The following is a 113773-nucleotide window of genomic DNA, read 5'->3' as shown; positions in this document are numbered from 1 at the left end:
CGGTTCGCCAACCGGATCGCCGCGCGGGTTGTGCGCCGCCGCGCCCGGCAACCGTTCGTCAGCACCGGCGAGCTGGTCGAGGTGCTCTACGAGGCCATCCCGGCGGCCACCCGGCGCACCGGCGGGCACCCGGCCAAGCGGACCTTCCAGGCGTTGCGCATTGCGGTCAACGGTGAGCTCGATTCGCTGCGCGAGGCCCTGCCCGCGGCGCTGGCGGCGCTGTCGGGCGGGGGCCGGATCGTGGTGATGGCCTATCAGTCCCTGGAGGACAAGATCGTCAAGAGCCTGTTCGCCGCGGCGACCGCATCGCGCACCCCGCCCGGGCTGCCGATGGAGCTGCCCGGTTACGAGGCCGAATTCGTATCACTGACCCGAGGCGCCGAACAGGCCGACGCCGACGAGATCGAGCTCAATCCGCGGAGTGCTCCGGTACGGCTGCGGGCACTGGAAAAGGTTGCCGGAAAGGATGACTCATGAAGGGAAAGCGATCCGCACCGGGGCGCAGCACCGACGAGCGTCGACGCGGCAGCACCCCGGAGGCCAGAGCCGTCCAGCGGCGCCAACCCGAGGCGCCGGCACGTAAACGCCGCGGCGCGCCGGAGCAGCGGCCGCAGCGGTCCGGTCCCAAGACCACCCCGGTGCGGCGCCCGGTCGACGGACCGGCCCGGCCGAAGAATGCCAGCCAGGCCAAGGCGCGGGCCAAGGCGCGTAAGGCCAAGGCCCCCAAGGTCGTCCGCCCGCCGCTGCGGGAACGGCTGATCGCCCGGCTGGCCACCATCGAGCTGAACCCGCGGACGCTGGCCGCCCGGGTGCCGTTCGTCGTGCTGGTCATCGCCGCACTCGGTATCGGCCTCGGCGTCACGCTGTGGTTGTCCACCGACGCCGCCAGCCGTTCCTATGAGCTCGGGCATGCCCGCGATCTGAATCAGGCCCTGCTGCAGCAGAAGGAGGCGCTCGAGCGTGATGTGCTGGAGGCCCAGGCGCCGCCGGCGCTGGCCGAGGCCGCCCGCGGGCTGGGCATGATCCCGTCCCGCGACACCGCGCATCTGGTGCAGGACCCCACGGGTGCCTGGATGGTGGTCGGTACCCCGAAGCCGGCCGAGGGGGCGCCGCCGCCACCGCTGAACACCCCGCTGCCCGAGGAACGCCCGGCCGCGCCGGCGGCCCCGGCCCGGCCCGCGGGGGGGCCGCCGGCACCGCGGGTGGTGGACCCGCGTGAGGTGGTGGTCCGGGTGCCACCGCGCACCGCGCCGCAGAATGCGCCCGCGGCGGCACCGTTGAATTCCCCGGCGCCCGCACCCGAGGTCGCTGCGATTCCCGCTGCGCCACCGGCTGATCCGGCCCAGCTACCGCCCGCCGCCCCGCTGACGGCCGGTGAACCGTTGGTCGTGCCGATGCCCGGGATGCCCGCGCCGGTTCCCGTCGAGGGGCTGCCGGGGTTGCCGCATCTGGCGACTCCGCAGCTGCCCGCGCAGCCCGGACCGGTCGGCGGTCTGGAGCACCTGCCGCAGGCGCCGGCCGCGGTGGCGCCCGCTCCCGAGGCGCCCGTCGAGGTCCCGGTCGAGGTTCCCGTCCCTGGTGCCCCGGCATGACGCGCGACCGCAACCAGGAACACTCCGCCACCGATCGGCGCATCCGCCGCCCGCAGCAGCAGGCGCAGAGTGGTTTGCGCAGTTCGTCTTTCGTGTTCCGGCACCGGGCCGGCAATGTGGTGATCTTCCTGGTGCTGGTGGTCGCGGCCGCGCAGCTGTTCAACCTGCAGATCTCCAATGCGGCCGGCCTGCGCGCCGAGGCCGCCGGTCAGCTCAAGGTCACCGACGTCCAGCAGGCCGTCCGCGGCAGCATCGTCGACCGCAACAACGACAAGCTGGCCTTCACCATCGAGGCCCGGGCGCTGACCTTCCAGCCGGTGCGTATCCGTAAGCAGCTGGAAGAGGAGCAGGCCAAGAACCCCGAGGACGCCCCGGATCCCGACGCTCGGCTGCGTGAGATCGCCGCCGATATCGCGACCCGGCTGAACAACCGGCCCGATGCCAAGACACTGCTGGCCAAGCTCACCAGCAAGGACACCTTCGCCTACCTGGCGCGTGCCGTCGACCCGGCCATCGCCGATGCCATCACCACCAAGTTCCCCGAGGTCGGCTCCGAGCGGCAGGACATCCGGCAGTACCCGGGTGGCTCGCTGGCGGCCAATATCGTCGGCGGTATCGACTGGGATGGGCACGGCCTGCTCGGCCTGGAGGACTCGCTGGACGCCAAGCTGGCGGGCACCGACGGGTCGGTCACCTACGACCGCGGCTCCGACGGTGTGATGATCCCGGGCAGCATGCGCAACCGGCACGAGGCCGTCGACGGCGCGACAATACAACTGACCCTCGACGACGACATCCAGTTCTACGTCCAGCAGCAGGTGCAGCAGGCCAAGGACCTGTCCGGGGCGGGCAACGTGTCGGCCGTCGTCCTGGACGCCAAAACCGGTGAGGTGCTGGCGATGTCGAACGACAACACGTTCGACCCCTCGCAGGACGTCGGCCGCCAGGGCAACCGGCAGATGGGCAACCCGGCGGTGTCCTCGCCGTTCGAACCGGGCTCGGTGAACAAGATCGTCACCGCGGCGACGGCCATCGAGATGGGCCTGACCAATCCCGACGAGGTGCTGTCGGTACCGGGTTCGATCGACATGGGCGGTGTCACCGTGAAGGACGCCTGGAACCATGGCGTCGACCAGTACACCACCACCGGCGTGTTCGGTAAGTCCTCCAACGTCGGCACCCTGATGCTGGCGCAGCGGTTCGGCCCGGAGAAGTTCGCCGAGATGCTGGAGAAGTTCGGCCTCGGCGCGCGCACCGGTATCGAACTTCCCGGCGAGAGTGCGGGACTGGTCCCACCGATGGATCAGTGGTCGGGCAGCTCGTTCGCGAACCTTCCCATCGGGCAGGGCCTTTCGATGACACTGCTGCAGATGACCGGGATGTTCCAGGCCATCGCCAACGACGGGGTGCGGATGCCGCCGCGGATCATCAAGTCCACCATCGCCGCCGACGGCACCGAGACCGCCGAGGAGGCCCCCGAGGGTATCCGGGTGGTATCGGCCGACACCGCGGCCAAGGTGCGTAACCTGTTGCGCGCCACCGTGCAGCGCGACCCGCGGGGAGTGCAGCAGGGCACCGGTTGGCAGGCCGCGGTCGACGGCTACCAGATCGCCGGCAAGACCGGGACAGCGCAGCAGATCAACCCGAACTGCGGTTGCTACTACGACGATCACTATTGGATCACCTTCGCCGGGATGGCTCCGTCGGACAACCCGCGTTATGTCATCGGCATCATGGCCGACAACCCGGCGCGCACCGCAGACGGGCTGCCGGGCACCAGCATGGCCCCGCTGTTCCACCACATCGCGTCCTGGCTGCTGCAGCGGGAGAATGTGCCGCTGTCCGCCGACCCGGGTCCGCCGTTGACACTGCAGGCGGAGTGAGCCGGAATCCGTCCCAGATGGCCCCCGGTACTGTGGCAAGGCCATGAAACTGCGTCCCTCGAATCCCGCCGGTGCATTGCTGGGGCCATTGGCCGACGGCATCGGCGCCGCGGGGGCGCCCGGCCCGGGTATCCGGGTCACCGGCGTGACACTGCGCAGCCAGGATGTCCGGCCCGGTGACCTGTTCGCCGCGCTGCCCGGCGGGCGCGCCCACGGTGCCGCCTACGCATCCGACGCGATCGCCGCCGGTGCCGTCGCCGTGCTGACCGATCCGGCCGGGGCCGAACTGCTCTCCGAGGTGTCCGTACCGGTGCTGGTGCACCCGCAACCGCGCGCCGTGCTCGGTGGAGTGGCCGCCGATGTATACGGAAACCCGTCGCAGGCCCTGCGGGTCATCGGGGTCACCGGCACCTCCGGCAAAACCACCACCACCTATCTCGTCGAGGCCGGGTTGCGCGCCGCCGGCCGGACGGCGGGCCTGATAGGCACCGTCGGCATCCGCATCGACGGACGTGACGAGCCCAGCGCGTTGACCACACCGGAGGCGCCGGATCTGCAGGCACTGCTCGCGGTGATGGTCGAACGCGGCGTCGACACCGTCGTCATGGAGGTCTCCAGCCACGCCCTGACCCTGGGTCGCGTGGACGGCACCGCGTTCGAGGCGGGCGGTTTCACCAATCTGTCGCGTGATCATCTGGATTTCCACCCGACCATGGCCGACTATCTGGACGCCAAGGCGCGACTGTTCGAGCCGGACTCGCCCAACCACGCGGCGCGCGCGGTGGTGTGCGTCGACGACGAGGCAGGCCGCGAGATCGCCGCCAGGGCCGACCGTCCGGTGCGGGTGGCCACCACCGGGGCCGACGCCGACTGGCGCATCGAATCAGCGCACGCGATCGAGCAGGGCGTCCAGGAGTTCGTGGCCGTCGACCCGGCCGGGGTGCACCACACGCTGCGGATTGCGCTGCCCGGTCGCTACAACATCGCCAATGCGCTGCTGGCGATCGCGCTGCTCGACGCGGTCGGGGTATCCCCGGAGCAGAGCGGGCCGGGGCTGCGCGCGGCCGCGGTACCGGGCCGGCTGGAGGCGATCGATTGCGGGCAGCCGTTCCTGGCGCTCGTCGACTACGCGCACAAACCCGGTGCGCTGGCCGCGGTGCTGCAGACCCTGCGCGACCAGGCCCGGGGCCGGCTGGCCGTGGTGTTCGGCGCGGGCGGCAACCGTGATGCCGGCAAGCGCGAGCCGATGGGCCGGATCGCGGCCGAGATCGCCGATCTGGTGGTGATCACCGACGACAATCCGCGCGATGAGGATCCCGCGTCGATCCGGTCGGCGATCCGCGCCGGTGTGACCGGGTCGCGCGCCGAGGTCATCGAGATCGGGGACCGGCGTACCGCCATCGATCACGCCGTGGCCTGGGCGCAGGCCGACGATGTTGTGCTGATCGCCGGCAAGGGCCACGAATCCGGGCAGACCGCGGCGGGTGTCACCCGGCCGTTCGACGACCGCATCGAGTTGGCCGCCGCGCTGACCGCGCTCAAGGACCGCCGATGATCGAGATGACCCTGGCCCGGGTCGCCGAGATCGTGGGCGGCGAACTGGCCGATATCGATGCCGCCGCGGCGGCCGAGACCGTGGTGACCGGGACCGTCGAATTCGACTCGCGGGCCGTCACCGCGGGCGGACTGTTCCTGGCACTCCCGGGCGCCCGCAGCGACGGACATGATTTCGCCGCCACGGCGATCGCGGCCGGTGCGGTCGCGGTGCTGGCCGCGCGGCCGGTCGGGGTGCCCGCGATCGTCGTCACGCCTGCCGGTGCCACCGATACCGGCTCCGGTGCCCTCGAACATGACGATGCCGCGGGCTCGGGTGCCGCGGTGCTCGCGGCGCTGGCCCGGCTGGCCGCCGCGGTCGCCGCCGAGCTGACGGCGGCCGGGCTGCGGATCATCGGCGTGACCGGGTCGTCGGGCAAGACGTCGACCAAGGATCTGCTGGCTGCGGTGCTCGCCCCACTGGGTGAGGTGGTGGCCCCGCCCGGGTCGTTCAACAACGAGCTCGGCCATCCGTGGACGGTGCTGCGCGCCACCCCGGCGACCGACTTCCTGATCCTGGAGATGTCGGCACGGCATCCCGGCAATATCGCCGCGCTGGCCGCCATCGCGACCCCGTCGATCGGGGTGGTGCTCAACGTCGGGACCGCCCACCTGGGTGAGTTCGGCTCCCGTGAGATCATCGCCGCCACCAAATCCGAACTCGCGCAATCAGTTCCATCGACAGGTGTGGTGATCCTGAATGTCGATGACACCGCGGTGGCGGCCATGGCACAGGTGACCGCGGCGCGGGTGGTGCGGGTCTCGCGTGGGCCCGGTGCTGACATCTGGTCTTCCGGCGAGACGCTGGACGAACTGGCCCGTCCCGGGTTCACGCTGCACGCCGGTGATCAGCAGATCGCGGTGGCACTGGCCGTGCACGGCGAGCATCAGGTGTCCAACGCGCTGTCCGCGGTGGCGGTCGCCCTGGAGTGTGGCGCGAGCCTGCCGCAGGTGGCCGACGCACTGGCGGGTGCCGGCCCGGTCTCGGCGCGGCGGATGCAGGTGCACACCCGGGCCGACGGCGTCACCGTCATCAACGATGCGTACAACGCCAATCCCGACTCGATGACGGCAGGATTGAAGGCGCTGGCGTGGATGGCGCGCTCCGGAGCCCAGGGCAGGCGCCGCAGTTGGGCGGTTCTGGGCGAGATGGCCGAGCTCGGCGATGACGCGATATCCGAGCACGATCGCATCGGCCGGTTCGCCGTGCGCTTAGATGTGTCTCGATTGATAGTCGTGGGAACCGGGAGATCGATGAGCGCCATGCATCAGGGGGCGGTGATGGAAGGGTCGTGGGGCAGTGAGTCCGTACTCGTGCCCGATGCCGACGCCGCACTGGCGCTGTTGCAGGACGAACTTTCTCCTGGCGACGTGGTGCTGGTGAAGGCGTCCAATGCGGCCGGGCTCGGTGCGCTGGCCGATCGCCTCGCCGAGCAGGGGGACGGGCACCGATGAAGCAGATCCTGGTGGCGGTCGCCATCGCGCTGGCGGTGTCGATCGTGCTGACACCCGTGCTGATCCGGCTGTTCACCAAGCAGGGGTTCGGGCAGGAGATCCGGGAGGACGGCCCGGCCAGCCATCAGAAGAAGCGTGGCACCCCATCGATGGGTGGCGTCGCCATCATGGCCGGCATCTGGGCCGGTTACCTGGGCACCCATCTGTTCGGGTTGCCGTTCGGCGGCGAGGGGCCGTCGGCCTCGGGCCTGCTGGTGCTCGGGCTGGCCACTGCACTGGCCATCGTCGGCTTCATCGACGACCTGATCAAGATCCGTCGCTCCCGCAACCTGGGCCTGAACAAACGCGCCAAGACCATCGGCCAGCTGACCGCGGCCGTGTTGTTCGGCGTCCTCGTGCTGCAGTTCAGCAATGCCGAGGGGCTGACCCCGGGTAGCGCGCAGCTGTCCTATGTCCGCGAGATCGCCACCGTGACGCTGGCGCCGACGGTTTTTGTGCTGTTCGTGGTGATCCTGGTCAGCGCCTGGTCCAACGCGGTCAACCTGACCGACGGGCTGGACGGCCTGGCCGCCGGCGCGATGGCGATGGTCAGCGCCGCCTACGTGCTGATCACCTTCTGGCAGTACCGCAACGACTGCGCCACCGGCCCCAGCCTGGGCTGCTACAACGTGCGGGACCCGCTCGACCTGGCCTTGGTGGCCGCCGCGACGGCGGGTGCCTGTATCGGGTTCCTCTGGTGGAACGCCGCACCGGCCAAGATCTTCATGGGCGACACCGGTTCGCTGGCACTAGGTGGCATCATCGCCGGGCTGTCGGTGACCAGCCGCACCGAGATCCTGGCCGTCGTGCTGGGCGCGCTGTTCGTCGCCGAGGTGACCTCGGTGGTGGTGCAGATCCTGGCCTTCCGTACGACGGGCCGCCGGGTGTTCCGGATGGCGCCCTTCCATCACCACTTCGAACTGGTCGGCTGGGCCGAGACGACGGTGATCATCCGGTTCTGGCTGCTGACCGCGATCGCCTGTGGGCTGGGTGTCGCGTTGTTCTACGGCGAATGGCTGAGTGTCGTCGGCGCGTAGGCGCCGCGAGACAGAGGTCGTCGGCGCGTAGGCCGAACACATTCGCCGAGACACGCGCTTCTGGGGTATTTCGGGGCTCTGTCACCCCAGGTGCGCGGGTTTCGGCATTAGCTGGCGGGCCCGCGCCTGCGACACGCGCACCTGATATCCGCCACCGCGCGCCTGTGACGGGGGAGGATTCTGGGGTGCAAGAGACTAGTGGGGCGGGCGTTAAGCCTGTGACTCTTGCGAGTGGCCGGTGAGGAATCCGCTCGCGGGGGTGCGGGCAAAGCTGCGGCGGTCGGACAAAACCGACACCGGTACCGCGGACGACGGCACCCCGAAATCCTCGGTGGTCGCCGCGCCGCGCACCCGGTTCGGCCAGTGGCTGAGCCGGCCGATGACATCGTTCCACCTGATCATCGCGGTCTCGTCGATCCTGGTGACACTCGGCCTCATCATGGTGCTCTCGGCATCCGGCGTGTACTCGTACGACTCGGGTGGTTCACCGTGGACCGTCTTCGCCAAGCAGGCGTTGTGGACCGGCGTCGGCCTGATCGCCTTCTATCTGGCGCTGCGGATGCCGGTATCGCTGATGCGACGGCTGGCCCTGCCCGGTTTCTGCATCACCATCGTCCTGCTGATCCTGGTGCTGATCCCCGGTATCGGAAAGATCGCCAACGGGTCCCGCGGCTGGTTCGTCTTCGGTGGCTTCTCCATGCAGCCCTCGGAGTTGGCCAAGATCGCGTTCGCCATCTGGGGCGCCCACCTGCTGGCCACCCGCCGCCTGGAACAGGCCTCGCTACGCGAGATGCTGGTGCCGCTGGTCCCGGCCGCCGGGCTGGCGCTGACGCTGATCGTGCTGCAGCCCGACCTCGGGCAGACGGTGACCATGAGCATCATCCTGTTGGGCCTGCTCTGGTACGCAGGTCTGCCGTTGCGGGTGTTCATCAGCTCGCTGTCGGCCATGGCGATCGCAGCCGGTGTGCTCGCGGTCTCGGCCGGTTACCGCTCCAACCGGGTGCAGTCCTGGCTCAATCCGGGTGCCGATCCGGGTGGTGCCGGTTATCAGGCGCGCCAGGCCCGGTACGCGCTGGCCAACGGCGGCCTGTTCGGCAACGGCCTGGGCCAGGGCACCGCCAAGTACAACTATCTGCCGAACGCCCACAACGACTTCATCTTCGCGATCATCGGCGAGGAGCTCGGTTATGTCGGCGCCGCCGGCCTGCTCTGCCTGTTCGGTCTGTTCGCCTACACCGGCATGCGCATCGCCCGCCGCTCGGCCGATCCGTTCCTGCGGCTGCTGACGGCGACGGTGACGCTGTGGGTGATCGGCCAGGCGTTCATCAACGTCGGTTACGTCGTCGGCCTGCTGCCCGTCACCGGCCTGCAGCTGCCGCTGATCTCGGCGGGCGGCACCTCGACGGCCACCACCATGCTGATCCTGGGCGTCATCACCAACGCCGCGCGGCACGAACCCGAGGCGGTCGCCGCGCTGCGCGCCGGCCGCGACGACCGGGTCAACCGGTTGCTGCGGCTGCCGCTGCCCGAGCCCTATGTACCCAGCCGACTCGACGTGGCGCGCGACCGGTTGCGCACCAAGGACGGTAAGCCCGGCAAGGCCGTGGCGAAGAAGCCCGCACCCAAGAAGACCAGGAGTCAGCCTCCCGCCAAGAAGCCCCGCAAGGCTCCGGCGGTCGACGCTCGCCGTACCGCGCACCGGGATGGCCAACCGGGCGACCGGGCGGCGCGGGCAACAGGGCATCATGGTGACCGTCGACGCGCGAGTCAGCGAGGTCGGGTGGAGGAGGGCCGGCGGCCCCGGTCATTGGAAGGTCAGCGTTACGGGTGAGCACGATATCGGTCGTCCTGGCCGGCGGCGGAACGGCAGGTCATGTGGAACCTGCGATGGCCGTGGCCGATGCGCTGACCGAGCTGGATCCACGGGTACGGATCACCGCACTGGGCACCCAGCGCGGTCTGGAGACCCGACTCGTCCCTGAACGCGGCTACGACCTGGAGCTCATCACCCCGGTTCCGCTGCCGCGCAAACCGTCGGCGGATCTGGCCCGGTTGCCGTTTCGGGTGCGCACCGCGATCCGGCAGACCCGGTCGGTGTTCGACGCCGTCGACGTCGACGTGGTGATCGGCTTCGGTGGGTACGTGTCGGTCCCGGCCTACCTGGCGGCCCGGCGCGGTGTGCGCAGGCCGGCGGTGCCGGTGGTGATCCATGAGGCCAACGCCAGTGCGGGCTGGGCCAACAAGCTCGGCGCCCGCTCGGCGCGGCGGGTGCTCGCCGCGGTGCCCGATCCGGGGCTCGGTGCCGTCGAGGTGGTCGGAGTGCCGGTGCGGGCCAGCATCACCGCACTGGATCGCGCCGCGTTGCGGGCGCAGGCCCGGGCGGCCTTCGGCTTCGCCGACGATGCGCTGGTGCTGCTGGTGTTCGGCGGTTCCCAGGGCGCGCAGTCCATCAACCGCGCCGTCGCCGGTGCCGCCGGTGACCTTGCCGCCAAGGGTATTTCGGTGCTGCACGCGCACGGCCCGAAGAACACCCTGGAACTGCCTGCGCCATCCGGGCCGCCGTACGTGGCCGTGCCGTACCTGGACCGGATGGATCTGGCCTATGCCGCAGCAGATCTGGCGATCTGCCGGTCCGGGGCGATGACGGTCGCCGAGGTCAGCGCCGTCGGACTGCCCGCGGTCTACGTCCCGCTGCCCATCGGCAACGGCGAACAGCGCCTCAACGCGCTGCCGGTGGTGCAGGCCGGTGGCGGTCTGCTCGTCGAGGACGCCGACCTGTCCCCGGCGCTGGTCGCCGAGACCGTGGTGGGCGTGCTCGCCGATCGCACCCGCCTGCGGCAGATGACCGAGGCGGCCGCGCTGGCCGGGCACCGTGACGCCGCCCGCCGGGTGGCCGAGGTCGCACTCGAGGTGGCCCGGACGAACCGGAAGTCGTCGCGGTGAAGGGGCTGCCGCCGGAACTGGCGCGGGTGCACATGGTCGGCATCGGTGGTGCCGGGATGTCCGGGATCGCGCGCATCCTGCTCGACCGTGGGGGACAGGTCTCCGGCTCGGACGCCAAGGAATCCCGCGGGATCGCCGCGCTGCGCGCCCGCGGTGCACAGATCCGGATCGGTCACGACGCTTCGGCACTGGACATGCTCGAGGGCGGCCCGACTGCGGTGGTCACCACCCATGCGGCCATCCCCAAGACCAATCCCGAACTCGTGGCGGCGCGGCAGCGGGGCGTCCCTGTGATCCTGCGGCCGGTGGTGCTGGCCAAACTGATGGCCGGTGACACCACGCTGATGGTCACCGGCACCGCAGGCAAGACCACCACCACCTCGATGCTCATCGTGGCGCTGCAGCACAGCGGATTCGACCCGTCCTTCGCCGTCGGCGGTGACCTGGGCGCGGCCGGCACCAACGCCCATCACGGCAGCGGTGCGTACTTTGTCGCCGAGGCCGACGAGAGCGACGGTTCGCTGGTGCAATACCGGCCGAACATCGCGGTGGTGACCAATATCGAGGCCGACCACCTGGACCACTTCGGTACCGAGCAGGCCTATGTCGACGTGTTCGATGCCTTCATGGAGCATCTGCAACCGGGTGGGGCGGTCGTGGTGTGCGTCGATGACCCCGGTGCCGCCGCGTTCGCCGAACGCACGGCCGCCCTGGGAATCCGGGTGCTGCGCTACGGGTCTTCGGGGCCGGATCTGGCCGGTGCGCTGTTGGACTGGCAGCAGCGGGGCACCACCGCGGTGGCGACCGTGCAACTGGCGGGGGAGAGCAATCCGCGCACCATGCGGCTGTCGGTGCCCGGCCGGCACATGGCACTCAATGCACTCGCCGCGCTGCTGGCCGCTGTCGAGGCCGGGGCGACACCCGAGGCTGTGCTCGACGCGCTGGCCGAATTCGAGGGGGTGCGCCGCCGGTTCGAGTTGGTCGGAATAGCGGCGGGTATCAAGGTTTTCGATGACTACGCCCATCACCCGACCAAGGTGGCCGCCGCGCTGACCGCGGTGCACACCCTGTCCCGGGAGTCCGAAGGTCGGGCGATCGTCGTCTTCCAACCTCATCTGTATTCGCGCACACAGGCTTTCGCCAAGGAGTTCGGAGCCGCACTGAGCGCCGCCGACGAGGTCTTCGTGCTCGACGTCTACGCGGCACGTGAGCAGCCGATCGCCGGGGTGAGCGGGCGCAGCATCGCCGAGCACATCACGGTGCCGGTGCACTATGTCCCGGACTTCTCCGCGGTCGCCGACCGTGTCGCGGCAGTGGCCGCACCGGGGGACGTGGTGGTGACGATGGGCGCCGGCGATGTGACCCTGCTGGGCCGCGAGATCCTCGACGCGGTGGGCAGGCGCGCCGACCGGACGGCAAGGTGATGACCCAACCGCCGGAATCCTCCGATCAGTCCGAAACGGCCGAGCCACCGGAGTCGGTGGATCCGGAGCGCATCGACGAGCCGACCGACGAGCCGGCCGCCGAAGCCGAAGCTGCCGGGGATGTCGAGGGCCCGCGCCGGCGGGCCCGCCGGGAACGCGAGGAACGCCGTGCCGCCCAGGCCCGCGCCACCGCGATCGAGGAGGCACGCCGGGAGGCCAAGCGCCGGGCCTTCGGCCGCGCCGAGGAGAAGCCACAGGCCGCACCGCGCGGCGTGATCCGTGGTCTGAAGGTGCTGATGTGGTCGGCGGTGCTCGCGGTGCTCGCCGTCGGCGTCGGGTTGCTGCTGTACTTCACCCCGATCATGTCGGCGCGCGCCACCGTCATCACGGGTCTGACGGCGCTCACCGAGGACGAGGTGCGCCAGGTCGCCGCCGTCGCGCCGGGAACCCCGCTGCTGCAGATCAACACCGACGCGGTGGCCGAACGGGTCGCGTCGATCCGTCGGGTGGCCAGCGCCCGGGTACAGCGTGAATACCCGTCGACCCTGCGGATCACCGTCGAGGAACGAGTGCCGTTGGTGGTCAAGGACTATCCCGACGGTCCGCACCTGTTCGACCGCGACGGCGTGGATTTCGTGACCGGGCCCCCGCCGCCGGGTCTGCCCTATATCGACACAGCGTCGCCGGGACCCCGCGACCCGGCGACGCTTGCCGGCCTCGAAGTGCTCACCTCCCTCCCCCTGGAGGTCTCCGGACAGGTGAGCAGAGTCGAGGCGCCCTCGGTCGCGGCCATCACCCTGATCCTGTTCGACGGTCGAAAGGTGGTGTGGGGCACCACCGACCGCACCCAGGAGAAGGCGCTCAAACTGGCTGCGCTGTTGACCCAACCTGGACAGACCTACGATGTGTCCAGTCCGGATCTGCCGACGGTCAAGTAGAACCGGTGCTCGGCACCGGTGGTGTGCAGTCCTTCCACCGACCGTCCTCGTAGGCCGCCGGGGCGCGCGCGATGAAGGCATCGGCCAGGTCCAACAGCGATCGGCGGGTCGCGCCGACGTACTCGGCGCCCAGTTCCTGGCGTTCCAACCGGGCGAGCGCGTCGACCGGCATCACCTCCATCGGCGGTACCGGTACCTCGTTGATGCCCTCGGCGGGGATGTCCGCGATCGCGATATCGCGGTACTTGGTGCAAGTGAAGGCCGCGACCCGGTCGACGTCGAACGTCAGGTAACCCTCGACGACCTGTTCGAGCGCATAGCGGATCTGTTCGGCCACCGGCGCCGCCGGCGTTCCCGCGGAGACGGTGGTGGCGCAACCTGATATCGGCGCAACGGTGAGCGAGCAGGCGGTGATCGCTGTGACCAGTCGATAGCAGTGGTTCATGGTGCCCCTCCCTTCCATATCGCCGAGAGTGGCACTGTGTGCTGTCCCACACCAGATTTGGGCGGTGCGGCGCGGGTTTTTCTGGCGTGATCCTCAGATTCTCCGGATCCGGGGCGCGACAAGAAGAAATTGTCGGCGCGTTTCGGCGCGCCTGCGGTGATCCGCCCCCGTGCCGCCCTACCGTTCTGGTTGCACGGAACTACTTGACATAACTATAAACCTATGGTTGAGGTTTAGGGTTTCGGGCGCAGCGGCAACACAAGGAACACCACTTACTCCAATGGGCAGGAAAGGCGACCGATGACCCCCCCGCATAACTACCTCGCCGTTATCAAGGTGGTCGGCATCGGCGGCGGCGGCGTCAACGCCGTCAACCGGATGATCGAGCACGGACTCAAGGGCGTTGAGTTCATCGCCATCAACACCGACGCGCAGGCGCTGTTGATGAGCGACGCCGACGTCAAACTCGATGTTGGTCGCGACTCCACCCGTGGACTCGGTGCCGGCGCCGACCCCGAGGTCGGTCGCAAGGCCGCCGAGGACGCCAAGGACGATATCGAGGAACTGCTGCGCGGCGCCGACATGGTCTTCGTGACCGCGGGCGAGGGCGGCGGTACCGGTACCGGTGGCGCGCCCGTCGTGGCGACCATCGCCCGCAAGCTCGGTGCGCTGACCGTCGGTGTGGTCACCCGGCCGTTCTCCTTCGAGGGCAAGCGCCGCTCGAATCAGGCCGAGAACGGCATCACCTCGCTGCGCGAGAGTTGCGACACCCTGATCGTCATCCCCAACGACCGGCTGCTGCAGATGGGTGATGCCGCCGTCTCCCTGATGGACGCCTTCCGCAGTGCCGACGAGGTGCTGCTCAACGGTGTGCAGGGCATCACCGACCTGATCACCACCCCGGGCCTGATCAACGTCGACTTCGCCGACGTCAAGGGCGTCATGAGTGGGGCCGGTACCGCCCTGATGGGCATCGGCTCGGCACGCGGTGACGGCCGGGCGCTCAAGGCCGCTGAGATCGCCATCAACTCCCCGCTGCTGGAGGCCTCCATGGAGGGCGCCCAGGGTGTGCTGCTGTCGGTCGCCGGCGGCAGCGATCTGGGTCTGTTCGAGATCAACGAGGCCGCCTCGCTGGTGCAGGAGGCCGCGCACGCCGAGGCCAACATCATCTTCGGCACCGTCATCGACGACTCGCTGGGTGACGAGGTGCGGGTGACCGTCATCGCCGCGGGCTTCGACAGCACCGGACCGAGCCGCAAACCCGTCGTGGGCGAGGGTGCCCCCACGGTCGCCTCCGGGTCGGCGGGCAAGGTCCGGTCCAGTGTGTTCGAGCCGGCCGACGCGATGTCGGTCCCGGCGCACACCAACGGCGCGACGGTGAAGATCGGCGGCCCGGACGACGGGGGCATCTCCGATGACGACGTCGACGTGCCGCCGTTCATGCGCCACTAGTCGCGAGCGTGGCCGTCCGGGTTCGGCGCGTCACGACCACCCGTGCGGGTGGCGTCTCGGTGCCGCCGTTCGACACCTTCAACCTCGGCGACCACGTCGGTGACGATCCGGCTGCGGTGGCGGCCAACCGCAAGCGGTTGGCCGCCGCGCTCGGACTCCGACCCGACGCCGTGGTCTGGATGAACCAGGTGCATTCCGACCGCGTCGCCGTGGTCGACGGTCCGCAGCCGACCGTGGACGACACCGACGCCCTGGTCACCAGCACACGCGGGTTGGCGTTGGCCGTCATCAGCGCCGACTGCGTTCCGGTGCTGTTGGCCGACGCCCGCGCCGGGGTCGTCGGCGCCGCGCATGCCGGCCGGGTCGGCGCCCAGATCGGCGTGGTGGCACGCACTCTGGAGGCGATGGTACGGCTGGGGGCGAATGTCGCCGACGTGTCGGCACTGCTGGGGCCCGCGGTGAGTGGCCGGCACTACGAGGTGCCCGAGGAGATGGCCGCCGATGTCGAGAAGTCCCTGCCGGGCAGCCGCTGCCGCACCGAGCGGGGCACCGTCGGCCTGGACATCCGGGCCGGTCTGGTCGGGCAGCTGAAGTCGCTCGGCGTGACCGCGATCGACGTCGACCCGCGCTGCACGGTCTCCGACGCCGCACTGTTCAGCCACCGCCGGGACGCTCCGACCGGCCGACTGGCCTCGCTGATCTGGATGGAATGAGGACGGATACATGAGCACGGCCACGCCCCGCGATGCCGAGCTGGCCGGCTCGTTGGCCGCCGTGCGGTCCCGGCTGGCGCGTGCGGCCGAGGCGGCGGGCCGCTCGGTCCGCGATATCGAGCTGCTGCCGATCACCAAATTCTTCCCGGCCTCGGACGTGGTGACCCTGCACCGGTTGGGCTGCACCGAATTCGGTGAGTCCCGGGAGCAGGAGGCGGCGCGCAAGGTGGCCGACGTCGGCGCCGAGTTCCCCGGCGACGACATCCGGTGGCACATGGTCGGCCACATCCAGCGCAACAAGGCGCGCGCCATCGCCCGGTGGGCGCACACCGCGCATTCGGTGGACAGCGCCCGGCTGATCGCGGCGCTGGGCGGGGGAGCCGAGCAGGCGCTGGCCGCCGGCGAGCGGACGGCCGCGTTGCGGGTCTATCTGCAGATCAGCCTGGACGGCGACCCGGACCGCGGCGGGGTGGACGTGTCCGACCCTGATCTGGTCGACGAGCTGTGCGCGGCCGCCCATACCATCGATTCGTTGGAATTTGCTGGGCTGATGGGGATTCCGCCGTTGGACTGGGATGCCGAGGAGGCGTTCGCGCGGCTGGCCGCCGAGCGTGACCGCGTGCAGCAGTCCTACCGACACACGCTGGGGCTTTCGGCCGGGATGTCCGGCGATATGGAGATCGCGGTGCGACACGGATCGACCTGTGTGCGTGTCGGAACCGCGTTGATGGGGCAACGTCCTCTAACGTCACCCTGAGTAGTCACTCCAGTCACATCTTCATCACAGACAACACAGACAGAAGCTTCTTGAAGGGGCAGGCGATGAGCACTCTGCACAAGGTCAAGGCCTACTTCGGTATGGCGCCGATGGACGATTACGACGACGAGTACTACGACGACGAACGCCCCGCCCGGGGCGGCTACCCGCGCCGCGGCGCCGAGGAGCGTTTCGAGGAAGACGGCTACGGTCGTCTGGAAGGCCGCGAGCCCCGCGGGTTCGACGACCGGATGCCCGCCCGCGAGTACGAGGACATCCCCGGCGCCTACCGCGGCGGTTACGCAGACGCCCCCCGGTTCGAGGGCCGACTGCGCGCCCCACGCGAATTCGACCGCCCGGCACCGCGGTTCGCCGCGCCGACCCGTGGCGCCAGTGCACTGGCCATGGAGCCGCGCCGGATGGCCGCACTTTTCGAGGAGGGCAGCCCGCTGGCCAAGATCACCACGCTGCGTCCCAAGGACTACAGCGAAGCCCGCACCATCGGTGAGCGGTTCCGTGACGGCACGCCGGTGATCATGGACCTGGTGTCGATGGACAACGCCGACGCCAAGCGCCTCGTCGACTTCGCCGCCGGTCTGGCGTTCGCACTGCGCGGCTCGTTCGACAAGGTCGCCACCAAGGTCTTCCTGCTGTCGCCGGCCGATATCGACGTCAGCGCCGAGGAGCGCCGCCGGATCGCCGAGGCCGGGTTCTACGCGTACCAGTAACGCCTGGCCCGATCGGTAGAAGCCGGCCGGCGGACCCCTTCCGGCACGACAGGTAGGCTGACGCCACAGGGACTCACGTTCGTCCCGGCTGCTCAAATGACCTGTCCATCCGCCCCTGCCCGTCTGCCGTAGTGAGGTTCGGCCCCCTTGTCGATGGTCTTTCAAATCCTGGGTTTTGCGCTGTTCGTGTTCTGGCTGCTGCTGATCGCCCGGGTCGTTGTCGAATTCATCCGATCCTTCAGCAGGGACTGGCAACCCCGGGGCGCCACGGTGGTGGTCCTGGAACTCATCCTGACGGTGACCGATCCGCCGGTGAAATTGCTGCGCAAGATCATCCCGCAACTGACGATCGGCGCAGTGCGATTCGATCTGTCGATCATGGTGTTGCTGCTGGTCGCGTTCATCGGCATGCAGCTGGCATTCGGTGCCGCGGCCGGCGCCGCCTGACCGGATCGGACCGTCGCCGGCGCGGCGCGGGAGATTGAAATTCGCTCTTAATTATGAGGCTCCTGTGCAACCGCCGGGTCAGCTGTGACAGGATGGACGCCAGTTACTTCTACCGACGCTTTACACTTTGAAACCAGTTGACGGTCCAGACTTCAAGGGGGCAGACAATGCCGCTCACTCCAGCCGACGTTCACAACGTCGCGTTCAGTAAGCCGCCGATTGGCAAGCGCGGCTACAACGAGGACGAGGTTGATGCCTTCCTCGACCTGGTCGAGAACGAGCTGACCAGGCTCATCGAGGAGAATGCCGACCTGCGTCAGCGGGTGTCCGAGCTCGACTCGGAGCTGGCCGGAGCGCGCTCCGGAAGCGGTATCGGAGCGACCCAGACCATCCCGCCGTACCAGCCGCCGCAGCCGGAACCCGAGCCCGAGCCGGTGCAGCCGGTCTACGAGGCCCCCGCGCCGCAGCCTGTCGTACAGCAGCCCGCGGCCCCGGTCTCCGAGGACCACCACGTCCGGGCGGCCAAGGTGCTCAGCCTGGCCCAGGACACCGCCGACCGGCTCACCGGTACCGCAAAGGCGGAGTCCGACAAGCTGCTCGCCGATGCGCGCGCCCAGGCCGATGCCTTGGTCAGCGAGGCCCGGCAGACCGCCGAGACCACCGTCGCCGACGCCCGCGCCAAGGCCGACGCCCTGCTGTCGGACGCGCAGAACCGCTCCGAGACGCAGCTGCGTCAAGCCCAGGAGAAGGCCGACGCACTGCAGGCCGACGCCGAGCGCAAGCACTCCGAGATCATGGGCACCATCAACCAGCAGCGGACCGTGCTGGAAGGTCGCCTCGAGCAGCTGCGCACCTTCGAACGCGAATACCGCACCCGCCTCAAGACCTACCTGGAATCGCAGCTGGAGGAGCTGGGCCAGCGCGGCTCGGCCGCACCGGTGGATTCCGCGGCCGGCAGCGAGAGCGGTGGTTTCAACCAGTTCAACCGGGGCGCCAACTGATCTAGGCTCGCCCGATGCTGATCATTGCGCTCGTCCTTGCCCTCGTCGGCTTGGCCGCCCTGGTGGCCGCCGTCGTCACGAGCAATGAGCTGATTGCCTGGGTGTGCATCGGTGCCAGTGTCATCGGTGTGCTGCTGCTCATCGGGGACGCGCTGCGGTCCCGTCGCAGCGGTGACGACAGCGCTGACGACACAGCTGACGTCGCCGCCGAGGACTATCCCGAAGAGGAGGCGGTGGTGACCGAATCCGAGCAGCCAGCCGAGCCGTCCGACGGTGAGGACGCCGAGGCCGACACCGAGATCGCCGGTGTCACCGAGGCGGACACCGAGAGCGAGGCCGGTGGCGCGGTGGAGATCTCACCGGACCCCGAAGGGCCGGCCAAGAACTAGGACCGTGTGGGTGTCGCCAGCAGTGTGCACACCTCGTCGTCGGTGGTCTGGGTGAAATCGTCGTAGACCTGGCCGACGGCCCGGAAGTCCGACGGCATGCTCGCGCAGATCACCTCGTCGGCCTCGGTGTCGATATGGTGCAGCCCGGCCGGGCCGACCGGCACCGCGACGATCACCCGCTGCGCGCCGGCCGATCGCACGGCACGCATGGCCACCAGCATGCTCGCCCCCGTGGCGATACCGTCATCGACCAGGATCACCGACCGGCCTTCGGGGTCGACGGGCGGTCGGCCGCCGCGATAGGCGTTCTCCCGCCGCGCCAGCTCCGCACGCTCCCGGTCGATCGTGGCCAGCAGGTCGGCATCGCTGACCTGCTGGCCAGTGATCACCTGGTCGTTGAGGACGACCCGGCCACCGGAGGCCAACGCCCCCATCGCCAACTCGGGCCAGTGCGGCACACCCAGCTTGCGCACCAGGAACACGTCGAAAGCGACACCGAGGGCGGTCGCGACCTCCCAGCCGACCGGGACACCGCCACGGGCCAGTCCGAGTACCAGCACCTCACCGTCGGGCCGCGCGACGTCCGCGGCCAGCACCCGTCCGGCGTCACGCCGGTCGGCGAACAGCGGGTCGCTGCGCAAACGGCTCATCGCAGATCTTCGGTCGCAGGGGCGGTTTCCACGGTACGACGCAGGGGTACCCCTGCGCGCGTGAATCCACGCCATGATGAGCAGTCGGCATGAGCATCCGGTACGACAGCGTTGTCGACCATCCGTTGGAGCAGGTCTTCGCCTGGCACAGCAGGCCGGGGGCGATGCGCCGACTGGTGCCACCGTGGCAGCCGATGACGGTAGTCGCCGAGACCGCATCGCTGGCCGACGGGCAGGCCGTGCTGGGACTGCCCGGTGGGCTGCGCTGGGTGGCGCGCCATCAGGCGGCCGACTATGACCCGCCGCACCGGTTCGTCGACGAGCTCGACAGCGACGGTCTGCTGACCTGGCCGGTGCGCGTCGTCGGAACCTGGAGGCACACACACGATTTCACCGCCGAGGGTGCGGCAACCCGGGTGATCGACCAGGTCGACACCGTCGTGCCCGCCGCGGCGCTGCGGCCGATGTTCGTCTACCGGCACACCCAGCTCGCCGAGGACCTCGCCGCGCACCGGGCCGCCGAGATGTCCCCGCAGGTGATCGCCATCAGCGGCGCTTCCGGGCTGGTCGGGGATGCACTGAGCGCGTTCCTGAGCAGCGGCGGTCACCGGGTGACCCGGCTGGTGCGCGGTGCGGCCACCAAACCCGATGAGCGGCAATGGGATCCGGATCGTCCGGCACCCGACCTCCTGGTCGGTGTCGACGCGGTCGTCCATCTGGCGGGGGCTTCGATCGCCGGCCGGTTCACCGATGCGCACCGCACCGCGATCCGGGACAGCCGCATCGGCCCGACCCGCGCCCTGGCCGAACTGGCGGCGACCACCGTCGACGGACCCCGCACCTTCGTCAGCGCGTCGGCCGTCGGTTACTACGGATACGAACGTGGCGACTCGCTGCTCACCGAGGACGCCACCCGAGGTGACGGATTCCTGGCCGATGTGGTGGCCGACTGGGAGGCCGCGACCGCCCCCGCCGCCGATGCCGGCCTGCGGGTGGTCAACGTCCGCACCGGGGTGGTGCAGTCCGCCCGCGGCGGCACCCTGCGGCTGATGCGTCCGCTGTTCGCCGCCGGCCTGGGCGGTCGGCTCGGCAGCGGTGAGCAGTGGTTGGCCTGGATCGGTCTGGACGATCTGCTCGACGTGTATCACCGTGCGCTCTACGACACCCGGTTGTCCGGCCCGGTGAACGCTGTGTCCCCTGAGCCGGTGCGCAACAGCGAGTACACCGCCGCGCTCGGATCAGTGCTGCACCGGCCGACCTTGTTGCCTGTCCCGTCCTTCGGGCCGAAACTCCTGCTGGGTGCGCAGGGGTCACGCGAGCTCGCCGAAGCCGATCAACGGGTCGTGCCCACCAAGCTGGAGGCACTGGGCCACCGGTTCCGGCGGCCCACGGTGCAGGCGGAGCTATCTCACGAACTCGGGCACGGCTGACGCTCGGTATAGGCCAGGAATCCGTCGACAAGTCCCCGGATGCGCCGGGCGGCGTCATCGTGCAACTGCGCGGTGCGGGCGCGCAACTCGTCGTGGGTGATGCCGACCAACCCGGCCTCGCCGGCCTCGCGGTCGTCGGCGAGCCAGAGCTCCAGCAGCGCCGGGTCCAGCTCGGGATGGAACTGCAAGCCCACCGCACGGCCCAGCGCGAATGCCTGCGATGTGGTTGCCGTGCGGGCGATCTCGATCGCGCTCGGCGGCAACGTGAAGCGGTCGAAATGCCATTCGAACCAAGGGCCCGCGGGGATCAGCTCGGGCTGATCGGAATCGATGTCATACCAGCCGATCTCGGGGGTGTCCGACCGGGTCACCGTGCCGCCGAAGGCCTGCGCCAGCAGCTGACCGCCGAAGCAGACACCCAGGGTCGGCACGCCGGCCGCCGCCGCGTCGAGCACCAGCCGGGTCTGTGCCCCGACCCAGGTCGACTTCAGCGCCTCGTCGTAGACCGGCCACCGCGCACCCAGTGGGACGATGACGTCGTAGCGGGTCGGGTCCGGGAATTCGACTCGCACGGCGGGTTCGCCGGTCCGGTCGGCCGGCACCACCTCGAAGGTGGCCACGTCGAAACCGGCGTCGACAAAGGCATTGCCGAGCATCGCCTCGGTCGCGATGGGGTCGTTGTAGAGGAAAAGAACGGTCGGTGCCACGCGATGAATCTACCCGTCATTGTGTGCTGCGGTAGCGCCGCTCCGGTCGCCCGGACCCGTACTGCAGCCGCAGCTCGAGCACACCGGTGCCCAGATAGTGCTCCAGGTAACGGCGCGCGCTGACCCGGGAGATGCCGACCATGTCGGCGCATTCGGCGGCGGACACCTCGCCGGCACTGCGGACGGCGTCGAGCACCAGGCGGCCGGTCTCGGCGCCCAGCCCCTTGGGCAGCACGTCCGGGGTTTCGGCGGTGCCGGCGCCGCCGAACAGCGCATCGACCATCGTCTGGTCGACACCGCCGTCGGCGGCCAGCGCATCGGCGCGGGTACCGAAGGCGGTCAGTTTGGCTTGCAGCTGGGCGAATTCGAACGGTTTGATCAGATAGTCGGCGGCCCCGCCGTCCAATGCGCCGCGGACGGTGTCGAGCTCCCGGGCGGCGGTGATCATGATCACCCCGACGTGGTCGCCGCCGGCGCGCAGTCGGTGCAGCACGTCCAAGCCGGTCATATCCGGCAGGTAGACGTCCAGCAGGATCAGATCGGGATGCAGTTCGGCCGCCGCGGTCAGGGCCTCGGCCCCGGTGCGGGCGACACCGACCGCCCGGAAGCCGTCCAACCGTTCCACGAAGCGGCGGTGGATCTCGGCCACCATGAAATCGTCGTCGACGATCAGGACGTCACGCATGGGGCATCTCGGTATTCGATGCCAACACACTCGAGGGCAGCCGCACCTCGAACGACGCGCCGCCGCCCGCGGCATCGGTGATCTCGGCGTGGCCGCCGTGCTGGGCGGTGACCAGACGCACCAGGGCCAGCCCGATCCCGCGTTGCTCGGCGGGCCCGCCCGAGGACTTCGAGGTCACCCCGCGGGCGAAGATCTCCTCCCGGCGGGCCTGTGGCACACCGGGTCCCGTATCAGTGACCGCGATCAGCAACCCGTCGCCGTCGTCGACGCGCACCGTCACCTGCGGGTCCGCGGAACCGACCGAGGCGTCCACCGCATTGTCGATCAGATTGCCCAGCACGGTGATCACATCGGTGGCCAGCGCGGGGGACAGGGCGCGCAGATGACTCGCGGGGTCCAGGACCAGGCGTACGCCGCTCTCGGCGGCCAGTGAGGTCTTCGCGATCAGCAACGCGGCGACGGCCGGATCGGAAACACGTTGGGTGACAGCGTCATTGATCTCAGCGCGGCGCCGGGTCAGCGTGCCGACCAGATCCTGCACCGCATCGAACTCGCCGAGTTGGACCAGTCCGGAGATGGTGTGCAGCTGGTTGGCGAACTCGTGGGTCTGGGCCCGCAGAGTGTCGGTGACGCTGCGATGTGAGGACAGCTGTGCCTGCAGGGCCGCGAGTTCGGTGCTGTCGCGCATCGTGGTGACGGTACCGAAGCGTCGGCCGTGGCTGCGGGCGGTGCTGCGATTGAGTGCCAGGACGTGGGTGCGGGTCGCGATCACCACATCGTGTTCGCCCTCGGTCGAGAGCAGGAAGCCGACCACCGCCGGTTCCAGCCCGACCTCGTCGACGCGCCGGCCCACCGCGTCGGCGCCGATGCCCAGCAGTCGTTGTGCGCTGTCGTTGACCACCGTGATGATGCCGTCGGTGTTCACCGCGACGACCCCCTCGCGGATGCTGTGCAGCAGGGCTTCCCGATGGTCGGCCAGCCCGGCGATCTCGGCGACCTCCAGCCCGCGGGTGTGCCGTTTGATGCGTCTAGACAGCAGCCAGGACGCGGCCAGGCCCAGTGCGGCGCCCAGGCCCAGGTAGATCAGCAGCCGCTCGCCGGCACCGCCGAGCAGCTCCCACGCCGACGGGTACCCCTCGCTTACCGAGGCGACCGCGAGCACCTCGCCGTCGCTGGACAGGATCGGCACCTGGCCGATCAGGCTGTGTGATCCGTCGACGTCGGCGTCGCCGAACCAGGCGCGGCCCTCGTCGGCGCGGCTGGGCCCGAGATCGGTCTGCGCGCCGATGCGGGACGGATCCGATGACGCCCGCACGGTGCCGTCCGGGCCGAGGATCTCGGCAAGGTCCGCGCCGGACAGCGATACCGCGCGGTCGACCTCCGGGGCCAGTGTCTTGGCGGCGAACGGGTCGGCGTAGCGCTCACGGACGATCGGTGTCGAGGCCATGTTCTCGGCCACCGCGATCATCCGCTGTCCGCGGACCTCGCGGAACTCGCTGGTCGACTGCGCCACCGACACCGCTGCCACCGCCACCAGTACGACGGCGACAACCAACAGCTGAAAGACCAGGAACTGGCCGGCCAGGCTGCGTCCCGACAGGCTCTCGCGCCACTTACCGCGTCCGTTACTCAATGAACAAAACTTCCTTTACGTCCGAAAGAGTGACCTGGGTCACTACGGGGAACAGTATTGCTGAGCATCACTGACGGTGAAGGGGATGAGGGTGCCTGGACTGAGACGAACTGTCGCGGCGCTGCTGGCTGCGCTGCTGGCGGTCACGCTGGTGGGCTGTGGGGTGACCCGCGGTGACGACCCGGCGGGCATGCACCGCCTGCGCATGATGGTGCCGAACAGCCCCGGCGGCGGGTACGACCTCACGGCACGCACCGCGGTCAAGATCATGGAGGACGACGATCTCACGGGTCGCGTCGAGGTGTTCAACGTCATCGGTGCCGGCGGCACCGTCGCGATGGCCCGGCTGATGAACGAGCGCGGCAACGGCGATCTCATGATGATGATGGGCCTCGGTGTGGTGGGCGCGGTCTACACCAACGAATCCACCGCCCGGGTGTCGGAGGCCACCCCGTTGGCCCGGGTCGTCGAGGAGCAGGAAGGCGTCCTGGTTCCCGCGGACTCGCCGTTCCGCACCATGGCCGATCTGGTGACCGCGTGGAAGGCCGACCCGGCCAAGATCACCGTCGGCGGCGGATCCTCACCGGGCGGCCCCGATCACCTGTTCCCGATGGAGACGGCGCGGGCGGCCGGTATCGACCCCCGCACGGTCAACTACATCACCTACGACGGCGGCGGTGACCTGTTGACGGCGCTGCTCGGCGGCAAGATCGCCGTCGGCACGTCCGGGCTCGGCGAGTATGTCGACCAGATCGAATCCGGTCAGGTGCGGGTGCTGGCGGTTTCCGGTGACGAGCGGGTCGCCGGCGTCGATGCGCCGACGCTGCGCGAGGCCGGGATCGACCTGACGTTCACGAACTGGCGCGGCGTGCTTGCGCCACCGGGAATTTCGGAGGAGGACCGGTCGCGGCTGGTCACCCTGCTCGAGGAGTTGCATGCCACAGACGCCTGGAAGGAGGCATTGGTGAAGAACGGCTGGACTGGCGCGTTCGCCACCGGTCCGGAGTTCGAGCAGTTCCTGCGCGACCAGGACAACCGGGTGTCGACGACACTGACCGAGCTGGGGCTGCTGTGAGCGCGCCCGAAGGTGATTCGCGGAGACCGGATTACGCGCAGTATCTGGTGGTTGCGGTGTTGGCGGTGGTCGGTGGTTTCCTGATCTACACCTCGCGGACGCTGCCGCAGAACTTCGCCAAGGTCGACCCTGTCGGGCCCGGGCTGTTCCCGCTGATCATCGGTGTCGCAGCGGTGGTGCTGGCGGTGATCCTGGCGATCGCGATTCCGCGTGGTTCCAGGGGCGAGGCCGATGCCGGTGAGGATATCGACCCGGATATGCCGAGTGACTGGCGCACGGTCGGTCTGCTGGTCGCGCTGTTCGTCGGGATGATCCTGCTGGTCAACCCGCTGGGCTGGGTGATCACCAGCGCGTTGTTCTTCGCCGGTGCGGCAACGGTTCTCGGTAGTTCGCACTACGTGCGCAATCTGGTGATCGGTGTGGTGTTGGCGCTGGCGAGCTTTTACGCCTTCTACTCCGGGCTCGGAATTCCGCTGCCCGCAGGCATTTTGGACGGGATCCTGTAGATGAACAACTTCGACTGGTTGCTCCAGGGGTTCGCCGAGGCGGCCACCCCGATGAACCTGCTGTACGCCTGCATCGGTGTGCTGCTGGGTACCGCCGTGGGTGTGCTGCCCGGTATCGGGCCCGCCATGACGGTGGCGCTGCTGTTGCCGATCACCTACAACGTCAGTCCCAGTGCGGCGTTCATCATGTTCGCCGGCATCTTCTACGGCGGCATGTACGGCGGGTCGACGACGTCGATCCTGTTGAACACGCCAGGGGAGTCCTCGTCGGTGATCACCGCGATCGAGGGCAACCGGATGGCCAAGGCCGGCCGGGCCGCGCAGGCGTTGGCCACCGCGGCCATCGGGTCGTTCGTGGCGGGCAGTATCGGGACCGCGCTGTTGGCGTCTTTCGCGCCGGTGATATCCCGCTTCGCGGTGACCCTCGGTGCGCCGTCGTATCTGGCGATCATGTTGTTCGCGTTGGTGGCGGTGACGGCGGTTCTCGGATCCTCCAAGCTGCGCGGGGCGATCTCGTTGGTGCTCGGTCTGGCGATCGGCATCGTGGGTATCGACTTCATGACCGGCCAGACCCGGGCGACGTTCGGGATCCCGCTGCTGAGCGACGGTATCGACATCGTGGTGATCGCGGTCGCGATCTTCGCCCTCGGTGAGGCGCTCTGGGTTGCCGCGCATCTGCGTCGCCGGCCCGCCGACGTGATCCCGGTGGGTCGTCCCTGGATGGGGCGCAACGACTGGAAGCGGTCCTGGAAGCCGTGGCTGCGCGGCACCGCGTACGGCTTCCCGTTCGGTGCGCTGCCCGCCGGCGGCGCCGAGCTGCCGACGTTCCTGAGCTACATCACCGAGAAGAAGCTGTCCAAGCATCCCGAGGAGTTCGGCAAGGGCGCCATCGAGGGTGTGGCGGGGCCGGAGGCGGCCAACAATGCCTCGGCGGCAGGCACATTGGTGCCGATGCTGTCGCTGGGTCTGCCGACCAATGCCACCGCCGCGGTGATGCTGACCGCGTTCGTGTCCTACGGAATCCAGCCGGGTCCGACGCTGTTCGAGAAGGAACCGCTGCTGATCTGGACGCTGATCGCGAGCCTGTTCATCGGCAACTTCCTGCTGCTCGCGCTCAACCTGCCGCTGGCCCCGCTGTGGGCAAAGCTGCTGCGCACCCCGCGGCCGTATCTGTATGCGGGCATCCTGTTCTTCGCGACGCTCGGTGCGTTCGCGGTGAACATCCAGCCGCTGGATCTGGCGCTGCTGCTGATCTTCGGTCTGCTCGGTCTGATGATGCGCCGGTTCGGACTTCCGGTGTTGCCCTTGATCATCGGCGTCATCCTCGGCCCGCGCATCGAGCGTCAGCTGCGGCAGAGCCTGCAGTTGGGCGGCGGTGACTGGAGCAGCCTGTTCACCGAACCGGTGGCGATCGTGACGTATGTCCTGATGGCTTTGCTGCTACTTGCGCCGCTGGTGCTCCGGTTGTTCCACCGCAGTGAGGAGAGTCTGTTGATCGTCGAGGACGACAAGGATCAGAAGACGAAGGCGGGTCAGCTGTGATCGTCATCGGGTACACCGCCGATCAATTCGGTAACGCGGCACTGGAACAGGGGATCAGCGAGGCCAAGCTGCGTGGGACGGGCCTGTTGGTCATCAACTCGACATCGGGGGAGTCCTACGTCGATTCGCGGTTCGCGGGCGGTGCGCAGGCCCGCGATGTCCGCGCGCGGCTCGAGGAGTGCGGAGTCGAGTTCGAGCTGCGGCAGCCGGTCGGGGTCGACGCCGCCGACGAGCTGCTGACCGCGATGGACCGACCCGATGCCGAACTGTTGGTCGTCGGCATCCGGCACCGCAGCCCGGTCGGCAAGCTGCTGTTGGGCAGCGTTGCGCAGAAGCTGATCCTGGAATGCCCGAAGCCGGTGCTGGCGGTCAAGCCCACCGAGTAAGGGCGCGGGTTCGAGTTCGGCTTTGATGTAGTGGCTTTGTTTCAGGAGTGCGGTTTCGTCGATGTGGTCGTCGTCGGGGTAGGGGTCGTCGAGATTGACCTCGTCGGGGTAGCTCTCGTCGAATCCGTTGTCCCGGGGTGTGTTCTCGGGCGGTTGCAGTAGTTGGTCGAGTTGTCCGATTCTCTGGGCCCATTCCGATCCGTCGTCTGGTGGGTTGCGTAGCAGTTCGGGGCGGTGGTGGTAGTTGGTGCGGGCTTGGCCGTGGTCCAGTGCTGCCGGTGGGTGCCATTGGCATTCGTTGCGGTTGTTGAATGTGGTGGTGTAGCCGGTGCCCTCACCAGCGTCGTCGACCATCCGGTTGTCACACCCGCAGGCCAGGGTGAGTTCGTCGACGTTGGTGTTGCCTCCGCGGGAGAACGCTCTCTCACCGTGGTGGACCTGGCAGTGGTAGGGGCCGTGGGTGCAGCAGGGCTTGGTGCAGCCCCCGTCGCGGGCGATGAGCATGATGCGTTGTGCCGGACTCGCGGTGCGTCGGCTGCGGAAGTAGTTCAGGGCCGCGCCGGTCGCGTCGTCGAAGACCGCCAAATGATGCGAGGCGTGGCCGGCCATCCGGATGACGTCGCGGATCGGGATCTTGGTGCCGCCGCCGGAGACACCGATCCCGGCCAGTGCATGCAGTTCGCCGACGGTGGTGCGGATGATGAGGGTGACCGGGAGGCCGTTGAGTTGACCCGGGTTGGACATCAAGGCGATGCGTCCGGTGACGATCATGGCGTCGTGTTGGCGCTGGGCCAGGGTGCGGTGGTCATTGTCGATCTGGGCTTGGGTGGGGGTGCCGAGGGTGCAGGGGTTTTCGTCGGCGGGGTTGCACATGCCGGGGGCGGCGAATTTCGCGAACAGGGGTTCCCACACGGCGGTGGCTTCGGGGTCCAGGGTGGCGTTCATCGCGGTGGTGGCGTCGCGGCGTTGGGTGCCGATGGTCACCGAACGTGTGCGTATCCGTTCGTTGTCGTCGGGGGCGGGTCCGTCCTGGTCGAACAGGAAGAGGCGGTCGGCGATGGTTTTGGCGAGGTCGGCGGGTCCGACGCCGAGGGCGTCGTGCACGATGTCGAGTTCGAACTTCTCCCGGTCGGCGGTGGACAGGTGCCCGGGCAGGTCCCGCATGGCCTCGCGGATCACGGTGAGGTGGTCGGCGGTGATCAGTCCGGCGGCTTGGGCCACGGCCACCACCGGCAGCAGCGGCGGTAACGGTTCCCCGGTCAACGACCGTCACGTAACCGGCGGCCGGCTTCGGCTTTGGAGAGCCGCCACCGGATGCGCAGCACCTCATTCCAGGATTTGGCGCCCATCTCCCGGGCGGTGGCCTCGGCTTGCAGCCCGGCCAACAGGCGGTGCCAGCCGGTGGGGAGTTGGCAGGTCAGGGTTTCGTAGTCGTCCATGACGGCGACCAGTTCGTCGCGGGTCAACGACTCCAGATCGGTGGCGGCGAACGCGTCGAAGGCGGCCCGTAAGGCCGTCATCGCGTCCGTCGCTGTGGCCATGAGTCGAACATACGTGCGACCACCGACAAAAACCTTGGCACGATCACTGGAGTGACAAACGAGACCAAAGAAAATTCTGTGGCTCGCCTACATCAGCGAGCGGAGACTCGACAGGCGTCTAGTGTTCGATTCGGAATCCAACTTCTAGGAGCTGCCTGCACATGAGCGATACCGATCTGACCGAAGCCACCGCCGCCGCAGGCGCAGCCATCGAGCAGGCCGTCGCGGTGTTCATGCTGCATCCCGAAACCTACGGCGAGAGCGTCGCCAACGGCTATCAGAATCCCCTGGCCGGTTATGTCGCCGGCCGCGGTGGTGTGCTCGGCGAGGCCACCGGCGACACTGTCAGTGCGGTGTTCGCCGTCTTCGAGCCGACCGGTCTGTCTGCCATGTGGGACGAGGGCGTCGCGGTGCGTGGCGCTGCCGGAGCCTCCGAGGTGTATTGGAAGCAGGCCGCCGAATTCGGTCGTAAGTATCTGGCCGGCGCCGAGGGGCTGGACCGCATCGCCGAGCTCGGCGAGAAGCTGATCAACGCCGCACCGACATCGTCTGCACCGTTGTTCGCGGGCTGGAAGGTGATGCCACTGGCCGAGGATGCGCCGGCCCGGGCGCTGCAGGTGATGTTCGTGCTTCGCGAGCTGCGGGCCGGCCTGCACTTCAATGCGCTAAGCCTCTCCGGCGTCACCCCGATCGAGGCGCACATGCTCAACAAGGGCCCGCGGTACGCGGCGATGTTCGGCTGGCCGCAGCCGTTTGCCGACGGTGCGGACAAGAGGGACCGCTACGCCGACGCCGAGAAGGCGACCAATCGCCGGATGGCCGAGCTGATCGGTGCCGCTCTGGATGCCGCCGAGGCCGACGAGTTGGCGCGGCTGACCCCTGCGGCACTGGCCACCCTCAAGGCCAACGTTCCAGGCTGAACGGCGCGGGCTGATCACTCGGGATCGGCACTTCCCGGCCGGACGAGAGCACTTCCATTGGACCCGTCCGGGAACCGCTCCTTGATGAACCCGAGCAGCCGCCGGCTCGGTGCCGAAGCGGCCGTCGGACCCCACGCCAGTGTGATATCGCGCCGATACCCGGTAGGGCTCAGGGCGATCTCTGCGGTGCCATCGGCGACACGGCCGTCGTGGGGTAGCAGTGCGACGCCGAGGCCTCTGGCGATCAGCTCGCGGATTGTGGCGAACTCGGTGATCTCCAGCGTCACAGCAGGTTCGAAATCTGCGTCTCGACACCATGTTTCGGTCAGTCGCCGGAGATTGTAGGACGGCGGGTTCGCAATGAAAGTCTCATCGCGCAACTCGGCCAGCCGAAGCCTGCGGCGGCGGGCCAATCGATGTCCGGCCGGCAGCACCGCTTGGATCGCCTGACTGCCGATCACTGCGTATCTCAAGTCTTCCGGGGCCGGGATGACCACCGCCACGTCCAAGTCCCCGGACCGCAGATCCGCTGCCAGTTCTGACCCGTGTGCCTGTTTGATCTGCAGCCGGATACCGGGTACTCGGCGGTGGAACTCCGCGATCAGTGTCGGGAGTCGGCCGGAACCCATTGTCAGCGGGAAACCGAATCGCACCACGCCGTGCTCGGAGTCGGCCTCCCCGGCGATCGCCTCTATCGAGGAATCCAGGGCGCGCAACGGATCTCTGATACGGGCGGCCAGTCGCACCGCCGCGGGCGTCAGTCGGATCGTCCGGCCGTCTTGGACGATCAGTGGAACACCGAGTGTCTTCTCCAGGCTGTGGATGCGTCGGCTCATCGACGATTGCGGGATCGCCAACCGTTCGGCGGCCCGGGTCATATGACCATCACGGGCAGCCAATTCGTCGAGGGCGCGCAGTTGTGGCGCGAGCAGGCTCACCCATTGATCCATTAACGGATGATACTCACTCGAACATTCATTGGACGGATCAATGTTCGCCGTCGATCCTGAGCGTATGGACACTTTCGATATCGCGCTCATCGGTGGCGGCATCGTGTCGGCGACGCTGGGGACCATGCTGACTGTCTTACAACCGGATTGGCGCATCGTGCTGGTCGAGCGGGGTGAGCGGCCGGCGACCGAGAGCAGCAACGCGTGGAACAACGCCGGCACCGGACACTCCGGGTACTGCGAGCTGAACTACATGCCCGATCCGGCCGACGCCGGCGCCGCAGTGGAGGTGGCCGACCAGTTCCGGATCTCGCGACTCTGGTGGGCACAACTGGTCGACGCGGGACTGCTCGCCCCCGGTTTCCTGACGCCGGCACCGCATATATCGGTGGTGTTCGGCGACGCCGATGTCCAATACCTGCGTAGGCGGTACTCGACGCTGAGCTCGATGCCCGAATTCGACGGACTGGAGTACTCCGAAGATCCAGCGACGATCGCGGGTTGGGCGCCGCTGATCATGGCGGGTCGTGATCCTCGGCAAGCCGTCGCGGCCACCCGACATCCCGACGGAGCCGACGTCGACTTCGGGGCGCTCACGCGCGGTCTGGTGCGTATCATCGCGGATAACGGCGGAATCGTGCGGACCGGCCATCATGTCCGGTCACTCAAGCGCAATACCAACGGCAGCTGGCGGATCGCCGGTAGGCGTTTTCAGTTCGACGCCGACCGCGTTTTCGTCGGAGCGGGCGGCAACGCCCTACGCCTGCTGCAGCGGGCCGGGGTGCCCGAAGTCCGTGGTTATGGGGTACTGCCGGTGGGTGCGGCATTCCTGCGCTGCTCGAACTCCGAGATCGTCGACCGGCATGACGCCAAGGTCTACGGTCAGGCGCCGACGGGTGCGCCACCGATGTCGGTGCCGCATCTGGACAAACGTGTCGTAGATGGTCGTGGATATCTGATGTTCGGGCCGTACGCCACATTCAGTACCAAGCTGTTGAAACACGGCAGGGTGACCGACTTCTTCGGCACACTGCGGCCGCACAACCTGCGGACCCTCGCAGCCGCCGTCTGGCACAACCGTCCCCTCATCCGGTACCTGATCAGGCAGCTGTTGGCCTCCCGACGACACCAGCTCGACCAGCTGAACAGCTATTACCCGGACGCCGACGGGGCGGATTGGGAACTGGTTCCGGCGGGTCAGCGCGCGCAGCTGGTGGTGCCCGATCCGGAATGTGTCGGTGCCCTCAAATCCGGCACCGAACTCGTGGTCTCCGGCGACGGCTCGATGGCCGGTCTATTGGGTGCATCGCCGGGTGCGTCGACGGCCGTGCCCATCATGATGGAGCTCTTGCAACGCTGTTACCCGCAACAGTGGGAGTCCTCATGGCGTCACCGCCGCGACATCAACCATCTGGCATCCTGATTTCATGACCGATCCGCAGTACCCGCCGCCGCCCCCGGACCCGGGCAGTTTCGGTCCGCCGCCGGGCAACTTGCCCCCGCAGTACCCGCCGCCGTATCCGACGCCCCCATACCCTGGCGCCCAGTACGACCCGATGGCGCCGTACGGCCGCCACCCGATGACCGGTGAGCCGTTCTCGGACAAGTCCAAGACCGTCGCCGGCCTGTTGCAGCTGCTGGGCCTGTTCGGGCTCGTCGGGATCGGGCGCATCTACCTGGGTTACACCGGCCTCGGCATCGCCCAGCTGCTGGTCGGGATTCTGACCTGTGGCATCGGCGCGGTCATCTGGGGTCTGATCGACGCCATCCTGATCCTCACCGACCGGGTCCGCGACCCACATGGGCGCCCGCTGCGCGATGGCACCTAGCGCGACGGCCGCCCGCGTCGGTGTCATCGGCGCCGGAATCGGAGTCGCGGGCGCGCTGGCCTATATCGGCCTCGGCGACCCGCACCGGCCCGGTTTCTTTCCGACGTGCCCGTTCCGCGCGCTGACGGGCTGGGAGTGCCCGGCCTGTGGTGGGCTGCGGATGACCCACGACGTGCTGCACGGCGACTTAGCCGCGGCCGTGACCGACAACCTGTTTCTGTTGATCGCCATCCCGGCGCTATTGGGTTGGCTGGCGATGCGCCGGCGCCAGGGCCGCACGCTGATGCCACCCGCGGCGACGGTCACCGTGATCGTCGCGCTGCTGGTCTGGACCGTGGTGCGCAATCTACCGGGTTTCCCGCTGGTGCCGACATTTCTTCCCGGGTAGTAACCGTGCACCGCTGATACAATGCGGTTTCGGGCCGACGCAGTCCCTCGATCATCACCACGAAGACTGCGGAGGTTTAGTCGGTTGCTGTTTTCGGCGCTCCCCAAAGCTCAGGGCCTCTACGACCCGGACAACGAATCCGATTCCTGCGGCGTCGCCATGATCGCCGATATCGGCGGCCGCCGTTCGCATGACATCGTCACCGACGGGCTGACGGCGCTGGAACACCTGGAACACCGCGGCGCCGCCGGTGCTGAACCCAACAGCGGTGACGGTGCCGGAATCCTGTTGCAGTTGCCGGTCGAACTGCTCACCGCGGTGGTCGATTTCGCACTGCCCGCGCCGAGTGCTCAGGGCTGCAACACCTTTGCCGCAGGCATCTGCTTCCTGCCGCAGGACGAATCAGAGCGGGATTCCGCGTGTGCCCGTATCGAGGAGATCGCCGTCGAGGAAGGCCTGGAAGTCCTTGGCTGGCGCGCCGTTCCGATCGATCCCGAGGGTGCAGAGGTCGGCACCACCGCGCTGGGCTGTATGCCTTACATGGCCCAACTGTTCATCGCCTCGCCCGACGGCAGCGGCGGCATCGATCTGGACCGTCAGGTCTACCCGTTGCGTAAGCGCGCGGAATCCGCCGATCTCGGTGTGTACTTCGCCTCGCTGTCCAGTCGGACCATCGCCTACAAGGGCATGCTCACCACCATGCAGCTGCCGCTGTTCTTCCCGGACCTGCGCGACGAACGCTGCGCCAGCGCCATCGCCATCGTGCACAGCCGCTTCTCGACCAACACCTTCCCGTCCTGGCCGCTGGCGCATCCGTTCCGGTTCGTTGCGCACAACGGTGAGATCAACACCGTGCGCGGCAACCGCAACCGGATGCACGCCCGCGAGGCCAAGCTCGACAGCACGTTGATTGCCGGCGATCTGAGCCGCCTCTCGCCGATCTGCACCAAGGATGCCTCCGATTCGGCATCGTTCGACCAGGTGCTGGAACTGCTGCACCTCGGTGGTCGCAGCCTGCCGCATGCGGTGCTGATGATGATCCCAGAGGCCTGGGAGAACAACGCAGGCATGGATCCCGCGCGACGTGCCTTCTGGCAGTTCCACGCCTCGCTGATGGAGCCGTGGGACGGTCCCGCCTGTGTCACCTTCACCGACGGCACCGTGGTCGGAGCGGTGCTGGACCGCAACGGTTTACGGCCGGGTCGGTGGTGGCGCACCATCGACAACCGGGTCATCCTGGCCAGCGAGAGCGGTGTGCTCGACGTGCCGAGCGCCCAGGTGGTGGCCAAGGGTCGCCTGGAACCGGGCCGGATGTTCCTGATCGACACAGCCGCCGGACGCATCGTCTCCGATGACGAGATCAAGGACCAGCTGGCCGGCGCCGAGGCCTATGGTGAGTGGCTGCACTCCGGCCTGCTCGATCTCAAGACACTGCCCGATCGCGCTCGGGTGCAACCCAATCACGAATCGGTGGTGCGCAGGCAGGTCTCCTTCGGTTACACCGAGGAGGAACTGCGCATCCTGCTCACCCCGATGGCGGCCTCGGGCGCCGAACCGCTCGGCTCGATGGGCACCGACACCCCGCTGGCCGTGCTGTCGCAACGGTCCAAGTTGCTCTACGACTACTTCGTGGAACTCTTCGCCCAGGTGACCAACCCACCGTTGGACGCCATCCGGGAGGCCGTCGTCACCTCGATGGGCCGGGTGATGGGTCCCGAGCAGAACCTGCTGGAGCCGACGGCCGCATCGTGTCGCCAGATCATGCTCGGCTGGCCGGTACTCGACAACGACGACCTGAACAAGATCGTGCACATCAACGCCGACGGCGAGCAGCCCGGTCTGCGTACCGCGGTGCTGCGGGCGCTCTACGACGTCGAGCGCGGCGGCGAAGGACTGGCCGAGGCACTCGAGGAGCTGCGGCTGCGGGCCTGTGAGGCGATCGCCAAAGGTGCTCGCACACTGGTCATCTCGGACCGCGACTCCGATCACACCCGGGCACCCATCCCGTCGCTGCTGGCGGTCGCCGCGGTACACCATCACCTGGTACGCACCAAGGAACGCACCAGCGTCGCAGTGGTCGTCGAGAGTGGCGACGCCCGCGAGGTGCACCACATCGCGATGCTGATCGGTTTCGGTGCGGCGGCGGTCAACCCTTACCTGGCCTTCGAATCCATCGAGGATCTGATCCGCGAAGGCGAGCTCACCGGTATCGAGCCTGCTGCGGCGGTGCGCAATTACCTCAAGGCGCTCGGCAAGGGTGTAACCAAGGTGATGAGCAAGATGGGCATCTCGACGGTGTCCTCCTACACCGGTGCGCAGGCCTTTGAGGCGATCGGCCTGGACCGTGCGGTCATCGACGAATACTTCACCGGTACCCCGATGCAACTCGGCGGTGTGGGGCTGGATGTGTTGGCCGAAGAGGTCCGGTTCCGACATCGTCGCGCCTACCCGGAGAACCCGACCGAACGGGCACACCGGCGGCTGTCGGTGGGCGGTGAGTACCAGTTCCGCCGCGACGGCGAGTTGCACCTGTTCAGCCCGGAAGTGGTCTTCCTGCTCCAGCATTCGACTCGGACCGGCCGCTACGAGGTGTTCAGCCAGTACTCCGACGAGGTGAATCGACTGGCCCGCGAGGGCGGCGCACTGCGCGGCCTGTTCGAGTTCAAGGCGGGCACCCCGGTACCACTGGACGAGGTGGAACCGGTGGAATCCATCCTGACCCGGTTCAACACCGGTGCCATGAGTTATGGGTCCATCTCGGCCGAGGCGCACGAGACCATGGCCGTGGCGATGAACAACCTCGGTGGCCGCTCCAACTCCGGCGAGGGCGGTGAGGAGACCGACCGGCTCTACGATCCGACCCGCCGCAGCGCGGTCAAACAGGTCGCCTCCGGTCGCTTCGGGGTGACCAGCGACTATCTGGTCAACGCCAGCGACATCCAGATCAAGATGGCCCAAGGTGCCAAACCAGGTGAGGGCGGGCAGCTTCCGGGCTACAAGGTGTACCCGAACATCGCCAAGACCCGGCATTCCACCCCGGGTGTCGGCCTGATCTCGCCGCCCCCGCACCACGACATCTACTCCATCGAGGATCTGGCCCAGCTGATCCACGATCTGAAGAACGCCAACGATCAGGCCCGCGTCCACGTGAAGCTGGTCAGTTCGGTCGGTGTCGGGACCGTCGCGGCGGGGGTGTCCAAGGCGCATGCCGATGTCGTGCTGATCTCCGGCTACGACGGCGGTACCGGAGCGGCCCCGTTGACGAGCCTCAAACACGCAGGCGCCCCCTGGGAGATCGGCCTGGCCGACACCCAACAGACGCTGGTGCTCAACGGATTACGCGACCGCATCACCGTCCAGTGCGACGGCGGTATGCGGACCGCCCGTGACGTCATGGTAGCCGCGCTGCTGGGCGCCGAGGAGTACGGTTTTGCGACCGCACCGCTGGTGGTGGCCGGCTGCATCATGATGCGGGTCTGCCACCTCGACACCTGCCCGGTGGGCGTGGCGACCCAGAACCCCGAACTGCGGGCCCGGTTCAACGGCAAACCGGAGTTCGTGGAGAACTTCTTCCGATTCATTGCCGAGGACATCCGCGGGATGCTCGCCGAACTCGGTTTCCGCAGTCTCGACGAGGCGATCGGCCGGGTCGACATGCTGGACACCGCAGTCGGGGTCGCGCACTGGAAGAGCAGCGGCCTGGATCTGACGCCGATCTTCGCCGTCCCGACCGATACACACGGCGCCGAACTGACCCAGCGCCGCCGGGTCCGCGATCAGGACCACGGTCTGGCGCAGGCCCTGGACCAGACGCTGGTGGCACTGGCCGAAGGAGCGCTGGAGGATGCGCATCCGGTCCGGCTGGAACTGCCGGTGCGCAATGTCAACCGCACGGTGGGCACCCTGCTGGGTTCGGAGGTCACCCGCCGCTACGGTGCCGCCGGCCTGCCCGACGACACCATCCACGTCACGCTCACCGGGTCGGCCGGCCAGTCTCTGGGCGCATTCCTGCCGCCCGGGGTCACCCTGGACCTGATCGGTGACGCCAACGACTATGTCGGCAAGGGGCTTTCGGGGGGCCGGGTGATCGTCCGGCCGCCCGACGATGTGCTGTTCCTTCCCGAGGACAATGTGATCGCCGGGAACACGCTGTTGTTCGGCGCGACGGCCGGTGAACTGTTCCTGCGTGGCCGGGTCGGGGAGCGGTTCGGTGCGCGCAACTCCGGCGCGCTGGCCGTCGTGGAGGGCGTGGGCGATCACGCCTTCGAGTACATGACCGGCGGCCGGATCGTGGTCCTCGGTGACACCGGACGCAACATGGCCGCAGGCATGTCCGGCGGTATCGCCTTCGTGCTGGGTCTGGCCCCGGCGAAGGTCAACACCGAGATGGTGGCCCTGCAGCGCCTCGATCCCGAGGATCTGAGCTGGCTGCACGAGGTGGTGACCCGGCACGCCCAGGTCACCGAGTCGACCGTGGCGGTGTCGCTGCTGGCCGACTGGCCCAGGCGCAGTGCGCAATTCACCAAGATCATGCCGACCGATTACGAGCGCGTGCTGCGCGCCACCCGGATGGCCAAAGCCGAAGGACGCGATGTGGACACCGCCATCATGGAGGCCAGCCGTGGCTGATCCCAACGGGTTCCTGCGGGTCCGCAAGCTCGACGCCGCCAAGCGCCCGGTCGACGAACGTGTCGGCGACTGGCACGAGGTGTACGAGAGCACCCCGATGGCCGAGCGGGCCGGCGAGGTGTCCCAGCAGGCCCGCCGCTGTATGGACTGCGGTATCCCGTTCTGCCACTCCGGGACTGCGGGCTGCCCGCTGGGCAACCTGATCCCCGAATGGAATGACCTGGTCCGACGCGGCCGCTGGGATGCCGCCATCGACCGCCTGCACGCCACCAACAACTTCCCCGAGTTCACCGGCCGGCTCTGCCCGGCGCCGTGTGAGGCGGCGTGTGTGCTGTCCATCGCCGAGGACAAGACCGGCGGTAGCGTCACCATCAAACGTATCGAGCAGACCATCGTCGACCACGCCTGGCTGACCGGCGCGGTGGGGCCGCAACCTGCCGCCATCGCCACCGGACGCAGTGTGGCCGTGGTGGGTTCGGGCCCGGCCGGGTTGGCCGCTGCCCAACAGCTGACCCGCGCCGGCCACGAGGTCACCGTGTACGAACGTGACGACCGCATCGGCGGACTGATGCGTTACGGCATCCCGGAGTACAAGCTGGAAAAGGCCACGCTGAATCAACGACTGAGCCAGATGCGCGCCGAGGGAACACGATTCGTCACCGACTGCGAGGTCGGGGTGGATCTGTCGATCGAGGCGCTGCGGGCCCAGCACGACGCGATCGTCTTGGCGGTCGGCGCCCTGCGCGGGCGGGACAACCAGGTCGAGGGGCGTGATCTCAACGGGGTCCACCTCGCGATGGAGCATCTGGTGCAGGCCAACAAGGAGTGCGAGGGTGACGGCGCGGCCGAACTGACCGCTGCCGGCAAGCATGTGGTGATCATCGGCGGTGGTGACACCGGTGCGGACTGCCTGGGCACCGCACACCGGCAGGGCGCGATCTCGGTCACCCAGCTCGACTACAACCCTGAGCCGCCCGAGATCCGCGACGATGCGCGCTCCCCGTGGCCGACCTGGCCGCTGCTGCTGCGCACCTCGCCGGCGCACGCCGAGGGCGGTGCGCGTCGCTTCGAGGTGGCCGTACAACGCTTCGTCGGGGACGAACACGGAAACGTGCGGGCCATGCAGATCGCCGAGGTCAAGGTGACCCGCGACGAACACGGCCGCCGGCAGATCACCCCGGTCGGCGAGCCCATCGAGATCCCGTGCGATCTGGCGCTGCTGGCGATCGGATTCGAGGGCGTCGAGCCCATGCCGCTGCTCGACGGGCTCGGGCTCACCCTGAACAAGCGCGGATCGCTGTCCTGCGGTTCGGACTGGCAGACCGACGAGCCGGGCGTGTTCGTGTGCGGGGATGCCCACCGCGGCGCCTCGCTGATCGTCTGGGCGATCGCCGAGGGCCGCAGCGCCGCGCATGCGGTGGACACCTACCTGATGGGGGAGTCGGAGCTGCCCGCCCCGGTGCGCCCCGGTGCCCTGCCGCTCGCCGCCGTCTGAACCAACAACGTCTGAACAACCCCATCTGAATCGTCATCTGAATCGATCAACGACTATGCTCATGCGACGTGAGTAGACGCGGAAAAATCGTCTGTACCCTTGGTCCGGCAACGTCCACCGACGAGACGGTGCGCGACCTCGTCGAGGCCGGGATGGATGTCGCCCGGCTGAACTTCAGCCACGGCGACCATGCCGACCATGAGCTGTCCTACCAGCGTGTTCGGGCGGCATCGGATTCCACCGGCCGGGCCGTCGGCATCCTCGCCGACCTGCAGGGGCCCAAGATCCGACTGGGCCGGTTCAACACCGGCGCCACCCTGTGGCAGACCGGCGAGACGGTCCGGATCACCGTCGAGGACTGCATCGGCGTCCACGACCGGGTGTCCACCACCTACAAACAGCTGGCCCAGGATGCCCAACCCGGCGACCGCCTGCTGGTCGACGACGGCAACGTCGGGCTGGTCGTCGAGCACATCGACGGTAACGACGTCGTGTGCCAGGTCACCGAGGGTGGCCGGGTCAGCAACAACAAGGGCCTGTCGCTGCCCGGGATGAACGTCTCGGTGCCCGCTCTGTCCGAGAAGGACATCGCCGATCTGGAGTTCGCGCTGCGCCTCGGCGTCGACCTGGTGGCACTGTCCTTCGTCCGGTCACCCGCCGATATCGAGCTGGTGCACGAGGTGATGGACCGCGTCGGCCGCCGCGTCCCGGTGATCGCCAAGCTGGAGAAGCCCGAGGCCATCGAGAACCTCGAGGCGATCGTGCTGGCCTTCGACGCCATCATGGTCGCCCGCGGTGACCTGGGCGTGGAGCTCCCGCTCGAAGAGGTGCCGCTGGTGCAGAAGCGGGCCATCCAGATGGCCCGCGAGAACGCCAAGCCCGTCATCGTCGCCACCCAGATGCTGGAGTCGATGATCGAGAACTCCCGGCCCACCCGCGCGGAGGCCTCCGATGTCGCCAACGCGGTGCTCGACGGCGCCGACGCAGTGATGCTGTCCGGTGAGACCTCGGTCGGCAAGTACGCGCTGGAGGCGGTGCGCACCATGGCGCGCATCGTGCGGGCGGTCGAGTCCAACTCCACCGAGGCGCCACCGCTGACGCACGTCCCGCGCACCAAGCGCGGTGTCATCTCCTACGCCGCCCGCGATATCGGTGAGCGGCTGGAGGCCAAGGCGCTGGTCGCGTTCACCCAGTCCGGTGACACCGTGCGGCGGCTCGCCCGGCTGCACACCCCGCTGCCGCTGCTGGCCTTCACCGCACTGCCCGAGGTGCGCAGCCAGTTGGCACTGACCTGGGGCACCGAGACCTTCATCGTCCCGCACATGCAGACCACCGACGGCATGATCCGGCAGGTCGACCAGGCCCTGCTGGACCTCGGCCGTTACAAGCGCGGCGACCTGGTGGTCATCGTCGCAGGTGCGCCCCCGGGCACAGTAGGCTCGACCAACCTGATCCACGTACACCGGATCGGCGAGGACGACCACTAGGGAGGAACAGACTTGTCGGCAGAGCATCTCGAGGAACTGCTGACGGTCCTGGACCTCACGCCTGCAGGTACCGACAGTTTCACCGGTACCCACCCCAGCCGTAATCCGATCCGCACCTTCGGCGGCCAGATGATGGCGCAGGCCTTTGTGGCGGCCAGTCGCACGGTGTCGGCGAAGCTGCCGCCGAGCGCGCTGTCGATGCACTTCATCGCCGGCGGTGATCCCGCGAAAGACCTGGAATTCCAGGTCTTTCGGTTGCGTGACGAGCGTCGGTTCGCCAACCGCCGGGTCGACGTCACCCAGGACGGTGTGCTGTTGGGCACCGCGCTGGTATCGCACCTGGCCGGTGGGCGGGGGCTGGAACACAACGTTCCGGTACCTCAGGTGCCGGATCCGGACGGGCTGCCCACCATCGACGAGTTGCTGGTCGGCTACGAGGAGACGGTGCCGCTGTTCGTCGAGGCACTCAAACCCATCCAGTGGCGCTATACCAACGATCCGGCCTGGGTCATGCGGGACAAGGGCGGCCGCCTGGAGCACAACCGGGTGTGGATGACCGCCGAGGCGCCGATGCCCGACGATCCGGTGCTACATGCGGCGGCGCTGGTCTATTCGTCGGACACCACGGTGCTGGACTCGATCATCACCACCCATGGTCTGTCCTGGGGTCATGACCGGATCTTCGCCGTCACCATGAACCACTCGGTGTGGTTCCACCGGCCCATCCGGTTCGACGAGTGGGTGCTGTACTCCACGACCTCGCCGGTGGCCGCCGATTCCCGCGGGCTCAGCAATGGACACTTCTTCAACACCGATGGTGAGGTGCTGGCCACCGTCGTGCAGGAGGGGATCGTCAAACACTTCCCGAGTGGCGGTTAGGGACGCGCGGCACCCAGTCCGGACAATCCCTCGATGCGGTCGCGGAACTCGTTCTCGCACTGCTGTTGGGCAGTCCGGTCGGTGTAGGCCGACTCCATGCACGTGACGTAGTCACCCACCCCGGCGTCGCCGAGGAAACCCGCCCAGATCGGGACGGCGACGATCCCGACGACGACGGCCAGGGCGCCCAGCCCGATGGCTGCGGCGGCGATCGGGCCGTTGTCGGCCTCACCGCGCCGGGCCCGGCCGCGACCGGCGAAACCGAACACCACGGCCAGGATTCCGCCGACGATGCCACCGAGGACACTCCACGAGAAGGCCAGTGCGGCAACCGCGGTCAGCAGAGCCCCGGTACCCACACCGTTGCGTGGCCCGGCCGCGGGCGGGCCTGGCTGCGGTGGCGCCGACAGGTAGGGCGGGTGCGACATGGGAGAAAGATTACCTGCGGTGCGGTGCGCTTCAGATCGACACCGGATCGCACCGTCTATCGCCCCGGCTTCAGGCAAGTTCGCTTGCCGCGCTACCTGGCTGTAGTCACGTAGACAAATCGACACGCGAAAACGGCTGCAGCGGGTATCAACCGCGCACCGACTCCGGCCGGATGGTCGCGCAGTCGAGGTGCTCGGGCAGATGGTGGGTGGCCACCACCACGGTCCGGTCGGCGGCGAACATCCCGCCGGGGGTGAGCAGCGCGGTGATGATCCGGTCGCTGTCGCGCTCGTCGAGATGCTCGGTCGGCTCGTCGAGCAGCACGATCGGGAAGTCGGTGATGAGCGCGCGGGCGAGCAGCAGCCGCCGCCGCTGCCCGGCCGATACGGCGGCCGCCCCACCGGTGAGGACGGTGTCCAGGCCCTCGGGCAGCCCCGCCAGCCAGTCGTCGAGCCCCACCTCACCGAGGGCGGCCAGCAGCTCGGCGTCGTCGGCGTCACCTCGCCCGACCAGTAGGTTGTCCCGCACGGTGGTGTCGAACAGATGCGCGTCCTCGGCGAAAAAGGCCGCGGTGACCGGCGATTCGGGATATCTGCGGGCAAGTTCCATCAGCAGGGTGGTCTTGCCGCAACCGCTGGGCCCGACGATCGCCAGCCGGTCAGCGGTGCCCAGCGGCACCGTGTCCACGGTCGGGCGGCTGCGGGCGCCGGGGTCGGGCGCGCTCAGGTCGGCCAGCGTGGCTGCGGCCAGCCGGGCACGCACCAGTGCCGCGGCGGCGCCGGGCAGCGCGGTGGTCGCCTCGAACGCCGACAACGGCAGCAGCATCAGGATCGCCAGCGATGTCGGCGCGGTGTGATCGGCCAGCAGAATGCCGATGACCACCGCGCCGAGCACCGCCACACCGAGGGCCGCGGTGGACACCGCGGCCGCGGTGGCGGACGGTGCCGCCGCCCGGTCCTCGGCGTGACCGAGCTCGCGGTGTTCGCGTTCGGATGCGCTGATCACCTCGTCGAGCCGGCCCGCGACGCGCAGTTCGGCCGCATGCTCCAGGGCGATCAGGGTGGCGCTGTCCCGTGCGCCGTGGTGCCGGGTCGCCACCGCCTCGGTTGCCCCGGCGGCGCGCCCGGCCAGCCACGGCGCCAGCGCCCCGGCGATCAGCAGGCTGATCGCAAGCACCAGCGCGGCGGCCGGCGAGATCAGAGCGATGACGCCGACGGCCGCCACCGACAACACCACCGCGACGCAGATCGGCAGCACCGCCCGCACCAGCATGTCGGCCACCTGATCGACCGAATTGCCGACCCGCGACACCAGATCACCGCTGTGCAAGCGCAATACGGCCTCCGGCGGGGCGTCGGCCAGCCGGCGATAGAGGCCCACCCGGGCGTGCCCGGCCGCCCGCAGCGCCACATCGTGGATGGCGAGGCGCTCGCAGTAGCTGAACACGCCGCGCGAGATGCCCAGGGCGCGGACCGCGACCACGGCAACCGTGAGGTCCAGCACCGGGGGCATCTGCCAGGCCCGCGTGATCAGCCAGGCCGCGACGGTGGCCAGGGCCAGCGCGCTGCCGAGCGCCAGCGTGCCGAACAGCACCGCCAGCAACAGTCGGGGCAGGCGCGGCCGCAGCAGGTTGAACATCTCACGGTTGGACATCTCACGGTTGGACATCTCACGGTTGGACATCGACCAGACCTCCCAGCCGGATCACCTGATCGCCGATCGCCAGCACCGGGGCCCGATGGCCGATGACCACCACGGTGGCACCGGCGCGGGCACGCGCGGTGATCGATTCCAGGACCAGGGTTTCGGCGTCGGCGTCCAGATGCGCGGTCGGCTCGTCGAGCAGCAGCACCGGGGCGGCCGACCCGAGTGCGCGCGCCAGGCCGAGTCGCTGCCGCTGTCCCAGTGACAGTCCGGTACCGCCGCGCCCGATCACGGTGTCCAGGCCATCTGGCAGCGTGGCCAGTACGCTGGCGAAACCCGCTGCCCGGCAGGCGGTGTCGATATCGTCGAGCGGACCGAGCAGTTCGAGGTTGCTGCGTACCGTGCCGGGCAGCAGCACCGGACGCTGCGGCAACCAGGCCACTCGCGTCCACCACTGCGCCAGATCCAATTCGGCGATGTCGACACCGTCGATCCGCACCTGCCCGGCGTCGGGGGAGACCAGCCCGAGCACCGTCGCGGCGGCCGTGCTCTTGCCGGTGCCGTTGGGTCCGGTGAGCACGGTGACCCGGCCGGGCCGGATATCGGCGGTGAGCCCGTCCGGTGCGGCACCGTCGCGGCCCAGCACGCTCACCCGATCCAACGTGATCGCGATCGCGGACTCGGGCACCCGACGGGTGCCGGCAGGGGGTGCGGGTGCCGATTCCAGCAGGGCCAGCGCGGCATCGGCGGCGGCCTTACCGTCCTGGGCGGCGTGGAACTGCACGCCGACGCGGCGCAACGGCCAGAACACCTCGGGAGCCAACAGCAGCGCGGTCAGTGCCGCCACCAGGGTCATCTCGCCGAACACCAGACGTAGCCCCACATTGACCGCCACCAGTGCGACCCCCAAGGTGGCGATCAGCTCCAGCACCGCGGCCGACAGGAAGGCGATCCGCAGCGTCTCCATGGCCGAACGGCGGTGTGCGGCAGACAGGGTCGCGATGCGATCGGCGGGTCCGCCGGCGCGCCCCAGCGCCCGCAGGGTCGGCAGGCCGGCGACCAGGTCCAGCAGCCGCGACTGCAGTGTCGTCATGGCGGTCAGCGCGGCGGCCGAGCGGTCGGCGGTGAGTTTGCCGATCAGCACCATGAACAACGGGATCAACGGCAGCGCCACCGCGACCACGGCGGCGGCCTGCAGATCGGCGACGGCGATGACGACAACCGTTGCGGGGGTGAGGATGCCGGCCAGCACCACGGTGGGCAGATAACCGGTGAAATACGGTCGCAGGCCGTCGAGTCCACGGGTCACGACCACCGTCGCCTCGCCGAGCACCTGCTGGCGGCGGTGTGGCGGCATTGCGGTCACGGTGCGTAGTACCCGGGCGGACAGGTCGCCGATCGCGGCGGTCGCCGCCCGCTGGCTCAGCGTGGCCTGAAGTCGTTGTGCGAGCACCCGAATGGTCCACACCACCACCAGGGCCCACAGGTGGGTGTTCCATTGGCCCAGGGTGCGGGTGGCCGGGTCGGTGATGATGCCGGCGACGATCTGGGCAAGTATCACCGCCGACGCGATGGTGGCCGCGGCGATGATGACGCCGTAGGCCACCATCGCCGCGAGGTAGCGACGGATGCCCGGGGTCGGGGGTAGTCCGGCGGCTGGGCGCGGAGTCACGGTATACGCGGTGACAGACCCGCGGGATCCGGAATCCGGTCGGCCGAGATACGTTGCCGGAACACCCAGTACGTCCACCCCTGGTAGACCAGCACCAGCGGGGTGACCAGCAGGGCTGCCCAGGTCATGATCTGCAGCGTGTACGGCGAGGACGAGGCGTTCTCGATCGTCAGACTCCACGCCGGGTCCAGGGTCGAGGGGATCAGGTCCGGGTACAGGCTGCCGAACAGCAGGGTCACCACGGTGGTCACGACGGCGGTGGTGAGTGCGAAGGCCCAGCCGTCACCGCCGTCGGACAGCACCAGCATGACCACACTGAGTTGGCAGACCACCGCGACACCGAGCACGATCCAGGTCCAGTGGGTGCCGTAGGCGAGTTGGGTCCACAACCCGAAGCCGCCGACGGCGGCGGTCACCGGCAGCGCCAGCCGGGTGGCGTAGCGACGGGCTTCGACGCGTACCGCTCCTTCGGTTTTCAGTGCGATGAAGACGGCGCCGTGCAGTAGGAACAGCCCGCAGGTCGCCACCCCGCCGAGCAGCGTGTAGGGATTGAGCACATCGCCGAAGCCAAGGTCGATCTGATGGTCGGCGTCGACGGGCAGACCACGCAGCAGCGAGGCGAAGGCGACACCCCACAGCACCGCGGGCACCCAGGACCCGACCGCGATCCCGATATCGGCCCAGCGGCGCCACTGCGGGTCGTTGACCTTGCCGCGCCATTCGATGGCACAGATACGCACGATCATGGCGAACAGGATGGCCAGCAAGGGCATGTACAGCCCGGAGAACATGGTCGCGTACATGCCCGGAAAGGCCGCGAACATCGCGCCGCCGGCGGTGATCAGCCAGACCTCGTTACCGTCCCAGACCGGGCCGATGGTGTTGAGCACCGCGCGGCGGTGCTTCTCGGGGTCACCCCCGACGCGGGCGGCGGAACGTCCGAAGAAGGCCATCAGCATGCCGACCCCGAAGTCGAAGCCCTCCAGCACCAGGAAGCCGACGAACAGCACGGCCAGGGTGATGAACCAGAAGATCTGAAGGTCCATGGCGCGCCTCCTAATACGCGAACGAGAGCGGTTTGACCTCGTCCTCACCGGGTGGTGTCGGTGGGATGGGTTCGGTGTCGTGTTCCAGTGGGCCCTCGACCACATAGCGGCGGATCAGCCAGAACCAGATGACCGCCAGCACGGCGTAGATCGCGGTGAACACCACCAGCGAGGTCAGCACGGTGGCCACCGAGTGGTCGGAGACGCCCTGGGACACCGTCAGTCGCAGCACCGGATCGCCGGTCGGGTTGGGGGCCACCACCCAGGGTTGGCGGCCCATCTCGGTGAACACCCACCCGGCGCTGTTGGCCAGGAACGGGGTGGGCAGTGTCACCAGGGCGAACCAGCCCAGCCAGCGCTGCCGGGGGATCCGGCCGCCGCGTGTCATCCACAGCGCGGTCAACGCGAAAAGCATTGGCACCGCCATGAACCCGATCATGGCGCGGAAGGACCAGTAGGTGACGAACAGGTTCGGCCGGTAGTCCCCCGGACCGAACTTCTGCTCGTAGGAGGCCTGCAGGTCCTGCACACCCTGTAGTTCCACCCCGGTGAACTTGCCCTCGGCCAGGAACGGCAGCACGTAGGGCACCTCGATGAGGTGGGTGACGCTGTCGCAGTTGTTGTGCGTCCCGACTGTCAGGATGGAGAAGTAGGGATCGGTCTCGGTGTGGCACAACGATTCGGCCGAGGCCATCTTCATCGGCTGCTGCTGGAACATCAGCTTGCCCTGGACGTCACCGGTGTAGGCCAGCGCAGCGGCCGAGATGAAGGCGACGATGCACCCCAGGATCGCGGCGGGCCGGTGCATGGTCCGTGCGTCCTCGCCGTCGGGGTTGCGCACCATCCACCAGGTGCAGACACCGGCTACGAAGGTGCCGGCGACCAGGAACGCGCCGGCGACGGCGTGCGGGAAGGCCGCCAGCGCAGTGTTGTTGGTGAACAGTTCGACGATGCTGGTCAACTCGGCGCGGCCGGTCTCCGGGTTGTAGCGCGCGCCGACCGGGTGCTGCATGAACGAGTTGGCGGCGATGATGAAGAAGGCCGAGGCGTTCACGGCCAGGGCCACGATCCAGATGCAGGCCAGGTGAACCAGTTTCGGCAGCCGGGTCCAGCCGAAGATCCACAGCCCGAGGAAGGTCGATTCGAAGAAGAACGCGATCAGCCCTTCCATGGCCAACGGCGCACCGAACACGTCACCGACGAAGCGGGAGTATTCGCTCCAGTTCATTCCGAACTGGAATTCCTGCACGATGCCAGTGGCCACGCCGAGGGCGAAGTTGATCAGGAAGAGCTTGCCGAAGAACCGCGTCAACCGATACCAGGCGGGGTTGTCGGTGATCACCCAGATGGTCTGGAACACCGCGATGAGCGGTGCCAGACCGATCGTGAGCGGCACGAAGATGAAGTGGTACACGGTGGTGATCCCGAACTGCCACCGTGCGACGTCCAACGCGTCCATATGCACCATCTCCCGGGCTGCGGGTTGAGCTCCGTTGCTCGACTACGACAGAGTGTAGTAGACCTCCGGTCCGCACGCGCGGGATCGTGGTGCGGATTACTTCGATTCGACGGGCGCGGCGGGGGCAGCGGGTTCGGTCGGCTCGGCCGGCGGTGCTGCCGGCGCGGCAGGCGCAGCCGGTGCCGGTTCGTCGAGCTTCTTCGACGTCGACCGGATGCCGAACGCGGTGGCGATCTCCATGACGCCGATGACGATCAGCCAGATGCCGGTGACCAGTGCCAGCGTGCCGATCGACTCGAACGGCGAGGCCAGCACCACGATGCCGGCGATCAGGCTGATCACACCGAGGAAGATGTTCCAGCCACGGCCGGGCAGCGTCGGATCGCTGATCGCCGAAACGGCGGTCGCCACGCCGCGGAAGATGAAGCCGATACCGACCCAGATGGCCAGTAGCAGCACGGCACTGCCCAACTGGCGGAAGGCCAGTACACCCAGCACCACCGAGGCCGCACCGCTGATGAACAGCAACACCCGGCCACCGGCCGAGACATGCAGGCTGAACGCGAAGACCACCTGGGCGATACCGGTCACCAGCAGATAGGCGCCGAAGAAGATCGCCGCCACCAGCACCGAGATACCCGGCCAGGCCACCACGGCGATGCCCAGACCGGTGGCCAGTACGCCGGAGACCAGGGTCGACTTCCACAGGTGCTGCAACAGGCTTGGGGGAGCAGGGGTTTGCATGGGCAAAGTGTTTCACATGGCGTGGCCGGCGCGCCCTATATTGACGGTTCGGTCAGGGTGTGCCGCGGACCGGCCAAACGGCCACGACACCGGCCAGATGCGCGTTCCCCTGCCTCCACGTTACGGCTCCACTACTGTTCCGTTACCGGCGCTGCGCGCTGGATCATCGGTCGTTAACGTCCTTGGCTGGAGATGTCCACGGACAGACCGTGACGGCTCGGAAAGAGAAAGTAGAGGCAAACCGTGTTGGGTGGAATCCAAGACCGCCGGACCAAAGTCTGGCGCATCGCGGCCCTGTTCGCCGCGACGGGCGCCCTGGCCCTGTCGGGCTGTTCGAGCTCGGAACCGAGCGGTGGTGAAGAGTCCCCGACGGCGGCCGCACCGGCCGAGGCCGTGGAGGAGATCGCCAACACCGTCCCGGAGGCCATCAAGGCGTCCGGCAAGTTGATCATCGGTGTCAACATCCCTTACGCACCGAACGAGTTCAAGGACGAGTCCGGCGAGATCGTCGGCTTCGACGTCGACCTGATGAACGCCGTCGCCGGCACCCTGGGCCTGGAGCCCGAGTACCGCGAGGCCGACTTCGCCAAGATCATCCCGTCGATCCAGGGCGGCACATTCAACGTGGGTATGTCGTCGTTCACCGACACGAAAGAGCGTGAGCAGCAGGTCGACTTCGTCACCTACTTCTCCGCGGGCACGCTGTGGGCCCAACCTGCCGGTGGCTCCGTCAACCCGGAGGATGCCTGCGGCAAGAAGGTCGCTGTGCAGGCAACCACCTACCAGGAAACCGATGAGTTGCCGGCAAAGAGTGCCAAGTGTGTCGCCGAGGGCAAGCCGGCCATCGAGATCGTGCCGTTCGACAGCCAGGACGCCGCCACCAACGCCGTCGTCCTCGGCCAGGCCGAGGCGATGTCGGCGGATTCGCCGGTGACGCTGTACGCGATCAAGCAGACCGGCGGCAAGCTGGAGCAGGCCGGCGAGACGTTCGAGGCCGCCCCCTACGGCTGGCCGGTAGAGAAGGGCTCGCCGCTGGCACAGTCGCTGCTGCAGGCGCTCGAGCATCTGATCGAAAGTGGCAAGTACAAGGAGATCGCCGCGAACTGGGGCCTCGAAGAGGGCATGATCGACAAGCCCGTGATCAACGGCGCGGTGTCCTGACACGATGACTGATGCCGGTACGCCGCCGCAATCCATCGACGCGGTGCCTCTGCGTCACCCCGTCCGGTGGGCGGCGGCGGCCGTCATCATCATCCTGGTCGGCCTGTTCGTCTGGGGCGCGGCCACCAACCCGGCCTACGGGTGGTCGACGTTCGGCGAGTACTTCTTTCACGAGCGCATCCTGCTGGGGGTCTTCAACACCCTGCAGCTGACCGTCTATTCGATGGTCATCGGCGTGGTTCTGGGTGTGATCCTGACGGTGATGCGACTGTCGGACAACCCGGTGCTGAGCTCGGTGGCCTGGGTGTTCCTGTGGATCTTCCGTGGCACCCCGGTCTACGTGCAGCTGGCGATCTGGGGGCTGGTTCCCACCATCTACAAGAACCTGCAGCTCGGTGTGCCGTTCGGCCCGTCCTTCTTTCACATCGATCTGCAGAACTTCGCATTCCCGTTCGTCCTGGCGGTCATCGGATTGGCGCTCAACGAGGCCGCGTACATGGCCGAGATCGTGCGGGCCGGCATCCTGTCGGTTCCGGAAGGTCAGTTGGAGGCGTCCACCGCGCTGGGCATGTCCTGGGGGCTGGCGATGCGTCGCACGGTGCTGCCGCAGGCCATGCGGGTCATCATCCCGCCCACCGGCAACGAACTGATCAGTCTGCTGAAGACCACCTCGCTGGTGACCGCCGTACCCTATGCCTTCGACCTCTACAGCATCGCGGCGCGTGAGATCGCCGCCCGCATCTTCGAACCGGTGCCGCTGCTGTTGGTCGCGGCCGCGTGGTACCTGATCATCACCAGCATCCTGATGGTCGGCCAGTTCTATCTGGAGCGCTACTTCGCCCGGGGGGCCTCACGCAAGCTGAGCCCCAAACAGCTTGAGGCGCTTGCCAAGGCGCAGATTGGTACAACGGCGTGACTGGATCTTCGCCCTCCGGCGGTGCAACCGAACCGATGGTCAAGGCCGAGCTCGTCTGCAAGGACTTCGGCGCCCTCAAGGTGCTCAAGGGCATCACGCTGGAGGTGCAGAAGGGCCAGGTGCTGGTGCTCGTGGGGCCCTCGGGTTCCGGTAAGTCGACCTTCCTGCGCTGTATCAACCACCTGGAGACCGTCAGCGCGGGCCGGCTCTACGTCGACGGCACACTGGTCGGCTACCACGAGCGCGGCGGCAAACTGCACGAGATGAAACCCCGCGATGTCGCCAAGCAGCGCCGCGATGTCGGCATGGTGTTCCAGCATTTCAATCTCTTCCCGCACCGCACCGCGCTGGGCAATGTCATCGAGGCGCCCACCCAGGTGAAGGGCCAGAACAAGAAGCAGGCCACCGAGCGCGCGATGGATCTGCTCGGCCAGGTCGGGCTGGCCGACAAGGCCCGCGCCTACCCGGCCCAATTGTCCGGCGGGCAGCAGCAGCGGGTGGCGATCGCGCGGGCCCTGGCCATGAGTCCCAAGCTGATGCTCTTCGACGAGCCGACCTCGGCGCTGGACCCGGAACTGGTCGGCGAGGTGCTGGCGGTCATGAAGAAGCTGGCCTCGGAAGGAATGACGATGGTGGTGGTGACCCACGAGATGGGATTCGCCCGCGAGGTCGCCGACGAGCTGGTGTTCATGGACGGCGGTGTCGTCGTCGAGCGCGGTGATCCGACCGAGGTGATGAGCAATCCTCAGCACGACCGCACGAAAGCCTTTCTGTCCAAGGTGATGTAGGCCCATATCGTGGTGAACGACCCGGCGGCCCCGCTGTGGCGCGCCGCGCAGGTGTTCCGGCTGCTCAGTTGGGGCTACGCGCTGTACTTCCAGGTGTCCAAGAATCACGAGCTGGACCGGCCGGTGCTCGGCTGGGTGCTGTTCGCGGTGCTGACGGCGTGGACGGTCGCCTGCGGGCTGGCGTATCTACAGGGGTTCGGGCGGCGTCGCGCCTGGGTGATCGCCGAGTCCGCCGCTGTGGTGGTGTTGATGGCGTCTACCGTCCTGGTCGCCTCGGAGCAGTGGACGCTGGCCAACCAGTCCTGGCCCACCACACTGTGGGCCACCAACGCGGTGGTGTCCGCGGCCATCCTGGCCGGCCCGGCCGCCGGAATGGTGATGGGTCTGGTCGTGATGGGCACCGCCGCGGCGCTCAAGGGGGCGATCGCGGTCGACCTGGTGCGCAGCCCGACGATCCTGATCGAGCTCGCCGTCGGGCTGGCGGTGGGGATGGCGGCCGGAACCGCGCGGCGCGCACACGCCGAACTCGAGCAGGCGACCCGGCTCAGCGCAGCGCTGGCCGAGCGGGAACGACTGTCCCGGCATGTGCACGACGGGGTGATGCAGGTGCTTGCGATGGTGGCCCGCCGTGGTCGCGAGATCGGCGGGCCGACAGCCGAACTGGCAGAGGCGGCGGGCGAGCAGGAACGGGCGCTGCGGCGGCTGCTGAGCGCCGAGGACACTGTCGTGGCGGCGGTGGCGGCCAGTGATCTCGGTGCGATGCTGCGTCGGCACGCATCTGACCGGGTGTCGGTGAGCGTGCCCGCCGCGGCGGTGCACCTCGACGATGTGGTGGCCGCCGAACTGGAGGCCGCGGTGGTCAATGCGCTGACCAATGTGGACCGACATGCCGGTCCGAACACCCGGGCCTACATCCTGCTGGAGGATCTCGGTGATGAGGTGGTGGTCAGCATTCGTGATGACGGGCCTGGCATACCGGAGGGCAGGCTGGCGACGGCGGCCGGGGAGGGACGGGTGGGCGTGAGCAAGTCGATTCGCGGCCGGATGGCCGCGCTGGGCGGTCGGGCGGTGTTGACCAGTCCGCCGGAAGGGGGCACCGAGTGGGAACTGAGTGTGCCCCGACGGACCGGGCCGCAGCGCTGATGCCGACGGTGATGGTGGTCGACGATCACCCGATCTGGCGGGATGCGGTGGCGCGGGATCTGGCCGATGACGGATTCGAGGTGGTGGCCACCGCCGACGGGGTGGCCAGTGCGCGCCGCCGGGCCGAGGTCGTCCGACCCGATGTGGTGGTGATGGACATGCGGTTGGCCGACGGGACCGGCGCGCAGGCCTGCGTCGAGGTGCTGACGGTATCACCGGCCTCGCGCATCCTGGTGTTGTCGGCATCCGACGAACGGGCCGACGTGCTCGACGCGGTGAAGGCCGGCGCCACCGGATACCTGGTCAAGAGTGCATCGAAAGCCGAACTGGGCGAAGCGGTTCGGGCCACCGCGGCCGGCCGGGCGGTGTTCACCCCCGGATTGGCCGGGCTGGTGCTCGGCGAATACCGGCGTATCGCCGCCGAGCCGGTCGCCGACACCGCCGGACCGCCGGCGCCGAGTCTGACCGACCGGGAGACCGAGATCCTGCGGCATGTGGCGAAGGGATTGACCGCCAAGCAGATCGCCGAGCGGCTCTCGCTGAGCCATCGCACGGTGGAGAACCATGTGCAGGCCACGTTCCGCAAACTGCAGGTCGCCAACCGGGTCGAGCTCACCCGATACGCGATCGAACACGGACTCGACCAGTAATGGAGTAGTCCTACTCATCCGATTTCGGGTCCGGTTGCGCGACGATGTCAGCCATGACCGAACCGCAGCAGGTGCTCACGCGATTGTCCGCCGAGTTCGTGGCGATGTCGCAACAGTTGGCCCGGGCCTCGGCCGAGTTGACACAATTGTCCTCGGCCATGATTCCCGCGGCTCCTGTGACTCCGGCAGCGCCGCCGGCGCAACCAGCGGCCTGGACCTACGCGCAATACCAGCAGTACTACGCGCAGTACCCGCAGTACGCCCAGCATGCGTACCGCTACTCACAAACACCGCCGCAACCGCAGCCGAGCCCGGTCGCGCAGGCAGCCCCGATGCCGGCGGCCCCAGCCCCGGCACAGTCGCCGCGGCAGCGATCGCAGAACTGGATCGGTAAGGCGCTGGCCGCCGCAGGGGTCGCGGTCACCCTCATCGGTGTGGTGCTGCTGGTCGTACTGGCCGCCCAGGCCGGGCTGCTCGCCCCGCCGGTACGGGTGGCGGCCGGCGCCGTGCTGGCGGCCGGTCTGGTGGGTGCTGCCTTCTGGCTCAACCGGCGACCGGGCGGGCGCGTCGGTGCCATCGCCTTGGCGGCCACCGGTATCGCCACCGCTTATATCGACGTCGTCGCGATCACCACCATCTACGGCTGGGTGGCGCCCGCGGTCGGTCTGGTGGTCTCCGCGGCGATCGCCGGCGGCGGGCTCATGCTGGCCCGGCGGTGGAACTCCGAGCAACTCGGCCTGCTGGTGCTGGTACCGCTGACGGTGCTGGCGCCGGTGGTGGTCGGCGATGTCGACCTGCTGCTCATCGCGTTCATGCTCGCGCTGTCGGCAGCCACCCTGCCGGTCCAACTGGGACGGGACTGGACGTGGATGTTCGCGGCGCGCACAGCCGCGGCCAGTGGGTCGGTGTTCCTTGCGTTGATCGGCGCGACCTTCGGCTCCGGCGAGCATCCGTGGCTGGCCGGTGCGACGGCGCTGGCCGCGGTGCTGGCCATCGGATCGGCGTTGATCCTGTTGCCGCACAGCGCACACCGGACCTGGCTCGCGGTATTGGCCGCCGCCGGAGCGCTGCCGCTGCTGGCGGTGTCGGTGGCGGTGGACCGCATCATCGCGGCGCTGATGATCGCCGCGTTGTCGGCGGCCGTGCTGGCCGCCGTGCTCTTGGGCGACCGGATTCCGGGGATGGCCGGTCCGGTCCGCCAGGTGTGGTCGGCGCTCGCCGCGGTGGCGGCGTTGGTCGCCGTCGGGGTCGGATTCGACGGGGCCGCCGCCGGACCGCTGCTGCTGACACTGGCCGTCGTCGTCGCGGTTGCCGGCCGGCACAGCGGCACGGCGCAGCTCGCCGCGCTGCTGTTCGGCGCCGTCGGCGGCCTGTATTACCTCGACATCGCGGGTCCTGAGACGCTGACGACGGCCACCGAACTGGCTGTCCCGGAAGCGGTTTCGGTACTGGTCTGCAGCGTGCTGGTGGTGCTGTACGCGCTCGTGCAGGCTTGGTCGTCGAGTCGGGCGAGCGATGCCGACACCGGCCGGATCCTGCTCGCCGGCGCGGCGGTGCTGTCGGCCTACGCGGTCACCGTCTTCACCGTCACCGCCGGGGTGCTCATCGGTGGCACAGGTGGCGGATTCCTGGCCGGGCACATGGTGGCGACGATCTGCTGGATCGCGCTGGCCGCCGCGCTGTTCTGGTATGCCGCCCGACTGGGCCGGGCCGACCGCTCGGTGTTGATCGGCGGTGGCATGGCGCTGGTGGCGGCCGCGGTGGCCAAGCTGTTCCTGTTCGACCTGGGCACCCTCGACGGCATCTTTCGGGTCGCGGTGTTCATCGTCACCGGTCTGGTGCTGCTGGGGATGGGGGCGGGCTACGCCCGCATCCTCACCCAGCAGGACCAGCAGCGCGGCGAAGAAATCGGCTCAAATCTGGAATGATTCCAGAAAATGCCTCGTTGAATCGAACATGACCACATCACAGCGCCGCACCGATACCGATATCCAGGGATTCCAGGCTTCCCCCGCACTGCAGGCCAGCCTGCAACAGGTCCTGGTCGACATGATCGAGCTGCATCTGCAGGGCAAGCAGGCGCACTGGAACGTCGTCGGCACCAACTTCCGGGATCTGCACCTGCAACTCGATGAGCTGGTCGACTTCGCCCGCGAGGGCAGCGACACCATCGCCGAGCGTATGCGCGCGCTCTACGCGGTGGCCGATGGCCGCTCCGACACGGTGGCCGCCACCACGACGCTGCCGGCCTTCCCGGCCTTCGAGCACAGCACCGCCGAGGTGGTGGATCTGATCAGCACCCGCATCTACGCGACCGTCGAGACGCTGCGCGGTGTGCACGACGGCGTCGACGCCGAGGATCCGAGCACCGCCGATGTCCTGCACCAGCTCATCGACGGTCTGGAGAAGCTGGCCTGGCTCATCAGATCGGAGAACCACAAGGTGTAGTGGGCCCGGCGAGCGCGGATGGGCCGTCGGTACTGCGGCGGCCCACCAGATACCAGGTGTGCATCAGCCCCTTGCCCTTGACGGCGACCTCGCCGCGCTCCTCGAACAGATAACTGGCGTTGATGCGCTCATAGACGTCCTGGGGCACCTGAATGCGGCCCTCCTCGTCGGTGCTCTCCATTCGTGACGCCACGTTGACGGCATCGCCCCAGACGTCGTAGAAGAACTTGCGCGACCCGACCACCCCGGCGACCACCGGCCCGGCGGCGATGCCGATGCGCAGCGGCACCTCGCGGCCCTGCTGGTCGCGCAGCCCGCTCACCGCGTGCGCCATGTCCAGTGCCAGGCAGGCCAACGACTCCAGGTGGTCCGCACGGGGATTGGGCACACCGCTGACCACCATGTAGGAGTCACCGCTGGTCTTGATCTTCTCCAGCCCGTGCCGGTCGACCAGGCTGTCGAAATCGGTGTAGAGCCGATTGAGGAACAGCACCAGATCTGTGGGGTCGGTATCGCTGGCGCGTTTGGTGTAGCCGGCGATATCGGCGAACAGGATCGACGCATCGTCGAAACCGTCGGCGATCATCGAGTCCCGGCGGTCCTTGAGGCGGTTGGCGATGCTGCCCGGAAGGATATTGGCCAGCAGTGCCTCGGATTTGTCGAATTCGGCCTGCAGCGCACTTTCGGCGCAGTCGATCCGGCGCATCGCCGAGGCGACCACGACGATCACCATGAGGCTTGCTGTGGCGACCGTGACGCAGAAGTTGGCGCGCATCGCGGCATCGGAGAACATGCCGGTGTTGGGCGGCACCAGCCACTCCAGTGCAATCGCAAGGATCGCCCCGGAGGCGGCGAGCACGGATGCGATGACGAGGTGATCGGCGCCGACGACAAGGATGATGAGCGCCGCGCCGACGAAGAAGTAGAACTGCAGTCCGGTGTCGGTGCCGAGTTGGCTGCACAGGTACGCGGTGCTGCCGTAGGCGACGACGACGAACACCGTCGAGGCGACCAGGGGGCCGAACCGATAGAGCAACGGGACGGCGACGAAACTGACCGCGCTGACCACGTTGACCAGCCCGATATGCGGTACTTCCGGTACCAGGATGAGCTCGGCGACGCCGTACACGGCAACGATCACCGCCGCGATCCGGGTGCTGATGGTCAGGGTTGCCAGCCGCCGACTGGCGGCGTCTTCATAGTGCCGGCTGCCCTCCGGGAGGTCGGGGAGGCAGCCGCCGGGCACGGTCGCGGCCACCCAGGGAGCGTACTCCCGCCGACAGCGATCTTGAGGGCCGAATCGGTGGATCCGCGGCGGCGCCGGGCAAACCTTGTCCAAAACTGTGAGTAGGGGACATGTCCACCGATCGGTGGACAGGTGGGCATGTTAGCTGACGTTGTCGTAAATATTCGCTGACACGCCGAGCGGATAGCGATCGAATCTCGCGATCGTCACGAAAACCTAACGGACGTGGGCAAACCTTTGTGGCCCAGGTCACAACAAGATCACACCTCGAGCTCGATCTTGAAACGGGATTTCTTTGCCATCTCGACGCCACTGGTGGCGAATTTGAATTCTGCAGTCCCAGACACGAGTTTGCTAGAAATGGTTAACGTGGATCGTAAATCGGCACGTAAATGGCGCTTTCAAACAAATTTGGCAATTTGCTGTCAGGTGCGTTAATTTCATGCACAGTGCGTAGGCAACGCCGAACTACCGCGCTAGAGAACAGGAGTCGCCATGTGGGACAAGATGCCCAAGCCTGTCCGGAGGGTTGCCATCCGGGGAGTGATCAGTTTGATTGCTGCATCACTTTTTGCGGCAACTTCTAGTTACTTCGTCTTGCCAACGAGCAAGCAACGGTCCTACGAGGTGGCGCAGGTTGCCACCATCGAGGAGTCTCCTTCGACCATCGGTGTCGCCGATTCCGAGCTGTACATGGCGGCCAGCCTGGAGGAGATCAACGCGCGGCTGGATCTGATGCAATCGCTCGGCGTCACCAACGTCCGGATCATGGTCCCGTGGGCCGGCGTGCAGCCCCTGCACCCCGACACCCCGTTCGGACTCGGCGCCCCGCGCTGGGACCAGCTCGACAAGGTCGTCAACGCTGCGGCCGCCCGTGGGATGGGCATCCTGGGCGTGTTGAACTCGACCCCGATGTGGGCGTCGCAGAGCACCCCGCTCAACGGCGAGCCGGCCAACCTGGACCGGTTCGCGGCGTTCGCCAAGTCGGTGGCGCTGCGCTACGGCGACAAGATCTCGGCCTACGAGGTGTGGAACGAGCCCAACTCGATCCAGTTCTGGAACACCCTGGACCCGGCCTCGTACACCGAGATGCTGAAGAAGACCTACACCGCGCTCAAGCAGGCCGCCGCGCAGATCGGCACCGATATCACCGTCATCGGTGGTGTGATCGGCGCCGGCAAGACCTGGCCGGGCCTGACCCTGAACCCGATCGACTTCGTCAAGGGGATGTATGCGGCCGGCGCACACGGCTATTTCGACGCACTGTCCTTCCACCCGTACAACTTCGAGTGGAAGTTCTCGGTCGGCGAGAGCCTGCCGTGGGGCAAGGACATGCCGCTGTACCAGTTGAACAAGATCCGCGAACTGATGGACTCCTTCCTCGAGGAGGGTCAGGAGCAGGTCAAGATCTGGATCACCGAGTACGGCGCACCCACCAACAAGGTGTCCGAGGCCACCCAGGCCGCGTTCGTCCGCGACATCATCGAGTTCTGGCAGACCATGCAGGGTGCCGGCCCGATCTTCCTGTACACCATCAAGGACTGGCTCAACGCGCCCGCCGACAACGACGAGGCGAACCTGGGTATCTTCCGGCCGGACGGCACCATGAAGCCGGTGGGGCAGGTCATCAAGGAGCTCATCGAATTCCTGACCAAGCCGCCGACCAATCCCGGCACCGGTCCCGGGACCGGCCCCGGCTCGAACCCGGGCAACGGGTCGTCCTCGGGTAACCCGATTGCCGCGTTGTTCAAGGCGATCCAGGGCATGTTCACCAGCATGTTCAACTTCTCGGGCCTGTTCACCGCCGTCGGTTCGATGTTCACGAACTTCTTCAACGGCATCTTCGGTATCAAGCCCAAGACGGCCTCGACCACGACCACCGCGATGCGTACCGCGGCGGCCGACACCGAGGCTCCCGTCGACGGGGTCGAGACCGGTACCGAGGTCACCGCACCCGCCGTTGTCGACGAGGTCGTCGATACCAGTGGCCGCGAGGACGCGGTCGTGACGGTCCTGGTCGACGACGCACCGGCCGAGGTCCCCGCGACCGAGGTCTCCGTCGAGGTCCCCGTGACCGAGGCTCCCGTGGAAGAGGTTCCGCCTGCTGAGGTTCCGGTCGAGGAGACGCCCGTCGAGGAGACGCCGGTCGACGAGACCCCGGCTCAGGAAGCCCCCGAGCAGGAGGATGAGGGCACCACCCCGGCCGAGGACAAGGGTGAAGACGTCACTGCCGAGGACAAGGGTGACGACGCCGGGGGCAAGAAGGCTGACGCCGAATTCTCGGCCAACCCGGACAAGCACGACGCGGTGCGCCCGAACCTCACCGCCCGCGACGAGCTGACCGTGCGCACCCCGCGTGGACCGCGCACCGGACTGAAGGCCGCCCGTGAGGCCGGCCAGCGACCCGCCGCGCGCAGCAGCGAGTCCGCCTCGGCGTCAGCGTCTTCGGGAGCCGACAAGTAATCTCGACGAGGGGCATGCCGCTGCAGGAGACATCCTGCAGCGGCATTCTCGTGTTCGGCCCCGCTCAGCCGTGTAACTCGCGATAGGCACGCACGGCCCCGGGATGCAGGGGTACGGCACCGGTCTGGATCATCGACGGGGTGTCCAGGTACTGCAGGCCACGCACATACGGCGGCACGAGTCGCGGGGCGTCGAGCGCAACGGTCTGCGCCAGCGCGCCGATCAGATCGGCCGCGACACGCGGGTGGCACAACAGCAGGTTGGGTACACCGATCGACCGGATGCCCGGCGGCACATAACCACCCGCCGGAACCTGCCGCACGGCATACGGATAACCAGCGATCATGCTCATCGGCTCCGCCGAGGCGCCGGTGTCGACGATGCGCAGCGGTAGTTGCGCGTCCAGTTCCGCGATGGCCGGGGTGGGCACACCACCCGACCACACCAACGTCTCGATACCGCCGTCGGCCAGCCGGTCGAGCGCGTCACGCAGCCGCAGCCACTGGGTGTCCACCTCGCCGGCCAGACCGGCCGCCGCCAGCAGCACCGCACCCGTTGCCGCACCGCCGGACCGGGCCGCACCGAGTGACACCGGCCGGCCGCGTAGATCTGAGATCTGCTGTACCGCAGCGGAATCACGCACGATGACCTGCAGATAGTTCTCGTACACCCGAGCCGCCGCCAGCGGCGCCTCGCCGATCGATCCGGTGGCCCGGTCCCGCTCGGCGACATCGGCCAGTGCCAGCCCGATGTCGACGGTGCCGTCCCGCAGCAGCTCCAGGTTCTCGATGCTGCCCTCGGTCGGTACCACCTCCACCGAGATCTCCGAGAAGCGTTCCCGGACACGGTCGGCCAGCAACTCGGCGAACGCCAGATACATCCCGCCCGGGTCGCCGGCGGCCAGCCGCAGCTGACCGCTCGGTCGGCCCGCCGGCGAGCATGCCGTCATCGAGGCCGCGGCGACCAGGAGGAACGCTCGGCGGTTCAGCATGTGCCCGGCCCGGCCCGGGGGAGTCGGAAGCGCACCAGCAGACCACCCTCGGGCGCCGACTCCACCGATAGCGCGCCGCCGTGGCCGGCGGCGATCTCCGCAGCGATCGCCAGGCCGAGTCCGGTGCCGTCGGTGTCGTCATGACCGCGCCAGAACCTGTTCACCGCCCGGTCGTGGTCCTGCTCGGGCAGACCGTAGCCGTCGTCGCTGACGATCAGGTCGACGCTGTCCTCGTCGGCGGTCTGCACCGCCGACAGTGTCACGGTGGTATCGGCGCCCGCATAGCGCAGGGCGTTGTCGACCGCGACGTCGAGCAGTTGCTCGAGTTCGTGCCGAGCGACCTGCACCAGCAGCCCCGCCGCACCGGGCGGGTGCTGCAGCCGCTGGTGACTGCGTTCCGCCACCGGTTCCCAGAACGTACGGCGTTCGGCGATCACGTCCTCGATATCGGTGCAGTCCTCGGCGGTGCTGCTCAGTCCGACCTGACGGCTGCCGCTGATCTGCTCGGCGCGGGCCAGCCGCATCAGTTGCTGCAGCAGGTTCTCGAAGCGGTCCAACTGGGCGGTCAGCGAGTCGTAGGTGGCGCGGCCTTCGGGTGCCACATAGTCCTCCAGGGTGTCCGTGCGTAGTCGGACGGCGGCCAGCGGATTGCGCAGCTGGTGGGACGCATCGGCGACCAGTCGGCGCTGCCGGTCCAACGATTCCCGCACCACCTGGGACATCGCATTGAACGCTGTGGTGAAATGCCGCAGCTCGGGTGGTCCGGTGACGTCCGCGGGTTCCATCCCGGTGACCCCCTCGGCCATCTCCGCCACCGCCCGTTCCAGGCCGGTCACCGGGCGTAGCACCCAGCGGGTCAACGCGCGGGCCACCACCACGGCCGAGGCCAGAATGGCCAGCCCGCCGACTGTCAGCCACAGCCATCCGACAGCGATATCGCGGGTCGCGGCCGACACATCGACCGCGAGGATCACGGCGCCGGACAGCTCACCCTCGCGGCGGATGCCGGCGGTGGCCAGCAGTGGTCGGTGGTCCCACGGTCGCAGCGAACTCCATTGGGTGGCAGGGGCATCAACGAGTGCGCCGGCGGCCGCGGCCCCCACCTCGGGTGTGTTCGGGTCGAGCTCACGCTGCGCCAGCGTCTGCCCGGCGGCGTCGACGACGACGAGCGCTTCGCCGTAGACATCGTGGTAGCGGTCGACCAGTTGCTGCAGCGGCGCGTCCGGTGCGGCGGCGGCATCGGCCAGCTCGGTGAGCTGGCGGTTGCGTTCGGCGGCAAGCGTTCCGGTGCGCCGGTCTGCCAGTGCCGAGGCCAGCGGGATGGCCAGGGCGGCGATCGAGAACAGCAGCAGTACCACCAGGACCGCCCGCACCCGCAGGCCCATGTCAGCGGTCCAGCCGGAATCCGAAACCGCGTACGGTGTGCAACGGCAGCCCGGTCAATTTGGACCGCAGTTGCCCGATGAAGAAGTCCAGCGACCGGGATCGCCCGATCACCGCCGTGCCCCACACCTCCAGCATCAGCTCCTCGCGGCTGACCGCTTCGCCGTGCCGGCCCGCCAGCGTGCTCAACAACTGGAACTCGGTTCTGGTCAGCGACTGTGCTGTGCCGTCGACGGTGACCTCGCGCTTTTCCCGGTCGATCTGGACGGGGCCGGCGGACACCGGACCGGTCGGCGTGCCGGGTTCGCCCGCTCCGCGCCGAAACCGCCGCATCACGGCATCGATACGGGCCAGCAGCACCGTCTTGCGGACCGGTTTGACCAAATAGTCATCGGCCCCCGCGCGCAGTCCCAGCACCACCGCGCCGTCGCCGTCCCGCGCGGTCATGATGATGACCGGAACCGCGGACGCCCGCCGCATGGTTCGCAGCACGTCAAGCCCGTCCATATCGGGCAGCCCCAGATCGAGCAGCACCAGATCACAATCCTTGACCCGGTGCAGGGCATCGGAACCGCGACCGACTCTGGTCACCATCGAACCGGATTGGCCGAGCAATTCGGCGAGGGCGGATGCCACCCCGTCGTCGTCCTCCACCAACAACACCCGCATACCGGTCATGCTAGGAAGTCGAGTACGAATTGTCCTGGGAATTACCGCTTCACGGTTGATCACTGCGTCACCGGCGTTTGCTGTGCCCGGATCTGGCGGCGGCGGCCCGGATGTACTCGACACGCTCGAGGGGAATACCCCACGGATCCTGCACTCCCACCTGGTGATCCAGATCCCAGAGCACACACTGCTCGCCGGGCTGTGCCACCATCTCCCAGGCGATCACCGTTCGACGCAGCTGTTGATCCATCGGTTCGGCGGCGGCCGGGCTGCCGTCCGGTGCCCCGCCACAGGGATGGTGGTGCATGAACTTCCCGTACGCAGTGGTGCAGAAGTCTTGGTAACGGGCCGTGCACAGGATCAGACCGTGCCAGGCCTCGTCGACCGCGTGCGAGGGCATCCCGATCAGTTGATCGTCGCGTAAAGCCGCTGCGCAACAACGTAACCACTGACGTAGTCCGGTTTCGACCAGTGTTCGCGGCTGCCAGGGACAGGTCTTGAAGACGGCGTCAGGTAGCTTCAAATCGGCTATCGCGGTGGCCGATCGGTGGAAATCGTGTCGGCGCAGCGGTCGCGATCGCCACAGTGCGGGACGGGTAGCCGGCATCGTGTCCTCCAGATCTCGGGTGGTCGTCCTTCTGACAACCGGAAAACATGCTGTCGCAATAACTTCCGGCGTCCCAGGCACGTGTGCCGATCGCCATCGAGGAGATGAGCAGGATCGGTGCGATATCGAGATGCATGTCCGCCCTCCCTGTCGTGTGATTCATGATGAGCGGCGTGCCGGTGCCGGCGGAAGGGGTGGGGTGCTGCGATGGGGCTTTTCTCGCACAATTCTGGATTTTCACCCACCACAACCGCCGCATCCGCCGCACCCACCGGCGAGCAGTGACGTGAGGCCGTCGATGGCCAGTTCCCGGCAGATCGCCTTCACCGCCCGGGTGAGCGCCCGGACCGGCGCGGGTCCCTGCTCGGTGAGTTGGTCCACCATGCCGAGCATTTCCGACAACAGCGGCTCACTCGGAAACTTTGTGCCGCTGCGGTGCGCCTTGCCGTCGACATCGTGCAGGTAACCGGCCAAGGTGAGGTCGGTCATCATGGCGGCACGCAGCGCGAATCCCAACAGCCAGTGCCGGTTGAGGGCAACCCGATTGCGGTCGCGGTCGTGTGCCAGCAGGTAGAGGTGGCCGTGCACGGTCAGTTGCTCGGTCAGCGGTGTGGTCATCATGCCCCCAACTGGTGGCGCCGGTGGGCGAGCGCTCGCAGCCGGGCCTGGTGCCTGCGCTGCAGTTCCAGCATCGTCACCGGCGTCCACGTCGGCACCACGTCCGGCCGCCCGGCCCCGTCGATCGCGACAAAAACCATGGGGCACTGGGTGGTCCGTGGTGCGGTGTCCGGTCCTGCGATACGTAGGGTGATCAGGATGTGCATGCTGGTGCGTCCGGTGTGGACCAGATCTGCAGCTATCTCGACCGTATCGTCGATGTCGATCGTCAGGTCCGGGTGGAATCCGCCGACGGATACCAGAATCGCCTGTCGGCCGCACCATTCGGTGGCCGCCGCGTGGCCGGCCGACGCCGCCCATGCCAGTATGTCGTCGACGTCGACATGGCGCACCCCGTAGCGCACGACATTGTGTGCTGCTGTGGTCATTTCGAGCCTCCCCTCGCGTTGTCCAGCCCAGGATGCGGCTGGAGATGCGGGTGGGGAAGTGCTGACTACCGAAAGTGCGGCTTTCCTAGCGCAATCCAGAGACTGCACCGCTGCGGTGCCGGGTCTGGACCCGAGATACCTGCGTGACACTATGGCGAGATCGACCTGAGGGACATCGCCGCAGAAGTTCTCCGCCGGTCCAGTGGCGAAATATTGACGTGTGCGTCAGGCAATTGCTAGCACACCTTTGGGTACGGAGCGGGTCGGAGTGATTATGTCCGGATCAGATCTGCACTGTTTGCCGAGTTAAGGGGTGGTGTTTCAAGATCGTGCGGTTCCGGCTCGGTTGGCAAAGTCGGCGAGCGGAACATTCACACGATCGACCGGCAATGGCATTCCGCAAACCAGGAGCGCGTCGCCGTCGCCTTGAATGCCGCGGAGAGGGAGCGCCCCGCAGGCGTGACACACCTGCTACAAATCGGGTGCCTTGCGCGCCCGCGCATGTCGCGGAGTGGACAGGCGGACGATGTCGTACGGAAACTGTGTCGGTCGGGTCGGCGCTCTTGCGGTGGCACTCGGAGTCGGAATGGCGACATCTGCGCCGTCCGGTACGGCGTGGGCCGATGATTCGACCTCGGCGACATCATCGACTGACTCGGCACCGTCGGATGCTTCGCCGTCGACGCCGAAAGGCGGTGGCCGCGATGCAGTCGGCGCCGACGACACCATCGATGATGGCGGCACGGCAGATCCGGCGGGGGATGGGAGCGATCCGGACGGGGACGCGCAGGATCCTGACGACAAACTCGAGCAGGGCGCGGATTCGGAGACCACCGAGTCCTCGGGTTCAGCGGCCCTCGGAGTCGATTCGAAACCCGGCGGCGTCTCGGACCGGGTGTCGGTCGAGGCCGATGGGAAGCGGGACGCGTCCATCACCGAGCGGGTGACAACCCGCCTGGCCGCTGCGGAGCGGTCCGATGCCGACACGGAAACTGCCGAGGAGTCGCCGAGGATCGCCAGGCCCGTCGACGTCGAGACGGCGACTGCTGTCGCGGTCAACCCGACAGCGGCGGTCCCGATCGCTTGGTCGGGTTCAGCCAAATCGGTTGACTCGATATCGGTTCCGGCGCCGATGCCGGCGCCGGTCGTTGCGGCGGGCAGCGTCATCGCGGCCTCGGTGGATCGCATCGTGAGTTTCTTCGAGCCCATCTTCGGTCCGGGTGGCCAGTTCGAGAGCCCGTTGATGCTGGGCCTGCTCGGCTGGATCCGCCGCCAGACCTATCAGGCTTTCGCAAACCGCAGCCCGGAAATCGGCCGGGACGTCATCTCCGTGACGGTCACCGGTGACAGCGCGGGTCAAGCGATCGCGGACCTGCCGACTCATGACGCCGACGGCGATCTCGTGACCTACACCGCCCACGGCGCCGTGCACGGCAGTGTCGTCGTCGTGGGACACCGCGTCACCTATGTTCCGAATCCCGGGTTCGTGGGTGCCGACAGCTTCACCCTGGTCGCCAGCGATGCGGGCAACGGCAACCACATCCATGCCGTCGGCCACACGCATATCGACGTCGCCACCGTCAACGTCACCGTGTTGGACCCCAACAATGCGCCGGTGATCACCTGGCTGGCAGCCGATCCGGCGATCGACCACCGCAATCGCTGGCATGTCAGGGTCACCGCGGCCGACGCCGATGGTGACACCTGGACCACAGCGGTGAGCGCAGCCCACGCGCAGATCACCGAGACTCAGCCCGGTCGATTCATCGTCACGCTCGATGAGCAGTGGGCCCAACGCAACCCGGGCGCCGCCGTGTCCGTGGCCGTGACTGTGACCGACGAACACGGCGCGACGACGGTCCGCGACGTGGTGGTGATCGGCACCGTCAACAACGCCGTCGTCATCGGTGACCTCAGCCTCTATCGCGGGTCGCAGATCCCTTCACTGCCCGCCGGGGTGACCTACGTTGCGGTGTCCGCTGGACAGGCGCATACGGTGCTGCTGCGCTCCGACGGCAAAGTGGTCGCCTCGGTGCAGGGCCCCTCAGGGGTCACCAGCCTGCCGTACTCGAATGCCGTACACACCAAGGTGGAGGCCGGCCACGGCCAGACGTTCCTGCTGACCACCGATGGACGGGTGATCGGTGGTGGCGTGGACCTCACGCCGACACCGGTGTCGATCCCGTCGCTACCTGCCGGTCTGACCTACGTCGATGTCGCCGTCAACGCCTCCTGGTACGGCGTGGTGTTGCGATCCGACGGTGCGGTCTTCCGCGTCGGAAACCCCGGTGGACAGCTCGTTGTCCCGCCGTCACCGCAGGGCGTCACCAACGTCGCGGTGTTTGCCGGCCACGCCCACACCCTGATGCTGCGTTCGGACGGCAGCATGGTGGGCGTCGGGGACAACACCTACGGCCAGCTCGCCATCCCGGACCTGCCGCCGGGGGTGACCTATACCGCCGCGGCCGGCGGGACCGGCCATACCGTGCTGCTGCGCTCCGATGGCACCGTGGTCGGCGTCGGCGACAACACCTATGGTCAGATCGACATCCCGGACCTGCCGACCGGCGTCACCTATACCGGCGTGTCCGCGGCGGTGGGGCATACCGTGTTGCTGCGTTCCGACGGGACGGCTGTCGGGTTGGGCCGGGACAGCGGGCTCGGGGAGACCGTCATCCCGGAGCTGCCAGACGGTCTGATCTACACCCAGGCCGATATCGGCCACAATCACACGGTGCTACTGACCGCCAGGGCGTAAACCGCGCCCGCGAGCCTGTGGGGCGCGCCACCGGAACCGCAGCGCGAGCACCCGGAAGATGAACACCGTCGCCGCCACCGCGGCGCCGGCGAGCAGGCTGTAATGCCCGTATTCGAGCAGGGCTGCCGTGATCAAGGCTCCGAAAAGCGCTGGAATGGCGTAGATCTCCTGATCCGGCCGCAACACGCTGGGCGTCCGTTGGGCGAGCACGTCACGGATCACACCACCGCCCACCGCGGTGACCACGCCGAGCAAGGCCGATGACGCGAGTCCCAGGCCGTGGTTGTGTGCCGTGACCGTGCCGGTCACGCAGAACGCCCCGAGCCCCAATGCGTCCGCCAGGTCCAGCGGGCGGCCCAACAGTCGCGCCGGAGGCGACCAGATGAAGATCACCAGCGCGCTGACGATGGCCACCGCCAGATACCTGAGATCGACGAAGGCCGTCGGCGGTGTCTTGCCGATGATCAGGTCGCGGATCACCCCGCCGCCGCATGCCGTCATCGCCGCGAGGGTGACGGCGCCGACGATGTCGAAATCACGCCGGATGGCGAGCAACGCCCCGGAGATCGCGAACGCCGCGGTGCCGATCATGTCGCCGGCGTTCTGAGTGATCAGTATCGCGGAATCCCAGCTCGCGGCGTGGACCAGGGTGTTCTGCATGGGGACTCCGGCCGGTGATCGTGGTGCCCTCGGTGAGATTCGAACTCTAAGGTTGAGTTGCCGTCACCTGTGCACATCGGTTGAATATGCAGCTCATGCTGCATTTCTTTGTTAATTTCGATTACTCGCGATTAGCTGCTGTCAGCTCAAGATGTAGCCAAATGCAGCCAAATCGAATGCCCGTTCGGAGGTTTGCCGTAGAACGCCTGTCCGCCGTTCGGATGGATCGACAGTGTCGAGGCCGAATTGGCATCGTGGAGTCGCCTAGCATCCGACGTTGTGACCGTCCCAGTAGCCCCGGACATTGATGTACTCCGCGACCGCGTCCACCGAGCTGGTGAGATTCGGGAGGAGATCGGGGACATGTGGGAAGCGTATCTGCAGCGGTCTCCACGACGGCTGGCGCTAGTTCCCGGCGAGGATGCGAGATGGTCTCTCGTGGTAGACACCCGCGAGCGCATACCGCTCCGCCTGAGCACTCTCTTTGGAGAGTGGCTGTATCTACTGCGCGCGGCGCTCGATGGATTGGCCTATTACCTCGCCGTGCGGGACAGCGGAGAGAATCCACCCCCGGCGGAGCGGAGGATTTACTTTCCGATCAAAACTGCTCTCGACAAGTTCGACAGCGCTGAGCACCGAGCCTCACTTCAAGCTGTATCTGATGAGACGTTTGACGCGCTGCGTGCTGTCCAGCCCTTCAATGCGGAGCCGGACCACCTATCCAACGCATTGTGGTGGATAGAGGAACTCGCGCGGATAGATCGCCACCGTCGTGGGCATGCTCTGACCGCCCACATCGTGAATGCTCGCATTGGAATAGAACAGCCGTTGGTGTTGGTGCGAAACTATCTTCCGGACCCGGGTGCAGGTCGCATGTCGATTGACGAAACTGCCCCGACATCAATTCTCGAGCTGCAGGCTCCCGCCGATTTTGACGAGTCGCAAGTGCTGGAACACTTGGACGCGGCCGATGCTTTGTCCATCGAGCTGGACGTCACCGAGTGGGTGAAGAATGCGACACCGCCGATGAGGTCGGCTGACTTAGCATTCCGTATGGGATTCTGCGAACAGTTCGTACTTGAGGAGATCATCGAACCCGTAGCCGAAGGCCGGGTGTAACCGTGTCATCCTGCGCAACGCAGGCCTGAGTACCGAGGGGTCGGCGCGTGTACCCAGATCAGAGCACTAACCCCTTGGTGGTGATAGCCCTAGTCGTCATTGTGCTGCTCGCGCTCGGGTTCGGGTTGGCGGCGCTGGTCATCACTCAGCGTGGGAATTACGCCAAGCGGGCAAAGAAGGCCGTAATACAGCAGGCGGGCGATCCCTACTCTGAGCACCTGTGCGAAGGGTGCGGACAGAACCACTACCGGTACCTCATGGACTGGACCGCGGACGCACTGTGGCGTTGCCATTGGTGCCGCACCGATGATGCTGCCAGTTCGTCACAGCCCAGCGCGTAGGCAGGCCAATCCGAGGCTGCTGGGTCCGCCTTCGTCGGTGAGTCCCAGTGCGGCGCATACGTCTTGGTGTGAGGCGCTGCCCTGGAAGTAGAGCTGTTTGGCGATGGTCTTGACTGCGCTCCAGCTGCGTTCGAGCAGCGGCACGACCTGGGCGCCTTCGTGCCATCCGCCGGCCGCGCAGAGCGCCTGTTCGTCGGAGCCGTTACGGGCGAGCACGCGGTGCATGTCAGCGGGGCCGGGTTGGCGGCCGAGTGTCCAGCGCGCCTCGGCCCATGGGCCGGCGTAGGTGACGGCGGGCTCGGTGCCGGCGGGCAGTGGCGCGGCGTATTCGGTGCGCGGGTGTCCGGTCAGGGTGGCTTCGTGCACGCGGCCGCCGAGGACCACCGCGGCCACGGCGTGGCCGGCTTCGTGGATGGCGATGCCGATTCGGTCGAGTTCGGTGTCGGTGAGTTGCCGGGTGGGCGTGGTCATCGGGGGTGTGCTCCTGGTCCTCGTGGTCGGGGAGTGGGAATGGGGGTCGGTCATCCGGTCGTCGTGGTGGCGGGCGGTCCACAGCCTGCCTACCGCCACCACGGCGCCGGTTCCGCCGTGGGCGGGGAGGGACTGCGGCCAACCTCACCGTGGTGTCGCAGTCCCTCCCCGCTCACGGCGTGAATACCGCCTCGTAGGCGACGATCACGGAGCGTTCGGCGATGGCGAAGTACTGATTGCGTTGGTACTGCAACGATTCGCGGACCTCGACGGGAGTTCGCCAGCCGTAGGTGGCGGTGGTGCCGATCAGTCGGTTGCCGAACGTGGCCGGGTACCCGGCGCCGAACACCCAGCGGTGCAGTCCGGACGGGGTGCGCAGGACCCCGGGCTCGCTGGGGTCGCGGATGATCAGGCGCAGGTTCTCGGCGTGCGAGATCAGCCCGAACCTGGCGTGCACCAGCCCGTCGACCACTCCGGCGACGGCGAAGTTTTGTTCGAGCATGCCGATGCCTGCGACGAGGTCGGCCACCTCGGGAGGGCTGCCGGCGTCAGCGAGCAGGCGGGTGGCGAACTGTGTCTCGACCGAGAGCGGTTCCCGGACGGCGAAGGTGTGCCGGGCCCGCTCGATGACCTGGCCGCGGTCGTACTGGGAGAGGTTGCCGCATTCCTGCAGGCGGTCGAACGCCCAGACCGTGTGTGCTTCAAAGGGTTCGGGGTCGTCGTCTTCGTGGGCGGGTCCGGTCTTGAGGTCGTCTACGGGGTCCAGCTCGTCGGGCGATGCGCACCAGGGGGCGCCCCAGACGCCGAACGCGCTCGGGTCTCGGTGGGTGCGCTCGCGGATCTGGATGCCAGACGGCAGCCAGTGCGCGGGATCGTCGGTGGTGGTCTCGGTCCAGGTGGTGGCCGCGACCAGGCCGAGGGGGCGTGTCGGGCTGAGCAGTGGCGGGGTGAACTCGACGGGCTGCAGGGCGGTGGTCATGGCAGTGGCACTCCTAGCTTGGCGAGTTCGGCGCGTGCGGTGGTTCCGCGGCGCTGATGGTTGGACGGGGCGTAGTCGCGGCGGTTGCCGGCGTTGGCTTCGGCGCGCTCGATCCGGAGGTTGAACTCGTGTGCGGCGGTGTCTACGTCGCGCAGCAGGTCGCACAGCCTCTCCGAGCGGCTCAGGCGCCCGCGCAGCTCGGGTGCGCCGGGTCGCCACGACCGGGCCAGCAGGTCGGCCAGCGGGGCGGTGTGAGGCGCGGCCAGCTCGACCAGGGCGGTGGCCCACCGCCCCGACGCGATATCGGCCGGGCCGACCAGTGGTGCCAGCGGGCGCGGCGTCATATCGACCAGTAGACGCACCGCCTGCCGACTGGTCGCTGAGTCCAGCTGTGGTGATGTGCGTTTCAGGTGTTCCAGGGCGTCGATCTCGGCGAACCATGCGACGACTCCGCCTGCAATGAGTTCGCCGTGGATGGCGTCGACCATCGCATCGACGTGAGGGCCGAACATCTTGGCCGGGCCGCGGGTGAGGTCGCCGGGATCGCCCAGTCGCGTGGCCCGCTTGGCCAGGGGTAGGCAGATCGCGGCCACCTCGGCGGCCAGATCGAAGGTGCCGTCATAGGTCGTGGCGAATCCTGCGCGGCGCCGGGTGCGCAGCTGGTCCTGGGAGTAGACGGGTGCGGGTCGCGGGGTGTGCCGCGACGCCGGGTGTGGCCGCCGTCGTGTCATGGCGTTCATGCGGGCACCGCCGGGTGTGCGTGGCGTAGAAGATCGGCCAGTGCCGGAATATGCGCCGCCGAGAGGTTTCCGCGCTCCTGGTCCAGGATGCGGCGGACACGCCAGTAGGCCCCGGCTGCCTGGGCTTCGATGACCCGGGGGTCGGTGTTGGGTACGCCCGCGGATTTGAGGCCGGCCAGTGTGGACGACCACGATGCGGCCGACCGGGACGCGGGGTCGACGGTGGCAATGACGGCTTGCATGAGGTGAGTTTCTCAGACGGTGGTGCACAGTTGCTGCGTTAAGCCGTTGCATGGCAATGACTTTGGCTTCTCTCACGCCAGAGTCAAAGAATTTCGAGCCTGATTCTGCAGAAATTTTGCGCGTGGTCTGACCCCTGTACCTGTTAGCCAAGGATTGGTGGGACCGGACGGTTTACTAGAGCCATGCGTATGCGAATCGGTCGAATCACATTCACCACCTTGGCTATTGCGGGTGCCGCGCTCGCCTCGGCCGCCCCGGTCTCGATGGCTGAACTGCTTTGCTCACCGGCCGCGGTGTGCTGGCAGCAGCCGGCCACCGCGGTCGTGTGGGCCCCCGGTACTGGGCCGGCCGCAGACGCAGCCGACAACGCGCTCTACCTCACCGGGATCGAGTACCAGTGACCGCCTTGCCCGCCCACCCTGATCTGACTCTGAGAGGAACCACCATGCCCAGCACCGTTGTCTTCCACGTCTGCGACACCTGCGGCCCGGCCATCGTCAACGATGACTACTCCGCGTTCGAGCTGCACCAGGATCCCGATGCCGACTACGCGCGGGTGACCGCGTTCGTAGAGACCGCCGGCTATCTGGTCGAGGCCGGCAAGGTCAGCAAGCCCGGCTATTGGGAGTGCGAGGCCTGCGGCCAGGTCTGCATCGGTTCGGCCATCGCGCTGGAGACGCTGGGATGAACGCCTACGAACCGAACCCGCGCCGGGTGGTTGTGGCCAGGTTCCTGTTCGCCGATGGAGAGCAGGCCGCCCGTGCCGCTGCGGTGCTCGATGATCTGGACCTCGGTCAGCTGGCCGCAGAGACTGTCATCGAGGACCGAGCATGACCGCGGCCCGCAGCAGGCGCAGCGCACCCGTGGGCGCGGTGGTGGCCTACACCCGGGTCAGCACCGACGAGCAAGCACAGTCCGGCGCCGGCCTCGACGCCCAGCGCGCGGCCATCGACGCCGAAGTGGCCCGCCGTGGCTGGACTCTGGCCGCCACCTACACCGATGAGGGAATCTCCGGCGGCAAGGACGTGGCCCAGCGGCCCGGCCTGGGCTACGCCCTGGAGCTCATCGAGGCCGGGCACGCTTCGATCCTGTTGGTCAGCAAGACCGACCGACTGGCCCGTGGTCTGCGCACCCTGCTCGAGGTGATCGATCGGGTGGAGCGGGCGGGCGGGGCGGTGGTCTCGGTCGACGGGACCATCGACACCAGCACCCCGGCCGGCCGGTTTCAGACGCAGATCATGGGCGGTGTGGCCGAACTGGAGCGCGCCCTGATCAGTGACCGGACCAAGGCCGCATTGGCGGTCAAGCGTTCCCAGGGTGTGCGGTTGGGCCGGCCGTCGCAGATCCCGGCCGAGGTAGTCGAACGCATCGTGGCCGCCAAGGCCGGCGGCGCATCGCTGCGCACCATCGCCGCTGAACTGACCGCTGACGCCGTACCCACCGCCCGCGGCGGCACCCGCTGGAGCCCGGCCACGATCCAAACCGTCCTCAAGGGCCAGGATGCCGCAGCGCTGCGGGGAACCGCGCTGGTCTGACCGACCCGATACGCCTCTGCACATTGACAACTCCACAGTGAGCCTCCAAATCGGCAGCAGCACCGGGGCCGACATGGGCAGGCCATACCAGCGACGGGACCGGCGCAACCTAGCGCGTCCGGTCCCGTCACGCCCGTGGTTCAGAGGCCGCGAATCGTCCTGCGCGCAGCAGCAAGCGGGTCATATCCGCCACCGCTCACGCGCCGGCCCAGCCTCGGGTTAATCGATGTCACCGAGGCCAGCCCGGGCCGGATACCGAGACGCTGCTCGATGGGCGACAACGGTCGCTCGCGGCCTGCCGGCCGGTCGAACCTCGTCGGGTCGCTGAACGTTGCCCGGCCGGCGAGCGAGTGAGCGAGCACGTCGTGCGCGACGACCAGCGCAGCGAGCGCGTCGGGCTGGTGTTGCCCGGCCTGCCAGCCCACCGCGACATTCTCCAATGCGGGAAGGTTCCCGGCGATGCGGACTGTCCCGACTTCCAACCCCTGCAGGAGCGCGGAAGACCTGGCCATGGCATCTCCACCACCGCGGCCGGATCCCTTCGGCGGCCAGGACGTGACCCGGATCGGGTGCGGTGTCTTCACCCGTGCCAACGCATTCTCCACCACCTTGACGTAGGTCACCCGGGCCGCGAACCCCTCGACAGCGATCTCGCTGGCGCCGATATCGACGGCCAGATCGACCGCAGCGCGCGCCCACTGTTCGGCGGTGTACTGACCTGTCGCATCTGCGATGATGGCCACGGTGCCGTCGCTGGCGATGCTGGCCGCAACGATGCCGGCCGCGTCCCGTTCTCCGGAGTCGGCAGGGTCGACCCCGACAACCACCTTCACGGGCCGCTGTGGTGCCGCTGGCAACCGGTGCGCGTCGAGCCAGTCGGCCCGAATCAGCGTGCCCGCTGGTGTGCTCGGCACACCGAGGTACAGCGCCGCCCATGCTCGTGGGCCGACCGCGCGTTCGATTTCGCGGAAGTCCTGGACCGATCGTTCACCGAGAGCGGTCGTCATCCCGACACCAGGTTCTCGTCCTAGGGCATCGGGCACACCGGCAGTCGAGATCGCCGGCACGTTGATGTGCTGCCAGCCGCCCTCATCCAACAGTTCACCGGCCAGGTCGAACTCATGCCATCGCGTCATGACGATCACGCAGCTCGCTCCCGGATGCAGACGGGTCAGCAGGGATGCCTTGAACTCGCTCATCAGTCGGCGCCGATGCGCCGCCGAATCAGCCTCCGTGGCGTTCTTAACTGGGTCGTCAATAAGGAGGGTGTCAGCCCCGAATCCCGTTGTACCCGTTAGGATTCCGCCAGCCAGCAGACCGCCACGGTGCCCGGCCACCTGCCAACGGCCCGCACTCGTCTTGTCCGCGGCCAGCTGGAAACCGAGTAGGTCAGGGTTCTCCGCGATCAACCGTCGTGCTTCACGAGAGTGTTCTTCGGCCAGGCTGTCGGCGTAGCTCTTGAGGATCACCTGGCCCTCGGGATTGACCGACAACGCGAACACCGTGCCGACCTGAGACACCAGCACGGACTTACCGGTCCGGGGCGGGGTGGAGATGATGTAACGCCGGTCGGGGTTGGTGACGGCGTCCTCGATGGCATCGGAGATCAACGCGATGGTGGGAGTAACCCTGTAGTTCGGGATCATCCGCTTCGCCAACTCAGCCGGCGACTGCGGCCGGCGCTGTGCGCGGTGGGTTGCCACCGCCCGCGCGGCGACCAGCTTGTGGGTCAGCGCCGTACGCACGCTGCACCCCAACGCGACGAACGCGGCCGGCGGACCGGCACGACGATGCCCAGCGTGATCAGGTCCCGGCCGCCCACCTTGACCGTGTGGACCTGGCCGGTGTCGACCAGCCGCGTCAGTGATTGCGCCTTGGCCCAGAACGTGGCCGGCGGCAGCCGGTCCCGGATATCGGGCCACCACGCCGACTGCCCGGGTGACTGGCGCAGCAACTCCAGAATGGCCGCGTCGAGCTCGTCGGCTGTCTGCCCTCGCTCAGGCTCGCTCTGCGTAATGTGCGAGTACATTACGGTTTCTGCCTCGTCGGCTGAACCTTTCACGGTCACGACTCCTCACCAGGTTGTCCCTGATCTCTGCGGATGCGTCGCGTGACAACCGCGACTGTTACGGTTTCTGACTCTCCCGTCGAACACGGCGCTGTCACAACGCATCCCGCGAATCGCCGGCAGGCGACTCGCTGTCTGCACCAGGGCTGGCGTTATCGGGGCTGTACGGCCCGCTGGCCGACGTTCCGACCTCGCTGGTGTTCTCGGAAGGGTCCGGGACCGGGGAGGGCTCACCGGCTCGCCTGCGGCCCACCGCCACCCACTCGGACAGTTCATCGGCCGGCACTCCACCCAGTGCGAGCACCTGGCGCGCCACGTCGACCTGCACGGGCCACAGCGGGTCTGCCGGTCCGGCAACGGTTCCGAACAACTCGCGACACTCCTCGGTCACCACAGCATCGAGTGCTGCCGGGTCGAGCCGGCCCTCGGCCGCGTCGCGGGCGACTGCAGCCGCGGACTTGATCACAGCATCCACCGGTGTGCTCATTTGATGACCTCTCCCTCGATGACTTCGGGCCTGGCAGCGATAGCCGGTGTGCGATTCGCGGCCAGCGCCAACAGCTCGGCCTCCATCCGATCGATGATCGCCGTCGCGTCCTGGTGCACGGTCACGTCGACCTGTTGAGCAACAGGCACATTGAGCCCGTTCAGCTTCGCAATCTCGGCCGTCGTGCTTCGCAGCTCCCGCGACACCGCCACCAGACGGTCGTCGTCGCCGCGCTCCCGGGCCTCGAACAGCCGCTCGGCCAGGATGGTGCTGGTGATCTGGAGACGTTCTGTGGCGGACCGACGCGCGGTTTCGGGAGACTCTGCAGGCGTGCGGTCCAGATGCCGGTTCACTGCGGTCTGAGCTGCACCTGCGCTGCGGTACTGCAGATGATCCGCAATCGCTCTCCAGGTGTAGCCCAGCGACCGGAGACGAAACGCCTGCGCAGCCCGGTCACGGCTGTCGCGGTGGGGCATTACCGGGGCCATAGGTACGCATTTAATACGCAATAGGTGAAACGACCGGGCGGGAGCGCGCTACGCTCCCGCTACTTGAGGTCCGATTCGGGGAGGTCAACGATGGGAACAGCCACGCAGAGAGGGGTCACCAGAACCCTTGCGTTGTCATCGATCGCGTGCGGATTCGCCGCCATGCTCACCGCCGCCCCAGCGTCTGCGGACAACAACTCCTACCTCAACCGAATGAACGAGCTCGGCCTGAGTTCCGAGCTCGGCCCGGCCGGTCTCCTGCAGACGGGCAAGGGTGCCTGCTCGGCCCTCTCACCGAACGCCGGCCTGATGTTCGGCCGCCACCCCAACTGGGTCGCCCAGATGGTCTGGGAAAGCAACCCCATGCTCGAACGTAACGAGGCCAGCCTGTTGGTCAACGCCGCCATCGACAACCTCTGCCCCGGCGTGAACCCGTTCGGTTACGCCGCCGTCTGACCGGCGTTCATCGATCCCAGCCGCTCGCGCGCGACCTCTCGTGTTGCGATCTTTACGATCATTGACGCTGACCTGTGCGTTTCGGTGTATGAGAAGCGCGATCTTTGAGCGATCCATGGACGACGGATCTGCGATCTATAGAGCACGAAATGCGATCTATCGTGTTGGCTCAACGATCGCAGACCGCGCGAAGATCGCACGCAAAGATCGCCAAAGGATCGCACGTATCTGCGCAGGTCACACCAAGGATCGCATTGATCGCACGAGCGTACACGCGGGCGCGTGCGAGAGCGTCACTCGCGCTTGATCTTCCAGAAGGTTCGCGACGCTCGGCCATACCCTTCCTTGCGGGTACTGATCTTGGGGTCGCTGCACCTGTTGCGCGCATCGGTCAGCTGCTTTCCCTTGTACCCTTCGGCTTCTCCGGCTGCGACCACGTCGGCAGAATCGACCTCACCGGTCTGCTCGTCGGCATGCTCGGTGATGTAGTCGATGATGAATTGCGCCGCGTCGCTCCTGCGGCGTCTCGGCCGCCGTTCGTCGGCCAGCATGTCCTCCACCGTGCGCTGCGCAATGCCGGTGAACCGGAATAGTCCGGTCGACGTTTTGCCTGTCGGTGTGTCGATCACCTCGGATTGGATCTCGTACACCAACGACGGCAGGTCACACCGCCCCGTCGAGTTCTTACGCTGACTGAAGACGCGTTCGTCGCCATCGTCGGCGAACACGAACACCGCCCGCGGGATGTCCTTGAACGCTCCACTGCCAGTGATACGGCTCAATGAATCCAGACCGGACGCCTTATTGAAATGTGCGATGCCGACCACGGCAGCTCCGGTCCGGTCGGCCATGGCGGCCAACGGCTCCAGGGCGGTGCGGACATCTCGACTCCCGTTCGCGTCGAGCCCTTGCCCCAGTGTGCTCATCAGCGGATCGACAACCACCAGGGCAACCCCATTGTCGATGATGGCTTGCGTCAACAGCTCGGTGTCGTCGGGAAGGCTCAGAGTGACTACGGCGCCCTTGTGCTGAACAACTTCGATGCGGCCGACCTTGCGCATGTCGGCGCCGGCCGCCATCAGTCGCGGGACAAGGGTGTGTTTCCAGGAGTCCTCGGTCGCCAGATAGAACACGGCCTTGGGTTGGCCGTAGTGAGCGCCTGGCAGCGTGCCCCGCGTGACCCTGGCGGTGAGCCATATTCCGAAGCTCGACTTGCCTGAGCCCTCGCGCCCGGCTGCGATGGACACCATCCCGCAAGCAATTCGACCGTCTGTCTCGACCTCGGGAGCAGTCCACGTACGCCCCTTGGCGACACTGGCGATGTCGTCCACGAACATCGGATCGGGCGCAGATCCCGCCGGGCTGCCAGGCGTCCATGTGTTCGCGGCACTGATGTCGACCCACAGCCACGGCACCGGCTCCGGCTCTATCTCAGACGCCCAGGTGAGTTGAAGTCGGCGCTTGGATGCAGGTGTGTTCTGGCGGATCTGACCGCCGCCGTTGCGCGCGCTCAGCGTCACAATGTCGTCCGCGTCGTGCAGGTCCAGATCCTCCATGGCGGCTCCCAGATCGTTGTCATAGTGGATCGCGGCGACCGCTCGTAGCCGGGTCAGGTGTGGGCCGTAATCCTGCACTGCTTGGTCGAACGGTTCGATATCGTGGTCAGTCCAGATGTGCAGGCACGGGTCCGCCGAATCGAATACCGGACAACCCGGTTCGTGCGCGGTAGCCGACTTGTCCGAGCCGTGGGCGCCTGGCGCGGTCCAGATGTCGCACCCACAGTTGTGGGTCGTGCCGGCTGGCGTCCAGTCCGTCGGCGAGAGAATCTGCGCCCACGTGACCGTTGCGCCCCATCGGGCAATCGGGTCATCCGCACTACGGTGCCGCGCACGGCATGCGCGGTCAGCGTGTTCCTGCCCACGGGTACAGATCGCGTCGAGCAGCCAGGCCGGGGCCGGCATACACACACCGACAGCCTTGTATTCGCCCTCTTTTCGAGTCGATGGCGGGACAAGAACGTAGCGGCGGTTCCACAACACCGCGAATCCATCCGCCGTATTGCCCGACGAAGGCCAGGTCAACGCGCCCAGGTTCGTGGGCAGGTTGACCCCTTCCGGCACCGTGAAGTAGAAGTGCCCGCAGCCCGGATCGTGAGCCCAGTTGCCCTCGGCATCCTGCGATCCGGGCGACTCCACCGTCACCGGCATGTTCTCCGGCGCCGCAGCGATGTCCAGTAACGCTACAAGCTGGCTGGTGGTGTCGCAGTCGACCACAATCAAGCCGCTGCCTCCGACCTCGACGGCCAGGTTAATCGCGACCTCGTCACCGAACGCCTTGATGTACTCGTCAAGATATCCGTTCGCGCCGATGAGCACAGTCGCGTCGGTAGTCGCCAACGTAAGACCAGACGGGCTCGGCACCGCAGACCAGTTGCGCCGTCCCGCTTCGTGAGCTTGCGCCTGGGCGGCCCTGTCGTCGGCCAGCTTCCGTCGAACAGTGCGGCCGTCAAAGGGCTTCTTTGTGCCCGGATAGATCAACATCACCGCGACCCCGGCGTCACACAATGTCGCGATGTACTGCCGTACGGCGTCGTGGTCGCTGGCGTCGGGCGCTTGGTGCAGCAGAGCCGTCAACTGGTCGGCGCGGGTCGCCTCGGTACTAGAATGGGTCACGTCATTCCTTGTTGCAGGGGGATGTAGCGGTGAAAGCGCCGGCCCGGTAGAGGCATCCCGGGCCGGCGCGCTGTCTTTAGGCCTGGTCTTCGGTCGGCACGCGTAGACCCTCCAGCCAGGCGTCTAAATCCGAGACTCGATAGCGCACACGATTACTCGCGACCCGGATGTACGCCGGGCCGGTTCCATCACGGCGCCACGTTCTCAGCGTCTCCGGGCTCATGTTCAGGTACTTCGCCGCCGCGGTCGGATCAAGGATCGGGATGACGGTCACGGTGTCGGCCATGGTGTGCTCCTATGCAGGGGATTGGTTGCGTAGCGCAGACCGTACTCACTGGGTGCGCACACGGGCACGACACTTCCGTGCCGAAAGGTACTGTCTTCAAGAGTGATTCGGCGTCACAGTGTTGGCATCGAGGTAGGCGCGGATATCGCTGGCGCGATAACGGATGCGCCGGCCGTCGCGGATGAACTTCGGGCCAACGCCCTTGAATCGCTCCTGGGCCAGCACGCCGGTAGTCGTGCCGCGGTACTCGGCTACCTCATGCGGTGTGAGTAGTTCATCGAGCGCGGCAGGGATCGGAGCCTGGGATCTGGACATGACGAAACCTCCACAACGTGGTCATGGTTTCGCAGTCCAGAACGATGCGGACCTCTGAGCGGCACGGTCCTCGTGCGAACTGCGCGGACCTGCATGCAGGCCCAGCGGGCAAGGTGCTCCCACCATGGCCCGGGTCTGCCGGGGTGGCGGGACGGTCGCTCGGTGGCTCAGATTCACAGGATGCGCGACCGTGCGTCGACGCTAACACAGACTCATGGCGAATGAACCGAACAAACCGCCGAGCGTTTCAGATCAATTGCCCAGTGGGGCAATGACTTTACCTTCGGGCACGGTGTAGTCGTCGTATGTCGCCGGGTGCGAAAGCCTTGTTTGACGAACAATGTTTGTCGGTCGTACGCTCGGTAGCGTGACCAAGACGATTGCGGAGCGTGACGACCTGACGCGTCGGGCATTCGCCGCATACTTCCGCTCGGGCGGGACCGACCAGCCGACGCGGGGGAGCGGGGTAGTGGAGCGCGACGGAAAGCTTTACGTCGTCCTCGGTAGCGCCCGCGGCATTCTGGCCGTCTATCGCGTGCGCAATGACGGCATGCTGCGCCGCATGCGGCGGTGGCCCTCGGATTTGGTGGCCTGATCGCGGTGGCCTCGATCAAGAAGTACCCCACCGAGAAGGGCGACCGGTACCGGGTCCAGTACCGCACACCGGACAACCGGGTGACGCAGCGCCGCGGTTTCAAAACCAAGAAGGACGCAGAGGATTTCGCGGCCACCGTGCATGTGTCGAAGCTGCGTGGCGAGTACATCGATCCCGCCGCCGCGCAAATCACCATCGGTGAACTCGGCCCCGACTGGTTGGCGCGCCGGACGCATCTCAAGCCGTCAAGTCGGCGCGTCGAAGAGGTTGCGTGGCGCGTGCACGTCGAACCGAAGTGGGGCAGAACCAAGCTGGCCGATCTGCGGCACAGCGCGGTCAAATCGTGGGTGGCCGACATGGGGCGCGAGAAGCGCAACGCCGATGGTGAGGTGGTCAGGAAAGCGGCCGGCCCGGTGACGGTCATCAGGGCACATGCGGTGCTGGCCGGCATTCTCGATGATGCGGTGGCCGACCGTCGCATCCTGACCAACCCGGCGCGCAAGGTGAAGATGCCGCGCAAGGTGCGTGGGGATCACAACTACCTGACCGACGAACAGGTGATGGCCCTGGCCGAAGAGGCGGCGGCCGGACGCGGCGGCCACGACAAGGGCGTGATCATCCTGGTTCTCGCGTACTGCGGCTTGCGGTGGGGCGAGCTGGCCGGACTGCACGTTGCCGATATCGACCCGCTGCGCCGTCGCATCCATGTCCGGCGCAATGCGGTGAATGTCGGTGGAACCGTCGAAGTCGGAACCCCGAAGACTCACGAGCGGCGCATCGTGCCGATGCCGAAGTTCGTCGCTGAGCTCGTGGCCGGTGTGTGCCGAGGAAAGCCCCGTGACGCGGTCGTGTTCCCGGCGGCCGGCGGTGGCTACGCAAAGTCGCCTGGGGCTCACACCTGGTTCGAAGGGGCGGTGACTCGGTGCCGCAACACCGCCGACGAGGCGCGCGCGGCAGAGGCCAAAGCCAATCCGGACGCCGACCCGACCACCCTTGAATTCCCGCGCGTCACGCCACACGACCTCCGGCACACCGCCGCGTCACTGGCTGTCTCGGCCGGTGCCAACGTGAAAGCAGTTCAGAAGATGCTCGGTCACGCCTCGGCCGCGATGACGCTGGATACCTACGCCGACCTGTTCGACCGGGACGCAGAGGCGGTTGCTGACGCGCACGACCTGCGTCTATCGGCTGCGGGACTTGCAGCCAAAATGCAGCCAAAACCGGCAATCGGTGGCGTCTGATGATCTCGAATATGGCGCTGACCTGCACGTACGATGTCAAGTGATTGAGTGCCCTCGGTGAGATTCGAACTCACACTGCACGGGTTTTGAATCCGTTTCCTCTGCCAGTTGGGATACGAGGGCAAGCGTTCCTGCGGTCTACCACCTTAAGGGATGCCGCGACCGTCGCTGACCACCACCTCGCCACGCCGTCGTTAACCCCGCGGTCGCCCCCCGTCGACAATCGCGACACAATGGCATCCATGACCGACGCCCCCGCATCACGCCGTGTGCTCATCGCCGAAGACGAGGCGCTGATCCGAATGGACCTCGCAGAGATGCTGCGCGAGGAAGGGTATGAGGTCGCCGGCCAGGCCGGAGACGGCCAGGAGGCGGTCGACCTCGCGGAGAGCCTCAAACCCGATCTGGTGATCATGGACGTCAAGATGCCGCGGCGCGACGGTATCGACGCCGCCTCCGAGATCGCCTCCAAGCGCATCGCCCCGATCGTCATCCTGACGGCGTTCTCCCAGCGTGAGCTCGTCGAGCGAGCCCGCGACGCAGGTGCTATGGCCTATCTGGTCAAACCGTTCTCCATCACCGACCTGATTCCGGCCATCGAACTCGCGGTCAGCCGGTTCAGTGAGATCGCGGCGTTGGAGAACGAGGTCGCGACGCTGTCCGAGCGGTTGGAGACGCGCAAGCTGGTGGAACGGGCCAAGGGTTTGCTGCAGTCGAACCAGGGGATGACCGAACCCGAGGCGTTCAAGTGGATCCAGCGCGCCGCCATGGATCGGCGCACCACCATGAAGCGTGTCGCCGAGGTGGTGCTGGAGACCCTCGACTCGCCCGGCGGCGACCCGGCAACGGCAGACAAATAACGCCGTCAACAGGCACTCCCGGTTAAGTCTGCGTTTCCGGCCCCGCTTTTTACGCGTTTCACCCGGCCGATCCGCGCGACGCGTCGCCGAACATCACGCGACGGCGCGATGTTGTGGCTAAGGTCAGCGGCGAAGCATCGCCGCCCCGGTTGTTCCGACCGGAACGAAGATGCCGAATGACACAGGGAACCGGAGGTGAGACGTGCGCGGTCACGTGGCACGCAAGGCATTTGCGCTCGGGGGCGCCGGACTGATGGCGCTGGCGATTGCCGGCTGCACTCAGAGCACGCCCGAAGAAGAAGCGGCACAGACGAATCTGAGCATCGTCGAGAAGGTACAGATCGACGAGAACGGCGGCGAGGTGGCGGCCTCAAGCGGCGCTGCGCCCGCAGACCCGGCCGGTGACGGCTCGGCCACCTGCCCGCCGGTGTCCATCGCCATGGCCGGCGCGCTCAACGGCCCGGATGCGGCGCTGGGCATCAACATCAAGAACGGTGTGCAGCTGGCCATCGACAAGCACAACGAGGCCAACCCGGGCTGCCAGGTGCAGCTCAAGCCGTTCGACACCGAGGGTGACCCCCAGAAGGCGTCCAACATCGCCCCGCGCATCGTCGAGGACCAGTACACGATCGGCCTCGTCGGCCCGGCCTTCTCCGGTGAGACCAAGGCCACCGGTGACGTGTTCAACCAGGCCGGACTGGTGGCCACCACCGCGTCGGCCACCAACGTGGACCTTTCCAAGAACGGCTGGCAGACCTTCTTCCGTGGGCTGGCCAACGACGGCGTGCAGGGTCCGTCGGTCGCCAACTACCTGAAGAACAGCCTGAGCCACCAGAAGGTCTGCGTCGTCGACGACAGCACCGACTACGGCCTCGGTCTGGCGACCGCCGTGCGCGACACGCTGGGCCCGGTGGCCGATCCCGCGTGCAACATCTCGGTCAAGAAGGGCGACAAGGACTTCGCCGCCGCCGTCACCCAGATCAACGGTGCGGCACCGGACTCGGTGTTCTTCAGTGGCTACTACGCCGAGGCGGCACCGCTGGTACAGCAGCTGCGTGACGGTGGCTTCGAGGGCATCTTCGCCAGCGCCGACGGCACCAAGGACCCGGAGTTCGTCAAGCAGGCCGGCGAGTCCTCCAAGGGTGCGGTGCTGGCCTGCCCGTGCGGCCCGGCCACTGGAACCTTCGCCGAGGAGTACGAGGCGAAGTTCGGCCAGGAGGCCGGTACCTACAGCGCCGAGGGTTATGACCTGGGCACCATCCTGCTCAAGGGCATCGATTCGGGTGCCATCACCCGCCCGGCGCTGCTGGACTTCGTCCGCAACTACAAGGGGCAGGGCATCGCCCGCGAGTACCAGTGGACGCCCGAGGGTGAGCTCACCACGACGCTCATCTGGATCTACGACGTCCAGTAACGATTGACCCGAAGCGCGTCCGGGAGCGCATGGCCCCCGGACGCGCTTCGGTCGTCTCAGGCACCTGCACACGCTGAGGAGCTCACCACCGGATGAATCTGGCCGCCAACATCAACTTCAACGTCGGGGCGCTGGTAGACAGTTTCTGGCAGTTGACGATCGACGGCCTGTCGTGGGGCGCGATCTACGCCCTGGTCGCCGTCGGCTACACCCTGGTCTTCGGCGTGCTCCGACTGATCAACTTCGCGCACTCCGAGATCTTCATGCTCGGCATGTTCGGTGCCTACTTCGCCCTGGACATCATCCTGGGCTTCACCCCGAGCGGTAACGCCTACAACCGGGGCGTCGCGCTGACGATCCTGTACCTCGGTGTGGCCATGCTTTTCGCGATGCTGGTCTCCGGTGCCGGTGCGGTCGGCCTGGAGTTCATCGCCTACCGCCCGTTGCGCAAACGCAACGCCCGCGCGCTGACCTTCCTGATCACCGCCATCGGCATGTCCTTTGTGCTGCAGCAGTTCGTGCTGTTCATCCTGCCGACGCTGATCCCCGGTTACGGTGGCCCGAACGCGCAACAGCCCATCGTGCTGGTGCAACCCAAGACCCAGTTCGAACTGTTCGGTGTGGCGATCTCCAACACCACCATCGTCATCATCGGTGCCGCCCTGGTGCTGGCGCTGCTGACCGACCTGGCGCTCAACCGGACCAAGCTGGGCCGCGGCGTCCGTGCCGTGGCCCAGGACCCGAACACCGCCACCCTGATGGGTGTTTCGCGGGAACGGGTCATCATGACGACCTTCCTCATCGGTGGCCTGCTGGCCGGTGCGGCGGCGCTGCTGTACACGTTGAAGGTGCCCCAAGGCATCATCTACTCCGGTGGATTCCTGTTGGGTATCAAGGCCTTCTCGGCGGCCGTGCTCGGCGGTATCGGCAACTTGCGCGGCGCATTGCTGGGTGGTCTGTTGCTCGGTGTCATGGAGAACTACGGCCAGGCCGTGTTCGGCACGCAGTGGCGCGATGTCGTCGCCTTCGTGCTGCTGGTGCTGGTGTTGTTGGTCAGGCCGACCGGCATCCTCGGTGAGAGCCTCGGAAAGGCACGCGCATGAGCGAAGCTTGCGGAGCGAATCGACAGATTACATACGAGACCCGAGCCTGCGAGGTCATCGCATGAGCGACGCTCGCACCAAATCTGCCGGCGCTTGGGCCAAGGTCATGGATTGGTGGGACGGTCTCAACCGCCCGCAGAAGTGGATCTTCGGCGTACTGCTGTTCGCCGGATTGGCCCTGTCGCCGTTGTTCAAGCCGGGGTTCATCGACACCCCCGGCATCAGCTTCGGCGGCACCATGGCCCAGTTCGCCATGATCGCCATCATCGCGATCGGGCTCAATGTTGTTGTCGGACAGGCCGGTCTGCTCGACCTGGGCTATGTCGGGTTCTACGCGGTGGGTGCCTATACGGTGGCGCTGCTGACCAGCCCGGAGAGCCCGTGGAACCAGATGAGCGCCTCCGGTTTCTTCAGCACCCCGTGGGCCTGGCTGTCGTGTCTGCCCATCGCGATGGCGATCACCGCGCTCAGTGGGCTGATCCTGGGCACCCCGACACTGCGTCTGCGCGGTGATTACCTGGCCATCGTCACCCTGGGTTTCGGCGAGATCATCCGACTGCTGGCCGACAACCTGTCCGACGTCACCAACGGGCCGCGTGGTCTCAACGAGGTGGCCTTCCCGCACTTCCTGGAAAGTGAGCAACACCCTCAAGGCGTGTTCTCGGTGTCCAACGCCGGTGGTGACACGAACTACGGCACCTGGTGGTTCTGGCTGGGGCTGGTCCTCATCGTCATCATCCTGCTGCTGGTCGGCAATCTGGAACGCAGCCGGGTGGGACGGGCCTGGATCGCTGTCCGCGAGGATGAGGACGCCGCAGAGGTCATGGGCGTCAACGCCTTCAAGTTCAAGCTGTGGGCCTTCACGATCGGTGCCGCCATCGGCGGGCTGTCCGGGGCGCTGTACGCCGGGCAGGTGCAGTACGTGGCGCCGCCGACGTTCAACATCATCAACTCGATGTTGTTCCTGTGCGCGGTGGTGCTCGGCGGGCAGGGCAACAAGCTCGGCGTGATCTTGGGCGCCTTCATCATCGTGTACCTGCCGAACCGGTTGCTGGGTGTGCATTTCATGGGTATCGACATGGGCAACCTGAAGTACCTGTTCTTCGGTCTGGCGTTGGTGGTGCTGATGATCTTCCGACCCCAGGGCTTGTTCCCGGCGCGCCAGCATCTGCTCACCTATGCCAAGGCCGCCCGTGACCTGTTACGTAAACAGCCGACCGATACGGAGCCGGCGAAATGACCTCAGCGGAAAACGAACCCGAGGTGTTCGAGAATGTCGCCGAGATCGCGAGTGTGCACCGTGACATCCAGGCCGACGAGGGCGAAGTCCTGTTGCAGACCAACGATCTCACCGTGAAGTTCGGTGGCCTCACCGCCCTGGACGCGGTCACCTTCAACATCAAGCGTGGCGAGATCCTCGGACTCATCGGGCCCAATGGCGCGGGCAAGACCACCTGCTTCAACGCCATCACCGGTGTCTACCGGCCCAGCTCGGGATCGGTGGTGTTCGACGGGTCGACGATCGGGCGGATCAAACGGCATCAGATCACCCGGCTCGGCATCGCCCGCACCTTCCAGAACATCCGGCTGTTCGGCGAGATGACGGCGCTGGAGAACGTCATGGTGGGCACCGACGCCCGGCATTTCACCTCGGTGCCGGGCGCGTTGATCCGCTCACCCCGGCACCGGCGCGAGGAGCGCTCGGCCATCGAACGTTCCGCTGCACTCCTGCATTTTGTGGGTATCGCGCACCGCGGCGAGGAGAAGGCCAAGAACCTGCCCTACGGCGATCAGCGGCGCCTGGAGATCGCCCGTGCGCTGGCCACCGAGCCCAAGCTGCTCTGCCTGGACGAACCCGCCGCCGGGTTCAACCCCAGCGAGAAGTCGGCGTTGATCGAACTGATCCAGAAGATCCGCGACGACGGTTACACCGTGCTGCTGATCGAACACGATATGCGCCTGGTGATGGGGGTGACCGACCGAATCGTGGTGCTGGAGTTCGGTCGCAAGATCGCCGACGGACTACCGCACGAGATCCGTGAGAACCCGGCGGTCATCGCCGCCTACCTGGGGGTACCCGATGACGAACTCGCCTGACACCGACACCCGGCCGGTCCTGCTCGAGGTGCGCGATATCGTCGTGCATTACGGCCGGATCAAGGCTCTGCACGGAGTGTCGCTCACCGTGCACCAGGGCGAGCTGGTCACCCTGCTCGGCTCCAACGGCGCCGGCAAGACCACCATGATGCGCGCCATCTCCGGCCTGCTGTCGTTGACCTCGGGATCGGTCTGGTTCGACGGTGCCGACATCAGCAAGGTCAAGGCGCACAAGCGGGTTGCCGACGGTCTGATCCAGTCGCCCGAAGGACGCGGCGTGTTTCCGGGGATGACCATCATCGAGAATCTTGAAATGGGCTGCTACGGGCGGAAATTCCCGTCGAAGGCCGAGCATGACGAGAAGCTGGACTGGGTGCTCACGACGTTCCCGCGGCTGGCCGAGCGGCGTAGCCAGGTGGGCGGCACGCTCTCCGGTGGCGAGCAGCAGATGTTGGCGATCGGCCGCGCGCTGATGGCCCGGCCGAAAGTGCTGCTGCTCGACGAACCGTCGATGGGGTTGGCGCCCATGGTGATATCGCAGATCTTCCGGATCATCTCCGAGATCAACCAGCAGGGCACCACCGTGCTGCTGGTCGAGCAGAACGCGCAGCAGGCGCTGAGCCGTTCCGACCGCGCCTACATCTTGGAGACCGGCGAGGTCACCCGGACCGGCGTGGCGAAAGACCTACTGGCCGACGACAGCATCCGGGCCGCCTACCTCGGCGTCGCCTGAGTCGACGATGCCGCCCGAATCGGCGCGGATGCGGCGATAATGGCGCCGTGAGTGACATCTCGATCGTCATCGCCGAGGATTCGCTGCTCGTGCGTGACAGTGTCACGCGGGCACTGTCGACCATGCCCGAGGTCAGCGTGGTCGGGATCGCCGAGAACCATGACACCGCGGTCGAACTGGTCGACATCCACCGGCCCACCATCTTGATGACCGATGTCCGGATGCCGCCGACCTCGACCGATGAGGGGATCCGGTTGGCGCGCTGGGTGCGTGGCGCCCATCCCGACATCGGCGTGATCGTGCTGTCGAACTACGCCGAGCCGTCGTATGCGGCGGGCCTGCTGGAGGGCGGCACCGCACACCGGGGTTACCTGCTCAAGGAGCGGGTGGCGCATTTCGACGAGCTCGCCGAGGCCGTCCGGCAGGTGGCCGCCGGGGGCACCGTGTTGGATCCGCTGGTCGTCGAGGCACTGTTGGCCCAGCCCCGGTCGGCGCCGGCGCTGGCCCGGCTGACCGCCCGGGAACGGGAGGTGCTGGGCGAGTTGGCGACAGGGTTCAGCAATCGGACCATCGCGGCGCGGCTGGTGCTGTCCCAGCGTGCGGTGGAGAAACACATCAACGCGATCTTCGCCAAGCTGGGGCTCACCGTCGACGATGCGGTGGACCGGCGGGTGAAGGCGGTGTTGATGTTCCTCGACGACCGTGGCTCCGCAAACTAGTGGTGTGTACACCCTGGTACCGGGCTGTCCGGCCGGGCACGATGACGAGGTGGACGAGCAGCGGATCCGCGTCTGGGTGGTCGACGACCAGGCCAGCTTTCGCCGTGCCACCGCCGCTACGCTGAACGCGATGCCCGATTTTGTCATGGCGGGCGAATGCGAGACCGGTGAGACGGCCATCGAGCGGATCGGCACCGACGGTGCCGATATCGTGCTGATGGACATCCACATGCCGGGGATCGGCGGTATCGAGGCCGCCCGCCGGATCTGCTCCGCCCGTGCTGATCTCATGGTGGTGCTGATGTCGACCTATGACGCCGAGGATCTGCCCGCTGCCGCCGCGCACTGCGGGGCACGCTCCTATCTGCGCAAGGAACGTCTGAGCCCGGACGTGCTGAGGCGGATATGGCGCGGCAGGTGACGCTGCGCGCCGCGGCCGGGTCGGTGCCGCGCTGGCGGGCACCGGAAACACTGATCGGAGCGCTGCGCAGATCGTCCACCCGGTTCGGCCACGACCTGATCCACCGGTTCCGGGACGAACGTTTCCAGGTGTTCCTCGTCGGTCATTTCGCGATGTGGTTCGGCGCCGGGGTGGTACTGCCCATGTGGGAGTACATCTGGATGTACCGCTCGCCCTGGTTTCTGGTGCTGACCGGCATCTCGGTGGTGCATTCCGCGGTGATCGTGTATGCCATCGGACTGGCCCGGCGCGGACGCTACGAGCTGTCGATCACGCTGGTGTGTATCGGCAACTGGACCGGCGTCCTGGTCGTCGTCTATGTCTCCCCGCCGCTGCTCGCCGTGATGGCCGTCGCCGCAATGCTTCCGGTCACCTTCGCGGAGTCTTACGTGCGGTGGCAGCGCGGGTTGGTCTTCGTCGGGATCACCGCGGTGTGCCTGGTCTGCCTCGGTGCGCTGGCACGGTTCACCCCGCCCAACGACGCCAACCTGAACTCACCACGCTGGGTGGAGACGGCGTTCGTCATCATCGGACTGTTCGTCGTCGGGCTCAATCTCATGGTGATCGTGTGGAACAACGCTGCCGCGCTGCGCACCTCGGAGACTCATCTGGCCGAGCATGCCGCCGAACTCGCGGCATCGCGCACCCGGCTGAGTGCCGCCGCCGACGAGGAACGCCGGCGCATCGAACGCGATCTGCACGACGGCGCTCAGCAACACCTTGTCGGTCTGTCCGTGTTGATCCAGTTGGCCCGCAACGCCGATGGCGATGACCGCCGGCAACTGCTCACCGACGCCGGGGAACTGGTGGATAGCGCGATCGTCGAGATCCGCCGACTGGCGCACGGTATCTACCCGCCGTTGCTCATCAGCGGGGGGCTGCCCGAGGCACTGCCCGCGCTGGCGGCGCGGGCACCCATCTCGGTGCACCTTGACCTCGTCGGCCTGGCACGCTACCTGCCTGCGGTCGAGGCGGCGCTCTACTACTGCTGTAGCGAAGCGCTGCAGAACGCCGCCAAACACGGCGGCCCTGCTGTCACGGCCAGCATCACCGGCCGGGTCGACGCGCAGCAACTGCGACTCGAGATCGTGGACACCGGACCGGGTTTCGACGGCGCGACCATCGGTATGGGCCTGACGAACATGACCGATCGGCTCTCGGCGATCGGTGGCAGTCTGTCCGTCGACGGGAACACCGGGGCAGGCACCCGCATCACCGCCACCGTGTCCAATCCTGCGGTCATCGCCAGCTAGGGGTGTACACACCACCGCAGATCTGGTGGTGCACATGGTGTCCATCGAGGCCACATCGCCGCAGTATTGCGGTACAGCAAAAAGCTGTTCGGGCAACATGTTCGAGCTGGGGGGCTGACATGTCGAGTTCATATCTTCCGACGGGAACCGTGACACTGCTGGCGGTCGACGCGACAACCGCGGCACCGGTGACCGGTCGCAGGCTGCCGGCCCTGGTGCACGCGCATCACGGTGTGTGCGTCGCCGCGGAACGGCGCGGCGCCTACGTGGTGGCGTTCGCCCGGGCGGGGGAGGCGGTGGCCTGCGCGGTCGATCTGCACGCCGCGGTGACGCCGCCGATTCGCCTGCGGATCGGCATCCACAGCGGGCAGATCCGCCCGGGTGTGCCCGACGACGATTTCGGTCCGACCATGCTGCGGGCGATCAGCCTGCGTGACATGGCGGTCGGTGGTCAGATCGTGTTGTCGTCGGCCATCACCGATCTGGTGGGCGAGGCACTGCCCGCCGGGACCCGGCTGACGGGTCTGCACCGACCCGCCGCAACCGCACACAATGAGCCGGTGTGGCAGCTGTGCGTGCATGGCGGCGCGCCGCGGAATGCGTCGGTGGGGCAAACCGCGCCGCGGATCACGCCGCGCTGGATGACCCGGTGCTAGGTCAACCGCCGGCCACCACATTGTCCGGTCGTCCGCCGGCGGCGAAGGTCGCGATCTGGCGTGCCGCCACCGCCCAGGCACGCTCGGCGGCGCCGGCGGTGCTGCCGGCCACGTGTGGGGTCAGCAGCAGACCCGGCGCCGAGAACAGCGGGTGGCCGGTCGGCAGCGGCTCGGGGTCGGTGACATCCAGTGCGGCGCGCAATCTTCCGGACGTCAGTTCGGTCAGCAGGGCGTCGGTGTCCACCGCCCCGCCCCGCCCGGCGTTGACGACGACCGCACCGTCGGGCAGGGCGGCAAGGAAGTCGGCGTCGATGATGTGGTGGGTGTCGGCGGTCGCCGGCAGCACCGAGACCACGGCGTCGGCCCCCGGTAGCAAAGCCCGTACGTCGGCCAGGGTGTGCACACCCGGTCGAGCGGTGCGCCCGACCAGTGTGACCGACACCTCGAACGGGGCCAGCCGGGCGGCGAGATTGACCGCCAGATCGCCGGCACCCAGCACCACGACCCGCTTGCCGATCAGGGTGTCGGTGAACCGCGGGCTCCACACACCGGCCGCCTGCCGCTCGGCGAAGTGGTTCAGGTCCCGATAGAGGGCCAGCAGGGCGGCCACCACCCATTCGGCGGTAGAACCACCATGGGCGCCACGGCCATTGGACAGCAGCACGCCGTCGGGCAGCCAGGGCAGCCACTGTTCGTAGCCGGCACTGAGCGTCTGCACCAGACGTAGCCGCGACAGCTCGGGAAAGCGGGCGCCGGTGGCGGGCGCATTCTCGTAATCGACCACGACCACCGGCGCATCGACCGGCCAGGCCTGCCCGGGCTGATAGCGGACGGGTTCCAGACCGGGGTGTTCACCGAGAACCTTGACGCCGATATCGTCGGGAACCAGCACCTGTACCGTCATCGCGGATTCTTCTCGCCCGCCTCGACGGCGACGGTCAACCGGTTCCCCGGCGGCGCCACCGGGCAGGTCGCGAAATCGGTGAACGAGCACGGCAGGTTGGCCGACCGGTTGAAGTCGAGTTCCACGGTGCCGTCGGGCCCGGGCGTCGGTATGGCGAGTGATCGTGCGCCGGGGTAAGTCGTCACACCGCTGGTCGCGTCCGTGAACAACACACCCAGCGCACCGTCGGGTTTGCCGAACACCACCAGTTGCTCCTGCCTGCCGTCGATCTCGAAGTCGACGGTGCCGACGGCGGTGTGGTGGTGCTCCAGGCCCTCGACGACCGCCCCGGTGGTGACACTGTGGGACTGCGGATAGGCGGTGAACCGGCCCGTAACCCGCCACCGCGCGTCGGGCGCAAATGCGGGAATGCCCCGATATTGCGCCAGGAAGGGCGATTCGGGGTCGTGGACCCGCAATGCCACCGACCCCGTTCGGCGAATCACCTCGATACGCCGCCGGCCGTCCTCGACGAGCAGTCCCGGTGCGCCCTCGACGGGTTCCAGCCGCTCGGTGCCGGCGAGCCCATCGACGTACACCGCATCCGCGTCGGCGCGCCACCGCCCGGGCAGATCGGCCACCGTCTCGAACTCCTCGGTCAGCCAGTACAAACCGGTCAGGCTCACCCAGCCCAGCGGGTCGGCGAAATACCGTTCCCGGTCGGCATGCCACTGCTGCCATTCGGTGTCGAGAGTGGAGGTCATGCTGCCAGGTTTCCGCCCACCGGAGGACGGCGCAATGATTCGGCTCACGCAACGTCCAACCTCGCGGCGCCGCCGTGGTGTTCCGGTGGGTCAGCGGGCGACGACGACCGAGGAGCCGTGGCCGAACAGGCCCTGGTTGGCGGTGACGCCGACGGTGGCGTTCTCGACCTGGCGGCCGGTGGCCCGGCCCTTGAGTTGCCAGGACAGTTCGCAGACCTGGGCGATGGCCTGGGCGGGGATGGCCTCACCGAAGGATGCCAGGCCGCCGGAGGCGTTGACCGGGATGCGGCCGCCGATGCTGGTGGCTCCGCTGCGCAGCAGCTGTTCGGCCTCCCCTTTCGGGCACAGGCCGAGGTGTTCGTACCAGTCGAGTTCCAGGGCAGTGGACAGGTCATAGACCTCGGCCAGGGACAGGTCTTCGGGACCGATACCCGCTTCGGCGTAGGCGGCGTCGAGGATCTGGTCTTTGAACACGCGGTCGGGTCCGGGGATTACGGCCGTGGAGTCGGTGGCGATGTCGGGCAGTTCGGGTAGGTGCTGGGGGTATTGCGGGGATTGCAGGCTGACCGCGCGGACCGAGGGCACCCCGGCCAGTGAGCCGAGGTGCTTCTCGGCGAAGGCTTTGGAGGCGACGATCAGGGCGGCGGCGCCGTCGGAGGTGGCGCAGATGTCGAGCAGGCGCAGCGGATCGGAGACGACGGGGGAGGCCAGCACGTCGTCGACGCTGGCTTCCTTGCGGTAGCGCGCGTACGGGTTGTCGAGGCCGTGGCGGGCATTTTTGACCTTGACGTTGGCGAAGTCTTCCAGGGTGGCGCCGTAGAGGTCCATGCGGCGCCGCGCCAGCATGGCGAAGTAGACGGTGTTGGTGGCGCCGATCAGGTGGAAGCGTTGCCAGTCGGGATCGTTCTTGCGTTCGCCGCCGACGGGGGCGAAGAAGCCTTTGGGGGTGGTGTCGGCGCCGATGACCAGGGCGACGTCGCAGAAGCCGGCCAGGATCTGGGCGCGGGCGCTCTGCAGGGCTTGGGAGCCTGAGGCGCAGGCGGCGTAGCTGGAGGTGACGGGGATGCCGTTCCAGCCGAGTTTCTGGGCGAAGGTGGCGCCGGCGACGAAGCCGGGGTAGCCGTTGCGGATGGTGTCGGCGCCGGCCACCAACTGGATTTGGCGCCAGTCCAGGCCGGCCTCGGCCAGGGCGGCGCGGGCGGCGACGACGCCGTATTCGGTGAAGTCGCGGCCCCATTTGCCCCAGGGGTGCATTCCGGCTCCCAGAATGTAAACAGGGGATGTATCGGCACTCATTTGGCGATCCTCCAGGCGTGGGTGGTGCGCACCACGCCGTCGTCGTCGGTGTAGAGCGCCATGGTGGTCAGTTCCATCGACATGCCGACCTGTAGGTCGGCGGCCAGGGTGCCTTCGACGACTTTGCCGAGCACGATCAGTCCCTCGTCGGCCAGTTCCACGGCGGCGACGGCGAACGGTTCGAAGGGATCTGGGGACGGATACGGCGGGGGTGGGGCGTAGCGGTTTTCGGTGTAGCTCCACACGGTGCCGGTTCGCGAGAGCGGGACCAGGGCCAGGGTGTCGCTGTCACAGCCGGGGTTGGGGCAGTTGTTCTCCCGCGGCGGGAACACGTAGGTGGCGCATGCGGTGCACTTGCCGCCGATCAGATGAGTGTCACCGGCGTCATCGGTGGCGAACCACCCTTCGACCGCGGGCGCTGTGGTTGCTGCTGGCACGAGCGTCAGACTATCCCGTCCAGCGGCAAAACTGAAACGTGTTGCAGTTCGATGTCAGACGACGCCGATGGAGGCGGGCGTGGGATCGGTGTTACCCCATCCGACGCCGTCGACGGACTGTCGGACGCTGCCGTAGGACTCGGGGACATACCCGACGAACAGGTGGAACTGGCCGAAGATGGGTTGCAGTGCTGTGCGGACGGCCTTCTCGATGATCTGGCCGAGCCCGTGATAGTGCTCGTCGGCGTTGGCCTCCACCACATCGATGTAGAACCACCCGGTGGTGGGCTGGCTGAGCGCCAGTTCGGACGGTGTCAGCGTGTAGTTGCCGTTCTGGTCGATGGTCAATGTGCTGCCGTATGACGGCCGGGACACCGAGTAGACCAGCGGATCGCCGTCGGCGTCGACGGCGATGACCCGGCCGCTGTAGGTGCCGTCGGCGTTGCGCGTCGGGACGCTGTAGCCGGTGATCTGGGGTCGGGTGTTGAAGTACTGTCGCTGGATGTTCTGCAGGAATGCCTGCAGTGGGTTCGCGGTCGTGGCCGGTGCTGCGGTCATCTTTACGGCCGCCCGCTCGGCGATCATCAGATTCGGTGTGGGATCGGTGTTGCCCCATGGTGTGGACGGCAGGACGACCCGGTCGAAGGCGTAGTACTCGGGCACGTAGTCGACATAGAGGCGGAACTGCCCGAAGATCGGCTGCAGGGCATTTCGGATGGCCTTCTCGAAGACTCGGTGGATTCCGTGGAAGTGCTCGCCGGCGTTCGCCTCGACGACATCGAAGGTCAGTTCGCCGGTGCCTTCCCGGGTGAGTGCATACGCCGACGGGGTCAGCGTGTAGTTGCCGTTCTGTTCGATGGTCAGGTTGCTGCCGAACGGGGCCCCGTTCCTGACGGAGTAGACGAGCGGGTCGCCGTCGGCGTCGGTGGCGTAGATCTGGCCGCTGTAGGTGCCGTCGGCGTTGCGCGTCGGGACGCTGTAGCCGGTGATCTGGGGTCGGGTATTGAAGTACTGCCGCTGGATGTTGCGAAGGAAGTCCTGGAGGGCCTGACCGGCCGTCACCAATGGATTCGCCGGTGCGGCATTGGCTTTGGCGGTCGGTGTGATCGTCGGTTCGGCGACTTCGACGGTGGTCACGGCCGCCGACCGGATGGACGGTGCCTCGGCGTCGGTGGACTCGTCGGCGACCGCCGGGGTGACCGTCCCGGCACGCTTGCGTGGCGTCTCGGCCGCCACCTGGTCGTGCAGGCTCGCCGGCTCGGCCGACGTCCGGGAACTCTTCTGCAGGCGTGGCTTCTTCCTCGGCGCGGTGGCGGCCTCTTCGGAGTCCTGCGACTCCTCGGAATCGGTTACCGCCGACTTCTTTCCGGTGTCGCCCTGTCCACTCGCCGACGTACCGGTCGAGGAATCGCCTGCGGTGCTGTCACCGGCGCTCGACGATGCCGATGCCCCGCCGGATTCTCCGGTCTCGGCCACGGCGACCGCGGTTCCGGTGGTCAGTGCCGCACCGATGCCCAGGGTGACGACGCCGGCTCCCAACCACACTGTCACCGCCAGCGGTTCCCTGTTCCGACGATGCCGACCGGCCATGACGAATCCTCCCCCGAGAGATGTATTGCATAGCTAACTATCATGTAGCGGGGTCCTGGGCAATAGTTTTCGTGCTTTGTTCAGCTGAAGTGTGCCGCCGCCTGTCATGCGGTCGGCTGACAACGTGGGTCAGACGTCGAGCAGGATCTGCAGCAGATCGTCTGGCTTGTCGCGCATCAGGTTGTGCTTACCGTCGAGCTCGTGACAGGTCCAGGCGGGATCGTCACGCACCCGGTCATAGGAGGGCTGTAGCGGTGACTCGCCGGGCCAGTCCTGCGCATAGACGAATACGCGCTTGCGGAAACGGCTGAGATCGCCGGTCAACCGTAACGGTTGCAGCACGGTGGCCAGCGGATGGGCGGTGGCGCGGTCGTCGAAGAACGGCATCGGGGGCACACCGAAACCGGTGCCATCGGCCTTGACATACCACTGTCGCTCCTCGTCGTTGACCAGGTCCCAACAGGATTCGCCGTCGTGTAACACCAGCGCGTCCAGGAAGACCAGTGCGTCGACACGATGGGGGATGCGGTCGGCGACGCCGGTGATCACCGCACCGCCATAGCTGTGACCCACCAGGACGAGTGCGTCGTCGTCACCCGCATCGGCGTCGATGGCCGCCAGTACATCGGTGATGTGAGTGTCCAGGTTGACCCCACCGGCCAGCAGATGGGCCCGTTCGGCCACCCCGGTCAGGGTGAGTGCCAGCACGCGGTGACCGGCGGCGCGCAGACTCTCGGCCAGGTCATCGAAACACCATGCGCCGTGGCACATCCCGGGGATCAGTACAAAGGTCGTCATGACGAGCTCCTCTCGGTATCGGTACGGTACGTCGTTGTGACGCGGGCGATCTCCTCGCTGTCCGCGATGGAGGCGGTGTGCATCTGCCGGTTGGCGGCGATGACATCTGCGGTGTCACGCCGCCGGGTGTTTTCGTAGCTGCGCAGTCCGCCGGCGGGGTCCCGATGCAGTTCGTCGGCCAGCACCCGTGCGTCGACGATGGCCTGAGACGCGCCGTTGGCTCCGACCGGATACATCGGGTGCGCGGCATCACCGAGCAGTGTGACCGATCCGGTGCCCCAGTGCGGCAGCACATCCCGGTCCACCATCGGATACTCGAAGACCTCTGCGCTGCGATATGGCAGCTCTGCGGCGTCCAGCCATCCGATGGTCCAGTCGGCAATGTGGCCGGCAACGACCGCGGGATCGGCCGGCCGGTTCCAGCGCGCGTCGCCGGGCAGCCTTCCCGGTCGACCGTCGTCGACCTGCAGTACCCAGTTGACCAGCCCGTCGCTGATCGGATAGATCACCAGATCGACACCGTCACCGCCGGTGACGATGGCCATCGTGTGCCCGTCCAGGAACGGTGGCATCCGCGCTGCGCCGCGGTACATCCGCACACCCGACCACAGCAGCGGATCCCCGTCGGGATGCAGGATGGCCCGCACCGCGGAATGGATACCGTCGGCGCCGATCAATGCTGTTCCGGTGATATCGCCGGCGGCCGTATGCGCCGTGACGGCAGACCCGATATCGGTGAAACCGGTCAGGCCGGCACCGGTGCGGATCGCGCCGGGCCCGAGGCGGTCGTGGACAGCCTCGGTCAGCAGGGTGTGCAGGCGCCCACGGTGTACCGATCGTTGCGGGTGCGAGTAACCGCCGTCGATCCCGCGCGGTTCACGGAAAAGTTGGGTGCCCGCGGCGTCGAAATAGCAGATCGCAGTGGGGGCCACCGAAATCGATGCCAGCGCGGCGCCGAGGCCAAGCGCGTCGAGTTCGCGCACGGCATGGGGTAGCAGGTTGATACCGACACCGAGGGGTTTGAGGGTGGGCGCCTTCTCGATGACCACGGCGTTGATCCGGCGCTGGTGCAGGGCCAACGCTGTGGTCAGTCCGCCGATCCCGGCCCCGGCGATGATCACTGGCTTTGTCATGCCTCCACGGTGTTCCACCAGCGAAGATAAGTCCAATAGTTGTTGAGTCTGACGCCTATAATCAACAGTTATGGAGCTCAGGCAGCTGGAATACTTCGTCGCGGTGGTCGAAGAGCGCAGTTTCACCCGGGCGGCCCAGCGTGAACGGGTGGCCCAACCCGCCGTCAGCGCCCAGATCCGGCGCTTGGAGCGGCAGATGGGTCAGCCACTGTTGACCCGGTCGAGTCGTGACGTGCGGCTCACCCGGGCCGGTGAGGCGATGCTGCCGCATGCCCGCGCCGCACTGGCCGCGGTGCGCGACGCTCGGCGCGCCGTCGACGAGGTCGCCGATCTGGTCCGGGGTTCGGTGGCGATCGGCACGGTGACCCTGCACCCGATCGACATCGCCGGACTGATGGCCGACTTCCATACCGCGTATCCGGCCGTCGAGATCACCTTGGGCACCGACAATTCCGATGTCCTGTTGGCCAAGCTGGCCGACGGCCGCCTCGATATCGCGATCGTGTCGATCGGCGTCGAGCAGGACCCGTCGGATCTGGATCTGCACGTCATCACCGACGAGGCCATCGAGGCGGCGGTGTCGACCGGTCACCGGTTGGCGCGCCGCGCCACGCTCCCGTTGGATCTGCTCGGCGAGCATCCGCTGATCTCACTGCCCGTCGGCACCGGACTGCGCACCAATCTCGACTCCGCCTGCGCCGCAGTGGGAGTCACACCACGCATCGCCTTCGAGGCGACCAGCCCGCTGGAACTCGCCGACCTTGCCGGCCACGGCCTCGGGGTGGCGATCCTGCCCGAGTCGATGGCCCGCAACCGGCCGGGGCTGCACGCGCTGCGACTGATACCCGCGCTGCGCGGTCGGCTGGTCTGGGCCTGGCGGCGCGATATGACCAACCCGGCGGCCCGGTTGCTGCGCGACCGGGCACTGTCGGTCACATGACGTTCAGCGTCCTGACCTTGGGCCACAATGTGTCCCAATCTTCCCGGGGCTCTGTCAGGAGCCACCGGCCGATCCCGTCGTCGTCATTTCCCAGTTCCCGGATGTCGGCGAAGTACGGCGCCAGCCGGGTGGGGCCGTGGTCGCCGACGAACAGTACGGTGTCCAGTCCGGCGGCCGGCGGCGGGAAATAGCCGTAACTGCGAGTGGTGCTGAATACCGGCGGCAGAGCGTAGCGGTCGGCATAACCGTCGATGTACGCCGCCACGATATAGGACTCCCCGATGATGACGGTGCGCTCGCGCTGCTCCGGCGCAAGCTGCTGGAAGGTCTGTGCGGTGCGCTGCGCGATCTGTTCGCCGACATCGGATCTGGTCAGCGTGGCGCCCAGGACCAGCCCGCCGATCGCGGCCGCCGCGCTCAGTGCGTAGCCGGGCCATGCCGCCCGGCCCCACCGAGTCGCACCCGCTTCCCGGCGGCGTTGCAATGCGATCGCTCCGATGGCTGCGACCGGCGCGTACAACCCACACAGGTAGTACGGGCGCCCCGCCGTCACCACGAACACGACGTACAGCACCACCAACGTGAGGCCGAGGAACCGGAAGTCGCGCAGTGCGGGGTCCCGTACCAACCGGACCAGGCCGTAGCCCGCCAACGCCACACCGAGCACCCCGGCCGCCACGACGAGTTGCACCGCGATACCGCCCCGACCTCCGTAGAGCGGTCCGGCCTCGGCGGCCACCACGTGGGACATCTGCAGCTGCGGCCAACCGTGCCGCGCCTGCCACCACAGCGTCGGCGCGCACACCAGCGCACCGATCCCGGCGCCGCCCCAGAGCATCGGCCGGCGCAGCAACTCTCGCGGACCGACCGCAAGCACAGCCGCGATCAGCACCGCGCACAGCAGCAGTACCTGGAACTTGGTCATGGCAGCCACCCCGGCAACCGCCCCGAGGACGAGAAGCAGCCGATCGTCACGCACCCGGATCCAGCGCACCAGCAGCCAGATGACGAGCAGCCAACCGACAGGTTCGAGCGTGTAGGGCGTCAACCAGTGCCCACCGACCGCCACCCAGAAGCCGGTCGCCTGGACGGCCGCCACCACGATCTGCGCGCGCCGGTCGCCGCCCATCTCACGGGTGATCATCGCGGCGACGACGACGGCGACCGTGGTCGCCACGATGGCGGGTATCCGCAATGCGATCAGCGAACCGGGGAACAGCGCGTCGGCGAGGGCGGCAAGCGCCGGGACCAGTGGCGGCTGGTCGGCCGACCCCCAGTCGAGGTGACTGCGGCCGATGGCCAACATGTAGACCTCGTCGAACCAGTAGTCGCGGCCGATCAGTGCGGCCGTCAGCTGCGCACCGGCCACCACTGCGGCGATCGCGGCCAACGGGCGCCACGCGAGTGGGTGTACGGATGTATCGGTCACCGCTCGCCCAGGGTAGCGGCGACCACCTGTCGGGGTGGGTGCCTAGAGTTGGGGGCGTGAGCCCCGCGAAGACCGAGACTGCCGAGAAGAAGACGAGCACCGACAAGCCGACGCTGATGCTGTTGGACGGCAACTCGCTGGCCTTCCGGGCCTTCTACGCGCTGCCCGCGGAGAATTTCAAGACCCAGGGCGGGCTGACCACCAACGCGGTCTACGGGTTCACCGCCATGCTGATCAACCTGCTGCGTGATGAGGAGCCCAGCCACGTCGCGGCTGCCTTCGACGTGTCGCGCCAGACGTTCCGCAAGGAGAAGTACCCGGAGTACAAGGAGGGGCGCTCGGCCACCCCGGACGAGTTCCGCGGTCAGATCGACATCACCAAAGAGGTGCTCGGCGCACTCGGGATCACCGTGCTGGCCGAGCAGGGCTTCGAGGCCGACGACATCATCGCCACCCTGGCCACCCAGGCGCAGGATTCCGGCTACCGGGTTCTGGTGGTCACCGGTGACCGCGACTCGCTGCAGCTGGTCAGTGACGACGTCACCGTGCTGTACCCGGTCAAGGGTGTCTCCGAGCTGACCCGGTTCACCCCGGAGGCGGTGCAGGCCAAGTACGGGCTCACCCCGGCGCAGTACCCGGACTTCGCGGCGCTGCGCGGCGACCCCAGCGACAACCTGCCCGGCATCCCCGGGGTGGGGGAGAAGACCGCCACCAAGTGGATCGTCGAGCATGGTTCGCTGCAGGCGCTCGTCGACAATGTCGACACCGTGAAGGGCAAGGTCGGAGATGCGTTGCGCGCCAACCTGTCCTCGGTGGTGCTCAACCGTGAACTGACCGAACTGGTGAAGAACGTGCCGCTGCCGCAGACACCTGACACGCTGCGCATGCTGCCCTGGGATCGTGACCACATCCACCGCCTCTTCGACGACCTGGAGTTCCGGGTGCTGCGCGACCGGCTGTTCGACACGCTGGCCTCCGCCGATCCCGAGGTCGACCAGGGCTTCGATGTACGCGGTGGTGCACTGGCACCCGGCGAATTGGCGGCCTGGTTGTCCGAGCACAGCCTGGGCAACCGGTTCGGGGTGGCCGTGGTCGGCACCCACCTGGCCTTCGATGCCGATGCGACGGCGTTGGCCATCGTCGCCAACGACGGCGACGGCCGCTATATCGACACCGCCACAATCCATCCCGACGACGAGGCCGCACTGGCGTCCTGGCTGGCCGACCCGGGCCCGCCGAAGGCGCTGCACGAGGCCAAGCTGGCCATGCACGATCTGGAAGGGCGCGGCTGGAAGCTGGCCGGCGTCACCTCCGATACCGCGCTGGCGGCCTATCTGGTGCGGCCGGGGCAGCGCAGTTTCTCCCTCGATGATCTGTCGCTGCGTTACCTGAAACGGGAGCTGCGCGCCGACAACCCGGAGCAGCAACAGCTTTCGCTGCTCGATGACAACGAGGGCATCGACGAGCAGGCCGTGCAGGCGGTGCTGCTGCGTGCCGCGGCGGTGCTCGATCTGGCCGATGCGCTGGACGAAGAGCTGGCCCGCATCGACTCCTCCTCGCTGCTGGGCCGGATGGAGCTCCCGGTGCAGCGCGTGCTCGCCGAGTTGGAAACCCGGGGTATCGCCGTCGACGTCGCCTTCCTGCAGGAGCTGCAGAGCGAATTCGGCGACCTGATCCGCGATGCCGCCGAGGCCGCCTACGGGGTGATCGGCAAGCAGATCAACCTCGGGTCGCCCAAGCAGCTGCAGGTCGTGCTGTTCGACGAGCTCGAGATGCCCAAGACCAAGAAGACCAAGACCGGTTACACCACCGATGCCGATGCGCTGCAAGGACTTTTCGACAAGACCGGGCATCCGTTCCTGCAGCACCTGCTGGCCCACCGGGACGCCACCAGGTTGAAGGTGACCGTCGACGGGTTGCTCGCAGCGACGGCCGCAGATGGACGGATTCATACCACGTTCAACCAGACGATCGCGGCCACCGGCCGGCTGTCGTCGACCGAGCCCAACCTGCAGAACATCCCGATCCGCACCGAGGCCGGCCGTCGCATCCGGGACGGTTTTGTCGTCGGTGACGGCTACGCCGAGTTGATGACGGCCGACTACAGCCAGATCGAGATGCGGATCATGGCGCACCTGTCCCGTGACGAGGGCCTGATCGAGGCGTTCAACACCGGTGAGGACCTGCATTCGTTCGTGGCATCGCGGGCGTTCGATGTGCCGATCGACCAGATCGACGCCGAGATGCGTCGCCGGGTCAAGGCGATGTCCTACGGCCTGGCGTACGGGCTGAGCGCTTACGGCCTGTCCTCCCAGCTGAAGATCAGCACCGAAGAGGCCAAGCAGCAGATGGAGCAGTACTTCGACCGGTTCGGCGGTATCCGCGACTACCTGCGTGACGTTGTCGACCAGGCTCGCAAGGACGGCTACACCTCGACGGTGCTGGGCCGTCGCAGGTACCTGCCCGAGCTGGACAGCAGCAACCGCAACGTCCGGGAGGCCGCCGAGCGTGCCGCGCTGAACGCGCCGATCCAGGGCAGCGCCGCCGACATCATCAAGGTGGCCATGATCAACGTCGACGAGGCGATCAAGTCGGCCGGCCTGACGTCACGGATGTTGCTGCAGGTGCACGACGAGTTGCTGTTCGAGGTCTCAGAAGGGGAACGGGGGGAGCTCGAAAAGCTGGTGCGCGAACACATGGGCAACGCCTACCCGCTGGATGTACCGCTGGAGGTGTCCGTCGGCTACGGGCGCAGTTGGGACGCTGCGGCGCACTGAGCCGATGACCGCGAGCAGCGAACAGCAGATACGGTTTCTGGCTCGGCTGGGTGCGGCGATGTGCGCCGCCAACTATCCGGTGACGCTCGTGCGCCAGATGTTGGACCGCACGGCCGGCAACTACGGCGTGCGCAATGACGGCATCGCGCTGCCCAACCATGTCCAGGTGGTCGGGCCGGCCACCGCCGACGGCACGGTGGTGCGCGGCGCCCGCGTCGACTCCGACCTGCGATTCGACCAGATCTTCCCGCTGGCCCGATTGGTGTCCGACGCCATGGCTGGCCGGGTCTCCGCGCACGACGGCGAAGCCCGGCTCGACGCAATCCAGGGTCTCGCGCGTCGGTACCCGTCCTGGGTGACGGTGCTGGGGTACGCGATCCAGAGCGCGGGCCTGTCCCTGGTCCTCGAGCCGTCGATGCTCAACGTGCTCGCCGCGGCGGTGCTCGGCGCGATGGTCGGCGTGTTTCTCGTGGTGAGCCAACGTGTTTCGGTGCTCGCGCAGCTGGTGCCCGCGGTCAGCGCTTTCGCTGTCGCGGCCATTTGCATCGTGGCGGCGTTGCACCTGGAGCTCGACCATGTCGGATTACGGGCACTCATCCCACCGCTGGCGGTGTTCCTACCCGGTGCGGCGATCACGCTGGCGGTCATCGAGCTGACCTCCCGTGATGTCATCGCCGGTACCAGCCGGCTGATCGCCGGTTTTGTGCAGATCATCCAGCTGGCCTTCGGCATCCTGATCGCCACCCAACTGCTCGGCATGAGCGAGGACCAGCTCAGCTCGGAGGCGGTCAACCACATCGGGCCGTGGGCGCCGTGGCTCGGGGTCGCCGTCTACGGACTCGGCGTCATGCTGTTCCTCGCACCGCCGGTGTCGTTCCTGCCGTGGCTCGCGTTGATCACCTATACCGCCTACACCGCTCAGTATCTGGGCGATCTGGTGCTCGGCAGCTATGCCAGCGGGTTCTGCGGCGGGCTGGCGCTGACGGTGGTGGCGCTGGCCGTATCGCGGCTGCGCACCGCCCCGCCCGCGATCACCATGATCCTGCCGGGGTTCTGGTTGTTGGTCCCGGGTTCGATGGGCCTGATCGGGGTCACCGAACTGTTCGGCGCCGACGGTGACTCGGCGCTGCCCGCCACGCTCATCTCGATGATCTCGGTGGCCTTCGGGCTGCAGGCCGGGCTGATCATCTGGCAGGTGGCCCGGCGGCGTCGCGGCTAGCTGCCCGGCACCCGATAGTGCGCCAGGTACTGCAACGCCGGGGTGGCCGCCCGCGCCGCGTGCACGGCGTTCGCCTCCTCGGTCAGCATCGCCTGCACCCGGTCGTCGCCGAAGCCTCGGTCGATGCGGTCCCGGACGAAGGCCAGCTCGACGACCTGCGTCGCGAAGCCCTTCACGGCCTTGCCCGCGTCCTTACCGCTGTTACGGGTGACCTCGGCGACGGCCAGCTTGCGGGTGCGGATCGACCCCAGCCAGCTGGCCTCGTTGGCGGTGATCAGTCCGGCGGCCACCATGTTCGGCAGTTTGGCGGCGACCACCTGCTGCTCGCGCCGCCGGCTGCGGATCGCCAGCCAGATCGCCAGCCCGAACACCGGCATCATCCACAGCACGTAGACCAGGAAGTAGGCCTCGATGCCGATCACCGATGAGCCGTTCCACATCGCGTGCAGCGTCACCGCGCCGAGATAGCCGACGACGATGCACCCCACCTTGGCGAGCAGGCTGCGTCGGTGCAGGGCTAAATACACGCCGATCGCCAGCACCGACAGGAACAGTGAATGGGCGAACGGCGCCATGACCAGTCGCAGCGCGGCGGTCACCAGCGAGCCGGCCAGCGATTCGCTGTTGGCGATGTAGAGGATGTCCTCGAACCAGGCGAAGCCGGCCCCGACCAGGCCGGCGTACACCAGGCAGTCGGTCAGCGAGTTCAGCTCGCGGCGTCGGGCGCCGGTCATCATGATCAACAGGAACAGCCCCTTGGCGGCCTCCTCGATGATCGGGGCGCGCAGGGCCGTCGACTCAAACCCCTCGGGCAGGCCGGGGTTCGGGAGGAACACGGCATCGGCCCACAACTCCAGGATCAGCGACAGGATGATCGCGACCGAGGCGCCCCAGAGGAACGCCAGGATCAGCAGCCGGGGCGGCTCGGGCTCCCAGCGGTCCAGCCACAGGTAACACAGCACCACCACGGTGATCGCGATGCTGGACAGCACGAATCCGATGGCGGTGCCGACCGGATTGGTCGCGGTCAGCAGGATCATCAGCAGGCCGACGATGACGCTGAGACCGATGATGACCACCAGCGGTGCACCGACCTTGCGGACGGTGCGTGGCCAGGTGGGCAGGTGCGGTTGCGGCGGGTGCGGTGTCACGGACACCTGAGGAGATTAACCAGACCGGGGCTGCGGGGACCGGGTTTGTCCAGCGTGTACCGGTTCTAGTACCCTTGAGCAGTACTTGTGTGTCCAGTCACGTCGCGGGCACGCGGGAACGTTGCACAACCGGATCGTTCTCGTCGAAGTTACCGGCGAACTGCCCGTTGTGCAGCACAAACGCAACAGCGTCACCAAATAGCAATGTCCCTACGATTAAACCTGTCCGGAGCAACCCACCACATGCCAAGTCCCTCCATCACCTCGCCGCAAGTAGCCATCAACGACATTGGCTCGGCCGAGGACTTTCTCGCCGCGATCGACAAGACCATCAAGTACTTCAACGATGGCGACATCGTCGAGGGCACCATCGTCAAGGTCGACCGTGACGAGGTTCTGCTCGATATCGGTTACAAGACCGAAGGTGTCATTCCTTCCCGCGAACTCTCCATCAAGCACGATGTCGACCCCAATGAGGTCGTTTCCGTGGGCGATGAGGTCGAGGCCCTCGTTCTCACCAAGGAGGACAAGGAAGGCCGCCTGATCCTGTCCAAGAAGCGCGCTCAGTACGAGCGTGCCTGGGGCACCATCGAGGAACTCAAGGAGAAGGACGAGGCCGTCAAGGGCACCGTCATCGAGGTCGTCAAGGGCGGCCTGATCCTCGACATCGGCCTGCGCGGCTTCCTGCCCGCCTCGCTGGTCGAGATGCGTCGCGTCCGCGATCTGCAGCCGTACATCGGCAAGGAGATCGAGGCCAAGATCATCGAGCTCGACAAGAACCGCAACAACGTGGTTCTGAGCCGTCGCGCCTGGCTGGAGCAGACCCAGTCCGAGGTGCGCAGCGAGTTCCTCAACCAGCTCACCAAGGGCGCCATCCGCAAGGGTGTCGTGTCCTCGATCGTCAACTTCGGCGCCTTCGTCGATCTCGGCGGTGTCGACGGCCTGGTGCACGTCTCCGAGCTGTCCTGGAAGCACATCGACCACCCGTCCGAGGTCGTCACCGTGGGCGACGAGGTCACCGTCGAGGTGCTCGACGTCGACATGGACCGCGAGCGGGTTTCGCTGTCGCTCAAGGCGACTCAGGAAGATCCGTGGCGCCACTTCGCCCGCACCCACGCCATCGGCCAGATCGTGCCGGGCAAGGTCACCAAGCTGGTGCCGTTCGGTGCGTTCGTCCGCGTCGAGGAGGGCATCGAGGGTCTGGTGCACATCTCCGAGCTGTCCGAGCGCCACGTCGAGGTCCCGGACCAGGTGGTCCAGGTCGGCGACGACGCCATGGTTAAGGTCATCGACATCGACCTGGAGCGCCGCCGCATCTCGCTGAGCCTCAAGCAGGCCAACGAGGACTACACCGAGGAGTTCGACCCCTCGAAGTACGGCATGGCCGACAGCTACGACGATGCGGGCAACTACATCTTCCCCGAGGGCTTCGACGCCGACACCAACGAATGGTTGGAAGGCTTCGACAAGCAGCGCACCGAGTGGGAGGCCCGCTACGCCGAGGCCGAGCGTCGCCACAAGATGCACACCGCGCAGATGGAGAAGTTCGCCGCGGCGGAGGCCGAAGAGGCCGCTCGCCCGACGTCTTCGTCGTCGGCCAGCCGCTCCGACGAGTCCGCTGGTGGATCGCTGGCCAGCGATGCCCAGCTCGCCGCGCTCCGCGAGAAGCTCGCAGGCAACGCGTAACAGTTCACAACGGCAGACGCCCCGGCTCGAAAGAGCCGGGGCGTTCGTCGTTCTCGAGACCTGACAGACTGTCCCGGTGCTTCGCATCGGACTGACCGGCGGTATCGGCGCCGGCAAATCGACCGTGTCCTCCACCTTCAGCGATCTCGGCGCCATCGTCGTCGACGGTGACGTCATCGCCCGCGAGGTCGTCGAACCCGGAACCGAGGGTCTGGCCAAGCTCGTCGACGCATTCGGCCACGACATCCTGCAGGACGGCGCGCTGAACCGGCCCGCCCTGGCCGCCATCGCCTTCAGCGATGACGAGAAGCGGGCCACCCTCAACGGCATCGTGCACCCATTGGTGGCGCACCGTCGCTCGGAGCTCATTGCCGCGGCCGGTACCGACGCCGTCATCGTCGAGGACATCCCGCTGCTGGTGGAATCGCAGATGGCGCCGATGTTCCCACTCGTCATCATCGTCAACGCCGATGCCGAACTGCGGGTCAAGCGGCTCATCGAGTACCGCAACTTCACCGAGGAGGACGCCCGGGCCCGGATCGCCGCCCAGGCGACCGAGGAGCAGCGCCGTGCGGTCGCCGATATCTGGCTGGACAACTCGGGTTCGGCCGGCGTGCTCGTGGAGCAGGCCCGCGCACTGTGGCACGAGCGCATCCTGCCGTTCGCGCACAATCTGAAGACCCGGACACCGGCGCATCGGCAGGCCGCCGTGGTGGCCTATGACCCGAGGTGGCCCGATCAGGCGCAGCGCATCGTGGCCCGGCTGAACACCGCATGCGGGCACCGCGCGGTCCGCATCGACCACATCGGATCGACGGCGGTCCCCGGAATGGACGGCAAGGACGTCATCGATGTACAGGTGACGGTCGCCTCCTTGGACGTGGCCGACGAAGTGGCCGACGCACTGCTCACGGCGGGCTACCCACAGGTCGCCGGGATCACCGCCGACAATCCGCACAGCGCGGATCAATCCCAGTGGCACAAGCGCTTTCATGCCTCCGCCGATCCGGGACGGCCGACCAACGTGCACATCCGGGCCGGCGGCACGGCCAACCAACGCTTCGCCCTGCTCTTCGTCGACTGGCTACGCGCCAATCCCGGTGTGCAACAGGACTATCTGGCCGCTAAACGAGCCGCGCTGTCGGCACCGGACTACGCCGCGGCCAAGGAACCCTGGTTTCTGGACGCCTATCAGCGGGCCCAGGAATGGGCGCGCACCACCGGTTGGAGCGCCTGAGTAACTATTGGGGTGGAGCTTCGGAGGCCGGCTGTCCCGGGTACCCGGGTAGCTCGGGCACACCCAACGGCGCCGAGCCTGCCGACGCCGGATCATTCAGTGGCGCACCACAATGCAGCACCCCGTAGAGCGGATCGTCCTTGGGGCGGAACAACCGCGGCGCGATGAACTGATCGGCCTGCACCACCATCTGCTCGTCGACCAGGATCTCGCAGTGCAGGTTCGAGCCGTACGGCCAGTCGATCGACAGTTCCAGACCGGCCAGGGCCGGATCGGACATCACGGTGTTCACCTCGAACGTCTGGCCGGGCAGCAGATTGGGTTGCTCGCTGTTGACGTTGAAGTCGTCGGCCTTGTAGGCGACCACGGCCCGCCGGGAGGTGCCGTCGGCGCGCACCCGGTAGGTGACGTTGTGCAGCAGCGCCGGGGCAGGTTCGGTGACCTCGGGCTGCGGTTCGTCGCCCTCGGGTTCGGCGATCGCCGGACCGGCGACCAGCAGCCCCGCGAACAGCGTCGCGGCCGCAGCCAGAGCCGTCACGCCGGCACGCCCTGTGACGTTCATGTAGTCGAGCTTACTACCGCCAGGTCAGCGTCACATCATGCCCGGCCAGCCAGCGGTCCAGGTCATAGCCGTGCCGGGCCAGCGCCTCGACCGTCGCCACCGCCGTCGTAATGGCCGCTTCGGCGGCCCCGGGCGGCAGCAGTCCCTCCCGCACGGCGGCCACCAGCTCGTCGGTATCGGTCAACGTGACATCGCGCCCGGTGCGCAACACCAGGTCCAGATAGTGGTCCTCGGCCTCCCAGACATCCGGTCCGGCGGTGTAGCGACCGACATCGATGTACAGGTCCTGGTCGCGCTCGTAACCCGGGTTGAAGTGGAAGATCGTCAGACGCAGTCCGAACGCCGGCAGCAGCCAGGACTCCAGGTAGTGGAACTGGGCCCGGCCGGGTGCCGGACGCGCCATGTACAGGCCCCACGGCTGCACCGTGAACTCCTCGACATCGCGCACGATGCCCTTGGGGTCGGTGTTGGTGCCGGTGCGCAGGTCGAACAGCTCGCGCTTGGGAGGGTGCACGGTCAGTGCCGCCGGCGTAGATCCAGGACGCGCGGGCCCTTACCGGCCGGCCGCGTCACCAGCCGCAGCACCCCGCCGAGGACGATGGCCAGCCAGCAGGCGGTCCACAACAGGTCGGCGGCCTCGAACCAGCTGCACTGGTGGGTGCGGCCGGACCGATCGCTCGCGCAGGTCGAGCCCAGCGCCTCGGCGACGGCTCCGACCCCCGGCCAGAACATCAGCACCGCGCAGACCAGGCCCGCGACCAGCAGAATCAGGCCCAGCAGACGCAGCGCAATGCGGACCGGTTCGGGCACGGCGTCACCGTAACCCAGCTCAGGGTCGCCGGGGGAATGAACATGTCGGTGTCCACGCTTAACCTGGTGATATGGCTTTCGCGACCGAACACCCCGTGCTGGCGCATTCGGAGTACCGACCTGCCGCCGACGCCGTCGACGGCATCGTGCGCAGTGGTGCCGCTTTCGAGGTCGTCAGTGAGTACGAGCCCGCAGGCGACCAGCCGGCCGCCATCGCCGACCTGGAGCGCCGGGTGCGGGCGGGGGAGCGTGACATCGTCCTGCTGGGTGCCACGGGTACCGGTAAGTCGGCGACGACGGCGTGGCTGATCGAGAAGCTGCAGCGGCCCACCCTGGTGATGGCCCCCAACAAGACGCTCGCCGCGCAGCTGGCCAACGAGCTGCGAGAGATGTTGCCCAACAACGCCGTCGAATACTTCGTCTCGTACTACGACTACTACCAGCCCGAGGCGTATATCGCGCAGACGGACACCTATATCGAGAAGGACAGTTCGATCAACGACGATGTCGAGCGGCTGCGCCACTCGGCCACCTCGAGCCTGCTGTCCCGGCGCGACGTCGTCGTGGTCGCCTCGGTGTCCTGCATCTACGGTCTGGGTACGCCGCAGTCCTACCTGGACCGCTCGGTGGAACTCAAGGTCGGCGACGATGTGCCCCGCGACGGGCTGCTGCGGCTGCTGGTCGACGTCCAGTACGACCGCAACGACGTGTCCTTCACCCGGGGCAGTTTCCGGGTGCGCGGCGACACCGTCGAGATCATCCCGGCCTACGAGGAGCTCGCGATCCGCATCGAGTTCTTCGGCGACGAGGTCGAGGCGCTCTACTACCTACACCCACTGACCGGGGACGTGGTCCGCCAGGTCGATTCGGTCCGTATCTTCCCGGCCACCCACTACGTCGCCGGCCCGGACCGGATGGCGGTGGCGATCTCCAGCATCGAAGCCGAACTCGAGGAACGATTGGCCGAACTGGAGGGCCAGGGCAAGCTACTGGAAGCCCAGCGGCTGCGGATGCGCACCAACTACGACCTGGAGATGATGAAGCAGGTCGGGTTCTGCTCGGGCATCGAGAACTACTCCCGGCACATCGACGGCCGCGGTGCGGGCACCGCTCCGGCCACCCTGATCGACTACTTCCCGGAGGACTTCCTGCTCGTCATCGACGAGTCCCATGTCACGGTGCCGCAGATCGGCGGCATGTACGAGGGCGACATGTCGCGCAAGCGCAACCTGGTCGACTTCGGTTTCCGGCTGCCCTCGGCGGTCGACAACCGACCGCTGACCTGGGAGGAGTTCGCCGAGCGGATTGGTCAGACGGTGTACCTGTCGGCCACCCCGGGCAATTACGAGATGGCCCAGGCCGGTGGCGAATTCGTCGAACAGGTCATCCGGCCGACCGGCCTGGTCGACCCGCAGGTGCACGTCAAGCCGACCAAGGGTCAGATCGACGATCTGATCGGCGAGATCCGGCTGCGCACCGAACGTGACGAGCGGGTCCTGGTCACCACGCTGACCAAGAAGATGGCCGAGGACCTGACCGATTACCTGCTGGAGATGGGTATTCGGGTGCGCTACCTGCATTCCGAGGTGGACACCCTGCGCCGGGTCGAGCTGCTGCGGCAGCTGCGGCTCGGCGAGTACGACGTTCTGGTCGGCATCAACCTGCTCCGGGAGGGCCTGGACCTGCCCGAGGTCTCGCTGGTCGCGATCCTGGACGCCGACAAGGAAGGCTTCCTGCGGTCACCGCGCAGCCTCATCCAGACCATCGGCCGTGCCGCGCGCAATGTGTCCGGTGAGGTGCACATGTACGCGGACAAGATCACCGACTCCATGAAGGAGGCGATCGACGAGACCGAGCGCCGGCGGGCGAAGCAGATCGCCTACAACACCGAGCGGGGCATCGACCCGCAGCCGCTGCGCAAGAAGATCGCCGACATCCTCGACCAGGTGTATCGCGAGGCCGAGGACACCGAGAACGTCGAGGTCGGCGGATCCGGACGTAATGCGTCCCGCGGGCGGCGGGCGCAGGGCGAACCCGGTCGCGCGGTCAGCGCGGGCATCGTCGAGGGACGCGACACCGCGAACATGCCGCGCGCCGAACTCGCGGATCTGATCAAGGATCTGACCGAGCAGATGATGACGGCAGCCCGCGATCTGCAGTTCGAGCTGGCGGCCCGGATCCGCGACGAGATCCAGGATCTGAAGAAGGAACTGCGCGGGATGGACGCGGCCGGTTTGAAGTAGCGACCGGGGTGGACGACGCCGGGCTTGATCTCAACCGCGGTTGAGCTTCTATGTTGTCGGAGTGACGCAGACGCAGACGGGTAGTTGGCGGGAGCTGCTGGGGCCGAAGAACCTTGGCGCCTCGACGGTCCTCGCGGGTGGTGTGGCGCTGTACGCGACCAACGAGTTCCTCACCATCAGTCTGATGCCCAGCGCCGTGGCCGAGATCGGCGGACAGCGCTACTACGCGTGGGTCATGACGGTGTACCTGGTGGCCTCGGTGGCGGCCGCGACGACGGTGAGCGCGGTGCTGGCGCGGCTGGGCCCACGGTCGGCGTACCTGTCGGCGCTGTCGGTGTTCGGGCTCGGCAGCGTGGCGTGCGCCTTGGCGCCGACCATGGAGCTGCTGTTGGCGGGGCGGATCGTGCAGGGTGCCTCCGGTGGCCTGCTCGCCGGTCTTGGCTACGCTGTGATCAACACCGCGCTGCCGCAGGCATTGTGGACGCGGGCCTCGGCGCTGGTGTCGGCGATGTGGGGTGTCGGGACGCTGCTGGGACCCGCCGGCGGCGGATTGTTCGCCCAGTTCGCCTCGTGGCGTTGGGCTTTCGGAGCCCTGGTCATCATGACCGTGTTCATCGCGGTGGTGGTGCCGCTGGCGCTCCCGCGGCGCACCACGGATGCGGTGGTGATGCCGGTGCGGATACCGGTCTGGTCGCTGCTCCTGCTGGGGACCGCGGCGCTGATGGTCAGCGTGGCGGGGCTGCCGTCCGATCCGGCGATGACCGGTGTGTTCATCGCCGTGGCGGCGGCGCTGGTGGCGGTGTTCGTGGTGGTCGACCGCCGCTCGTCGGTCGGGGTGTTGCCGCCGACGGCATTCCGGCCGGGACCGCTGAAATGGATGTACCTGACCTTGGGTGCGCTGATGGCCGCGACCATGGCGGATATGTACGTGCCGCTGTTCGGGCAGCGGCTCGCGCACCTGGCGCCGTTGGCGGCGGGGTTCCTCGGTGTGGCGCTGGCCGTCGGGTGGACCACCAGCGAGATCGTCAGCGCCTCGGTGGACCGGCGGGCCTCTGCGGCCCGTATCGTCGCGGCGGCTCCGGTGGTGATGGCGATCGGGTTGGGTGTCGCGGCCCTACTGGTGCACGACGGGATGTCCGGGTGGCCGGTGGCGGGGTGGGCACTGGCCCTGGTGGTGACCGGGGCCGGCATCGGGATGGCCTGGCCGCATCTGTCGGCGTGGGCGATGGGTAGCGTCGACGACCCGGACGAGGGGCCGGTCGCGGCGGCGGCGATCAACACCGTGCAGCTGATCTGCGGCGCGTTCGGTGCCGGTATCGCGGGCGTCATCGTCAACCGGTTCGGGGCCGACGATGTCGCTGCGGCGCGCATGTTGTTCAGCGGTTTTACGGTGCTGGCCGCCATCACCGTCATTGCAGCGATCCGTGCCGGGCGACAGCCGGCGCGATGAGTTTGGGTCTTTGCGCCGGTCGGTACTGCCAGGAACCGACTATGGCAAGAGGAGATGCACGTGTCAGAGCACCTCGGATACCCCGACGTCGTGCCCCGCGAGGAGTGGCTGGCGGCCCGACTGCGACTGCTGGAATCCGAGCGTGCCGTCACGCACCTGCGTGATGCCGTCAATGCCGAGCGTCGTCGGCTCCCGATGGTCCGGGTGGACAAGAACTACGTATTCGAGGGGCCCAGCGGTGAGGTCCGGCTGATCGACCTGTTCGAGGGCCGCGGGCAGCTCTATGTGCACCACTTCATGTGGATCGACGATCTGGACCAGGGCTGCCCGAGCTGCACCGCCGCCGCCGATCTCACCTTCACCGCGTCCGATCGCACGCTCCTGAACGCGAAAGACGTTACCTTCGTCTGTGTTTCGCGCGCACCGTATGCCAGCATCGCGCGGTATCGCGACCGGCACGGCTGGACGTTTCCGTGGTACTCGACCCGCGACGGCGACTTCAGCTACGACTTCCACGTCACCCTCGACCCCGGTCGTGCAGCGGTG

The 113773-nt window shown here is 67.5% G+C and carries 109 protein-coding genes, 1 tRNA gene and 1 pseudogene (2 of these 111 only partly in view); 65 read left to right on the top strand and 46 right to left on the bottom strand.

The genetic code is table 11. From position 1 onward, the window contains the following. The 10 genes from rsmH to ACLBYA_RS24420 form a co-directional block, all read left to right on the top strand. Positions 1-477, top strand: the 3' end of a protein-coding gene (gene rsmH / locus ACLBYA_RS24465; RefSeq protein ID WP_447712035.1) for a 16S rRNA (cytosine(1402)-N(4))-methyltransferase RsmH. It extends 693 nt beyond the left edge of the window; only the last 477 of its 1170 coding nucleotides appear in the window; its start codon lies off the left edge, out of view; it ends in the stop codon at positions 475-477. Then, positions 474-1592: a hypothetical protein gene (locus ACLBYA_RS24460; RefSeq protein ID WP_447712034.1), complete on the top strand. Its 1119-nt coding sequence runs from the start codon at positions 474-476 to the stop codon at positions 1590-1592. The genes rsmH and ACLBYA_RS24460 overlap by 4 nt, the downstream gene beginning before the upstream one ends. Then, positions 1589-3475: a peptidoglycan D,D-transpeptidase FtsI family protein gene (locus ACLBYA_RS24455; RefSeq protein ID WP_447712033.1), complete on the top strand. Its 1887-nt coding sequence runs from the start codon at positions 1589-1591 to the stop codon at positions 3473-3475. The genes ACLBYA_RS24460 and ACLBYA_RS24455 overlap by 4 nt, the downstream gene beginning before the upstream one ends. A 43-nt stretch (positions 3476-3518) precedes the next feature. Beyond that, positions 3519-5030, top strand: coding sequence for a UDP-N-acetylmuramoyl-L-alanyl-D-glutamate--2,6-diaminopimelate ligase (locus tag ACLBYA_RS24450; RefSeq protein ID WP_447712032.1), 1512 nt, complete (start codon positions 3519-3521; stop codon positions 5028-5030). Beyond that, positions 5027-6523 carry a UDP-N-acetylmuramoyl-tripeptide--D-alanyl-D-alanine ligase gene (locus ACLBYA_RS24445; protein ID WP_447712031.1) on the top strand — a complete coding sequence of 499 codons (1497 nt, stop codon included), beginning with the start codon at positions 5027-5029 and terminating at the stop codon, positions 6521-6523. Before ACLBYA_RS24450 ends, ACLBYA_RS24445 begins: the two co-directional genes overlap by 4 nt. Then, on the top strand, positions 6520-7599 hold the full coding sequence (gene mraY / locus ACLBYA_RS24440) for a phospho-N-acetylmuramoyl-pentapeptide-transferase (protein ID WP_447712030.1): 1080 nt from the start codon (positions 6520-6522) through the stop codon (positions 7597-7599). The genes ACLBYA_RS24445 and mraY overlap by 4 nt, the downstream gene beginning before the upstream one ends. A 331-nt stretch (positions 7600-7930) precedes the next feature. Further along, complete coding sequence (ftsW, locus tag ACLBYA_RS24435; protein WP_447712056.1) at positions 7931-9430, top strand: putative lipid II flippase FtsW; 1500 nt, start codon at positions 7931-7933, stop codon at positions 9428-9430. 56 nt (positions 9431-9486) lie between these two features. After that, positions 9487-10542, top strand: a complete 1056-nt coding sequence (gene murG / locus ACLBYA_RS24430) for an undecaprenyldiphospho-muramoylpentapeptide beta-N-acetylglucosaminyltransferase (protein ID WP_447712055.1) — start codon at positions 9487-9489, stop codon at positions 10540-10542. Positions 10543-10574: 32 nt separating this feature from the next. Continuing rightward, a complete protein-coding gene (gene murC, locus ACLBYA_RS24425; protein ID WP_447712054.1) occupies positions 10575-11966 on the top strand; it encodes a UDP-N-acetylmuramate--L-alanine ligase in 1392 nt (463 codons plus the stop codon). Further along, positions 11966-12904 (top strand): cell division protein FtsQ/DivIB, encoded by a 939-nt coding sequence (locus ACLBYA_RS24420; protein WP_447712029.1) that lies wholly within the window; start codon positions 11966-11968, stop codon positions 12902-12904. Before murC ends, ACLBYA_RS24420 begins: the two co-directional genes overlap by 1 nt. Here the strand turns inward: ACLBYA_RS24420 and ACLBYA_RS24415 are convergent. Continuing rightward, positions 12897-13349, bottom strand: a complete 453-nt coding sequence (locus ACLBYA_RS24415; RefSeq protein WP_447712028.1) for a hypothetical protein — start codon at positions 13347-13349, stop codon at positions 12897-12899. The two genes, ACLBYA_RS24420 and ACLBYA_RS24415, sit on opposite strands and share 8 nt — an antisense overlap. A 300-nt stretch (positions 13350-13649) precedes the next feature. Here ACLBYA_RS24415 and ftsZ point away from each other — a divergent pair, with 300 nt between their 5' ends. From ftsZ to ACLBYA_RS24380, 7 genes are all read left to right on the top strand, one after another. Further along, a complete protein-coding gene (gene ftsZ, locus ACLBYA_RS24410; RefSeq protein WP_447712027.1) occupies positions 13650-14801 on the top strand; it encodes a cell division protein FtsZ in 1152 nt (383 codons plus the stop codon). Between the two features lie 8 nt (positions 14802-14809). Beyond that, on the top strand, positions 14810-15514 hold the full coding sequence (gene pgeF, locus ACLBYA_RS24405) for a peptidoglycan editing factor PgeF (protein ID WP_447712026.1): 705 nt from the start codon (positions 14810-14812) through the stop codon (positions 15512-15514). A 10-nt stretch (positions 15515-15524) separates the two neighbouring features. Further along, positions 15525-16271 (top strand): YggS family pyridoxal phosphate-dependent enzyme, encoded by a 747-nt coding sequence (locus ACLBYA_RS24400; RefSeq protein ID WP_447712025.1) that lies wholly within the window; start codon positions 15525-15527, stop codon positions 16269-16271. A 65-nt stretch (positions 16272-16336) separates the two neighbouring features. Beyond that, positions 16337-16999, top strand: coding sequence for a cell division protein SepF (locus ACLBYA_RS24395; RefSeq protein WP_447712024.1), 663 nt, complete (start codon positions 16337-16339; stop codon positions 16997-16999). Positions 17000-17146: 147 nt separating this feature from the next. Beyond that, positions 17147-17446 carry a YggT family protein gene (locus ACLBYA_RS24390; protein WP_447712023.1) on the top strand — a complete coding sequence of 100 codons (300 nt, stop codon included), beginning with the start codon at positions 17147-17149 and terminating at the stop codon, positions 17444-17446. Positions 17447-17613: 167 nt separating this feature from the next. Next, complete coding sequence (gene wag31 / locus ACLBYA_RS24385) at positions 17614-18447, top strand: DivIVA-like cell division protein Wag31 (protein WP_447712022.1); 834 nt, start codon at positions 17614-17616, stop codon at positions 18445-18447. 14 nt (positions 18448-18461) lie between these two features. After that, a complete protein-coding gene (locus tag ACLBYA_RS24380) occupies positions 18462-18836 on the top strand; it encodes a hypothetical protein (RefSeq protein ID WP_447712021.1) in 375 nt (124 codons plus the stop codon). Here ACLBYA_RS24380 and ACLBYA_RS24375 read toward each other — a convergent pair. Next, a complete protein-coding gene (locus ACLBYA_RS24375; protein WP_447712020.1) occupies positions 18833-19486 on the bottom strand; it encodes a phosphoribosyltransferase in 654 nt (217 codons plus the stop codon). The genes ACLBYA_RS24380 and ACLBYA_RS24375 overlap by 4 nt on opposite strands. An 89-nt stretch (positions 19487-19575) precedes the next feature. On the opposite strand from ACLBYA_RS24375, the gene ACLBYA_RS24370 reads away from it, so the two are divergent. Then, a complete protein-coding gene (locus tag ACLBYA_RS24370) occupies positions 19576-20916 on the top strand; it encodes a TIGR01777 family oxidoreductase (protein ID WP_447712019.1) in 1341 nt (446 codons plus the stop codon). Here the strand turns inward: ACLBYA_RS24370 and ACLBYA_RS24365 are convergent. From ACLBYA_RS24365 to ACLBYA_RS24355, 3 genes are read right to left on the bottom strand one after another with little or no spacing between them, the layout of a single operon-like run. Further along, positions 20895-21623 (bottom strand): type 1 glutamine amidotransferase, encoded by a 729-nt coding sequence (locus tag ACLBYA_RS24365; protein WP_447712018.1) that lies wholly within the window; start codon positions 21621-21623, stop codon positions 20895-20897. The two genes, ACLBYA_RS24370 and ACLBYA_RS24365, sit on opposite strands and share 22 nt — an antisense overlap. Before the next feature lie 16 nt (positions 21624-21639). Continuing rightward, positions 21640-22308 carry a response regulator gene (locus tag ACLBYA_RS24360; protein WP_447712017.1) on the bottom strand — a complete coding sequence of 223 codons (669 nt, stop codon included), beginning with the start codon at positions 22306-22308 and terminating at the stop codon, positions 21640-21642. Further along, a complete protein-coding gene (locus tag ACLBYA_RS24355) occupies positions 22301-23941 on the bottom strand; it encodes an ATP-binding protein (RefSeq protein WP_447712016.1) in 1641 nt (546 codons plus the stop codon). Before ACLBYA_RS24355 ends, ACLBYA_RS24360 begins: the two co-directional genes overlap by 8 nt. A 190-nt stretch (positions 23942-24131) precedes the next feature. Between ACLBYA_RS24355 and ACLBYA_RS24350 the strand changes: the two genes are divergently transcribed. From ACLBYA_RS24350 to ACLBYA_RS24335, 4 genes are read left to right on the top strand one after another with little or no spacing between them, the layout of a single operon-like run. Further along, positions 24132-25016 carry a Bug family tripartite tricarboxylate transporter substrate binding protein gene (locus ACLBYA_RS24350; protein ID WP_447712053.1) on the top strand — a complete coding sequence of 295 codons (885 nt, stop codon included), beginning with the start codon at positions 24132-24134 and terminating at the stop codon, positions 25014-25016. Next, on the top strand, positions 25013-25522 hold the full coding sequence (locus ACLBYA_RS24345; protein ID WP_447712015.1) for a tripartite tricarboxylate transporter TctB family protein: 510 nt from the start codon (positions 25013-25015) through the stop codon (positions 25520-25522). Before ACLBYA_RS24350 ends, ACLBYA_RS24345 begins: the two co-directional genes overlap by 4 nt. Further along, positions 25523-27064 (top strand): tripartite tricarboxylate transporter permease, encoded by a 1542-nt coding sequence (locus ACLBYA_RS24340; RefSeq protein WP_447712014.1) that lies wholly within the window; start codon positions 25523-25525, stop codon positions 27062-27064. It abuts the gene before it with no gap. After that, positions 27061-27450 carry a universal stress protein gene (locus ACLBYA_RS24335; protein WP_447712052.1) on the top strand — a complete coding sequence of 130 codons (390 nt, stop codon included), beginning with the start codon at positions 27061-27063 and terminating at the stop codon, positions 27448-27450. Before ACLBYA_RS24340 ends, ACLBYA_RS24335 begins: the two co-directional genes overlap by 4 nt. Positions 27451-27651: 201 nt before the next feature. Here ACLBYA_RS24335 and ACLBYA_RS24330 read toward each other — a convergent pair. Beyond that, positions 27652-28991, bottom strand: a pseudogene (locus ACLBYA_RS24330) (DUF222 domain-containing protein); the annotation flags it as partial. Positions 28992-29152: 161 nt separating this feature from the next. Here ACLBYA_RS24330 and ACLBYA_RS24325 point away from each other — a divergent pair. Next, positions 29153-29911 (top strand): SCO6745 family protein, encoded by a 759-nt coding sequence (locus ACLBYA_RS24325; protein WP_447712013.1) that lies wholly within the window; start codon positions 29153-29155, stop codon positions 29909-29911. A 14-nt stretch (positions 29912-29925) separates the two neighbouring features. On the opposite strand, the gene ACLBYA_RS24320 is transcribed toward ACLBYA_RS24325, so the two are convergent. Beyond that, on the bottom strand, positions 29926-30861 hold the full coding sequence (locus ACLBYA_RS24320) for a LysR family transcriptional regulator (protein ID WP_447712012.1): 936 nt from the start codon (positions 30859-30861) through the stop codon (positions 29926-29928). A 64-nt stretch (positions 30862-30925) separates the two neighbouring features. Here ACLBYA_RS24320 and ACLBYA_RS24315 point away from each other — a divergent pair, with 64 nt between their 5' ends. The 7 genes from ACLBYA_RS24315 to ACLBYA_RS24285 all read left to right on the top strand — a co-directional run bounded on the left by ACLBYA_RS24315 (position 30926) and on the right by ACLBYA_RS24285 (position 41568). Beyond that, the gene (locus tag ACLBYA_RS24315; protein ID WP_447712011.1) at positions 30926-32284 is read left to right on the top strand and encodes a malate:quinone oxidoreductase; all 1359 of its coding nucleotides are present in this window, start codon (positions 30926-30928) and stop codon (positions 32282-32284) included. A gap of 4 nt (positions 32285-32288) precedes the next feature. After that, positions 32289-32690, top strand: a complete 402-nt coding sequence (locus ACLBYA_RS24310) for an NINE protein (RefSeq protein ID WP_447712010.1) — start codon at positions 32289-32291, stop codon at positions 32688-32690. After that, entirely contained in the window at positions 32680-33078 is a 399-nt protein-coding gene (locus ACLBYA_RS24305) for a DUF2752 domain-containing protein (RefSeq protein ID WP_447712009.1), read from the top strand. The genes ACLBYA_RS24310 and ACLBYA_RS24305 overlap by 11 nt, the downstream gene beginning before the upstream one ends. 84 nt (positions 33079-33162) lie before the next feature. Then, positions 33163-37707 carry a glutamate synthase large subunit gene (gene gltB, locus ACLBYA_RS24300; protein ID WP_447712008.1) on the top strand — a complete coding sequence of 1515 codons (4545 nt, stop codon included), beginning with the start codon at positions 33163-33165 and terminating at the stop codon, positions 37705-37707. Then, positions 37700-39202, top strand: a complete 1503-nt coding sequence (locus tag ACLBYA_RS24295; RefSeq protein WP_447712007.1) for a glutamate synthase subunit beta — start codon at positions 37700-37702, stop codon at positions 39200-39202. Before gltB ends, ACLBYA_RS24295 begins: the two co-directional genes overlap by 8 nt. Positions 39203-39270: 68 nt before the next feature. Further along, complete coding sequence (gene pyk, locus ACLBYA_RS24290; protein ID WP_447712006.1) at positions 39271-40689, top strand: pyruvate kinase; 1419 nt, start codon at positions 39271-39273, stop codon at positions 40687-40689. A gap of 12 nt (positions 40690-40701) precedes the next feature. Further along, positions 40702-41568, top strand: a complete 867-nt coding sequence (locus tag ACLBYA_RS24285) for an acyl-CoA thioesterase domain-containing protein (RefSeq protein WP_447712005.1) — start codon at positions 40702-40704, stop codon at positions 41566-41568. Here ACLBYA_RS24285 and ACLBYA_RS24280 read toward each other — a convergent pair. From ACLBYA_RS24280 to ACLBYA_RS24255, 6 genes are all read right to left on the bottom strand, one after another. Beyond that, positions 41565-41996: a DUF4190 domain-containing protein gene (locus ACLBYA_RS24280; RefSeq protein WP_447712004.1), complete on the bottom strand. Its 432-nt coding sequence runs from the start codon at positions 41994-41996 to the stop codon at positions 41565-41567. The genes ACLBYA_RS24285 and ACLBYA_RS24280 overlap by 4 nt on opposite strands. A 148-nt stretch (positions 41997-42144) precedes the next feature. Next, positions 42145-43680: an ATP-binding cassette domain-containing protein gene (locus tag ACLBYA_RS24275; RefSeq protein WP_447712003.1), complete on the bottom strand. Its 1536-nt coding sequence runs from the start codon at positions 43678-43680 to the stop codon at positions 42145-42147. Then, positions 43667-45271, bottom strand: a complete 1605-nt coding sequence (cydD, locus tag ACLBYA_RS24270) for a thiol reductant ABC exporter subunit CydD (protein WP_447712051.1) — start codon at positions 45269-45271, stop codon at positions 43667-43669. Before cydD ends, ACLBYA_RS24275 begins: the two co-directional genes overlap by 14 nt. Before the next feature lie 38 nt (positions 45272-45309). After that, entirely contained in the window at positions 45310-46359 is a 1050-nt protein-coding gene (gene cydB / locus ACLBYA_RS24265; protein WP_447712002.1) for a cytochrome d ubiquinol oxidase subunit II, read from the bottom strand. A gap of 10 nt (positions 46360-46369) precedes the next feature. Next, positions 46370-47818: a cytochrome ubiquinol oxidase subunit I gene (locus ACLBYA_RS24260; RefSeq protein ID WP_447712001.1), complete on the bottom strand. Its 1449-nt coding sequence runs from the start codon at positions 47816-47818 to the stop codon at positions 46370-46372. Positions 47819-47914: 96 nt separating this feature from the next. Then, positions 47915-48562 (bottom strand): HdeD family acid-resistance protein, encoded by a 648-nt coding sequence (locus tag ACLBYA_RS24255; protein WP_447712000.1) that lies wholly within the window; start codon positions 48560-48562, stop codon positions 47915-47917. Between the two features lie 243 nt (positions 48563-48805). Here ACLBYA_RS24255 and ACLBYA_RS24250 point away from each other — a divergent pair, with 243 nt between their 5' ends. The 7 genes from ACLBYA_RS24250 to ACLBYA_RS24220 are packed head-to-tail and all read left to right on the top strand — an operon-like array spanning position 48806 to position 55668. Continuing rightward, positions 48806-49723 (top strand): ABC transporter substrate-binding protein, encoded by a 918-nt coding sequence (locus tag ACLBYA_RS24250; protein WP_447711999.1) that lies wholly within the window; start codon positions 48806-48808, stop codon positions 49721-49723. 4 nt (positions 49724-49727) lie between these two features. Further along, positions 49728-50639, top strand: a complete 912-nt coding sequence (locus ACLBYA_RS24245) for an amino acid ABC transporter permease (RefSeq protein ID WP_447711998.1) — start codon at positions 49728-49730, stop codon at positions 50637-50639. A 35-nt stretch (positions 50640-50674) separates the two neighbouring features. Further along, positions 50675-51427 carry an amino acid ABC transporter ATP-binding protein gene (locus ACLBYA_RS24240; RefSeq protein ID WP_447712050.1) on the top strand — a complete coding sequence of 251 codons (753 nt, stop codon included), beginning with the start codon at positions 50675-50677 and terminating at the stop codon, positions 51425-51427. Positions 51428-51436: 9 nt separating this feature from the next. Continuing rightward, the gene (gene macS, locus ACLBYA_RS24235) at positions 51437-52570 is read left to right on the top strand and encodes a MacS family sensor histidine kinase (RefSeq protein WP_447711997.1); all 1134 of its coding nucleotides are present in this window, start codon (positions 51437-51439) and stop codon (positions 52568-52570) included. Then, positions 52570-53220, top strand: coding sequence for a response regulator (locus ACLBYA_RS24230; protein ID WP_447712049.1), 651 nt, complete (start codon positions 52570-52572; stop codon positions 53218-53220). The genes macS and ACLBYA_RS24230 overlap by 1 nt, the downstream gene beginning before the upstream one ends. 53 nt (positions 53221-53273) lie before the next feature. After that, the gene (locus tag ACLBYA_RS24225; protein WP_447711996.1) at positions 53274-55148 is read left to right on the top strand and encodes a DUF2339 domain-containing protein; all 1875 of its coding nucleotides are present in this window, start codon (positions 53274-53276) and stop codon (positions 55146-55148) included. A gap of 28 nt (positions 55149-55176) precedes the next feature. Further along, entirely contained in the window at positions 55177-55668 is a 492-nt protein-coding gene (locus tag ACLBYA_RS24220; protein ID WP_447711995.1) for a Dps family protein, read from the top strand. Here the strand turns inward: ACLBYA_RS24220 and ACLBYA_RS24215 are convergent. Then, positions 55643-56926 carry an adenylate/guanylate cyclase domain-containing protein gene (locus ACLBYA_RS24215; RefSeq protein WP_447711994.1) on the bottom strand — a complete coding sequence of 428 codons (1284 nt, stop codon included), beginning with the start codon at positions 56924-56926 and terminating at the stop codon, positions 55643-55645. The genes ACLBYA_RS24220 and ACLBYA_RS24215 overlap by 26 nt on opposite strands. A 585-nt stretch (positions 56927-57511) precedes the next feature. Between ACLBYA_RS24215 and ACLBYA_RS24210 the strand changes: the two genes are divergently transcribed. Beyond that, positions 57512-59377, top strand: a complete 1866-nt coding sequence (locus ACLBYA_RS24210; protein ID WP_447711993.1) for a cellulase family glycosylhydrolase — start codon at positions 57512-57514, stop codon at positions 59375-59377. A 64-nt stretch (positions 59378-59441) separates the two neighbouring features. Here the strand turns inward: ACLBYA_RS24210 and ACLBYA_RS24205 are convergent, their stop codons facing one another. The 7 genes from ACLBYA_RS24205 to ACLBYA_RS24175 all read right to left on the bottom strand — a co-directional run bounded on the left by ACLBYA_RS24205 (position 59442) and on the right by ACLBYA_RS24175 (position 64073). Further along, positions 59442-60368: a TAXI family TRAP transporter solute-binding subunit gene (locus ACLBYA_RS24205; protein ID WP_447711992.1), complete on the bottom strand. Its 927-nt coding sequence runs from the start codon at positions 60366-60368 to the stop codon at positions 59442-59444. Further along, positions 60362-61753 (bottom strand): sensor histidine kinase, encoded by a 1392-nt coding sequence (locus ACLBYA_RS24200; protein ID WP_447711991.1) that lies wholly within the window; start codon positions 61751-61753, stop codon positions 60362-60364. Before ACLBYA_RS24200 ends, ACLBYA_RS24205 begins: the two co-directional genes overlap by 7 nt. Before the next feature lies 1 nt (position 61754). Further along, complete coding sequence (locus tag ACLBYA_RS24195; RefSeq protein ID WP_447712048.1) at positions 61755-62420, bottom strand: response regulator transcription factor; 666 nt, start codon at positions 62418-62420, stop codon at positions 61755-61757. Between the two features lie 67 nt (positions 62421-62487). After that, a complete protein-coding gene (locus ACLBYA_RS24190) occupies positions 62488-63027 on the bottom strand; it encodes a hypothetical protein (protein WP_447711990.1) in 540 nt (179 codons plus the stop codon). After that, a complete protein-coding gene (locus tag ACLBYA_RS24185) occupies positions 62930-63163 on the bottom strand; it encodes a hypothetical protein (protein WP_447712058.1) in 234 nt (77 codons plus the stop codon). The genes ACLBYA_RS24190 and ACLBYA_RS24185 overlap by 98 nt, the downstream gene beginning before the upstream one ends. A 101-nt stretch (positions 63164-63264) precedes the next feature. Further along, positions 63265-63645: a GPP34 family phosphoprotein gene (locus tag ACLBYA_RS24180; RefSeq protein WP_447711989.1), complete on the bottom strand. Its 381-nt coding sequence runs from the start codon at positions 63643-63645 to the stop codon at positions 63265-63267. Beyond that, positions 63645-64073 carry a hypothetical protein gene (locus ACLBYA_RS24175; protein WP_447711988.1) on the bottom strand — a complete coding sequence of 143 codons (429 nt, stop codon included), beginning with the start codon at positions 64071-64073 and terminating at the stop codon, positions 63645-63647. The genes ACLBYA_RS24180 and ACLBYA_RS24175 overlap by 1 nt, the downstream gene beginning before the upstream one ends. Positions 64074-64659: 586 nt before the next feature. Between ACLBYA_RS24175 and ACLBYA_RS24170 the strand changes: the two genes are divergently transcribed. Beyond that, positions 64660-66831 (top strand): Ig-like domain-containing protein, encoded by a 2172-nt coding sequence (locus ACLBYA_RS24170; protein WP_447711987.1) that lies wholly within the window; start codon positions 64660-64662, stop codon positions 66829-66831. Here the strand turns inward: ACLBYA_RS24170 and ACLBYA_RS24165 are convergent. Continuing rightward, positions 66811-67491 carry a trimeric intracellular cation channel family protein gene (locus ACLBYA_RS24165; protein ID WP_447711986.1) on the bottom strand — a complete coding sequence of 227 codons (681 nt, stop codon included), beginning with the start codon at positions 67489-67491 and terminating at the stop codon, positions 66811-66813. The two genes, ACLBYA_RS24170 and ACLBYA_RS24165, sit on opposite strands and share 21 nt — an antisense overlap. A gap of 279 nt (positions 67492-67770) precedes the next feature. Between ACLBYA_RS24165 and ACLBYA_RS24160 the strand changes: the two genes are divergently transcribed. After that, a complete protein-coding gene (locus tag ACLBYA_RS24160) occupies positions 67771-68610 on the top strand; it encodes a hypothetical protein (protein ID WP_447711985.1) in 840 nt (279 codons plus the stop codon). Between the two features lie 323 nt (positions 68611-68933). On the opposite strand, the gene ACLBYA_RS24155 is transcribed toward ACLBYA_RS24160, so the two are convergent. The 4 genes from ACLBYA_RS24155 to ACLBYA_RS24140 all read right to left on the bottom strand — a co-directional run bounded on the left by ACLBYA_RS24155 (position 68934) and on the right by ACLBYA_RS24140 (position 71383). Continuing rightward, the gene (locus tag ACLBYA_RS24155; protein WP_447711984.1) at positions 68934-69422 is read right to left on the bottom strand and encodes a hypothetical protein; all 489 of its coding nucleotides are present in this window, start codon (positions 69420-69422) and stop codon (positions 68934-68936) included. A gap of 172 nt (positions 69423-69594) precedes the next feature. Continuing rightward, on the bottom strand, positions 69595-70401 hold the full coding sequence (locus ACLBYA_RS24150) for a hypothetical protein (protein WP_447711983.1): 807 nt from the start codon (positions 70399-70401) through the stop codon (positions 69595-69597). Then, a complete protein-coding gene (locus ACLBYA_RS24145; RefSeq protein WP_447711982.1) occupies positions 70398-71141 on the bottom strand; it encodes a hypothetical protein in 744 nt (247 codons plus the stop codon). Before ACLBYA_RS24145 ends, ACLBYA_RS24150 begins: the two co-directional genes overlap by 4 nt. Next, positions 71138-71383 (bottom strand): hypothetical protein, encoded by a 246-nt coding sequence (locus tag ACLBYA_RS24140; RefSeq protein ID WP_447711981.1) that lies wholly within the window; start codon positions 71381-71383, stop codon positions 71138-71140. The genes ACLBYA_RS24145 and ACLBYA_RS24140 overlap by 4 nt, the downstream gene beginning before the upstream one ends. Positions 71384-71602: 219 nt before the next feature. On the opposite strand from ACLBYA_RS24140, the gene ACLBYA_RS24135 reads away from it, so the two are divergent. The 4 genes from ACLBYA_RS24135 to ACLBYA_RS24120 are packed head-to-tail and all read left to right on the top strand — an operon-like array spanning position 71603 to position 72919. Next, on the top strand, positions 71603-71785 hold the full coding sequence (locus ACLBYA_RS24135; protein WP_447711980.1) for a hypothetical protein: 183 nt from the start codon (positions 71603-71605) through the stop codon (positions 71783-71785). 44 nt (positions 71786-71829) lie between these two features. Continuing rightward, positions 71830-72072 carry a hypothetical protein gene (locus tag ACLBYA_RS24130; RefSeq protein ID WP_447711979.1) on the top strand — a complete coding sequence of 81 codons (243 nt, stop codon included), beginning with the start codon at positions 71830-71832 and terminating at the stop codon, positions 72070-72072. Further along, entirely contained in the window at positions 72069-72218 is a 150-nt protein-coding gene (locus ACLBYA_RS24125) for a hypothetical protein (RefSeq protein ID WP_447711978.1), read from the top strand. The genes ACLBYA_RS24130 and ACLBYA_RS24125 overlap by 4 nt, the downstream gene beginning before the upstream one ends. Further along, positions 72215-72919, top strand: a complete 705-nt coding sequence (locus ACLBYA_RS24120) for a recombinase family protein (protein ID WP_447711977.1) — start codon at positions 72215-72217, stop codon at positions 72917-72919. Before ACLBYA_RS24125 ends, ACLBYA_RS24120 begins: the two co-directional genes overlap by 4 nt. Before the next feature lie 140 nt (positions 72920-73059). On the opposite strand, the gene ACLBYA_RS24115 is transcribed toward ACLBYA_RS24120, so the two are convergent. The 4 genes from ACLBYA_RS24115 to ACLBYA_RS24100 form a co-directional block, all read right to left on the bottom strand. After that, positions 73060-74664, bottom strand: coding sequence for a terminase large subunit domain-containing protein (locus ACLBYA_RS24115; protein ID WP_447711976.1), 1605 nt, complete (start codon positions 74662-74664; stop codon positions 73060-73062). Further along, positions 74649-74948 (bottom strand): hypothetical protein, encoded by a 300-nt coding sequence (locus ACLBYA_RS24110; protein WP_447711975.1) that lies wholly within the window; start codon positions 74946-74948, stop codon positions 74649-74651. Before ACLBYA_RS24110 ends, ACLBYA_RS24115 begins: the two co-directional genes overlap by 16 nt. A 133-nt stretch (positions 74949-75081) precedes the next feature. Then, positions 75082-75474: a flagellar hook-length control protein gene (locus ACLBYA_RS24105; RefSeq protein ID WP_447711974.1), complete on the bottom strand. Its 393-nt coding sequence runs from the start codon at positions 75472-75474 to the stop codon at positions 75082-75084. Beyond that, the gene (locus ACLBYA_RS24100) at positions 75471-75950 is read right to left on the bottom strand and encodes a hypothetical protein (RefSeq protein WP_447711973.1); all 480 of its coding nucleotides are present in this window, start codon (positions 75948-75950) and stop codon (positions 75471-75473) included. Before ACLBYA_RS24100 ends, ACLBYA_RS24105 begins: the two co-directional genes overlap by 4 nt. 144 nt (positions 75951-76094) lie before the next feature. Here ACLBYA_RS24100 and ACLBYA_RS24095 point away from each other — a divergent pair, with 144 nt between their 5' ends. After that, the gene (locus tag ACLBYA_RS24095) at positions 76095-76418 is read left to right on the top strand and encodes a DUF732 domain-containing protein (RefSeq protein ID WP_447711972.1); all 324 of its coding nucleotides are present in this window, start codon (positions 76095-76097) and stop codon (positions 76416-76418) included. A gap of 293 nt (positions 76419-76711) precedes the next feature. On the opposite strand, the gene ACLBYA_RS24090 is transcribed toward ACLBYA_RS24095, so the two are convergent. From ACLBYA_RS24090 to ACLBYA_RS24080, 3 genes are all read right to left on the bottom strand, one after another. After that, positions 76712-79090 (bottom strand): AAA family ATPase, encoded by a 2379-nt coding sequence (locus tag ACLBYA_RS24090; RefSeq protein ID WP_447711971.1) that lies wholly within the window; start codon positions 79088-79090, stop codon positions 76712-76714. 76 nt (positions 79091-79166) lie between these two features. Beyond that, entirely contained in the window at positions 79167-79376 is a 210-nt protein-coding gene (locus ACLBYA_RS24085) for a helix-turn-helix transcriptional regulator (protein WP_447711970.1), read from the bottom strand. A gap of 96 nt (positions 79377-79472) precedes the next feature. After that, positions 79473-79691 carry a helix-turn-helix transcriptional regulator gene (locus tag ACLBYA_RS24080; RefSeq protein ID WP_447711969.1) on the bottom strand — a complete coding sequence of 73 codons (219 nt, stop codon included), beginning with the start codon at positions 79689-79691 and terminating at the stop codon, positions 79473-79475. A 367-nt stretch (positions 79692-80058) separates the two neighbouring features. Between ACLBYA_RS24080 and ACLBYA_RS24075 the strand changes: the two genes are divergently transcribed. Together ACLBYA_RS24075 and ACLBYA_RS24070 are read left to right on the top strand one after the other, a co-directional pair. After that, positions 80059-80286 carry a hypothetical protein gene (locus ACLBYA_RS24075; RefSeq protein WP_447711968.1) on the top strand — a complete coding sequence of 76 codons (228 nt, stop codon included), beginning with the start codon at positions 80059-80061 and terminating at the stop codon, positions 80284-80286. A 5-nt stretch (positions 80287-80291) separates the two neighbouring features. Beyond that, complete coding sequence (locus ACLBYA_RS24070; protein WP_447712047.1) at positions 80292-81527, top strand: tyrosine-type recombinase/integrase; 1236 nt, start codon at positions 80292-80294, stop codon at positions 81525-81527. 49 nt (positions 81528-81576) lie between these two features. On the opposite strand, the gene ACLBYA_RS24065 is transcribed toward ACLBYA_RS24070, so the two are convergent. Continuing rightward, a tRNA-Leu gene (locus ACLBYA_RS24065) sits at positions 81577-81650 on the bottom strand. 110 nt (positions 81651-81760) lie between these two features. Here ACLBYA_RS24065 and ACLBYA_RS24060 point away from each other — a divergent pair. The 10 genes from ACLBYA_RS24060 (at position 81761) to ACLBYA_RS24015 (ending at position 90822) form a co-directional block, all read left to right on the top strand. Further along, entirely contained in the window at positions 81761-82387 is a 627-nt protein-coding gene (locus ACLBYA_RS24060) for an ANTAR domain-containing response regulator (protein WP_447711967.1), read from the top strand. A gap of 202 nt (positions 82388-82589) precedes the next feature. After that, the gene (locus ACLBYA_RS24055) at positions 82590-83801 is read left to right on the top strand and encodes a branched-chain amino acid ABC transporter substrate-binding protein (RefSeq protein ID WP_447711966.1); all 1212 of its coding nucleotides are present in this window, start codon (positions 82590-82592) and stop codon (positions 83799-83801) included. A gap of 92 nt (positions 83802-83893) precedes the next feature. Then, a complete protein-coding gene (locus tag ACLBYA_RS24050) occupies positions 83894-84904 on the top strand; it encodes a branched-chain amino acid ABC transporter permease (RefSeq protein WP_447711965.1) in 1011 nt (336 codons plus the stop codon). 61 nt (positions 84905-84965) lie between these two features. Continuing rightward, on the top strand, positions 84966-86144 hold the full coding sequence (locus ACLBYA_RS24045; protein WP_447711964.1) for a branched-chain amino acid ABC transporter permease: 1179 nt from the start codon (positions 84966-84968) through the stop codon (positions 86142-86144). After that, positions 86141-87001 (top strand): ABC transporter ATP-binding protein, encoded by an 861-nt coding sequence (locus ACLBYA_RS24040; protein ID WP_447711963.1) that lies wholly within the window; start codon positions 86141-86143, stop codon positions 86999-87001. The genes ACLBYA_RS24045 and ACLBYA_RS24040 overlap by 4 nt, the downstream gene beginning before the upstream one ends. Beyond that, on the top strand, positions 86985-87734 hold the full coding sequence (locus ACLBYA_RS24035; RefSeq protein WP_447711962.1) for an ABC transporter ATP-binding protein: 750 nt from the start codon (positions 86985-86987) through the stop codon (positions 87732-87734). Before ACLBYA_RS24040 ends, ACLBYA_RS24035 begins: the two co-directional genes overlap by 17 nt. 47 nt (positions 87735-87781) lie before the next feature. Continuing rightward, entirely contained in the window at positions 87782-88453 is a 672-nt protein-coding gene (locus ACLBYA_RS24030) for a response regulator transcription factor (protein WP_447711961.1), read from the top strand. Between the two features lie 4 nt (positions 88454-88457). After that, complete coding sequence (locus ACLBYA_RS24025; protein ID WP_447711960.1) at positions 88458-88874, top strand: response regulator; 417 nt, start codon at positions 88458-88460, stop codon at positions 88872-88874. Further along, entirely contained in the window at positions 88859-90166 is a 1308-nt protein-coding gene (locus tag ACLBYA_RS24020; protein WP_447711959.1) for a sensor histidine kinase, read from the top strand. The genes ACLBYA_RS24025 and ACLBYA_RS24020 overlap by 16 nt, the downstream gene beginning before the upstream one ends. A gap of 149 nt (positions 90167-90315) precedes the next feature. Beyond that, positions 90316-90822, top strand: coding sequence for a hypothetical protein (locus ACLBYA_RS24015; protein WP_447711958.1), 507 nt, complete (start codon positions 90316-90318; stop codon positions 90820-90822). A gap of 1 nt (position 90823) precedes the next feature. On the opposite strand, the gene ACLBYA_RS24010 is transcribed toward ACLBYA_RS24015, so the two are convergent. The 7 genes from ACLBYA_RS24010 to ACLBYA_RS23980 all read right to left on the bottom strand — a co-directional run bounded on the left by ACLBYA_RS24010 (position 90824) and on the right by ACLBYA_RS23980 (position 97744). Beyond that, complete coding sequence (locus tag ACLBYA_RS24010; RefSeq protein ID WP_447711957.1) at positions 90824-91726, bottom strand: 2-hydroxyacid dehydrogenase; 903 nt, start codon at positions 91724-91726, stop codon at positions 90824-90826. After that, the gene (locus ACLBYA_RS24005) at positions 91723-92469 is read right to left on the bottom strand and encodes a DUF1684 domain-containing protein (RefSeq protein ID WP_447711956.1); all 747 of its coding nucleotides are present in this window, start codon (positions 92467-92469) and stop codon (positions 91723-91725) included. The genes ACLBYA_RS24010 and ACLBYA_RS24005 overlap by 4 nt, the downstream gene beginning before the upstream one ends. Positions 92470-92559: 90 nt before the next feature. After that, entirely contained in the window at positions 92560-93765 is a 1206-nt protein-coding gene (locus ACLBYA_RS24000; protein ID WP_447711955.1) for a lipid-transfer protein, read from the bottom strand. Continuing rightward, positions 93762-94202 (bottom strand): Zn-ribbon domain-containing OB-fold protein, encoded by a 441-nt coding sequence (locus ACLBYA_RS23995; protein WP_447711954.1) that lies wholly within the window; start codon positions 94200-94202, stop codon positions 93762-93764. Before ACLBYA_RS23995 ends, ACLBYA_RS24000 begins: the two co-directional genes overlap by 4 nt. A 54-nt stretch (positions 94203-94256) precedes the next feature. Continuing rightward, positions 94257-95792 (bottom strand): Ig-like domain-containing protein, encoded by a 1536-nt coding sequence (locus tag ACLBYA_RS23990; protein ID WP_447711953.1) that lies wholly within the window; start codon positions 95790-95792, stop codon positions 94257-94259. 129 nt (positions 95793-95921) lie between these two features. Beyond that, positions 95922-96590, bottom strand: coding sequence for an alpha/beta hydrolase (locus tag ACLBYA_RS23985; RefSeq protein WP_447711952.1), 669 nt, complete (start codon positions 96588-96590; stop codon positions 95922-95924). Continuing rightward, positions 96587-97744 carry an FAD-dependent monooxygenase gene (locus tag ACLBYA_RS23980; RefSeq protein WP_447712046.1) on the bottom strand — a complete coding sequence of 386 codons (1158 nt, stop codon included), beginning with the start codon at positions 97742-97744 and terminating at the stop codon, positions 96587-96589. Before ACLBYA_RS23980 ends, ACLBYA_RS23985 begins: the two co-directional genes overlap by 4 nt. A 49-nt stretch (positions 97745-97793) precedes the next feature. On the opposite strand from ACLBYA_RS23980, the gene ACLBYA_RS23975 reads away from it, so the two are divergent. Further along, a complete protein-coding gene (locus tag ACLBYA_RS23975) occupies positions 97794-98663 on the top strand; it encodes a LysR substrate-binding domain-containing protein (protein ID WP_447711951.1) in 870 nt (289 codons plus the stop codon). On the opposite strand, the gene ACLBYA_RS23970 is transcribed toward ACLBYA_RS23975, so the two are convergent. Next, on the bottom strand, positions 98656-100092 hold the full coding sequence (locus tag ACLBYA_RS23970; RefSeq protein WP_447711950.1) for a glycosyltransferase family 39 protein: 1437 nt from the start codon (positions 100090-100092) through the stop codon (positions 98656-98658). The genes ACLBYA_RS23975 and ACLBYA_RS23970 overlap by 8 nt on opposite strands. 116 nt (positions 100093-100208) lie before the next feature. Here ACLBYA_RS23970 and polA point away from each other — a divergent pair, with 116 nt between their 5' ends. Next, on the top strand, positions 100209-102869 hold the full coding sequence (gene polA, locus ACLBYA_RS23965) for a DNA polymerase I (protein ID WP_447712045.1): 2661 nt from the start codon (positions 100209-100211) through the stop codon (positions 102867-102869). Between the two features lie 4 nt (positions 102870-102873). Next, positions 102874-104088: a threonine/serine ThrE exporter family protein gene (locus tag ACLBYA_RS23960; RefSeq protein WP_447711949.1), complete on the top strand. Its 1215-nt coding sequence runs from the start codon at positions 102874-102876 to the stop codon at positions 104086-104088. Here the strand turns inward: ACLBYA_RS23960 and ACLBYA_RS23955 are convergent. Then, positions 104085-105245 (bottom strand): PrsW family intramembrane metalloprotease, encoded by a 1161-nt coding sequence (locus ACLBYA_RS23955; RefSeq protein WP_447711948.1) that lies wholly within the window; start codon positions 105243-105245, stop codon positions 104085-104087. The genes ACLBYA_RS23960 and ACLBYA_RS23955 overlap by 4 nt on opposite strands. Before the next feature lie 237 nt (positions 105246-105482). On the opposite strand from ACLBYA_RS23955, the gene rpsA reads away from it, so the two are divergent. After that, positions 105483-106925 carry a 30S ribosomal protein S1 gene (gene rpsA / locus ACLBYA_RS23950; RefSeq protein ID WP_447711947.1) on the top strand — a complete coding sequence of 481 codons (1443 nt, stop codon included), beginning with the start codon at positions 105483-105485 and terminating at the stop codon, positions 106923-106925. A gap of 76 nt (positions 106926-107001) precedes the next feature. Then, positions 107002-108162, top strand: a complete 1161-nt coding sequence (gene coaE / locus ACLBYA_RS23945; RefSeq protein ID WP_447711946.1) for a dephospho-CoA kinase — start codon at positions 107002-107004, stop codon at positions 108160-108162. A 4-nt stretch (positions 108163-108166) separates the two neighbouring features. Here the strand turns inward: coaE and ACLBYA_RS23940 are convergent, their stop codons facing one another. From ACLBYA_RS23940 to ACLBYA_RS23930, 3 genes are read right to left on the bottom strand one after another with little or no spacing between them, the layout of a single operon-like run. After that, positions 108167-108724, bottom strand: coding sequence for a hypothetical protein (locus ACLBYA_RS23940; protein ID WP_447711945.1), 558 nt, complete (start codon positions 108722-108724; stop codon positions 108167-108169). A gap of 13 nt (positions 108725-108737) precedes the next feature. Then, entirely contained in the window at positions 108738-109238 is a 501-nt protein-coding gene (locus ACLBYA_RS23935) for a DUF402 domain-containing protein (protein WP_447711944.1), read from the bottom strand. A gap of 2 nt (positions 109239-109240) precedes the next feature. Then, complete coding sequence (locus tag ACLBYA_RS23930) at positions 109241-109534, bottom strand: hypothetical protein (RefSeq protein WP_447711943.1); 294 nt, start codon at positions 109532-109534, stop codon at positions 109241-109243. Between the two features lie 71 nt (positions 109535-109605). On the opposite strand from ACLBYA_RS23930, the gene uvrB reads away from it, so the two are divergent. The 3 genes from uvrB to ACLBYA_RS23915 all read left to right on the top strand — a co-directional run. Beyond that, positions 109606-111777, top strand: a complete 2172-nt coding sequence (gene uvrB / locus ACLBYA_RS23925; RefSeq protein WP_447711942.1) for an excinuclease ABC subunit UvrB — start codon at positions 109606-109608, stop codon at positions 111775-111777. A gap of 61 nt (positions 111778-111838) precedes the next feature. Beyond that, the gene (locus ACLBYA_RS23920; RefSeq protein ID WP_447711941.1) at positions 111839-113227 is read left to right on the top strand and encodes an MFS transporter; all 1389 of its coding nucleotides are present in this window, start codon (positions 111839-111841) and stop codon (positions 113225-113227) included. A 60-nt stretch (positions 113228-113287) separates the two neighbouring features. After that, a protein-coding gene (locus ACLBYA_RS23915; protein WP_447711940.1) for a DUF899 domain-containing protein crosses the window boundary here: on the top strand, positions 113288-113773 show its 5' portion. Its footprint extends 267 nt past the window's final position; 486 of the gene's 753 nt are visible here — the first part of the coding sequence; its start codon is at positions 113288-113290; its stop codon lies beyond the right edge, outside the window.

It is taken from the genome of Mycobacterium sp. C31M, from assembly GCF_053345865.1.
Note: the sequence above shows the minus strand (reverse complement) of the source record. Positions and strands in the feature narration are given on the sequence as shown.

Bases quoted from the DNA above. Each gene is read 5' to 3' on its own strand.
- ACLBYA_RS24460 (WP_447712034.1), top strand. From the start codon at position 474: ATGAAGGGAAAGCGATCCGCACCGGGGCGCAGCACCGACGAGCGTCGA.
- ACLBYA_RS24455 (WP_447712033.1), top strand. From the start codon at position 1,589: ATGACGCGCGACCGCAACCAGGAACACTCCGCCACCGATCGGCGCATC.
- ACLBYA_RS24450 (WP_447712032.1), top strand. From the start codon at position 3,519: ATGAAACTGCGTCCCTCGAATCCCGCCGGTGCATTGCTGGGGCCATTG.
- ACLBYA_RS24445 (WP_447712031.1), top strand. From the start codon at position 5,027: ATGATCGAGATGACCCTGGCCCGGGTCGCCGAGATCGTGGGCGGCGAA.
- mraY (WP_447712030.1), top strand. From the start codon at position 6,520: ATGAAGCAGATCCTGGTGGCGGTCGCCATCGCGCTGGCGGTGTCGATC.
- murG (WP_447712055.1), top strand. From the start codon at position 9,487: ATGGCCGTGGCCGATGCGCTGACCGAGCTGGATCCACGGGTACGGATC.
- murC (WP_447712054.1), top strand. From the start codon at position 10,575: ATGGTCGGCATCGGTGGTGCCGGGATGTCCGGGATCGCGCGCATCCTG.
- ACLBYA_RS24420 (WP_447712029.1), top strand. From the start codon at position 11,966: ATGACCCAACCGCCGGAATCCTCCGATCAGTCCGAAACGGCCGAGCCA.
- ACLBYA_RS24415 (WP_447712028.1), bottom strand. From the start codon at position 13,349: ATGAACCACTGCTATCGACTGGTCACAGCGATCACCGCCTGCTCGCTC.
- ftsZ (WP_447712027.1), top strand. From the start codon at position 13,650: ATGACCCCCCCGCATAACTACCTCGCCGTTATCAAGGTGGTCGGCATC.
- ACLBYA_RS24400 (WP_447712025.1), top strand. From the start codon at position 15,525: ATGAGCACGGCCACGCCCCGCGATGCCGAGCTGGCCGGCTCGTTGGCC.
- ACLBYA_RS24395 (WP_447712024.1), top strand. From the start codon at position 16,337: ATGAGCACTCTGCACAAGGTCAAGGCCTACTTCGGTATGGCGCCGATG.
- wag31 (WP_447712022.1), top strand. From the start codon at position 17,614: ATGCCGCTCACTCCAGCCGACGTTCACAACGTCGCGTTCAGTAAGCCG.
- ACLBYA_RS24380 (WP_447712021.1), top strand. From the start codon at position 18,462: ATGCTGATCATTGCGCTCGTCCTTGCCCTCGTCGGCTTGGCCGCCCTG.
- ACLBYA_RS24375 (WP_447712020.1), bottom strand. From the start codon at position 19,486: ATGAGCCGTTTGCGCAGCGACCCGCTGTTCGCCGACCGGCGTGACGCC.
- ACLBYA_RS24370 (WP_447712019.1), top strand. From the start codon at position 19,576: ATGAGCATCCGGTACGACAGCGTTGTCGACCATCCGTTGGAGCAGGTC.
- ACLBYA_RS24360 (WP_447712017.1), bottom strand. From the start codon at position 22,308: ATGCGTGACGTCCTGATCGTCGACGACGATTTCATGGTGGCCGAGATC.
- ACLBYA_RS24350 (WP_447712053.1), top strand. From the start codon at position 24,132: ATGCACCGCCTGCGCATGATGGTGCCGAACAGCCCCGGCGGCGGGTAC.
- ACLBYA_RS24340 (WP_447712014.1), top strand. From the start codon at position 25,523: ATGAACAACTTCGACTGGTTGCTCCAGGGGTTCGCCGAGGCGGCCACC.
- ACLBYA_RS24325 (WP_447712013.1), top strand. From the start codon at position 29,153: ATGAGCGATACCGATCTGACCGAAGCCACCGCCGCCGCAGGCGCAGCC.
- ACLBYA_RS24320 (WP_447712012.1), bottom strand. From the start codon at position 30,861: ATGGATCAATGGGTGAGCCTGCTCGCGCCACAACTGCGCGCCCTCGAC.
- ACLBYA_RS24315 (WP_447712011.1), top strand. From the start codon at position 30,926: ATGGACACTTTCGATATCGCGCTCATCGGTGGCGGCATCGTGTCGGCG.
- ACLBYA_RS24310 (WP_447712010.1), top strand. From the start codon at position 32,289: ATGACCGATCCGCAGTACCCGCCGCCGCCCCCGGACCCGGGCAGTTTC.
- ACLBYA_RS24305 (WP_447712009.1), top strand. From the start codon at position 32,680: ATGGCACCTAGCGCGACGGCCGCCCGCGTCGGTGTCATCGGCGCCGGA.
- ACLBYA_RS24280 (WP_447712004.1), bottom strand. From the start codon at position 41,996: ATGTCGCACCCGCCCTACCTGTCGGCGCCACCGCAGCCAGGCCCGCCC.
- ACLBYA_RS24275 (WP_447712003.1), bottom strand. From the start codon at position 43,680: ATGTCCAACCGTGAGATGTCCAACCGTGAGATGTCCAACCGTGAGATG.
- cydB (WP_447712002.1), bottom strand. From the start codon at position 46,359: ATGGACCTTCAGATCTTCTGGTTCATCACCCTGGCCGTGCTGTTCGTC.
- ACLBYA_RS24260 (WP_447712001.1), bottom strand. From the start codon at position 47,818: ATGGACGCGTTGGACGTCGCACGGTGGCAGTTCGGGATCACCACCGTG.
- ACLBYA_RS24255 (WP_447712000.1), bottom strand. From the start codon at position 48,562: ATGCAAACCCCTGCTCCCCCAAGCCTGTTGCAGCACCTGTGGAAGTCG.
- ACLBYA_RS24245 (WP_447711998.1), top strand. From the start codon at position 49,728: ATGACTGATGCCGGTACGCCGCCGCAATCCATCGACGCGGTGCCTCTG.
- ACLBYA_RS24240 (WP_447712050.1), top strand. From the start codon at position 50,675: ATGGTCAAGGCCGAGCTCGTCTGCAAGGACTTCGGCGCCCTCAAGGTG.
- ACLBYA_RS24230 (WP_447712049.1), top strand. From the start codon at position 52,570: ATGCCGACGGTGATGGTGGTCGACGATCACCCGATCTGGCGGGATGCG.
- ACLBYA_RS24225 (WP_447711996.1), top strand. From the start codon at position 53,274: ATGACCGAACCGCAGCAGGTGCTCACGCGATTGTCCGCCGAGTTCGTG.
- ACLBYA_RS24220 (WP_447711995.1), top strand. From the start codon at position 55,177: ATGACCACATCACAGCGCCGCACCGATACCGATATCCAGGGATTCCAG.
- ACLBYA_RS24205 (WP_447711992.1), bottom strand. From the start codon at position 60,368: ATGCTGAACCGCCGAGCGTTCCTCCTGGTCGCCGCGGCCTCGATGACG.
- ACLBYA_RS24200 (WP_447711991.1), bottom strand. From the start codon at position 61,753: ATGGGCCTGCGGGTGCGGGCGGTCCTGGTGGTACTGCTGCTGTTCTCG.
- ACLBYA_RS24195 (WP_447712048.1), bottom strand. From the start codon at position 62,420: ATGCGGGTGTTGTTGGTGGAGGACGACGACGGGGTGGCATCCGCCCTC.
- ACLBYA_RS24190 (WP_447711990.1), bottom strand. From the start codon at position 63,027: ATGCCGGCTACCCGTCCCGCACTGTGGCGATCGCGACCGCTGCGCCGA.
- ACLBYA_RS24185 (WP_447712058.1), bottom strand. From the start codon at position 63,163: ATGCATCTCGATATCGCACCGATCCTGCTCATCTCCTCGATGGCGATC.
- ACLBYA_RS24180 (WP_447711989.1), bottom strand. From the start codon at position 63,645: ATGACCACACCGCTGACCGAGCAACTGACCGTGCACGGCCACCTCTAC.
- ACLBYA_RS24175 (WP_447711988.1), bottom strand. From the start codon at position 64,073: ATGACCACAGCAGCACACAATGTCGTGCGCTACGGGGTGCGCCATGTC.
- ACLBYA_RS24170 (WP_447711987.1), top strand. From the start codon at position 64,660: ATGGCGACATCTGCGCCGTCCGGTACGGCGTGGGCCGATGATTCGACC.
- ACLBYA_RS24165 (WP_447711986.1), bottom strand. From the start codon at position 67,491: ATGCAGAACACCCTGGTCCACGCCGCGAGCTGGGATTCCGCGATACTG.
- ACLBYA_RS24155 (WP_447711984.1), bottom strand. From the start codon at position 69,422: ATGACCACGCCCACCCGGCAACTCACCGACACCGAACTCGACCGAATC.
- ACLBYA_RS24150 (WP_447711983.1), bottom strand. From the start codon at position 70,401: ATGACCACCGCCCTGCAGCCCGTCGAGTTCACCCCGCCACTGCTCAGC.
- ACLBYA_RS24145 (WP_447711982.1), bottom strand. From the start codon at position 71,141: ATGAACGCCATGACACGACGGCGGCCACACCCGGCGTCGCGGCACACC.
- ACLBYA_RS24140 (WP_447711981.1), bottom strand. From the start codon at position 71,383: ATGCAAGCCGTCATTGCCACCGTCGACCCCGCGTCCCGGTCGGCCGCA.
- ACLBYA_RS24130 (WP_447711979.1), top strand. From the start codon at position 71,830: ATGCCCAGCACCGTTGTCTTCCACGTCTGCGACACCTGCGGCCCGGCC.
- ACLBYA_RS24125 (WP_447711978.1), top strand. From the start codon at position 72,069: ATGAACGCCTACGAACCGAACCCGCGCCGGGTGGTTGTGGCCAGGTTC.
- ACLBYA_RS24120 (WP_447711977.1), top strand. From the start codon at position 72,215: ATGACCGCGGCCCGCAGCAGGCGCAGCGCACCCGTGGGCGCGGTGGTG.
- ACLBYA_RS24110 (WP_447711975.1), bottom strand. From the start codon at position 74,948: ATGTACTCGCACATTACGCAGAGCGAGCCTGAGCGAGGGCAGACAGCC.
- ACLBYA_RS24105 (WP_447711974.1), bottom strand. From the start codon at position 75,474: ATGAGCACACCGGTGGATGCTGTGATCAAGTCCGCGGCTGCAGTCGCC.
- ACLBYA_RS24100 (WP_447711973.1), bottom strand. From the start codon at position 75,950: ATGCCCCACCGCGACAGCCGTGACCGGGCTGCGCAGGCGTTTCGTCTC.
- ACLBYA_RS24085 (WP_447711970.1), bottom strand. From the start codon at position 79,376: ATGGCCGACACCGTGACCGTCATCCCGATCCTTGATCCGACCGCGGCG.
- ACLBYA_RS24080 (WP_447711969.1), bottom strand. From the start codon at position 79,691: ATGTCCAGATCCCAGGCTCCGATCCCTGCCGCGCTCGATGAACTACTC.
- ACLBYA_RS24060 (WP_447711967.1), top strand. From the start codon at position 81,761: ATGGCATCCATGACCGACGCCCCCGCATCACGCCGTGTGCTCATCGCC.
- ACLBYA_RS24050 (WP_447711965.1), top strand. From the start codon at position 83,894: ATGAATCTGGCCGCCAACATCAACTTCAACGTCGGGGCGCTGGTAGAC.
- ACLBYA_RS24045 (WP_447711964.1), top strand. From the start codon at position 84,966: ATGAGCGACGCTCGCACCAAATCTGCCGGCGCTTGGGCCAAGGTCATG.
- ACLBYA_RS24040 (WP_447711963.1), top strand. From the start codon at position 86,141: ATGACCTCAGCGGAAAACGAACCCGAGGTGTTCGAGAATGTCGCCGAG.
- ACLBYA_RS24035 (WP_447711962.1), top strand. From the start codon at position 86,985: ATGACGAACTCGCCTGACACCGACACCCGGCCGGTCCTGCTCGAGGTG.
- ACLBYA_RS24020 (WP_447711959.1), top strand. From the start codon at position 88,859: ATGGCGCGGCAGGTGACGCTGCGCGCCGCGGCCGGGTCGGTGCCGCGC.
- ACLBYA_RS24010 (WP_447711957.1), bottom strand. From the start codon at position 91,726: ATGACGGTACAGGTGCTGGTTCCCGACGATATCGGCGTCAAGGTTCTC.
- ACLBYA_RS24005 (WP_447711956.1), bottom strand. From the start codon at position 92,469: ATGACCTCCACTCTCGACACCGAATGGCAGCAGTGGCATGCCGACCGG.
- ACLBYA_RS24000 (WP_447711955.1), bottom strand. From the start codon at position 93,765: ATGAGTGCCGATACATCCCCTGTTTACATTCTGGGAGCCGGAATGCAC.
- ACLBYA_RS23990 (WP_447711953.1), bottom strand. From the start codon at position 95,792: ATGGCCGGTCGGCATCGTCGGAACAGGGAACCGCTGGCGGTGACAGTG.
- ACLBYA_RS23985 (WP_447711952.1), bottom strand. From the start codon at position 96,590: ATGACGACCTTTGTACTGATCCCCGGGATGTGCCACGGCGCATGGTGT.
- ACLBYA_RS23975 (WP_447711951.1), top strand. From the start codon at position 97,794: ATGGAGCTCAGGCAGCTGGAATACTTCGTCGCGGTGGTCGAAGAGCGC.
- polA (WP_447712045.1), top strand. From the start codon at position 100,209: ATGCTGTTGGACGGCAACTCGCTGGCCTTCCGGGCCTTCTACGCGCTG.
- ACLBYA_RS23960 (WP_447711949.1), top strand. From the start codon at position 102,874: ATGACCGCGAGCAGCGAACAGCAGATACGGTTTCTGGCTCGGCTGGGT.
- rpsA (WP_447711947.1), top strand. From the start codon at position 105,483: ATGCCAAGTCCCTCCATCACCTCGCCGCAAGTAGCCATCAACGACATT.
- ACLBYA_RS23940 (WP_447711945.1), bottom strand. From the start codon at position 108,724: ATGAACGTCACAGGGCGTGCCGGCGTGACGGCTCTGGCTGCGGCCGCG.
- uvrB (WP_447711942.1), top strand. From the start codon at position 109,606: ATGGCTTTCGCGACCGAACACCCCGTGCTGGCGCATTCGGAGTACCGA.